Genomic DNA, 115,343 nt, shown 5'->3' on the forward strand with positions numbered 1-115,343 from the left:
CAGCCCGTGCGGCCAGTGCTCGATCCTGGCGATCTCCTCCTCGGAGAGGCCGACGGGGATGAACTGCAGCAGCGTGCTCTCCTGCCCGACCACGCCCAGCGCGCCGTAACTGGCGTCCACCAGCGTGGTCGCGGTCTCCACGATGCGCCGCAGCACCGTCGGCAGGTCGAGGTCACTGCCGACCGACACGACCGCCTCCAGCAGCGCGTGCACCCGGTCCCGGGTGGACAGCACGGCGTTCAGCCGGACCTGTAGTTCCGCCAGCAGCTCGTCGAGCCGCATCTGCGGCATCAGGGGGCTCTGCCCAGGCTCCACGCCGAACAGTCTCGCATCGGTCCAGCGGCTTGCCTAGCCGCGATCATGCGCCGTACGACCCGGCGCCGCGGGACCTTCGCCCACCGGCCTGGGGGACTTTGGTCCTTTCGGCCTGTTCACCGCTTCGGTAGCGTCACAGACATGATTCGTGTGTTCCTCCTCGACGACCACGAGGTCGTCCGCCGTGGCGTCGCGGCGCTGCTGGACTCCGAGGACGATCTCGAGGTGATCGGCGAGGCGGGCACGGCGGAGTCCGCGATCGCGCGCATCCCGGCGCTGATGCCCGACGTGGCGGTGCTGGACGTGCGACTGCCCGACGGCAACGGCGTGGACGTCTGCCGCGAGGTGCGCTCGCGCGTGCCGGGGCTGGCGTGCCTGATGCTGACCTCGTTCGCCGACGACGACGCCCTGTTCGACGCGGTCATGGCCGGCGCCGCCGGTTACGTGCTCAAGCAGATCCACGGCTCCGACCTGGTCGGCGCGGTCCGCACGGTCGCCTCCGGCCAGTCGCTGCTCGACCCCCAGACCACCGCCGCCATGCTGCAGCGGCTGCGCGACCAGGCCGCCAGGAAGGACCCCCTCGCCGCGCTCACCGACCAGGAGCGGCAGATCCTCGACCTCATCGGCGAGGGGCTGACGAACCGGCAGATCGGCGAGCGCATGTTCCTGGCCGAGAAGACGGTCAAGAACTACGTCTCCAACCTGCTGTCCAAGCTGGACATGCAGCGCCGTACCCAGGCGGCGGCCCTGGCGGCCCGGCTGCGCGCCGACCGCAGGCAGTGACGCGGGGCGGGGAGCTAGTCTCGATCTACAACTCGATGCCCTCCCCTGGCACGCCCTGGAGGTACGGTGACCTTCGACCCCGCCGCCGCCCTCGCCCGCGTCTCCTCCGGATACGACCCCGATCCCGCGCTGTCGATGTCCCTGCACGCCGACGCCTACACCGATCCGCGATGGTTCGGCGTGGACCAGCGGGCGATCTTCGCCCGTACCTGGCAGTGGCTGTGCCACGTGGAGCAGGTCAGGGAGCCGGGCGGCTACGTGACGGGCACGGTGGCCGGGATGCCGGTCGTGGCCGTCAGGGACGAGTCCGGCACGCTGCGGGCCTTCTACAACGTGTGCAAGCACCGGGCGCACGAGCTGCTGTCCGGCTCGGGGGTGCGGCGCAGCATCGTGTGCCCGTACCACGCGTGGAACTTCGACCTGACGGGCCGGCTGCGGCGGGCGCGCAACACCGGCGGCATGCCGGGCTTCGACGCCTCGGCCGTGTGCCTGGACCGGATCCAGGTCGCCGAGTTCGGCGGCATGGTGTACGTCAACCTCGACCCGGGGGCGGCGCCGCTGCGGGAGCAGGCGGGGGATCTGGAGGCGGAGATCGCGGCGCGGGCGCCGGACGTCGCCAAGCTGACCCTCGCCCGCCGGTTCACCTACGACATCGCCTCCAACTGGAAGAACGTCGTCGACAACTTCCTGGAGTGCTACCACTGCCACGTGGCGCACAAGGACTTCGTGTCCCTGGTGGACATGAGCACCTACCGGGTCACCACGTACGGGATCCACTCCAGCCACATGGCGCAGGCGGGCCGGGCCGCGAACACCGCCTACGACGTGTCGGGGGCGACGGTGACCGAGCACGCCGTGTGGTGGCTGTGGCCGAACACCTGCCTGCTGCGCTACCCGGGCCGGGGCAACTTCATGGTGCTGCAGATCGTCCCCGACGGGCCGGAGCGCACCCGCGAGACGTGGGACTTCTACCTGGAGACCGCCGAGCCTGACGAGGCGGAGCTGGACAGCATCCGCTACATCGACGAGGTCCTCCAGGTGGAGGACATCGCGCTGGTGGAGAGCGTCCAGCGCGGGATGCGCACACCGGCGTTCACCCAGGGGAAGATCGTCTTCGACCCGGGCGGGTCCGGGCTGTCGGAGCACGCGGTGCACCACTTCCACGGCCTCGTCCTGGACGCCTACCGGCGGGAGCTGCGGCCGGAGTGAGCCTCCCCGATCCTCCGCACGACCTCGCGGATGAACTCCGCGATCGCGGCCCGGATCGGGGAGAAGGCCCGCCGTGACGGCCCGGCGGTCAGGCGGGGTCCTCGCCGTATTGAGCGGCGATGTCCTTGGAGGAGGCCCACCGGGTGTAGGTGGGCGACTTCGGCCAGCCGTCCGGTGAGTCCTGCCACTCCTCCTGCCGCCCGTACGGCAGCACGTCGATCAGCGGGAACGTGTGGCTGAGCTGCTCGGTGCCCCGGCCGGTGGTGTGCCAGGTGCGATACACGGTGTCGCCGTCGCGCAGGAACACGTTGACGGCGAAGCCGCCGGCGGGCGGCGCGCCGACGTCGGCGCCGAACGGGCTGTTCGCCGTGGAGTACCAGGTCATCCTGTTACCGACGCGCCGCTTGTAGGCGAGCGCCTCGTCGATGGGGCCCTGGGTGACGACGACGAACCGGGCGTCGTAGTCGTCCAGGAACTCCAGCCGGGTGAACTGCGAGGTGTAGCCGGTGCAGCCGGGGCACTGCCATTCCTTGCCCTCGAACCACATGTGGTTGTAGACGATCAGCTGTCTCCTGCCCTCGAAGACGTCGGCCAGCCGGACGGGGCCGTTCTCGCCCTCCAGGACGTAGTCCGGCATCCGTACCATGGGCAGGCGGCGGCGCTGGGCGGCGATGGCGTCCAGCTCGCGGGTGGCGGCCTTCTCCCTGACGCGCAGGGCGTCGAGCTCGCGCTGCCAGGTCTCGGCGTCGGCGACGGGTGGGAGTGCGTTCGTGGTCATGATCCCTCACTGAGGTCGTCCGGGTCGTACGGTGCACAGGGGTAGACACCGCCCGGCCGCGAAACTCATCGGAGCTGGGGCATGACCTTCTCGCCGAACAGCCGGATCGCGGCGAGCACCTCGTCGCGGGGCAGGCCGCCGATGTCGATCAGCACCAGGTGCGCGTCCAGCCCCAGCAGTTTCCGCTGCGCGTTCAGCCGGTCGGCGACCTCGCTGGGGTCGCCGCAGATCGCCGCGCCCTCCATCAGCGCGTCGATGTCGATCACCCGCCCGTCGCCGCGCCAGGGGCTGGCGAACGACGCGTACGCCTCCAGGTAGGGCCGCCACCGCTCCCGCGCGCCCCGCTCGGCGACGAACACGTGGCTGGGCAGCGCGACCCGGCCTGGGCCGTAGCGGCGGTAGCCCGCGACGACGTCCAGGTAGACGCCGGGGTCGCGCAGGGTGCTGGGCAGCATGAGCGGCAGGCCCAGCTCGGCGGCGAAGTCGGCGGACGCCGCCGAGCCGCTGCCCACCCATAACGTCGGGTGGGGCCGCTGGACGGGGCGCGGCGTCGTCGTCACGTTCTCCAGCGGGCTGCGGAACGTGCCGCGCCAGGTGACGTCCTCCTCCTGCAGCAGCTTCAGCAGCAGGCGCAGGTACTCGTGCAGGCGCGGCCGCAGGTCGGAGGGGGTGATGCCGAAGGCGACGTCGGTCTCCTTGGACACCCCGCGCGCCACGATCAGCTCCGCCCGGCCGCCGGACAGCACGTCGAGGGTGGCGAGCTCCTCGGCGACGCGGACCGGGTCGTGGTGGGCCAGCAGGGTGACGCCGGTGGACAGGCGCAGCGTGGTGGTGCGGGCCGCGATGGTGGCGAGCAGCAGCTCAGGGGCGGAGATGATGTAGCGGGTGAAGTGGTGCTCGCCGACGGCCACGCCGGTGAAGCCGGCTTGTTCGGCCGCTACGGCCTGCTCGACGATGGCGCGGATGCGGTCTGGCTCGGAAGCTGCTCGTCCGGTACGTGGATCCGGCAGGTGATCCCCGAGGATCAGCAGGTAGACCTCCACAATTCTGGACTCTACCTGCCGATCGTCCACCGGCGGCCGCGCGAGCGTCCGCCACGGCCGCGGGCCCGCACGCGCCTCGGCCCGTTTCCGGGACATGCCCGGCGGAGATCGCGTACGGTGACCCGTTGATGACAGATCAAGCCCGCAAGCCCTCCGGAGCCTGATACATGCGAACCGCCGCGGCGATCCTCTCCTTCCTCCTCGCCCTCGCCCTCCTGCCCGTCCGACCGGCGGCCGCGTCCATCGCCGCGCTCCCCGGCGGCAAGACCACGTTCGTCGTCTCGCAGGGTCACCTGAAGGCCGCCTCCCGCCAGAACTGGGTCCGCCTGGGCAGCTACCGCTTCGCCGCGAACGGCACCGTCAGCGCCTCCATGTACCTGTGGTGGCAGCGCCGCCCCGAGGCCAGGCAGCGCACCGGCATGGTCCCCGACGGGGGCTGCAGCACCAAGGCGGGCGGATCCGCCTCGCGCGCCCGCACCTGCCGGGTGCTCACCGCGGGCGGCTTCACCGGCGCCCCCGACGAGAGCCGGAGCGGGACGTACACGGTGGCGGGCGACGTGCTCACCATCCGGTGGAAGATCGCCCAGGCGTGGACGGAGCAGTGGTACGTGCGCCGCTCCCCCGACGGCAAGCTGGCCCGCCTCGACCTCAGGCGCAGCACCCTGGCCACGCACGGCTACGGCTACGGCAGCAACGCCGCGATCGGCACCCGGCGCGCGATGAGCTCGGTGAAGGCGTTCCGCGGCGCGCTCAGGCAGGACCTCACGAGCTGGGCCGGCGGCAGGCTGGTCACCTCGGACGACCAGCCGTTCAGCCAGTCCGCCTTCCGCTCGTGCGCCACGACGACGTCGTGCCTGACGTACCTGCAGCCGTCCTCGCGCGGCGCCTGCCAGAAGTCCGGCGGCTGCCCCCGCTACGGCGGCGGGACGAAGAGCAACGTCAGCTCCATCCAGTACTACCTGACGAAGATCTCCGACTCCGACCGCCGTGACACGCTGTGGCACTGGTGCACCTGCCTGGCGATGGAGCGCCGCGAGTTCTGCTACACGGGCAACTCCCACGTCAAGCCGCTCATGCAGGTGATCGACGACGGCGGGAACTTCCGCGGCTGGGTGGGCGCGGAGGCCTCCTTCTCGACGGGCTCGTCGCGGGCGGCGGACATGCTGGCGGTGTTCCGCCTCACCGACTTCCACTGAGGCGTCCGCGGCTTCACTGACGTCCGCGGCTTCCGCTGAGGGCGTTCGGGAGCGGGCTCTCAGGTGCGGACCACGGCCACCGGGCAGCGAGCGTGGTGCAGGACGTTCCGGCTGACCGAGCCGAGCAGCGCCGATTCGACGGCGCCGCGCCCGTGCGAGCCCACCACCAGCAGGTCGGCGTGCTCGGCCGCCGTGGTGAGCGCGTCCACCGGGTGCGCGCACTGGACGTCCTCGATCACGCTGATCCGCGGGTGGTCGCGGCCGGCGTCCTTCAGCCGGTCGCGGACGAGCTGGATCCTGGTGGCGCGCACCTCGTCGAGGTCGTACGGGACCTCGGGGGCGTAGGCGTGCACGGGGAGCTGCCAGGCGTGCAGGGCCCTGAGCGTCGCGCCGCGCAGCTCGGCCTGCTCGTAGGCGTAGGCCAGGGCGGCCTCACACTCCGGCGAGTCGTCCACCCCCACCACGACCTCCCCCGCGGCGGGCAGGTGCTCGCCGTGCACCACCACGACGGTGCAGTGAACGTGCCCGGCCAGGTGCATGCTGACCGAGCCGAGCAGCGCGCCGGCGAACCCGCCGAGCCCCCGGCTGCCGACCACCAGCTCGGCGGCGCTCTCGGTCTGCGCGCGCAGCGCCTCGGTGGGCTGTCCCCGCACCAGCTCGGTGCTGACCTCGGCGCCGGGCTGACGCTCGCGGGCGAGGGCCTCGAAGTCCCGCAGCACCTGCCGTCCCGCGTCCAGGACCGTGTCGGGCAGGACGGCGTCGGGGCGCTTGCCGACCTGGTACCACGAGGTGTCCACGACGTGCACGATCCGCAGCGGCAGGCCCCTGCGGACGGCGTCGCCCGCGGCCCATTCGAGGGCTGCTCGCGACGCGACGGAGCCGTCCACTCCCACGATGATCACGATTTCTCCTCCTTGGTCGTTTCTCATCGCATCATGTCCGTACCCATCCTGGACAGGGCCGGAGGTCGCCGGCGTGAAGGTCCAACGACCCTGCCCACCGCCGAGCCGCGTGCGTAGTGTCGCCTTTGTGAGCTTCGGCGGAAGGGCGGCACCATGACGGGCAATGGCGATTTCGGACGTCGCATTCATCATCACCGCGAACGGCTCGGTCTCACCCTCGAACAGGTCGCCGATCGTGCGGGCATGTCGGCCGGATACGTTCAGCACTTGGAGACGCACCTGGGCACGCCCGACAGCGGGACGGTGACCCGGCTGGCCACCGCGCTGGAGACCACGCCGCAGAACCTGCTGGGCGGCGGCCACGACCGCCCGCCGGGGCAGGGGACGGCGGCGGACGAGCCGGTCCTGGAGGTGCTGGAGACCGAGGAGTGCCTGCGGCTGGTCGGATCCGGCGGGATCGGGCGGGTGGCGTTCAGCGGCTCGCACGGGCCGACGGTGCTGCCCGTCAACTACCGCCTGCACGATGGCGACGTCGTCTTCCGCACCGCCCGCGGCGGCGCCATGGACGAGGATCTGCGCAGCGGCCTGGAAGGGGTGGACATCGGGATCGCCTTCCAGGTGGATCGGATCGACGAGGTGCGGCGGGCGGGGTGGAGCGTCCTCATCCGGGGGGCCGCGCACCACGTGCCGGACGAGGAGGTGGCCAAGGTGTCGGACGCCGGGGTCACGCCGTGGGCGGGCGGCGAGCGCCACCTGTACGTGCGGGTCATCCCGCAGCAGGTCACGGGGCGGCGCATCCACGGCCTCTGAACGGCCGCTCGGGCCCGGCGCCGGGGCGTTTCCGCGCCGGCGCCGGGGGTTCGCCTGCCTTACTCCGCGTACGGCTGGTCGGCGCCCTGGTCGCTGTACCCGAGGCTCCAGATGTAGCCGTCCGGGTCGGCGAACGTGCCGCCGTACCCGCCCCACGGCAGGGCCCCGGCCGGCTTGAGCACCGTGGCGCCCGCCTTCTCGGCCTCCGCCATGACCTCGTCCACCCGCGCCTGGCTGCGCACGACGTACGTCAGGACGAGCCCGCTGAACCCGCTGCCCTCCGCACTCGTGCCCACCTGCCCGGCCAGCCCGTCACGCCGGTAGAAGCCGACGGGCGAGGCCCCGTCCGACTCGAAGAACACCGAGATGCCCCAGTCGTTCCTGACCTTCCAGCCGAGTCCCTCCGTGTAGAACCGCTTGGCCCTGTCCATGTCCCGGACGCCCAGCAGGATCGAGCTGACATGCGCTTTCACGTTCCGTCTCCTTGTATATGATCTTCCGAGCCCGGCCCGGAGGTCACATCGATGCGATTTCGCCGGTCAATCTGTATGACCGGCGAAACGGAGGAACGTGACAGATGGTCGAGCACGATTGGGTGAGCCAGCGGTTCGCCGAGCATCAGGACCGCTTGCGCGCGGTGGCGTACCGGATGCTCGGCTCACCCGGCGAGGCCGAGGACGCGGTGCAGGAGGCGTGGCTGCGGGTCAGCCGCGCCGACACCGGCCAGGTGGAGAACCCGGCCGGGTGGCTGACGACGGTCGTCGCCCGCGTCTGCCTGAACATGCTGGAGGCGCGCCGCAACCGGCGTGAAGACGCGGCCGGGGCGCTGCCGCCCGAGCCGGACCTCCCGCAGGACGCCCGGCGCGCGGGCCCGGAGGACGAGGCGCTGCTGGCCGACTCGGTGGGGGTCGCGCTGATGGTGGTGCTGGACACGCTGACTCCGGCGGAACGGCTCGCGTTCGTCCTGCACGACGTCTTCGCCGTGTCGTTCGCGGAGATCGGCACGATCATCGACCGCTCCCCCACCGCGGCCAGGCAGCTCGCCAGCCGGGCCAGACGCCGCGTGCAGGGAGCGGCGGGAGCCTCCGGCGCGGCGCGTTCCGCCAAGCGCGACATCGTGGAGGCCTTCCTGTCCGCCGCGCGCGACGGGGACTTCGCCGCGCTGCTCGAAGTGCTCGCCCCGGACGTCGTGGTGGGCGAGATGCGCGGCGGCCAAGCGGTGGCGACCTTCTTCTCCGGCGGCGCCAAGGCCGCCAGGCTCGCCCTCGTGGACGGCGTTCCCGCGGCCGTGTGGCTGCATCGCGGCCGGGCCAGGGCCGTCTTCTCGTTCACCGTCAGCGGCGGGCGGATCACCCGCATCGCCATCGACACCGACCCCGACCGCCTCCGCGACCTCGACATCGTCTATCTCGCCACCACCAAGGAACGGCCTTGACCGGTACGCAGTTCAAGCTCTCGTCGTACACCCTGCCCGTCCACGACCTCGACGAGGCGCTCGGTTTCTACCGTAACGTGCTCGGCTTCCAGGTGAGCCAGGACTCCGAGCCGGAGGGGCCGCCCCTGACGAGCGTCTCCCCTCCCGGCCAGCCGGACGTGCGGATCTTCCTCACCTCGCCCGCCGCGGACCCGGATCTCACGCCGGCCGACCGGCGGGCGATCGAGAGCCTGATGGGCAAGGGGCTGATGGGCCGCCTCGCCTTCACGACGGACGACTGCGACGCCACGTTCCAGCGGGTGGAGGCGGCGGGCGCGGAGGTGCTGCAGGAGCCGATCAGCCGGGCGGGCGGCGTGCGCGACTGCGCCTTCCTCGACCCGTCCGGCAACGTCGTGCGCTTCACCGGCCCACGCGGTGCCTCGTCGGCGGTTCGAGGCCGCTAGCCCCCGCAGCCCGCGGGTGGCGCCGGGGCGGGCTCGTCCGACCAGCGCAGCTCGCAGCCCGCGGTGACGGTGGGATACCACTCGCGCAGCGGCCTGCCGGACTCCAGCGCGTTCGCCACCCCCTCCAGCAGGTCCAGGTACGACGGCCAGCCCATCGGGCCGTCGTACCTGACCGGCTCGCCGCCCCGCTTCTGGCCCACCCGTCCGGTCCTCGGCTCGATGAACAGCTCCTCGCCCCCGCCGGAGGACGCGAACGGCATCAGACTCCCGTGCCACAGCCCGCTCCCGGGATCGGCGTCCCCCGGCCTGCCGCCCATGATCAGGAGGAAGCAGTTGTTGCTGTGCATGCTGGAATAGTTCGACACCGTGGCCAGGACCAGGCCGAGAGGGAGCTGGAAACCGTCCGCGCCGTCGTGCCGCATCAGCGACGCGTACAGCGCGTCGGGGATCTTCGCCCGGACGTAGCCCTCCCACGTCGCGACGGCGCCGGGGTCGGCGGGCCGGGCGAGCCCGCGCAGCGTCGCGGAGGCGTGGGCGCCCAGCCAGCGTTCGATCCCGTCCCAGGCGGCGTTCACCCGCGCGGTCACGGCCGGGTCGGTGGCCCGTGGCGGAGGGGCGGGCGGCGGGTCCATGCCCACCCAGGCCGTGACGGGCACGTCCGAGGGCGCGGGTCCGGCCGCCACCATGCCGTCGCAGCCCGGCCCGCTCACCTCCCCGATGCCCAGCAGGTGCTCACGCCGCCTGGCCTCCGTCGCCGGGTCGTCGCAGGTGACCGACAGGCCGCCGCCGAGCAGGTGCGTGCACGACACGTAGCGGCTTTCGAGCAGGAGCGCGCTGCCCGGAGCGGCTGCCGCGACGAGGACGAGAGCGAGCGCGGCGCGTAAGGCCCTCACCTTGATCACTGCGGCACCCTAGCCGTCCGGGCCGGAGCCGCGCGACCTCAACGCGTTTCCTGCCTTCAGGTGCGGAAACGGGATGGCTCATGGATCAACGACGAACCATGCCCTTCGTGGTGATGTGCGCGGGCATGTTCTTCGTGCTGCTGGACGTGACGATCGTGAACGTGGCGCTGCCGTCCATCGGGCGCGGCACGGGCGCCGCCCACGTCGCCGACCTGCAGTGGGTGATCGACGGCTACCAGCTCACGCTCGCCGGCCTGCTGCTGGCCGGCGGCACGCTCGGCGACAGGTACGGGCACCGGCGCGTCGTCACGGCGGGCTTCGTCCTGTTCGGCGTGGCCTCGGCGGCGTGCGCGCTCGCGCCGGGCATCGGGGCGCTGGTGGCGGCCCGCGTGGTGCAGGGTGTGGGCGCGGCGCTGCTCCTGCCCGGCACCCTCGCCGTGATCACCACCCTCTACCCCGAGCGCGAGCGGCGCGCCCGCGCCATCGGCGCCTGGGCCGCCATCGGCAGCCTCGCGCTGCCCGCCGGGCCCGTGCTCGGCGGGCTTCTCGTGCAGGCGCTGGGCTGGCGGTGGGTGTTCTGGATCAACGTGCCGGTCATCGCCGTCGTCATCGTGGCGGTCCTGGTCACCGTACGGGAGAGCGCGCCTGAGCGGCGGCCGTTCGACGTGCTGGGTGTGCTGCTCGGCACGGCCACGCTGGGGCTGGTCACGTTCGCCGTCATCGAGGCCGGCCGCTACGGCCCCACCGCCCCGCCGGTGCTCGCCGCCGGGGCGCTCGCGCTGGCCGCCGGGGTGTGCTTCGTCGTCGCCGAGCGTCGCCAGGCGCATCCCATGGTGCCGCTCGCGCTGCTGCGCCACCCGCCCATCGCGGTCAGCACGGTCGTGGCGGGGACCATGAACTTCGGCATCAACGGCGTCATGCTGCTGCTCACCCTCTACCTCCAGGCCGTCCAGCACCGCAGCCCCGTCGAGGCGGGCATGTCGCTGCTGCCGCTGTTCCTGCCGCTGGTGCTGCTGCCCGCCTACGCCGGGCGGCTGACCGGCCGGCACGGGCCCAAGCCCGTCATGCTGGCGGGGCTGGGCCTGCTCGTCGCGGGCTTCCTGCTGTTGCTGCTGCTGCGTCCCGGATCCGGGTACGGGCCGCTGTTCCCGGCCATGCTGGTCATCGGCGTCGGCGCGGCGCTGCTCACCCCCAGCGTGGTGGCCCTGGCGATGGGGGCGGCGCCGCCCGGCCGTGAGGGGCTGACCAGCGCGCTGAACAACACGGCCCGGCAGGCGGGCGGCGCGGTCGGCGTGGCCGCGCTGGGCGCCGTCGGCGGCGACCCGGCCCGGCCCGCCGCCTTCGTCTCGGGGCTGCACCACGCCGCCTGGGTGGCGGCGGTCGCGTACGCCTGCGCGGGCCTGCTCACGCTGCTCACCCGGCAGGCCGACGCCTGACCCCGCCCGCCGTCCGACGCGAGAGGGGCCTCAGGCGGGCGTGGCGGTGAGTTCGGCGAGCAGGGTGTCGAGCACGTGCATGGCCCGCCACGCCTTGGTCATGCCGAACCGCGCCGAGAACCGCACGACCGCACGGGCCTCCTCCGGCGTCGCCCCGGCGCCGAGTGCCCGCGTCAGGTGGGCGCGGAAGCTCTCCGCCAAGGTCTGATAGAGCACGTCCACGGTCATCGTGATGAACGCGCGCTCCCGTACCGACAACAGCCGCATCCCGCCCCGCATGCGCGACTGCAGGTCCATGTACCGGCTGAAGGGCTCGTCGAGGGCGGCCACGGCCTGCCGCATCGCGGCGGGCAGCGGGCTGCCCGTGCCGCCGGCGTTCACCTCGTGCTCCCGGCCGGTGGGGCCGGGCAGGCCGTGCTCCCGCTCCAGCTCGGCCAGCCGGGCGAGCGCCGACAGCGCGGCCGGGTAGCCGCTGTCGTAGGCGACGAAGCGGAGCAGCTCGCGCAGGTCGTCGGCGGACACGCCGCTGTCCGCCGCCATCCGGACGTGCTGGGCGAAGGGCAGGCCGAGGGTCTGCTGGCAGACGTCGGCGGTGAGGCAGAGCAGGGCCTTCTCGCGCGCGCTGAGCTCCGGGATCTCGTTCTGGAGCAGGCGGTCGGTAGCTGCGGCCATCTCGTCGAACACCGCGTCCAGGCATTCCATGGGGTTCCTCCATTGAGTGAACATCTGTAGGGCTACGACTGTAAGGCAACGGTTGTTCGCATACAAGGGGGCTCTGCGGGGGTAGGGGGCGGGTTCCCCCAAAGAGGGAGGTCCTCAGATGGACACCCCGCGTTCCCGCACCACCCGCTCCCCCGTGCAGCTCGCGGCCCTTGTCATCGGGGTGGTGTTCCTGGTGGCCGGCGTGCTCGGTTTCATCCCGGGCATCACCACCGACTACGGCGACCTGCGGTTCGCGGGTCATGGGTCCGGCGCGCACCTGCTCGGCGTCTTCCAGGTCTCGATCCTGCACAACATCGTCCACCTGCTGTTCGGCGTGGCGGGCGTGCTACTGGCCCGGAGCTGGAGCGGCGCGCGCAACTTCCTGATCGCCGGCGGGGCGATCTACCTGCTGCTGTGGATCTACGGCATGCTCGTCGGCCACGACAGCCCGGCCAACTTCGTCCCGCTCAACGCGGCCGACAACTGGCTGCACCTGGGGCTGGCCGCCGTCATGCTCGCTCTCGGCCTGGTCCTGGGGCGTCGCCCCGTCACCACCAGCGGTCACTGACGTCACTTTCCGGAAAGATTTACCCGGCTGCGAATCCCCGGCTGGGGCGGGAAAGGGAATCCCTCACTTAAGGGATTCCCTTTGCCGTATTTGCACCGCTTTTGGGCTGATATGTACCTTCGATAGACAACAGTGCGCGTTATGACGCCTTTCTGTCGTTCCGAAATCCGGAGTCATCACCTCATGCCCAAGCCCCGGCTTGCCACCACCCTCAAGAACCAGCTCTCCGAACGCTTCGGCTTGGCCGTCGGCGGCGCGATCCTGGCTGGCGCCACCGCCCTGGCGGGCGTGACCGGCACGGCCCTGGCCGCCGGCGCCGCCGAACACGCCGCCCGTACGGACCATGTCGCCTCGCACGAGATCCAGCACGAGAAGCAGCCGCTCTCCTACGGCCTGGACATCTCCAACTACGAGCCGCTCTACGACTGGAACGCCAGCCCTGCACAGTTCGGCATCGTCAAGGCCACCGAGGGCACCGAGTTCCGCGACGCCTCGTTCGCCAGGAACTGGCGCGAGATCGGCGCCAAGGGCATCGTCCGGGGCGCCTACCACTACGGCCACCCCGGCAACGACCCCATCGCCGAGGCCGACCACTTTCTCTCCGTGGTCAACGCGCAGCCCGCCAAGGCCGGCGACCTGCTGGTGCTGGACCTGGAGACGAGTGACGGGCAGTCCGTCGAGCAGGTCAACGCCTGGGCCAAGGCCTGGCTGTCGCACGTGAAGGCCGCGACCGGCGTCACGCCGATGTTCTACAGCGGCTGGAACTTCGCCGACACCTACGGCAAGGGCCTGTCCGGCTACCCGCTCTGGGTCGCGCACTACGGCAGGGACAAGGGCATGGTGACCCCGCCCGCCGACTGGAAGTCCTGGACGATCCACCAGTACACCGACTCCCCGATCGACCAGAACGTCTCCGCGCTCAGCCCGGACCAGCTGCGCGACCTCGGCAGGCGCACCGCCTGAGCAGCACCGCCTGAGCAGCACCGCCCGAGCAGCACCGCCCGAGCAGCACCGCCCCAGCAGCACCGCCCCAGCAGCACCGCCCGAGCAGCAGCGGCCTGAGCGGCGCTGCCCGGCATTTCAGGCATTAGCCTGATCTTCGTGACGGACATGCGCGCGGGCCGGATCACGGTGTGGCGGATCCTCCTGGTGGCCGCCTGCGTGACCGGCCTGGTGTGTTTGACGACGTCGATCGGCCGTCCGTGGGCGTACTTCACGGTGCAGAGCAACGTCATGCTCGCGCTGTACTACTCCTGGCGGCTGGTCGCGGGCCGCAAGAGACCGGCCGCCACCGCCGTCAAGGGCGCGGTGACGCTGTACCTGCTGGTCACCTGCCTGGTCAACTACGTCTCCCGGGACCTGGCGAACCCGCTCGTGCTCCTGGACGGCGGTGGCGCCCGCGGCTGGGGCAACTTCCTGCTGCACTACGTGACGCCGGTCATGGCGGTCGCCGACTGGGCCGCCTTCGACCGGGCACGCCCCGCGCGCTGGGCCGCGCCGTTCGCCTGGCTGGGGTATCCGCTGCTGTACGGCGCGTTCGTGCTGATCGCCGCCCCCAACCTGCCCCGCCGCTACGTCTACCCGTTCCTGAACGTGGAGCGGCTCGGCCGGCCGACGGTCGCGGCGGCGGCCGCGGGCGTGCTGGCCGCGTTCGTGGTGCTGGGCTACGCCCTGCTCGGCCTGCGCCGGCTCACGGCCCGAGGAGTGCGCGGGCCTGGCCGGGCAGGCGCCCACCGGGCGCAACCGCAGCGTTAGCTTCATGCCGGCCGCGTTCCTCCCGCCGGCGTTCATCCTCAGCGCGGGGTCGCGTTCACCCGGCGTGCGCACAACGACCGCGGTCAAGGCCGCGTGATCAAGGGGCTGGCGCATGGCCGGAGGACGTGAAGGGGCGCTCGCCCGGCGCCCCGGCCCGGTGGTCGACGGCCGCTACGAGGTGGTCGTCCCGACGGTCTTCGCCGAGTACGTGCCCAGCGGCAGCCTCGACGACCGGAGCCTGTCACGAGGGCGACCCACGCGGCGACGTCGAACCCGGCGACATGCTGATCCGCGACGGCGGGCGGGGTCGAGCCGGGCGCCCCCGCGTGTGGGACGTCGCCACGAGGCGGTCGCTGCGCGTATGGGAGCTGCCGGTGGCGGGCCTGGGGTGAGGTCAGCGGCGCCGGGATGGTGGTAGCTTCTCCGGGTTCCCGCCGTCGTACCCGAGGAAGAGCCTTCATGCCCGGCACCGTCCCACTGCGCAAGAACGCGCGGTTCCAGCTGCTGTGGGCCGGCAGCGCGGTCTCGCAGCTCGGCTCCGAGCTGACCAGGCTCGCCATGCCGCTGCTGGTGCTGGCCCTGACCGGCTCGCCGGGGCTGGCGGGCGTCGTCGCGGGCGCCCGTACCGTCGCGTTCCTGCTGATCCAGCTCCCGGCCGGCGTCTGGGTGGACCGGTGGGACCGCCGCCGCACGCTGGTCACCGCCCAGGGTCTGCAGGCCGCCGTCTCCGCGCTGCTGGCGGCGCTCGTCCTGACCGGGAACGCGCAGGCGTGGCAGTTCGTCGCGCTGGCGATGCTGGACGGGTTGTGCGCCGCGTTCACCGGCCCCGTCCTGGACACGGCGATCCGCGGGATCGTCCCGCGAAGCCAGTTGCACAGCGCCTACACGCAGGAGGAGGCCCGCACCCACGCCGCCGGGCTGCTCGGCCCGCCGCTCGGCGGCCTGCTGTACGGGCTGGGGCGGGCAGTGCCGTTCGTCGTGGACGCCGTCACCTTCCTGGCCGCCACCGTCTGCTACGCGCTGGCCAGGGTGCCGCGCCGCCCGGCGGACCGGCCCTCGCCCCGGCAGGAGCGGCGCGGCCTGCTCGGGGAGGCGGGCGAGGCCGTCGTCTGGCTGTGGCGGCAGCGCGGCCTGCGCGAGGCCACCGCGGCGGTGATGGTGCTCAACCTGCTGGGCGGGGCGTTCCTGATCCCGCTGATCGTGCTCGTCGGCGAGCGCGGCGGCGACTCCCGCGTCACCGGCACGGTGCTGGCCGCGCTCGGCGTCGGCGGGCTGGCGGGGGCGCTGCTGTCAGGCCGGATCGGCAGGCTGCTGCCGCCCGGCCGGCTGCTGACGGCCGTCGTCGCCGTCTTCGGCGCGGCGCTGGCGGCGACGGCGCTGCCGTGGGGGGTGTGGTGGCCGATGGTCCCGCTGGTGTTCATCACCCTGTCCACGCCGTCGCTGAACGTGGTGATGAACGTGGTGGTCGCGCGGATGGTGCCGGAGGAGATGCTCGGCCGGATGGGGGCGGTGCTGAACATGGGCGGGATGGCGCTCAAGCCGCTCGGGCCCGTCCTCGGCGGGGCGCTGGCGGCGGCGCTGGGCGGGGCGGGGGCGGTCGTGGTGCTGGGCGGGCTGCTCGTGCTGACCGCCGTCGTCGCCGCGCTCAGCCCGCAACTGCGGGGCTTCACCGGCGAGGCCGCGGACGAGGCTCCGTACGCGTCCGCCTGACGCGACTGCCACGCTGAGGCCTCCCGGCACACCGGCGACATGCCGCTCGCTCCTGATGTCACTCCCGTCCAAGCCGCATGACGGCCCTGAACGTCACGCGCGCGTCGGCGGACGTCCGGTACAAGTGCGAGACGGAATCGGGCGCCACCGTGTGCGTCGGGCGGGACTGGACCGACAACACGGTCCGGGGCGGCGTCCACGCGGCACGCCGCCCAGGTCGGAGCCGCCTGAGCTCAGGCCGGCGCCGGTCGCATCCTGGTGTAGAGGAACAGCGCCAGACCGCCGAGGATGGCGACGAGGCCGAGGACGGACAGGCCGAGCGCGTACGTGCCGGTGGCGGCCAGCAGCGCCCCGACGAGGGCGCCCGCGACAATGCCGCCTCCCCCGGCGCCGAAGCCGTTGATGATCCCGGTCGCGGGCCCCACCGCGTGGGCGGGCAGGTCGGTGACCGCGATCGCCCAGATGTTGGGCGTGTAGGCAGCGGTGAAGTAGCCCAGGCCGAGGCAGATCAGCGCGAACTGCAGGACGGCGGAGCCGGTGATGGCGACGCAGGCGAGCAGGATCCCGCCGACGACGAGCCCGGAGACCGCGATGGGTCCGCGCCGTCCCGTCCGGTCGGCCAGGATCATCATCGGGACGGTGAGCAGCAGGGACACGAGGTACGGGGCCGCGGACAGCAGGCCGTTGACGCTGGTCGCGAAGCCGAAGGTGGGCACGATGAGCGGGATGAACAGGGTGATGCCCCAGAACAGCATGCCGTTGGTGAAGTAGCTGAAGACGAGCAGCACGAACCGCCAGCCGCCGAAGGCGGCGAAGGTGAGCTTCGGCTTCGGGGCCGCGCCGCCGTCCGGAACGGAACGGGCGGCGGCGGCGGTGGCGGTGGCGGCGGGCGCGGCCGGCAGGAACCGCGCGTACAGCGGCAGGACGACCAGGAGCCCGACGCCTCCCAGCACCCAGAACATGGGACGCCAGCCGAACGCCGCCTCGATCGGGGTGAGCAGGAAGAACCCGAGCGCCAGCGCGAGGTACTGCCCGTAGTACTGGATCATCGCGCTGGCCCGCGTCATCTCACGCTCGTCGAACCACGCCTTGGCCATCCTGAACTGCTGCGGCCAGTAGATCCCCTCGAACACGCCGACGCCGACGCGGAGCGCGACCAGGGCGGCGACGGAGTCCACGAACCCGATGAGGAACGTGCACAGCGAGTAGCCCGCGACGGTGGCGACCAGGATCCACTTGGCGTCGATCTTGGCGGTGAGGAAGCCGCCGAGGAAGTTCGAGATCAGGTAGCCGACGAGGAACGCCGTCAGTGCGACACTCGACGTGCCGGCGAACTCGGCGCCGTCGAAGCCGAGGTCGGCGGCGACGTTCTTGATCCCGACCGACAGGTTCGAGCGGTCGAGGTAGGCGACGAACAGGCCGACCAGGAGGAGGCCGCCGATGCGCAGCCACTTGTGGGGCAGGGACGGTGCCGGTGCGGGAAGGGTCTGCGGGCCGGCGGGGTGCGGATCGAGTGGCACGGTGTTTCCTTTGGCGCTGGCGATATGTCGGAGGATCAGGCTCGGTAGGCCTCGATGACCGTCCGGTCGATCTCGATGCCGAGACCGGGTCCTTGGGGTACGGACATCACCGGCCCGATGGCGAGGTCGGAGAGGGTCTGGCGGAAGGAGTTGGGCGCCTGGTCGAGCTCGATGACCGGCGGCGTGCGGCCGAGTGAGGGGGTGACGACGGGCAGCGCGGTGGCCAGGTGCAGCCCGGCGGCCACCGTGATCGCCGACCCCCACACGTGCGGCAGTGTGAGAATGCCGTGGACGCTCGCCATCCCGGCGATCAGCAGCGTCTCGCGGATGCCGCCGCAGGCGGTGGCGTCGGGCTGCAGCAGGTCCACGGCCCGCGACTCGATCAGGTCCGCGAACCCCCAGCGGGTGAACGCCGACTCCCCGCCGGCGATGGGCACCGGGGTGGCCGCTCGAATCTCGCGGTAACCGGCGAGGTCTTCCGGGATGACGGGCTCCTCGAAGAACCAGAGCGCGTCGGCTTCGGTCTCCCGGCAGAACAGGAGGGCCTCGGCGGTGGTGTAGCCACGGTTGGCGTCGGCGGCCAGCAGCACGTCCGGCCCCAGCGCGGCGCGCGCCCGGTGCACCCGTTCGAGGTCGGAGCGCAGGTCGGCGCCGACCTTCATCTTGACGTGCCGGTATCCCTGGCCGAGGAGGTGCCGCGCCTCCGCCTCGATGTCGCCGGCCCAGTCGCCGCCGTAGTAGAACGCCGACGCGTACGCGTCGAAGGAGGCGGGCGCCCGCCCGCCGAGGAGCCGGTGGACCGGCTGGCCCAGCGCCTTGCCGACGACGTCCCACAGGGCGATCTCGATGCCGGAGATCGCGGCGATCGGCACGCCGGTGCGCCCCCACTCGCGGCCGCGGTTGTACATCGACTCCCACAGGGCGACGTGCTCGAACGGGTCGGCGCCGAGCAGGAGCGGCGCGTACACCGAGTCGATCAGCGCCCGGCTGCCCTCGGCGGGGCCGAAGCACTCGCCCCATCCGGAGACGCCCTCGTCGGTGGTGATCTCGACGAGGCAGCTGCTGCGCGCCTCCCAGTACCACTGGGACATGCCGAACGGGACCTTCAGCTTCTCGGTGACGACGTGCGTGTCGACCGCTGTGATCTTCATGCTCTGCGTTCCTTCGTCGTGGACGGCGGTGCGACCGATCCGCGCCTGACCAGCGTGCTCGGGACGACGTGCGGGCCGGGATCGACGGTCTCGCCCGCGGCCATGTCGAGCAGCAGGCGCCCGGCGAGGGCGCCCATCTCCTCCACCGGCTGGTCGATCACCGAGATGGCCGGACGGTGCAGGGTCATCCATCCGGCGTCGGTGAACCCGATCACCGACACGTCGTCAGGGCAGCGCCGCCCGGCCGTCAGCAGGGCGCTGACGATGCCCTCGGTGACCAGCGCGTTGAAGCCGATCACGCCGGTGACCTCGGGATGCGCGCGCAGCAGCGCATCGGCCGCCTCCTGCGCGCCCTGGCGCGTGCCGTCGGTGTGGCGCACGAGCCCGCGGGCCTGGGGGTGGCTGTCCACGGCCGCGCGGAAACCCTGCTCACGGGCTCGGGTGGTGGACGCCTCGCGGGGGCCGAGGATGATGGCGATCCCGGCGTGCCCGTACGCGACGAGCTCGGACGCCGCCGCGGCAACGGCGTCCGCCTCGTCGGTGACGACGGCCGGGACGTGCACGTCGCTGAGCACCCGGCTCACGCTCACGACGTGGCCGAACTCCTGAAGCCTCGCGTCGGTCAGCGAGCTGCCCACCGACGGCACGATCACCAGCCCGGCCGGCCGGTACGAGCGGAGCAGCTCAAGCTGGCGGTGCTCGATCCGCGCGTCGTCGTCGCAGTTCATCAGCATCAGCGAGTAGCCGCTGCCGGCCAGCCGGCGCTCGATCGCGCGGTGCAGCCGGGCGTAGAACGGGTTGCCGACGTCGGCGACGAGCATGCCGATCATCGGGGTGCGGGACGCGCGCAGGCTGCGCCCGACCGCGTTCGGCCGGTAGCCCTGCGCCTCGATCGCGGCGAGGACGGCGGCCTTGGTGCGGGCGCTGACCTGACCTGTGCCGTTGAGCACGCGGGAAACGGTCTGGGCGCTGACTCCAGCCGCCTGGGCAACCGTGTAGATGGTCGCTCGCGCTTCTGACATGGCTGACTACTCTTCGTGCTGTTATCGATAACCGTGAACGAAACTGCACGTTACAGCGTGGTACGCGGTGAGGACAAGCCCGCCCGGCGCTCGGCGCGGGCGGGCTCGCTCAGCACGGCGTCATCCGGCGTAGCGGATGTCCGGCCGGGCCGGGGCGGTCATGCCGTGGCCGAGGAAATAGTCGACGTTGCTGGACTGCAGGTACCCCTTGAGGGTCATGCCGTTGCGGTAGGCCGGATTGTGGGCCAGCGTGTAGAGCCGCAGGCCGGTCGGCCGGTCGGTGGTGAAGATGACGAGCTCGTCATGGGCGGGGCTGGTCAGCACCACCTCCTCGCGCCAGTCGCCGAAGACGTCGCCGACCATCAGCGGGTACACCGAGTTGCCCAGCGCGGTGACCGCGCCGTACTGCGAGGTGGTCACCGCCCGGGGCAGCGTCGGCGGCGTGGCGGGATCGGCGGGGTCCCACTTCTCGATGCGGGCGTCACGCCGTTCCGGGAACGGGTCGGCGTTGAACAGCTCGCGCAGCGGGTCGCCGTCCCACCACACGCCCATGTGCGGCCACGGCTGCTTGGTGGTGTCGGGTTCGGCGAGCCGGTTGGCGGCGGCGTTGTAGAGGCCCGTCGGCTTGCCCTGCTCGTAGTTGACCTCGCCGTTGATCGACCAGATCTCCATGCCGGGGAAGCGGGGGTCGATGTCGGCGACCATCCCGCGGCCGGCGTCCGCTCCAGGCTGGTCGGTGGTGTGCTGCCAGATCATCGCGCCGGTAGCGGCGTCGTAGTAGTAGTCGAGCAGCCCGCCGGGGTGGTCCTGCTGGATGCCGTACCCCTCCAGACCGGGACGGTCCGGGTCGATGTCGGCGATGAACCAGCGGTCGCCGTGGATGATGCCCTGCGGCGCGAGGCTGTAGCGCAGGGTGCCGTCGCCGTTGAGCAGGAACCCGATCTCGCCGACCTCGTCCTTGCCGTCGCCGTCCACGTCCACGATGCGGGTGTTGTGCCCGTCGGGCAGGTCCTGGTCGCCGCGCAGGAACTTCCACTGGTTGGACAGGGCGCGGCCGTCGTACTTCCAGGCTGTGTACATGAGGTTGAAGCCGCCGCTGCCGATGCGGTTCTTCATGTACGCGACCAGGCTCGGCGTCCTGCCGTCCAGGTAGCCGACGCCGAAACGGGCGTACATCGGGCCGTCGGCGAGGTAGTCGTCCGGCACCGGGGCGACCGCTTTGGGCGCGCCGGTCCTGCCGTCGAGGATGGCGATGGACTGGCGGACGTCGTCGGCCTCGGTGTGCTTGCTGCCGTCGCCGAACGTGACCCCGTTCGCGACCCGCACGGCGACCTCGGCCCGGCCGTCACCGTCGAGGTCGTAGACCGTGACGCCGTCGTTGTGGCCGACGTCGACGGTGGCCGAGCCGCCCTCGATGTTGTTCTGGTTCGTGCTGTTCGGGCCGAGGTCCACCTCCCACAGGAAGGTGCCGTCGCTGCGGTACGCCTCCAGCTTCTGCGGGGCGGTCTGGCGGTCCAGGACGTAGTCGTAGGCGCCGTCGCCGTCGAGGTCGCCGACCCAGACGAATTTGATCCGGCCGCCCGCGCGCAGCGGCACCCGCACCACCGGCTCGGCCGCGTGCCCGGCGGTGAGGGTGAAGGGCCTGCTCGGCGGCTGGCCGACCGGTCGTACCCGGTAGCGGGTGGGCTTGCTCAGGTCGGCGGTGGCGTCGACGTAGTTGGTGCCGCCGGTGAGCGGCCTCCTGTTGAGCTTGCGGTATGGGCCGCCGCCGGTGGAGCGTTCGACGTCGAAGCCGACGCCTTCGGGGTCGAGCCCGAGCAGCCGCCAGCTCACCAGCACCTCCTTCTCGCCCGAGCGCACGGCCACCACACCGCGGTCGAGCCGCTCCATGAGCCGCGCGCCCGGCCTGCCGTCATCCGCCCTGCCGTCACTCGCCCTGCCGTCACTCACCCTGCCGTCACTCACCCTGCCGTCACTCACCCTGCCGTCGGTGGCGGGTAGCGGGGCGGACGCCGCCGGCGCCGCCGTCGCGCCGAGGAGCAGGCCGGTCAGCGCGCAGAGCGCCAGAGCCCTGAGACGGCGCTGCCCGCCGTCTCGAAATCGTGCCGTCATACGTCTTCTCCTGAGGGGATGCGCGCGGGTCAGGGGTGCTGGAGCTGCCGGTCGCCGACGAGGTGGGCGGCGCGCAGCTCCTCGACGGCGAGCGCGGCGTACTGGTGGGCGCCGTACTCCGACAGGTGGGTGTTGTCGCCGTTGACGTCGGTGAGGTAGATCGGCTTGGAGCCCTCGGGGCCGAGGGCTTCGACGAGCTGCTCGGTGCGGGCGGTGAGGTCGAGCAGCGGGACGTTCTCGGCGGCGGCGACCGCTCTGGTCTCGGCGGGCAGGTTCACGCCGCCGTGAATGATCAGGCCGAGGTCGTTGAGCTGGGTGCCCGCGAAGCGGCGGCGCACGATGGAGGTGACCAGCACGGGCTCGCCACCCTGCTCGCGCACCCCGGCCACCATGGCCGACAGGTTGGCGCGGAAGTCCTCGGCCGTCGTGCTCTTGTCGTTGTGGCCGAACTGGATCAGCACCAGGTCGCCGCGCCGGATCCGCGGCTGCATCGCGGGGAAGAAGGCCGCGCCGTTCAGGAAGGAGACGCTGCTCTCGCCGCTGTCGGCGTGGTTGACGACGGACAGGCCGCGGCCCAGAAAGGACGGCAGCGCCTGGCCCCAGCCGAAATAGGGGTAACCGCCCTGGTCACAGGCGGTGGAGTCGCCGGCCAGGAAGACGTGGCGGGTCCGCCGGGCGGGCGTGACCTTGATCTTGGCCACGTGCGGGCTGGGGCCGTCGAAGGTCAGGGTCAGGCCGGGGGTTCCGGCGGGGCCGGTGGGCTCGCCTTCCGGCTCGCGGACGTTGACGGTGAAGGTGCGGCGGGTGAAGCTGCCCGCTGCTGTGACGGTGAGCGGCACCATCGAGCGTCTGGTCTCGGCGTGCACGGAGGTCTGCGCGGCGGACTCCTTGTCGCCCAGCACCACCGTGACGTCGTAGTCGCCGGTGGGGACGTCGAAGGTGCAGACGATGGGCGAGTCGCCGGTGCATTGGGGGGTGGCGGCGAGGGCGGGTGAGGTGATCGCTAAAGGGGTCAGCAGGGCGGCGGTGGCGAGCAGGATGGGGGTTCTCACGGGCTGTCTCCTGGGTGAGCGCCATCGGACACCTGGATTTAAACGGTTTCTACGTCAGGGCGCAACCTTGACTCGAACTACCGCATATGATCCGATGATGTCCGTGTAAACGCTTCAACTCAGGTGCTGATCACCGCCGCCGGGTTCATCCTCCTGACGTCTGAAGCGCCAGGGCGGCGGCGCCGTACAGGCCGGCGTCCCGTTCCAGGCTGGTCGGCGCGACCTTGACATGGCGGACGAAGTCCATGCCCGCACGCTTGGCGAGCCGTTCGCGCAGCGGGTCGATGAGCAGCGGGCCCGCCGCCGCGACGCCGCCGCCGATGACGACGTGGTGGAGGTCGACGACGGCGGCGGTGTTGAGTATGACGGTGGCGAGCGCGTCGGCCGCCCGCTCGAACGCCGCCAGCGGCACCCGGGCTCCGGCTCGGGCGTCGTCGGCCAGGTCCTTGGCCGTGACGGCGTCCGTCCGCCTGCCCGCGTCAAGGGCTGGTGTCCAGCCGGTGGACAGGGCCCAGCGCACCATGCCGGGGCCGCTGGCGATGGTCTCCAGGCAGCCGTTCGTCCCGCAGGAGCACGGCTCGCCGTCGCGGTCCACGATCACGTGGCCCACGTGGCCGGCGTTGCCCGTCCCGCCGAGGACGAGGCGGCCGTCCAGGATGAGGCCGCCGCCCACGCCGGTCGAGACGACGATGCCCAGGAGCGAGTCGGCGCCGTGGCCGCCGCGCCACCACTCCCCCAGCGCCATGCACTGCCCGTCACCGGCCAGTGCCACGTCCGCGCCCGGCACGAGCCGGCGGACGGTGTCCGTCAGCGGGAAGCCCCGCCAGGCCGGGATGTTGATCGGGGAGACGGTTCCGGCGCGGACGTCGAGCGGGCCGGCCGATCCGATCCCGACGGCGCGCAGCCCGGGGGTGCGGAAGTCGGCGACCAGGTCGCTCAGCGTGGTGGCCGGGGCGGGGCCGATGGGCCGCTCCTCGCGCCGCAGCAGCGTGCCGCCGGCGGTGATGTGGGCGGCGGCGAACTTCGTGCCGCCGATGTCGAGCGCGAGGACCGTCATGCCTGCCGCCCTTCCGTGGAGAGGCATGGAACCGCTCGGTACACGCTGCCCAGCACGAGCCGCGGGACGTCGCCGGGGGCGCGGAACCCGCACAGGCCGTGGAAGCCGGTGGGCGCGCACACCATCTCGGGCTTGTGGAACGGGTCCTTGCAGGTGCGCGCCGGGTCACCGGGTGGCGGCCCGGCGGACGGGGAGCCCCACGCGTACGGCTGGACGGCGGTGACCAGGGGCAGGGCCTCGCTCACTTGGCCGCGCCCTGGGTCAGCCCGTTGTAGATGAAGCGCTGGAGCAGCAGGAACACGGCCAGCGTCGGCACGATCACCAGGATCGCGCCCGCCGAGATGTTCTCCCAGTGCGCCCCGAACGGCCCCTTGAAGCGGAACAGGGACGTCGAGATCGTGCCGAGCCCCTGGTCAGGCATGTAGAGGAAGGGGATGTAGAAGTCGTTGTAGACGGCGATGCCCTTGACGATGACGACGGTCGCGATGGCCGGCTTGAGCAGCGGGAGGATGATCTTCCGGTAGATCGCGAACGAGGAGGCGCCGTCCAGGCGGGCGGCCTCGTCCACGGAGATCGGGATGCTCCGGATGAACTGCAGGAAGATGTAGATCGCGACGATGTCGGTGCCGAGGTACAGCATGATCGGGGCCAGCCGGGTGTTGAACAGGCCGAGCTGGTCGACCACCTGGAAGGTGGTGACCTGGGTGGTGATGCTGGGGACGAGCGTGGCGAACAGGAACAGGGCGACGACGAGCTTCTTCAGCCGGAAGGTGAACCGGTCGATCGCGTAGGCGGCGGCCGAGCCGATGAAGACCGTGCCGGTGATCGACACCACCAGGATGACGAAGGTGTTGAGCGCCGCCTCGGCCATCCGTCCCTTCTCGAAGGCCGTGAAGTAGTTGGCCAGGTTGAACCAGTCGCCTGGCGGGGTCAGCGGGCCGCTGCCGGCCGCGAGTTCGTCGGACGTCTTCAGCGAGGTGAGCAGCACCACCCCGAGCGGCAGCAGGACGACCAGGCTGGCCAGGATCAGCGACAGGTACTTCAGGGTGCTCGCCACCCTGGCGCGGACGGCGGTGCTCACGAGGTCGCCCTTTCTTCCGGAACGATCCGCCGCTGCACCCACGCCACCAGCAGGATGATGACGAGGAGCACGACGGCGGCGGCCGAGGCCAGGCCGGTCTTGTTGAAGCGGAAGGCGAGCTTGATGGTCTGGATGACGAAGGTCTCGCTCGCGCCGGCGCCGCCGGTCATGATGTACGGGATCTCGAAGACCGACAGGCACCCGGAGATGGCCAGGATCGCGGTCAGCCCGATGAGGGGGCGCAGGCTGGGCACGATGATGAAGCGGAACTGCTGCCACCGGTTGGCCCCGTCGAGCTCGGCGGCCTCGTACAGCTCGGGCGCGATCGACTGGATGGCGCCGAGGAAGAGCACGAAGTTCAGCCCCATGTAGCGCCACACCGAGACGCCGGCCAGCGAGTAGTTGACCAGGTCGGGGTCGCCGAGCCACAGGTGCTCGCCGCCGACGCCGAAGAGCCTCAGCACCGTGTCGAAGGTGCCGCCTTCCTGGAAGAAGTAGAGGAAGACGAAGCCGATGGCCACCCCGTTGATCAGGTACGGGAAGAACAGGATGCCCTTGAACAGGTTGCGGAAGCGGGTGTTGAAGCTGAGGACGGTGGCGAAGTAGAGCGCGAGCACGATCTGCAGGACGGCGGCGCCCAGGTAGTAGGCGCTGGCGACGAAGACCCTGAACAGCTCGGGGCGGGTGAAAATCTCGAAGTAGTTCTCGAGACCGGTGAAGGTGTAGTCGGGGCTGACGCCGTCCCAGTCGGTGAAGCTGTAGACGATCATGTTGATGATCGGCACGTACGAGAAGGTGATGAGCAGGGCCAGCGGCACGAGCAGGAACAGCCAGGGGGTCAGGCCCTGCCTCCAGCGGCGGCGCGGCCGCTGCCGGGAGTGCCGCGCCGCGTCCTGCGGTCGCGGGCCTCCCGCCGGGCCGCGCTTCAGGGATGACGAGATCGGTGTCATCTCTGCCTTTCTTCGGTCAGCTCGCGGCGCCGGCGCGCCGGTTCGGGCCGGCGCCGCGAGCGGGGGTGTCAGGCGGTGGCCTGCCGGCCTCCCACCGGGGCGGGGACGTCATGCGGCGGTGGCCTGCCGGCCCTCCACCGGGCGATGTCAGGCGGCGGCCTCCACCGGGCGGGGAGGTCAGGCGGCGGCCTGCTGGCCGGCCTTCCAGCGGGCGGACAGGTCGGCGAGCACGCTGTTCAGGTCGCCCTTGGCGGCTCCGCGGGCGACGTCGATGAGCTTCTGCCGGTAGTCGGGCGACTTGATCCCGACCTCGGACTCCTTGTCGATGTTGTCGACCAGGATGCGCTGGTCGGTCTCCAGCTCGATGAGCTTGACGCCGGCGTCGCTGTACGGCTTCAGCGCCGAGGGCAGCGGGTCGGACTGGACGGGCGAGACACCCTGGTTGGTGGCGGAGAAGCCGGACTTGTCGACGAACCAGTCGAGCCAGGCCCGCGCCGCGGCCTTGTTCGGGGAGTGGCTGTTGACGGCGTACTGGTAGTCGGGGTTGAGCACCGAGCAGAACGAGCCTCCGGCCTGGGAGGGGAAGGGCATGAAGGCGATGGAGTCGGGGCTCTGGCCGGCCGTGGTGGCGGCGGCCTGCATCTGCGGGATCGCCCAGGAGCCGAGCCACATCGCGCCGATCTTGCCGGTGGCGATGAACTTCTTGGAGTCCTCCCAGTTGGTGGTGGTCGGGTCCTTCTCCGTGAGCTGCTGCTGGACGGCGTTGAACAGCAGGGAGTCGATGACGTTGAGGTCCTTGCCGGGGGCCCACGGGTCGCCGGTGGTCATCGCGGACTCGGCCTTGACGTCGCAGGTGACCGAGCCGTTGCCGTTGGTCCAGTTGCTGAGCGGCCAGCCGTCCTTGTAGTTGGTGTAGAGCGGGGTCGCGCCGGTCTTGTCCTTGACGGCCTTGAGCCCGGTGAGGAACTCCTCCGGCGTCTTGGGCCAGTCGGTGACGCCGGCCTTGGCCCACAGGTCCTTGTTGTAGACGAAGCCGTTGGCCGAGGCGAAGGAGACGATGCCGTAGACCTGGTCGTTCACCGTGCCGGACTGAACGAACTTGTACTTCTGGGACATGTCGGCGGCCGAGCCGAGGGGGGCGAAGAACTTGGGGTAGTCGCCCTTGGCGATGTTGTTCGGGATGAGCAGCACGTCACCGTAGTTCTCGGTGTTCATGCGGATCTTGACTTCGCCCTCGTAGTCGGTGATCGCCTCGAACTTGACCTGGACGCCGGGGTAGACCTTGGCGAAGTCGTCGGCGTACTTCTTCATCGTGCCGTCGTTCACCAGGTCGGTGCGGTTGGTCAGTACGGTGATCTCGCCGGAGACCTTCGACGGGTCGCTCGCCGCCGTGGCGGGCGCCGTGCTCTTTCCGCTGCCGCCGCAGGCGGCGGCCAGCGCCGCGGTCACCGCGAGGGCCAGACCGGTCAGCGCAAGTCTGCGCATCTCACACCATCTCCTAAGGGAAGCACCGTGGTTGCGGTGAACAGTGGCATGTCGCGTTTAGGCGTAAAAGGGACGAAGCACTGAAGATACATAACCGTTACAAGGCGTTCAGTGCAGGCGTCGATCGAGACATAGGTTGAGCTGGGAAAACAATCACTAGAGCGGTTTAGTAACCGGGAGGCGTGCGAGGGCCGCGCCCAGTGACGGGCGGGGTCAGCGAGCCCTGGCGGTGGTGCCGCGCGGGACGAGCACGGGTGTCGGCACCGCGCCCACCTCGGCGTGACCGCTGTCGATGAGGTCCATGAGCCGGCGCGTGACCTCCGCCCCGAAGGCGAAGACGTCGTGGCTCATGGCCGACAGCGGCGGATGGGTGAGCCGGCAGAGCTGGGAGTCGTCCCAGGCCAGCAGGGACAGCTCGGCGGGCACGGACACGCCCATCTCCGTGGCCACCGACAGGCCGGCCACGGCCATGATGTCGTTGTCGTACAGGATGGCCGTGGGCCGCTGGGCGGAGGCGAGCAGCGCCCGCGTGGCGCGGGCGCCCTGCTCGCCGGAGAAGTCGGTGGGCAGGATCCTGCCGGGCTCCAGGTTGAGGTCGGCGACCGCCTTGGCGAACGCCTCACTCCTGATCATGCTGTGCCCGAGCGTGGCGGGGCCGCCCACCCGCGCGAGCCGCCGGTGCCCGAGCGCCGCCAGGTAACGCACCGCCTCGGTGACCGCCGCGCCGTCGTCCGTCCAGACCGACGGCAGCCCGCCGGTCAGGTCGGGATGCCCGACGGCGATCACCGGCAGGCCCAGCGCCGCGATCGGCGCGACGCGGGGGTCGTCGAGGGTGAAGTCGACCATGATGGAGCCGCTGATCTGCTTGCTGCGGCCCCAGCCGTCCAGGACGCCGATCTCCTCGCCGACGTCGTGCACCAGCCGCAGCAGCAGCGAGTGCGACCGCTCCACCAGCACGCTCTCGATGCCGGAGACGAACTCCATGTAGAACGGCTCCAGGCCCAGCATGCGGGCCGGCCTGGCGATGACCAGCCCCACGTTGCTGACCTGCGTCGAGGCCGACGACAGGGAGCGGGCGGCCTGGTTGGGCAGCCAGCCCAGCTCGCGGGCGGCCTTGAACACCTTCTCCCGCGTGGCCGCGGACACCCCCGGCTTGTCGTTCATCGCCAGCGACACCGAGCCCTTGGACACTCCGGCGCGCGCGGCGACCTCGGCGATCGTCACCTTCCCGCCCGGGCGGGCGGCAGCTCTCATGGCCGGGGAACCCCTTCCGCCGCGTTCACGCAGAACAGCGCCGGCCGCACGGCGGCCTCGTCGATACGGGCGGCGTCGGGCAGGCCGCTCACCGTGATCGTGACGCTCTCGCCGGGCAGCAGCGTGACCAGCCCGCGGTCGGCGGTCGCCGCGGGGCCGAGCCGGTCGGCCTGCAGCAGCAGATCGCGGACGAACGCGCGGGCGGTGATCACAACCATGAGCGTACCGCCGGAGGCGTCCAGACGCAGGTCGAGTTCGGCGGGCGGGTAAACGAACTCCTTGTCGGGCCCGCCGAGCACGACGTCGCGCAGGTCACCGGCGTCCGCCACGAGCAGCTCGCCCGCGGCGTCCTTGATCTCGGCCACCTCGGCCGTCAGCGGCAGCAGCGCGACCGAGCGCGGCGGCACCGTGAACGGCACGTGCTCCTCGGCCAGGCCCGTCCCGTCGGCGCGCAGCCTGCGCACGACGGCGGTGCCCTGCCAGGGGTCCGGCGACTGGTTGTCGGCGGCGAGCACGCGGTTGCCGTCCCTGCTCTGGAAGGTCAGCAGCCGGTCGGCGTACAGGCGGCGCAGCTCGTGGTAGAGCGGCTTGAGCCGCTCGGCCCCGTCGATGGCCGCCCACGAGGTCACCGGCCAGCAGTCGTTGAGCTGCCAGACGACGGTCCCGCCGCAGACCGGCCAGTGGGAGCGCCAGTGGGCGACGCCGGTCGCGATGGCGCGGGCCTGGTTGACCTGGGTGAGGTAGTGCCACTGGTCGAAGTCGGCGGGCACGCTGAAGTGGTGGGCCAGGCCCCGGTCGAGCTTGCCGTTGCCGTCCTCGGCCTTCTGGTGGTGCAGCATGCCGGGCGAGGTGGAGGTCAGCGGGTCGTCGCCGAGCCATTCGCGCAGGGTGGCATGGGCGGGCGGCGCCTGCCAGCCGAACTCGGCGGCGAAGCGCGGCACGTGGTCGAGGTAGTCGCTGTAGTCGCGGCGGTTCCACGCCTCCCAGAAGTGGGAGGGCCCGTGCGCGGGGTCGTTGGGGTGGTGGTCCCACGAGCCCGACCAGGGGCTGCCCGCCTGGTACGGCCGGGTCGGGTCCAGCTCGGCCACCACGCGCGGCAGCAGCCCGAGGTAGTAGCCCTCGCCCCAGCTCTCCCCGGCCAGCTTCCGCTCCCAGCCCCAGTCACGGAAGCCCCACAGGTTCTCGTTGTTGCCGTTCCAGAGCACGAGGCTGGCGTGCGGGCTGAGCCGGGTGACGTTCTCGCGGGCCTCGGCCTCGATCTCGCCGCGCAGCGGCTGCTCCTCGGGGTAGGCGGCGCAGGCGAACAGGAAGTCCTGCCAGACCATGAGGCCGAGCTCGTCGCAGGCGTCGTAGAAGGCGCGGTCCTCGTAGATGCCGCCGCCCCAGACGCGGACCAGGTCCACGCCGGCCTCGGCGGCCTGGACCAGCCGGCGACGGTAGCGCTCGGGGGTGATGCGGGCGGGCAGGGCGTCGTCGGGGATCCAGTTGACGCCGCGGGCGAAGATCGGCTGCCCGTTGACGCGCAGGGTGAAGGCGGTGCCGTGCTCGTCGGGCGCGCTGTCCAGCTCCACCGTGCGGAACCCGACGCGCCGCTCCCACCGGTCCAGGACGCGGCCGGCGTCGGACAGGGTGACGACGCAGTCGTAGAGGGCCTGGTCGCCGTAACCGCGCGGCCACCACAGCTCGGGCTCCGGCACCTCCAGCACGATCACCGCGCTGCCGGAGGAGACGGCCTGGACAGCGGTGTGCCCGGCGGCCTCGATGGTGAGGGTCAGCTCGCGGTCCGCGCCGGAGGCGGTGCGTTCCAGCTCGACGTGCGCCTCGATCCTGCCGCCGGTGCCCGTGACGGTGACCAGCGGCCTGACCTCGGCGAGCCTGGCGGTGCTCCAGCTCTCCAGCCGCGCGGGCCGCCAGATGCCGGCGGTGACCAGGGTGGGCCCCCAGTCCCAGCCGAAGGAGGCGGCCATCTTCCTGATGTAGTTGAACGGCTCGGGGTACTCGTTCGGCCGCGCGCCGAGACGCTCGCGCAGCCCTTCGGCCTCGGTGTAGGCCGAGGTGAACAACACCGACAGCGCCGAGCCGTCGCGCACGCGGCCGGTCACGTCGAAGCGGTAGGAGCGGTGCATGTTGCGGGTCCCGCCCAGCTCCTGCCCGTCCAGCGACACCGTGGCGACGGTGTCGAGCCCGTCGAAGACCAGGTCCGTACGCTCGAAGCCGGGCGGGGCCGCGGCCAGCGCGGTGTCATAACGCCAGTCGGCCCGGCCCGCCCACGCCACCTCGGTCTCGTTGAGATCACGGTAGGGGTCGGGGATCAGCCCGGCCGCCAGGAGGTCCGCGTGCACGCAGCCGGGCACCTGGGCGGGCACGGCCTCGTCGCGCAGACCGGCGACCTCGGCGGGGGCCGGGCCGCCCGCCAGCCGGAGCGTCCATCCCGAGTCCAGCGACCTACTCTGCTTCGTCAACCTGCCTGCTCCTTGATCATGACAATGGGACAAACGCCCCCAGACGTCCGACAAGGTAGCGATTCCCACCTGAACATGTCTAGACCGTTTTAGGTCTTCGCTAAACCAGCAGGTCGTGGAGAGGCTCAAGAGTCCTGCCGACGTCCCGGCGGCAGGCAGGCCACTGAACGCGTTAAGCGACCGTGTCTTCCGTGTTTCCGATCGTTGACATCGTTGTCGCACCGGTTCTATCTTCAGGGCACTTATTCGGTAAAGCAATCGTTCAGCCGAATCCGAGAAAGGCCCAGCCCCATGCGATCCCTCCGATGGGCGAGCCTCGCCGCGGTCGTTCTGGCACTCTCCCTGGCCCCGCCCGCGCACGCTGCCCCCACCCCGACGGACCTGAACTCGCTGAACACCCGGTTCGTGACCCGCGCCGACTCCCGCCTCAGCCTCGACGGGAAGCCGTTCCGCTTCGCCGGCACCAACATCTACTGGCTCGGGCTGGACGAGAACGTCGGCGGCGTCGCCTACCCGACGTTCTTCCGCATCCGGGACGCCCTCGACACGGCCAAGGCCATGGGCATGACCGTGGTGCGCTCGCACATGCTGGCCTCCACCGGCAACCCCCTGTCGATCCTGCCGTCGAAGGAGGCGGGCTTCAACGAGGAGGCGTTCGCGACGGTGGACTACGCGATCGCCTACGCCGGCTCGATCGGTCTGCGGCTGATCCTGCCGCTGACCGACGAGTGGTCCTACTATCACGGCGGCCACCGCGACTTCACCGACCCCTACGGCCTGCCGTCGCAGGCGTTCTACACCGACGAGCGGGTGATCGCCGACTACCAGGCCTACGCCGAGCACGTGATGCGCCGGGTCAACCCGCTGACCGGCAAGGCCTACAACGCCGACCCCACGATCATGGCCTGGGAGTTCGGCAACGAGCTGGAGGGCATGACCCTCGACTGGATCAACCGCAACGCGACCGCGTTCAGGAAGTGGGCGCCGCGCCAGCTCATCGCGGCCGGCCGCCGCTTCGAGATCGACGCCGACACGCTCGCCGCGCCCGGCGTGGACATCGTGGACGTGCACTACTACCCGCCGACCGCCGAGCGGGTGCGCGCCGACGCGGCCACCATCACCGGCGCGGGCAAGGTCTACCTCGGCGGCGAGTACGCCTCGACGGCCGCCACCAAGGAACTGCTCACCCCGCTGGCCGAGGACCGCAACGTCACCGGCATGTTGTCGTGGTCGTTGTTCGGCCACCACGACCGGGGCGGCTTCGTCCAGCACGACGACGGCTTCACCCTGCACTATCCCGGCGACGACGAGCGCATGCGGGCCTCCGTCGAGGCGCAGGTCGCCTTCGCCGGCCGGGTCTCCCCGCCGAGGGGCCGTCCCGCGCGCGTCGGGCCGCCGCTCATCGTCCAGGTGGGCAAGCGCGGCGGCCTCAACGAGCTGAGCTGGCGCGGCGCGGCCGGAGCCGCCGGCTACGTCGTGGAGCGCTCGCAGCGCGGCCGGTGGAGCGCCGCCCACCAGGGGCTGCTCACCGACAACGAGACGCCGTGGCTCGACACGGGAGCGACGGGCGAGGTCACCTACCGGGTCGTCCCGGTCGACCGCGACGGCCGCCGCGGCACGGCGTCCGAGCCGGTGCGGGTCGCCCGCTCGCAGGTCGCGCTGATCGACCCGCTGCAGACGACGGACCTGGCCGACGGCCACGAGAACGTCACCATCACCCCGGTGGCGGCCGTCGCCGAGGGCGAGGCGTGGATGTCGTGGAGCCGCCCCGGGTTGCAGCGGGTGCGCTTCGAGGTGTCGGGCCGGCCCCGCGTGCGGGTGCAGGTCTCCGGCGACGGCTCCGCCTGGCGTACCGTGCGGCACGAGAGCGAGGACGGCCAGGTGACGGCCGACGCCGGCGGCGCCGGTCACGTCCGCGTGCTGTGGAGCGGCGGCAAGGGACTGACCCGCGCCACCCTCTGGTCGGCCGACCCGGCGCCCGTCTCCGCGCCCCCGGCCGCCCCCGCGCCGCTCACCCCGGCTCCGGACGCCCGTGACGTGCTGGGCACCCCGGCGTTCACCTGGAGCCCGGCCACGGGCGCGGGCTTCTACACGCTCGTCGTCTCCGAGCACGCCGACCTGAGCGACCCCGTGCTGACGGCCACCGCGATCACCGGTACGGAGCACAAGCCCGCCGAGCAGCTCGAACCCGGCGTCACCTACCACTGGCGGGTCACCGCGGCCAACGCGGCCGGCCGCACCCACGGCGCGGTGTCCTCCTTCGCCACCCGCCCGCTGCCCACCGCCCCAGCCGTCGTGGACGACTTCACCGGCTATGCCGACTCGGCCCAGCTCGCCGCCGCCTACGTGCGCAACCCCGGCGGCGACCAGATCACCCCGTCGCTGGCCCCCGGCCAGGACCTGCGGCTGGACTACACGCTCGGCGGCGCGGGATACGCGGGCGTCACCCGTACCTTCTCCCCCGCCCTGGACGTATGGGGGCAGCACGGCCTCGAACTGCGGCTCGCCCAGACCGGCGCCGCCGCGAAGATCACCGTCCAGTTCGTCACCGGCGGCGTCTACTTCGAGCACACCCTCGACGCCGCCCCGGACGGCGTGGTCCGGATCCCGTTCGCCGAGTTCGACCACCCGAGCTGGGCCGGCGCGGGCCCGCTCGACCTGACCCGCTTCGAGCAGCTCTCGTTCTACGTCGGCGGCGCGCCGGGCACCGGCACGCTCACCGTCGACCAGGTCACCGCCTATCCCACCCCGTAGGAAGGGAACCCCCCATGCGCACCCCCCGCAGCCTGTTACTGACCCTGGCGGTGGCCCTGGCCACCGTCGCGAGCCTGGCCACGCCCGCGTCGGCCTTCCCCGCCGCCACCCGGGCCAACCTGATCAGCTTCCTGAACGGGATCTCCGGCCAGTACACCCTGTCGGGCCAGCACAACCGCGAGCCCAACAGCGACCCCACCAAGTACACCCGCGTCGCCCAGGGCATCACCGGCCAGACCCCCGGCCTGTGGGGCGGCGACTTCCTGTTCGCCTCCTCCGACGTCTCCAGCCGCCAGACGATGGTCAACGAGGCCATCCGCCAGTGGCAGGGCGGCTCCGTGGTGGCGCTGACCTGGCACATGTGCCCGCCCACCACCGGCTCCACCTGCGGCTGGGACTCGGGTGGCGTGCTCAGCCACCTGTCGGACAGCCAGTGGAGCCAGCTCGTCACCAACGGCACGAGCCTCAACAACGCCTACAAGAGCCGGCTCGCCGAGGCCCTGCCCTACCTGCGCCAGCTCCAGAACGCCGGGGTGCCCGTGCTGTGGCGGCCCATCCACGAGATGAACGACGGCTGGTCCTGGTGGGGCGGCCGGCCCGGCGCGAACGGCAGCCGCAAGCTGTACCAGATCACTTACGACTACTACACCTCCCAGGGCCTGACGAACCTCGTGTGGGTCTGGAACGTCAAGGACGTCAACATGGGCTCCATCGGCGAGTACTGGCCGGGCTCGTCGTACGCCGACGTGGCCTCGCTCGACGTGTGGGTCAAGCTGGAGCCCTCCTCCTCCGACTACCAGGCGATGCTCAACGTCGCCGGCGGCAAGCCGATCTCCCTGGCCGAGGTGGGCCGCGCCCCCAGCCCGGCGCTGCTCAACGCCCAGCCGCGCTGGACCTGGTTCATGGTGTGGGCCGAGTGGCTGACCAACCCGTCGTACAACACCAACGCGAGCGTGCAGGCGAGCTACTTCGGGCCGCGCGTCCACAACCGCGGCGAGTTCACCATCACGGGCGGTGGCGGCGGCACGACGGGCACCGGGAAGATCAGGGGAATCGGCGGCAAGTGCGTGGACGTCGCCGCCGCCAACCCGGCCAACGGCACCAAGGTGCAGCTCTACACCTGTGACGCGGGCGGCAGCGCGCAGGCGTGGACGGTCGGCTCCGACGGCACCATCCGCGCCCTGGGCAAGTGCCTCGACGTGACCGGCGGCGTCAACGCCGACGGGACCAAGGTGCAGATCTGGGACTGCACGAGCGGCAACGCCAACCAGCGGTGGACCTACGACTCCGCCACCCAACGCCTGACCAGCGCCGCCACCGGCAAGTGTCTGGACGCGACCGGGCAGAGCCCGGCCGACGGCACCGCGCTGCAGATCTGGAGCTGCACCACCAACGCCAACCAGAAGTGGACCTTGCCTGCATGAGCAGAGTGCTCACCGTCCTGCTGACCCTCATCGCGCTCTGCGCGGCCGCCCCGGCCGCGCAGGCCGCGGACTCCTACCGGGAGAAGCTGGACGACTTCTCGGCCTACGCCGACAGCGCCCGCCTGTCGGCCGCGTACGCACCCAACCCCAACGGCGGGAGTAACACCGCCACGCTCGTGCCCTCGCCGTTCGGCGCCGGGCTCGGCAATGCCATGGAGTTCGCCTACACGCTGACCGGCGGCTACTCGGGCCGCTCCCGGCCGGTGAACGGCTACTGGCCGGGCCTGCGGGCCGTCGAGCTGTGGGTCGCCAACGCCACGCCCGGCCAGGACGTGCTGCTGCAGCTCTCCGACGGGGCCTCCTACGAGGCGCACCTGAACGCGGTGCCCGGCTTCGACCCGGCCTCGGCGCAGCCGCAGCACCTGACGATCCCGATCGGCTCGTTCACCCCCAAGACGGGCACGGGGACGATCAACACGGCGGGGATCACGTCGTTCGCCCTCTACGTCAACCAGGTCGGCGACGTCCAGGAGGGACGCGTCACGCTGGACGAGATCGAGCTCGTCCTCGACGAGAAGCCGTACGTGCCGGAGGTCTCCTTCCCCGGCGGCACGCTGACGGCCGACCGGGTCGGCAACCTCCTCACCGTACTGAACGACGCCGCCGTGCTGCCCGCCGGCGCGCGGATCGTGCAGGCCCGCTACACCTCGGACAACGCGGCCGTGCTGCCCTCCTCCGGCGACCGGTTCGCCCCCAAGGGCGACTTCGCCGGCAACGGCAGCACGGTCGTCCGGCTCCAGCAGCTCAAGCTGCACCAGAACGGCGTCACCTTCACCGTGGACCAGAACGTGAGCCTGCGGGTGCGGGTGCGCGACCTGCCGCCGCGCGTGGACGTGGCCGCCTACCTGAAGGGCCTGACCGGCAGGGGCATGCTCTCGGCCATGCACCACGACCAGTCGTACGCCGACCCGCTCAACGCCGACGTGCTGCACCAGCGGGTGGCCAACCAGTTCGGCGTGTACCCGGCCCTGTACAGCGCCGACTTCCTGACCGGCGGCACCGTCCCGTACCGGCAGAACATGATCGGCGAGGTGCGGCGGCAGTGGGCCGGCGGCGACCTGGTGCAGATCATGTTCCACGTCTCGCCCCCGCAGTACACCGTCGCGCAGGAGCGCGAGGGCGGCTGGGGCGGCGACCAGGCGCACGAGACGCTGCCCAGCCCGAACCGGATCTTCAGCTACCTCTACAACGACCAGTGGAAGGAGCTGATGACCGACGGCACGCCGCTCAACCGCAACTGGAAGCTGCGCATGGACGAGTACGCCCGCTACCTCCAGCAGCTTGAGGACGCCGGCGTGACCGTGCTGCTGCGGCCCTTCCACGAGATGAACCAGCACGTGTTCTGGTGGGGCGGCCGGCCCGGCCTGACCGGCAGCGCGGGGCTGTACCGGATGTTCCACGACTACATGGAGGTCGAGAAGGGGCTGTCCAACATCATCTGGGTGTGGAACATCCAGGACCTGCCGGACGACTACGGCTGGGCCGACGGTGACCCGAAGTTCGACCGCTACGAGGGGCTCGAAGGCGGCCTGGCCGAGTACGACGCCGACGACTGGTCGTCCTTCAGCCCCGGCAAGGACTACTACGACGTGCTGTCGGTGGACTTCTACGACCCAGAAGGCTACGCCGCCCGCCACTACGAGCAGGCGAAGTCGATCGCGAAGCGCGACGGCAAGCCGATGATCATCGGTGAGACGTTCGTCTTCCCGTCGCAGGCCGAGCAGGCGGCCCAGCCGAACTGGACGCTCGCCATGCCGTGGGGCGTGCGCACCTGGAACTACAACACCCCGGAGGCGATGGCCGAGTTCTACCACCACAGCGTCGGCGCCGCCGACGTGCCGCGCCTGGCCACCCGGCGCAACGCCATCGACGCGCAGCCGCGCGTCTCCGTGGAGGCCACGTCGGACGGCCGCGAGCCAGGCACCGACGCGGTCCTCACGTTCGTCCGGCCCGCGCACTCCGCGGGCAAGGCGCTGACCGTGCGCTACGTCGTGCACGACGACCGTGACACGCGGGCCGGGCGGGACTACGCGCCGCTCGACGGGCGCGTCACGTTCGCGGCCGGGCAGACCACGGCCACCGAGACGGTCCGGGTGCTCGACCGGCGCGGAATGTCGCCCGCCGAGCGGACGGTCACGGTCACCCTGCTGCCCGGCAGGGGTTACCGCGTGAGCGCTCCCGCCGCGGCGACCGTCCGGATCCTGCCGGAAGGCTGACGGGGATCGCGGCGGTCTCCCCGGGTGGGGAGACCGCCGCGATCACCGGCCCTCGGATCGGCCCAGCCGCAGGGGCCGCACGACCGTCCACAGGATGAGAACGCCGAACGCCTGGGCCACCGCCATGACCACGGCCAGCGGAGCCAGGCCCGCGAGCCCCAGCAGTCCCGGCACCGGGCTGGCGACGGCGCCCAGCCCTTGCCGGGTCGCGTTCAGCATCCCGGCGGCGGAACCGGCCGCGGCGCCGTGCCGGGACAGCGCGAGAGTCTGCACGCACGGGGTGTTGAGCCCCAGGAAGAAGGTGAAGAACCAGAGCGGGACGAGGAAGAGCAGCAGCCCCGGGTCGTCCCGCAACGCATTCACCACCATCGCCACGGTGCTGAGCAGCAACCCCGCGGTGGCGACGGCCACGATGACGGGCAGCGGCAGCCGATGCGCCAGCCTGCCGCCGAGCTGGGTGCCGAGCAGCATGAGCAGCGCGTGTGAGGCGAAGACGAGGCCGTACTGGGTGGTGGTCAGGCCGTAGACCGACTGGAAGACGAACGACGAGGACGACAGGTAGGCGTACATGCCGCCCCACGCGAAGCCCGTCACGAGGATGAGGCCGACGAAGGGACGGTCGGTCGCCGGCGCGCCGAACCCGCGCAGGCGCTCCATGACGCGGCCGCGGTGCCGCGCCTCGCGGGGCAGCGTCTCCCCGACGAGGACGGCGGCGACGACGCCGAGGACGAGGCCGTAGCCGGCCAGGCAGACGAACACGCCCCGCCAGTCCACAAGGAGCAGCAGTTGTGATCCGAGCAGCGGCCCGGCGGCGATGGCCATCCCGGAGACGAGGGCCATGGAGGCGAGCATGCGGACCATGCGCACCCCCGCGTACAGGTCGCGCACCACGGCGAGGGCCACGACGCCGATGGACGCGGACGCGAAGCCCTGCACGCACCTGGACAGCGTCAGCACCTCGATCGACGGGGCGAAGGCGCACGCCAGGGAGGCGCCCACGTGCAGGAGGGTGACGACGATGAGGGGCAGGCGGCGGCCCGCGGAGTCGCTCCACGCGCCGACGAGGAGCTGGCCGGTGACCATGCCCGCCATGGCGCCGGTGAAGGTGAGCTGCACGGCCGACGGTGAGGCGTCGAACTCGGCGGCGATCTGCGGGAAGGCCGGCAGGTAGACGTCGATGGTGAGGGTGCTCAGCGTCTGCAGGAACCCGAGAACGACAATGGGGAACCGGGGCGTCACGCGAGTTTGTTCTTTTCAACGACGATAAGGAGACGTTCATGATTCGCATCTTGTCCGGCGCGGGCAGGTACGCCGACCCGTACCACGAGTTCGCCGTCACCTCGGCGCGCGTCGCCGGCCTCATCGCCGGGACCGGCCGGAAGGCGGAGGTCGTCGAGGACGTCGAGGGCGGCCTGGCCGATCTGACGGGCGTCGAGTTGCTGGTCGTCAACGTGGGCGACCCCCAGCCGCACGGGTCGGAGTCGGCGGAGCTGCCCGCCGCCCGGGCGGGGTTTGCCGCGTACATGGCGGGCGGCGGGTCGCTGCTGGCGTTGCATGTCTCGGCGACGTCCTTTCCGACGGTTCCCGAGTGGGAGGAGATCCTGGGCGGGCGGTGGGTCAAGGGGCAGTCGATGCATCCGCCCTACGATCACGCCCGCGTCCTGGTGAACACGGGCGCGCATGAGATCGTCGAGACGATCGGGGACTTCTCGGTCTGGGACGAGCGCTACAGCCACCTGCGTGTCTCCGCCGCGATCAGGCCGCTGGCCTACCACCGGCACGACGGCGTCGAACACCCGTTGCTGTGGGCGCGCGAGCACCACGCGGGGCGGGTCGTCTACGACGCGCTGGGGCACGACGAGCGTTCCTACGACTCCCCCGAGCACCGGGCCATCCTGATCGGGGCGGTCGACTGGCTGACGCGCTGACCTCACCGCTCGTGCGGCGGGTCCTGCCAGGTCCGCTCGTCGAGCGGGACGGCGGCGATCTCCGCCCAGAGCCCGTCCTCGATCTCGACGGACGCGAGCTCGCGGGTGCGGTCGTGGTCCTCGGCGGTGAGCATGCCGACGACCGTGGAGGTGACGCGCGGATCGCGCAGCGACCACTGCAGCGCCGCCGCTGCCAGGGGCACGCCGGCCTCCTGGCACAGCCGGCCGATCCGGCCGGCCGCCGCCAGGAGCGCCGGCCCGCCCTCGCCGTAGGCGTAGCGGGTGCGCTCGATCGGCCAGCGGGTGAGCATGCCGCCCCCGTACGGCGCCGCGTTGTAGAGCCCGGCGCCGGCCTCGGCCGCGGCGTCCAGCAGCCGGTCGGCGGAGCGGTCCACGAGCGTCCAGCGGTTGTGCGTCATCACGGCCTCGAAGTGGCCGGTCGCCAGATAGCGGCGCAGCAGCCCGGCGGGGCCGCCGGAGATGCCGAGATGCCCGATCAGCCCCTCCTCCCGCGCGTCGAGCAGGGCGGGCAGCGCGCCGCCCGGGCCGGTGATGGTCTCCCAGGAGGCGTTCTCCGGGTCGTGCAGGAAGCACATAGGCAGCCTGGGCAGACCGAGCCGCGTCAGGCTCTCCCGCAGTGAGGCGCGCATGCGCTCGCCGGAGAAGTCGCCCGTGACCGGGTCGCGGTCCGCCTTGGTCTGGATGAGGAAGCCGGGCGGCGCCCCGTCGCGACGCCGCAGCTCGGCGCCGATCCGCAGCTCGCTCTGACCGGCGCCGTAGTTGTTGGAGGTGTCGAGCACCCTGCTGAACCCGCAGGTGAAGAACCGTTCCGCCAGCGCCTCGGACTCCTCGGGGGCCGGCCCGGAGCCGTCGTGGCGCCGCTGCCAGCCCGCCGCGCCGAGCGTCACCGGCGTCACCGTCAGCCCGGTGGCGCCGAGCGGCCGCGTCGTGTCCATCGGGTGTCGTCCCCTTCGTGTCGAGGTCATTCCTTGATCGCCCCGGTCAGCATGCCCTTGGCGAAATGGCGCTGCAGGAACGGGTAGACCACCAGGATCGGCAGGGTGGCCAGCACCACGACCGCCATCTGCACCGACTGGGCGGGCGGCACGGCCATGTCGTTGCCGCCCTGGAGGTTGGCGATCTGCGAGCCCTGGATGACGTACTGGTTCAGCACCACCTGGATGGGCCACTTGGCGGTGTCGTTGATGTAGATGAGCGCGTGGAAGAAGCTGTTCCAGTAGCCCACGGCATAGAACAGCCCCACCACCGCCAGGACCGGCTTGGACAGCGGCAGCACCACCCGCAGGAAGATCCACAGGTTGCTCGCGCCGTCCATCCGCGCCGCCTCGTGCAGGCTGGCCGGGATGTTCATGAAGAAGTTGCGCACCACCACGAGGTTGAAGGCCGAGATCAGCACCGGCAGGATCAGCGACCACAGCGAGTCGATCAGGCCGAGCGACTTGACCAGCAGGAAGTTCGGGATGATGCCCGCGCCGAAGAACATCGTGGCCAGCACGAGGACGAGCACGGCGCGCGCGCCGGGCACGTCGCGGATCCTGGTCAGGCCGTAGGCGAGCGTGCTGGTCAGCGCCAGCGACAGCGTGGTGCCGACCGCGGTGACGAACAGGCTGACCAGCAGGGCGCGGGTGACGACTCCGCCGCCCAGGATCGAGGTGTAGGCGTCCAGGGAGAACGCCGTCGGCCAGAAGCCGCTGGTGGCCGACTCCTTCGAGGCGAAGCTCATCGCGATCATGTAGCAGAACGGGTAGAGCATGACGAGCACGATCGCGGTGATCACCACGGCCTTGCCCGCTCGCACCAGCGGGGAGGGCCGTTCCAGCCAGGGCGGGCGCGTTTCCATCAGAAGATCCCTCCGGTGCCGAGCCGTTTGGCCACGCGGTTGGCCAGCAGCACCAGCACGGTGCCGATCACGCCCTTGACCAGGCCGGCCGCGGCCGACAGGCCCCAGTCGCCGCCGGCGATGCCGCGGAAGTAGACGAAGGTGTCGATCACCTGGGCGGCCTCCGCGCCGACGATGGGCTGCTGCAGCAGAAGCTGCTCGAACCCGACGGTCAGCACGTTGCCCACGGTGAGGACCAGCAGGAGCGAGGTGACCGGGACGATGCCCGGCAGGGTGACGTGCCAGGCCCGGCGTCCGGCCCCGGCGCCGTCCACCGCCGCCGCCTCGTACAGCTCCTGCGGGATGGCCGAGATGGCGGCGAAGAAGATGATCGTGCCCCAGCCCATGTCCTTCCAGATGACCTGCGACGTCACCAGAATCTTGAACGTGTCCGGGTCGGCCATGACGTTCACGCCGCCGGCGCCCAGATCGGCGAAGAGCTGGGCGACCGGGCCCGCGCCGCCGAGGATCTGCTGCCAGATCGAGATGACGATGACCCAGGAGATGAAGTGGGGCAGGTAGACGATCGACTGGACGATCCGCTTGACGCGCGGCGAGAGCAGGCTGTTGAGCAGCAGGGCCAGCGCGATCGGCGCGGGGAAGGCGAAGATGATCTGCAGCAGCGCGATCTGGACCGTGTTGGCGATGGCGCCCAGCAGCTCGCTGTCGGCGAGCATGCGGGTGAAGTTGTCCAGGCCGACCCAGGGTGAGTCGAGGATGCCGCGGAAGGGCGAGTAGTCCTTGAACGCGATCACGTTGCCGAGCAGCGGGACGTAGGCGAACACCAGGAAGAAGACCAGGCCGGGGAGGATGAACAGGTACATCGACCACTCGCGCCTGACCTTCCCCCACAACGTCCGCTCACGGGTGGCCGGCGGGGCGGACGGTGGGTGCCGCTTCAGCGACGCACGTTCAGTGCCGGTCGCCGTCATGGTCAGCCGAGCTGCTTCTGCAGGTCCTGGCGGAGTTCCTCCCCGCCGGCTTTCTTCCATTCCTCCCGCCAGTCCTTGATGGCGGTCAGCGGGCTGCGACCGCTGACGATCTTGTTGCGCCAGTCCTCGTTGAGCTGGCCGAGCCTGGCGCCGCTGCGGCTCTGCACCTTGGAGACCAGACCGACCGTGGGGTCGGTCTCGGCCGTCTTGGTGAGCAGCTCGAGCTGCTCGACCAGGCCGTCCTTGCGGTGGCTGTTCTTGCGGTCCAGGGAGATGTACTGCGGCGCGCGCGGGCCCAGCCAGCGCAGGCCCTGCAAGTTCGTGGTGGCCTGGTCGTCCTCCAGGTCCACGACCTCGTGCCCGTCGAGCCGGTAGTTGTAGCCCTCGATCCCCCGGCCCAGGAACAGCTCCTCCTTGGTCCCGTACGGCGCCGCGAAGTAGTCGCAGACGCCCAGCAGCTCCTCCAGCCGCGCGGGATCCTTGGCGGCCTCGGCGGAGATGGCGACGATGCCCCAGTAGCCGGGCGTGTGCCTGGCCTTCAGGGTGCGGCCCGCGGCCGGCGGCGGGATCAGGAAGTCCACGGCGGCACCGTCGGTGTGCTCCTCGACCTGCGTCATGCCCTGCGAGGCCAGCCACGGGTGGGCATCGAACTCGAAGGCGAAGTGCCCCTCCACCCACAGCTGCTTGACCTTGGGGCGCTGCTTGTCGGAGCCGAGCGCCAGCGCGTCAGGATGGAACGCTCCCGCCTGCCACAGCTTCGCGAGGTAGCCGGCGACCTCGGCGAACTCGTCGGTCTCCAGGAAGCTGACCAGCTTGCCGCCGTCGGCCAGGCGCCAGTCGGCGCCCAGGCCGTGCATCCAGCGGACGGTCTCCTGGATCTGGTACGTGCCCAGCCCGCCGATCGCCCAGACGTCCTTGCCGTGATGCCGCTTCAGCTTGGCGATGTCGCTCAGCATCGCCAGCAGCTCCTCGGCCGAGCCCGGCTGGGCGCTGTAACCGGCCGCCCGCATCAGGTCGGTGCGGATGGTCGGGCCGTTGGCGATGGCCGGGTCCACGTGCGGGATGCCGAAGATGCGGCCGTTCTTGCTGGAGTTCTTCCAGCCGTAGGCAGGCAGGTTCGCCAGGTTGGGGTACTTGAGCACTTTGTCGCCGGCCAGCGCCTCGGTGAGGTCGGCGAACGCGCCCGCCTCGATCGCCTGGGCGGCGACCGCCACCTGGTCCTGGACGAAGAGCAGGTCGGGGATCTTGCCGCCCGCCAGGACCGTGGCCAGCTTGTCGTTGTAGCTGTCGGGGCTGACGAGCGTGGGGGTGTACTGGACGTTCAGGTCGGCGTTCAGCTTCTTCCACACCGGGTTGGCGCCGGTCGCCGCCGGCGGGGCGAACCACAACATCTGGAAGGTGGTGACGGGGCCGCCCCGGCCGGGCGGCTTGGGGACGCTGGTCCAGTACTCGGCGGGAGAGCCGGTGTAGATCTGCGGCATGTCCGGCACCGCGCTCTCCACCAGCCCCGCGCCCTTGGCGGCCGGTTGCGGCTTGTGCGTCGGGAGCGGCAGGGCCGCCGTGGCGGAGGGGGCGGACGAGGGCGAGCCCTCCGTGCCGCACGCGGCGGCGGTGAGGGTCATCGCGCCGAGCGCCAGCAGTCCGCGACGGGACAGCAGGGGTCGCGAGGGTAGATCCATGGTGCCTTCTCCTTCGGGGGCGCGCGGGCTCAGGGGGTGCTCGCGGGGTCAGGGGATGCTCGCAAGCCCGAGGGCGCGCGGGCTCAGGTGCGCGGGCTCAGGTGCGCGGGCTCAGGTGCTCAGGGGCTCGTGGGCTTCGGGGTGCTTGCGGGCTTCGGGGTGCTTGCGGCTTCGGGGTGCTTGCGGGTGCGAAGAGGCGCCGCAGTTCGCCGCGGGGGTCGTGCCGCACGTGCGGGTGCTCGTCGATGATCATCGTCGCGCGGGACCGTGGCTCGTAGCCGTCCCACGCCTTGCCCGTGCGGGCGAAGCTCGCCCAGGCCGAGCTCATGAAGTCCCGGACCGGAAGGGCCGGATCCGGCCCCACCTCGGCACGGGCGGCGTCGCTGTCGTCCACGTGCCGGAAGATGAAGGGCAGCTCCAGCGAGTGGCCGGCCCTGCCCCACCGGAAGAGGTAGCTGCAGGTGGTCGCGCCCGCCGCCGTCCGGGCGTCGAGCAGCCGCTGTGTCGGCTGCCGGTAGAGCTGGTCGGCGATGCACGCCTCCAGGGCTTGCGCCGCGCTGTTGCGGCGCCCGGTGTCGGCGTCGAGGGCGGCGCGGTAGCGGTCCACGCCCGGCCGGTCCATGGCCGCGAGCCGCGCCTCCAGGTCGGGCAGCAGCGTCTCGTCCTCGCCGCGGCGCACGTCCACGTAGCCGATGCCCTCGTGCAGGTTGGTGCCGGCGAGCAGGTCGACGTCGGCGTTCAGCCCGCCGGCGACGGCGTGGACGGGCAGGCCGGGCAGCCACCGCCCGTCGACGGAGGGGCGGAAGGCCAGGTCGAGGGTGCTGCTGCCGGCCGATCTGCGGGCGATGAGCCGCTCCTGCGCCGTCACGATCGCGGCGGCGGGCAGTTCGAGCAGCCGCTCCGCCTCGGACTCGGGCAGGCCGAGCAGGGACAGCAGGCCGGCGGTGCGTTCCGTGCCGAACGAGCGGTTCCCGGCGCGTTCGCCGCTCCCGCTCTGGACGATCGCGCGGCGGAACAGCCCGGTGGCGGCCGGCATGCCGAGCAGGGTGGCCACCATGACGGCGCCCGCCGACTGGCCCATCAGGGTGACGTTGCCCGGATCGCCGCCGAAGGCGGCGGCGTTGCCGCGGATCCAGCGCAGGGCGGCGAGCACGTCCAGCAGGGCCAGGTTGGCGGCGTCGGCGTGGCCTGGGCCGAGGAGGTGGTCGAGGGTCAGGTAGCCGAGGGCGCCCAGCCGGTAGTTGACGGCCACCACGACGAGGCCGTGCTCGGCGGCCATCCGGGAGCCGTCGCAGAGCGGGTGCGTGTTGGATCCGTACAGGTGCGCGCCGCCGTGGACCCACACCAGGACGGGGGCGCCCTCGACGGGGGCGGCCGGGGTCCAGACGTTGAGGTTGAGGCAGCCGGTCTCGCTCAGCTCGAAGCCGGTCGCCCGGTCGGGCCGTTGCGGAGCGCCGGGGCCGTGTCGGGTGCAGTCCCGCTCGTCGCGCCACTCCGGCGGGGCGCCGGGTGGCAGGAAGCGCGGGCTGGTCGCGTACGGGATGCCCAGGTAGGCGGCCGCTTCGCCGTCGGGGGTGGACACCAGCCGGCCCCGGATGTGTCCCTGGCGGATCCGCTGTCGTTCCATGGGCGGGATCGTAACCATATGTTCATGTCGTTGACAAATGTTTCGGCGACATTGCCTCACATCCGGACAGTGTTTGGTGTCTGCGACTACATATGACCATCTTCATGTAACGTTTTAGCTCATCTGCCGCCTCAAGCGCACGGGTTGTTCAGCGGCATCGCGCTTGCACGTTCAAGTACGGGTGGCGGTAGGGTGACTGACGTGGCGGGGACGAACGCGGCCGGGAGCCGCAAGGCGACCATCAAGGACGTCGCGGCACGGGCGAAGGTGTCGGCCACGGCGGTCACCCTCGCGCTGCACGGCCGCCCCGGCGTCTCCGCGGCGACCAGGGAGCGCATCCTCCAGGCCGCCCGCGACCTCGACTGGCATCCCAACCAGGCCGCGGCCACGCTGTCCGGCCGCGCGGTGCACACGGTCGGGCTGGCCATCGCCCGGCCCGCCCGGCTGCTCGGCATGGAGCCGTTCTACATGGAGTTCATCGCCGGCGTCGAAAGCGTGCTGAGCCGGCGCTCCTGCTCGCTGCTGCTCCGGGTGATGGAGGGCGGCGACGAGGTCGAGGTGCACCGGGAGTGGTGGCGCGGCGGCCGGATCAACGGCAGCATCCTGGTCGATCTCAAGGTCGACGACCCTCGCGTGCCGGCCCTGGCCGGGCTCGGCCTGCCCGCGGTCGTGGTCGGCCATCCCAGCCTGGCCGGGCCGTTCGCCTCGGTGTGGACGGACGACGCGGCCGGCGTCGGCGAGGCGGTGCGCTACCTGGCCGCGCTGGGCCACCGCCGCATCGGCCGGGTCAGCGGCCCCGCCGACCTCGGCCACACCGCCATCAGGGCCGCCGCGTTCGAGGAGGTCGTCACCGAGCTGGGGTTGCAGGGCCGCACCGCCATCGCCGACTTCTCCGCCGACCAGGGCGCCCGTGCCTGCCGCAGCCTCCTGCTGGCTCCCGACCGGCCCACCGCCGTCATCTTCGACAACGACATCATGGCGGTGGCCGCGCTCGGCGTGGCCGACGAGTTCGGCCTGTCCGTCCCGGCCGACCTGTCGCTGCTGGCCTGGGACGACTCCCAGCTCTGCCGGCTCATCCGGCCCGCGCTGTCGGCGATGAGCCACGACGTCTTCGCCTTCGGCGCGCAGGCCATGAACACCCTGTTCGACGTCATGGACGGCCGCGACGTGCCATCGCAGCCCGCGCAGACGCCCACACTGGTGCCCCGCGCCTCAACCACCCGGCCACCCGCCTGAGGCCCGCGCCCGATCCTGGCGCGCCGCGGCCTCAACCGCCCGCCTGAGGCCGGCGCCCGATCCTGCCGCGCCGCGGGCTCAAACGCCCGCCTGAGGCCGGCGCCCGATCCGGGTGCGCCGCGCCTCAACCACCCGCCCGCCCGCCTGACGCGGGCACCTGCTCCTGGTGCGTTTGGGTGAAGCCCAGCGGATCATGCAGCAGCGGGGAGAACGCCTCGGTCGCCGCCCCGGCCAGGAGCTGATCGGCCCCGAGAGCCGGCACGGTCAGCGCCGGCGGCCCGCCCAGCGGCCCGAGGGTCCCGCCGGAGAAGGCGGACTCCAGGGTCTCCCGGCCGGCCTCCAGCAGGATCTCGAAGAACCCGCCCAGCATGATCAGCTCGGGGTCGTAGGCCCAGGCGGACATGCGCAACGCCGTGGCGAGATAGCCGACCTGCCGGTCGAGGAAGCTCCGCAGAGCCGGCGCGGTCTCGCGGAGCACGGCGGCCCGCAGCTCGGCCAGGGAGACCTGGCCGAGCCCGTAGGCGGCGGCCAGGTGGTGGTGGGAGACCAGGGTGGTCAGGCAGCCGATGTTGCCGCAGACGCAGGTCGGGCCGTCGGTGGCGACCATGAGGTGGCCGAGCCGCGCCGCCCCTCCGGCCGACCCGTCGATCAGCCGCCCGTCCACGAGCGCGGCGGCGCCGATGCCGCCGGGGCCGCCGTAGAAGGAGACGACGTCCCTGGCCGTCTGCGCGCGGCCCCACAGGGTCTCCGCGCGCAGCCCGACCTTCGCGTCGAACGCCACCCGCCCGGTCAGCCCGGTGTACTCGCTCAGCAGCGCGCCGAACCCGACGTCGGCCCAGCGCAGATGCGGCGCGAACCTGACGGTCGTACCGGTCTTGTCCACGCGGCCCGGGATCGCCGCGCAGATGCCCACCACGGTGGAGCCGGGCCGCCCCTGGCTGAGATCGGCCAGGGCGGTGGCCGTGAGGTGGGCCGCCTCGTGCGGCGTCGGCGCCTCACGGGTCGCGTGGAACTGCTGGTCCACGACGCGCCCGCCGAGATCGACCAGGGCCACCCGCACGCCGGTGACGTCGGGGTTCACGGCCGCCGCCAGGTAGCGGCCGGTGAGCGACACGGTCGGGGACGGTCGGCCCACGCCGCTGCGCTCCTCGCCGACGGACTGCGTGACGATGCCGGCCTGCTCCAGGTCGGCGACCAGGGTGCCGACGCTGGAGCGCGACAGGCCGGTCCGCTGAGTGATCTCCGCCCGGGACGCCCGCCGCCTACGATGGACGATGCCGAGAACCGTGGCGAGATTGCGCCGTCGTACGTCATCACGACCCTGCATCACGGGTACATGCTAGCTATTTGTAGTCGTCCAGACCAAATCACCCCGATCGGGAAGCGGCAGTACCGTGAAGATTTGTGCTCGTTGTGAACTTATGCCCGTGCGTCCTTGATGAAGTCGCGGTACCACAGCGCGCTGCGCTTGAGCGTCCGCGCTCGCGTCCGGCGATCCACGGACACCAGGCCGAAGGTGGGCTTGTAGCCGTGCGCCCACTCGAAGTTGTCGAGCAGCGTCCAGACGAAGTACCCGCGCACGTCGGCGCCCTGGGCGCGTGCCGCCGCGACGGCCGCGATGTGGTCGCGCAGGAACGCGATCCGGTCGGCGTCGGCGACGCCGTCCGGCCCGGCGGGGTCGGGGAACGCGCCGCCGTTCTCGGTGATGACCACCGGCACCGGCGGGTACTCCCGGCGCATCCGCACGAGCAGGTCCGTCAGCCCGGCGGGGGTGATCGGCCAGCCCAGGGCGGTGGTCGCCCCCTCGCGCACGCTCCGGCCGTCGGCGCGGACGGTCTCGGTGAAGTAGTAGTTCACGCCGAGCACGTCGAGCGGCTCGGAGATCACCTCCAGGTCACCCTCGTGGACGGGCAGCCGGATGTCCTCGCCCGTCAGGTCCGCCTCGACGTCGGCGGGATAGCGCCCCAGCAGCAGCGGGTCGAGATACATGCGGATCCCGAGGCCGTCGGCCCGCCGGGCGGTCTCGACGTCCTCCGGCCCCTGCGGGATCGCGGGCGTCAGGTTGAGCGTGATGCCGAACTCGTGGTCGTCGCGTGCCCGCCCCCGCATCCGGCGCACGGCCTCGCCGTGGGCCAGCAGCAGGTGGTGCACGGCCTGCATGGCCGCCCGGCGGTCCCGGCGGCCGGGCGCGTGCATGCCGTCGGCGTAGCCGTACATCGCCACGCACCACGGCTCGTTCATGGTCGTCCAGGAGGTGACCCGGTCCTGGAGCCGGTCGAACACCAGGCCGGCATAGTCGGCGAAGCGGTAGGCGGTATCGCGGGCCGGCCAGCCGCCCGCGTCCTCCAGCTCCTGGGGCAGGTCCCAGTGGTAGAGCGTGACCCACGGGTCGATGCCCGCCGAGAGCAGCTCGTCCACGAGACGGTCGTAGAAGTCCAGGCCGCGCTCGTTGGCGGGCCCACGGCCGCCCGGCTGGACGCGCGGCCACGACACGGAGAAGCGGTAGGTGTTCACGCCGAGGCCGGCCATGAGGGCGACGTCCTCGGGCATCCGATGGTAGTGGTCGCAGGCTACGTCCCCTGTCTCGCCGCCTGCGACGGCACCCGGCTGCCGGCAGAAGGTGTCCCAGATCGACGGCGTCCGGCCGTCGGCCGAGGCCGCGCCCTCGATCTGGTAGGCCGAGGTCGCCACTCCCCAGCGGAACTCACGCGGAAAGGCGCCAGTGTCAGTTGTCACGGGCCATCACCCTAGGGAGGGTAGGCTCGCGCTGTCCATAGAACGTTTTAGTTGTGTGACCGGCTAGCCTAGGAAGATTGCTGAGAAACGGCCTACTTGCTCGTTTCAGTACTTCGCAGACTGAAGGCGGAGACCCGCCGAGCCGAGCAGGGTGAACCCGGCGTAGCCGAGCACGTGGCCGCTCATCACCCAGCGGCCGGTTCGCCGGGCCGCACCTTCACCCCCGCAGGCGGCGCCGTACCTGTGCCAGGCGTTCTGCGATGTGGCGGGCGCGTTCCCTGGCCTGCTGAGCGCGTTGTGCGGCGGCCCGCGCGCGCTGGGCGGCGGCGCCGGCCTGGAGTGCGGCCGTACGGGCTATCTCCCGGTTGAGCGGGAGCAGCACCGAGGCCAGGTCCTGGAATTCCGAGTTCTCAAGAGGACGATGTGAATGAGGCATTGAACGGCATTCCCTAAGCGGGACCCTTTCCGGGCGATGGTGTGCCACTATGGCGATGTCCGGTGAATCGGACCACCTTCGCAGGGAGCATCCCTCAGGCAGATGACCGATCGCTCACCTCGTTGAGCGGTCGGCCAGCCGCAGGGCGTCGGCATGAACCATGCGACACCGTCCGGCCAGATCAACAAACACGCGATCAAGCGCTGTCACCCTTCACGGTACGCGCCTTTCCTCGGGCGGGCGAGGCGTGACGGCGAAAGCGATCGCCGGGTCACTGGCGGTGGGTGGCCGGGATCTCGAACCCGTAAGCCTGGCCGAGGGCTCGGACGTCCTCCAGGTCCTTGTCCTTGGGCGGGTACGCCGTCTTGAACCTGAACATCCATTCGGCGCGGACGCACCGCACCTCCTGCCCCGCGATGACCCCCGTGCCCGTCAGCGCACCGTGGGGATACTCGATCCCGTACGTGTTGCGGCCCTGGTCGTCGTACTCGAACACGTGGACATCGACGGCGCTGCCGCCGCCGGTCGCGACGACGTAGCTCCAGTCGGTCATGTCCTGCCGCGGCCGCGGCACGTAACCCCATCGGGCGAACAGCTCCTTGAGGCGCCGCGCGTGCTCGCGGGCGACGGCGATGTCAAGGTCGGCGTGCTCGCGGGTCTGCCTGCCGAGCAGCGCGTCCACGCACCATCCGCCGTCGATCCAGACCGGGATGCCCTCGGCGTCGAGGTCGCGGTAGACGGCGAGGACTTCGTCGGCGTTCACGTCCGCAGCGTAATGCGACAGGATGGGGCGCGGGCACCCGCCTGACAGCACCAACGGGAGCTTTCATGGTCAAGGCTTATGTCTTTCTCGCACTCGGCGTCCTGCTGGCCCTGACCGGGCTCGTGTGGACCTTGCAAGGGCTGGGAATCGTCGGCGGCAGCGTGATGAGCGGTGTCACCACCTGGGCGATCATCGGCCCGATCGTGATCGTGGTGGCGCTGGTCCTCGCGTCCATCGGGTTGCGGCGGCTGAGGGGGCGCGGCCGGTGAGGGCCGCCCTCAGCAGGGCGTGAGGCGGGTCGTGAGGCGGGGGGTGAGGCGGGGCGCCCGGTTCTCGATGGCCTGGGCGGCGTCGAGGATGAGCCCTTCGGTGAATCGCCCGCCGACGAGCTGGACGCCGACCGGCAGGCCGTCCGTCACCCCCACCGGGACGGTGACCGCGGGCACGCCCAGCACGGGCACGGACGTCATCGGCCACTGCGCCGCGAACAGGCTGCGGGCCCGATCAGGGTCGGTGATGTCGGCGTCCTGCTCGAACGGCGGCTCGGCCGAGGCCGGGGTCAGCAGGACGCGGTTCGTGCCGAGCAGTTCCTGCAGCCGGGTGATCAGCGTCGCGCGGCGGGCCCAGCCCTGGATGTAAGCCGAAATATCCGGCTTCTCGCCCCACAACTCCGCGGCGGCCTCGTAGAAGTGGGCCATGTTCAGCCGGGTCGCCTCGTCGCCGATCTCCAGCATGCCGGGCAGCAGGGGCCTGGTGTCCTCGGCGAGCAGGAGGTGCCAGAGCCGCGCCGCCTCCCCGAGCAACGGCAGCTCCAGCTCCTCCACCTCGTAGCCCGCCTCGCTCAGCCACCGCGCCGCGGTGTCCAGGGCGTCGCTGACGGACCGGTGCGGGGCGGCCATGCCCACGTCACGCACCAGCCCGACCCGGATCGGGCCCGCCTGCGGAACGGGCTCGGGCAGGGCGGGGATGCCGAACGGGTCGCGCAGGTCCGGGCTCGCCATCGCGTACAGGGCCGCGCGCGCGTCGGCGACGGTCCTGGCCAGCGGGCCGTGCACCGCCCAGGCCTGGAAGGTCAGCGGGCCCTCCAGCTCCATGTCGCCGGGGGCCGTCCAGCCGGACACGAGGCCGACGGTCGGACGGATGCCGACCAGCCCGCAGCAGGCGGCGGGGTAGCGGATCGACCCGGCGATGTCGTTGCCCTGCCCGATCGGTGTCATGCCGGCGGCGACGCCGCTGGAGGCGCCGCCGCTGGAGCCGCCCGGGGTGCGTTCGTGGTCCCACGGGTTCAGCGTCCTGCCGTGCGGGTCGTTGGCGGAGAACCAGCGCAGCGAGAAGGCGGGCGCGTTGCTCCGGCCGAGGAAGATCGCCCCCGCGTCGCGCATGGCGGCGACGCACGCGTCGTCTCCGGCGGCCATCGCACCGGCCGCGACCGACAGGCCGTTGCTCATGAGCCGGGACTTCTGCCCGGTGTTGATCTTCGTTGACACCGGCACGCCGTGCAACGGGCCCAGGCTCTCGCCGGCGGCCACCGCCGCGTCGGCCCGGCGCGCGTCGGCCAGCGCCTCCTCCGGTCGGACGTCGAGCAGGGCGTTCAACACGGGATTGACGTCCTCGATCCTGCTCAGGCAGGACTGCACCACGTCCACCGCCGAGATCTCCCGGGTACGGATTCCGGCCGCGAGCTCGGTCGCGGACCACTGCCAAAGTTCCATGCCTGCTCCTGGGCGAAGGGGGAATGCCGAGGAGAGTACGTGATGCAACAAAGATGTACAACGGTGTTGTATCTCAGGCCCGTTCTGGTTAGCCTCCCGTCCATGCCGGTGGAAATCGACCTCACCCAACGCCTCGCGACCATCGCGGAAGCCACGCTGGACATCGTGGCGTCCGACGGCATCGACGGCGTGAGCATCAGAGCCGTGGCCAAGCGGATCGGCGGCTCCACGACGCTCGTCACCAACTACCTGCCCACGCGGGAGGCCTTGCTGCGCAACGCCGTCGAGCACGCGATCCACTCGTGGGCCGGGGAGATCGGCCAGGTCGTCGGCCAGACGCCCGCCGCCGAGCGGCTGGCCGTCGTCGCCCGCTGGGCCTGCTCGACCACCGGCAACGACCAGGTGCTGCGACGGCTGTTCATGGAGATACTCGGCCGTGCGCAGCCCGAGTCGGAAGCGCTCATGGTGCTCAGGCAGGACGCCCGGCAGAGCCGGGACCTGCTGGCCGGCGCCGCCCGCGACGCCGGGGCAGGCGACGCCGCGTTCACCGCCGACCTCGTGCACCTCGTCCTGCGCGGCTTCTACGTCTCCAGCCTGGAAGATCCCGAACGCTGGAACAGCGACAGCGTGACCCCCGTGATCGACCGGCTCGTCCGCCTGCTCATCAACTGAACGCCCGCCCAGATCGTGAAGGGCCCACCCCCATGAGACGTCCCCGCCCCGCCGCCCTCACCGCGGTCCTCCTCAGCGTCTGCATCCTCGGTACCGCCTGCGCCGGCGGCAACGCCTCCCGGAAGGCGGCCGGCCCGGCCATCACCACGTCCGTCCCCGCCGCCACCACCGAGGTCGGCGTCATCACCTGGAACGTTCCCGCCGGCGAACCCCCGACGCTGGACCCGGCCCGCTCCGCCATCGAGTCCGTCAGCACCATCGTGGCCAACCTGTGCGAGGGCCTGTTCACGCTCGGCCCCGGCTACCGGCCCGAGCCCGCCCTGGCCACGTCCGTCGAGCACCCCGACCCGCTCACGTACGTGATCCGCCTGCGCGCGGGCGTCACCTTCTGGAACGGCGATCCCGTCACCACCGAGGACGTCCTCTACAGCGTCGAACGCATCCTCGACCCCAAGCTCGGCTCGTCCTGGATCGGCTGGGCCGCCCACCTGGACGCCATCAAGGCCACCGGCGAGAACGAGATCACCGTCAAACTGAAGAAGCCGGACGTCGTCGTGCCGAACTTCTTCGCCATGCCCGCCTTCCACGTCGTGCAGAAGAGCTACGCCGAGAAGTCCGGCAAGGGCTTCGGCACCGCCACGGGCGGCGTCATGTGCACCGGCCCGTACAGGCTGAACGAATGGGCGCAAGGCCGGCACATCACGCTGACCCGCAACGACGCGTGGTGGAACCCCGCGAAACCCAAGGTCAAGGACGTGCGCTTCACGTTCGTCACCGACCCGGCCGCCCAGGTCGCCGCGCTGGCCGGCGGTGACGTGGACGGCCAGTTCAGCGTCCCGCGCGCCGCCCACGACCAGCTCGCCGCCAAGGGCCGCCTGCTGTACGGGGCGAGCCTGGCCACCACGTTCCTGTCGGTGATCAATCCGGACGGCGCGCTCTCCGACCTCGCCACCAGGCAGGCGCTGCACGCCCTGATCGACTACAAGGGCATCATCCAGTCCGTCTACCGGGGCACCGCGCAGCCGCTGCGGGCGCTGGTGCCGCCGCAGGCCTGGGGCTACGGCCAGGACGTCTACCAGGCCGAGTACGACAAGCTCCCCCAGCCGGCCCAGGACCTCGGCAAGGCCAAGAGCCTCGTCGCCGGGTCGGCCAAGGCCAAGGAGAAGCTGGTGCTCGCCTACACCCCCGCCATCGAGGAGGAGAACAGGATCGCCACCGCGGTCGCCGACGCCGCCACCCAGGCGGGCATGCGCGTCGAGCTGCGGCCGCTGACCGCCGAGCAGTTCGGCGCCGTCTTCTCCTCCCCGCAGGCACGCGCGGGCATCGACCTGCTCCTGTCGAGCGGCTACCTGGACTTCCCTGAGCCGCTGGCCTACTACCAGTTCTTCACGACCGGCAACTTCTACAACTTCGGCGGATACCGCAACAAGGACTACGACGCCGCCATCGCCGCCGCGATGGTCACCGGCGACGGGGCCGCCCGCGCCAAGGAGGTGGCCAGGGCCCAGGCCATCATGGCGAAGGACCTGGTCAACATCCCGATCGCGACCCAGTACGTCAGCGTCTACCACCGCTCGGGCCTGACCGGGCTGGTGCCGCGGCAGAGCTACCTCAACACGCCGTGGGCGGCCGAGCTGGGAGGGGCGTGATGACGGTCGCGGCCTGGCTCGGGCGGCGCGCCGTCGCCGCGCTCGTCACCCTGCTGGTCGCCTCGGTCCTCATCTACGGCGCGCTCCGGCTGGTGCCCGGCGACCCCGTCCTGGCGGTGAGCGGGGGGCGTCGCCTCACGCCCGGCCAGATCGAGGCCCTGCGCGAGGCGTACGGCCTGAACCAGGGGCTCGTCCAGGGTTATCTGGACTGGATCGGCGGCGTGTTCCGGCTGGATCTCGGCACCTCGATGACGTACCAGACCGGTGTCACCTCGCTGCTGGCGAGCAGGCTGGGCGTGTCCGGGCTGCTGGTCGCGTACTCGGCGGCGCTGGCGATCGGGTTCGGCTCAGCGGTGGCGCTGGTGTCGGCGGTCAAGGGCGGCCTGGTCAACAGGGTGACGTCGATCGTGGCGGCGGTCACCACGGCCACGCCGACGTTCGTCGCGGCGATCGGGCTGCTGTCGCTGTTCGCGGTCGGGCTGGGCTGGTTCCCCGCCACCGGCGCGGGCAGCGGCCTGGCCGACCGGCTGTGGCATCTCACACTGCCCGCGGCGGCCATGGCGATCGCCGCGTTCGGCGTCCTGGCCCGGGTGGGCAACGCGGCCTTCGCCGGCGAGCTGGGCCGCGAGCACGTGGACGTGGCGCGCGGCCGCGGGGTGAGCGGCGGCGCGGTCATCCGGCGGCACGTGGTGCGCAACGCGCTCGCGCCGATGCTGACGATCGCCGGCCTGCTGGTGGCGAGCCTGTTCGTGGGCACCGCCGTGGTGGAGACCGCGTTCGGCGTGGACGGCGTCGGCTCGCTGCTGGTCAGCTCCGTGTCGCGGCGGGACTTCCCCGTCGTGCAGGGCATCGCGCTGGTCGCGGTCGTGCTGTTCGTCCTCGTCAACACGCTGGTGGATCTGGCGTTGCCGGCCATCGACCCGCGCGTGACCGCCGGCGGGCCGGCCCGATGACGCTGACCATCCCCGCGCTGCGGGCCAGGAGCGCCAGGCGGCGGCGCAGGCCGCTCGGCGTCACGCTCGCGCTCGCCTTCCTGACGCTCGCCGCCGTCACCGCGGTGCTCGCCCCGGTGCTGGCGCCGCACTCGCCGGCCGCCACCAGCCTGCTGAACTCGCTGGCGCCGCCGGGAACGGACGGGCACCCGCTGGGCACCGACTCCACCGGCCGGGACGTGCTGTCGCGGATCATGTACGGGGCCCGGCTCTCGCTGCTCGCGCCGCTCGGCGTGGTGCTGCTCTCCGGGCTGCTGGGAACCGTGATCGGCCTGGTCGCGGCCCGGGCGGGAGGCTGGGCCGACGCCGTGCTCTCCCGGGGCATGGACATCGTCTTCGCCTTCCCCAGCCTGCTGCTGGCGATGCTGGTGGTGGCGGTGTCCGGCCCAGGGCTCGCCGCGCCGATCTGCGCCCTGGCCGTCGGCTACACGCCCTTCGTCGGGCGGGTGGTGCGCAGCATGGCGATCCAGGAGGGCGCGCGCCCGTACCTGGAGTGCTACCGGGTCATGGGTTTCGGGGAGCTGACGGTGGCGCTCCGCCACCTGCTGCCCAACGTGCTGCCGGTCCTGCTCGCGCAGAGCGCGCTGGCGTTCGGCTACGCGCTGGTGGACCTGGCGGCGCTGTCCTATCTCGGGCTCGGCGTGCGGCCTCCGGACGCGGACTGGGGCTCGATGATCGCCGAGGCGCGCAGCGCCATCCTCCAGGGCGAGCCGTGGAGCGGCCTGCTGCCCGGCCTCGCGGTCATGCTGACGGTCGTCAGCGTCAACGTGCTGGGCGAGCACCTCGGGGCGGCCGTCTCCGGCGACCAGAGGGAGGGAGCGTGAGCATGGGCGAGGACGTGCTCGGCATCACGCGGCTGGGCCTTTCCATCGGCGCGGGCGAGCGGGCCGTGCCGCTGCTCGCCGACGTCACCGTACGGGTGCGGAGCGGCGAGACCGTCGGCCTGGTCGGCGAGTCGGGCTCCGGCAAGTCGCTCACCGCCCGCACCGCCCTCGGCATGCTGCCGCGCGGGGCACGGGCCACCGGCGGGGTCACGGTGTCGGGCGTGGACGTGCTCGGCGCAGGCGGCAGGACGCTGCGCGAGCTCCGGCGCACCCGCGTGTCGATGATCTTCCAGGATCCGCGCGCGTCGATCAACCCGGTGCGCCGCATCGGCGACTACCTCACCGAGGGGCTGCGCGCCCGCGGCGTGCCCGCGCGCGCCGCCGCCGAGCGGGCCGCGGACCTGCTCGGCCGGGTCGGCATCCGGGATCCGCGAGGCGCGCTGCGGCGCTTCCCGCACCAGTTCTCCGGCGGCATGCTGCAGCGGGTCGTGATCGCCGGCGCGCTGTCCACCGAGCCGGAGCTGCTGCTGGCCGACGAGCCCACCACCGCGCTGGACGTGACCACCCAGGCCGAGGTGATCGGCCTGCTGCGGAACCTCCAGCGGGAACGCGGCACCGGCATGTTGTTCGTGACCCACGACCTCGACCTGGCCGCCGCCGTCTGCGACCGCGTCTACGTCATGTACGCCGGCCGCATCGTCGAGGAGGCCCCCGGGGCCTCGCTGTTCGCCGCGCCCGCGCATCCGTACACGAAGGCGCTGCTGGAGGCGAGCCCGTCCGTGCACGGCGACAAGGTCGCGATCAAGGCGATCGCGGGACGGCCGCGGTCGCTGGCGGAGTCCCCGCCCGGCTGCTCGTTCCGCGACCGCTGCCCGCTGGCCGGGGACGACTGCGCCGAGCGGGTGCCCGCCCACCGCCCGCACGGGGCGTCGTCCGCCGCGTGCCTGCACTTGGGAGGGGTGACGCCGTGACCGGACCCGTGCTGGCCGTCACGTCACTGGTGAAGAGGTTCGGTTCCGTCGTCGCGGTGGACGGGGTGAGCTTCGAGCTGATGCCCGGCGCCTCGCTCGGCATCGTCGGCGAGTCGGGCTCCGGCAAGACCACCGTCGCCCGTGTCCTCGCCGGGCTCGAACGCCCCACCTCGGGGACGGTCACGCTGGCCGGCGAGGTCGTCACCGGACACTCCCGCCGCACCCGGCGACGGCGGGCCCGCCTGCTGCAGCTCATCTTCCAGGATCCGTACGGCTCGTTCGACCCGCGCCGGAGCATCGCCGCGTCCATCGCCGAGCCGCTGCGGCTGCACCGGCCGGGCTCCCGCGAGCGGCACCGGGCCCGCGTCGGGGAGCTCCTCGACCAGGTCGGGCTCGGCAGCCGGGCCGGGCGGTCGCTGCCGCGCGAGCTGTCCGGCGGCCAGCGGCAGCGCGCGGCGATCGCCCGCGCGCTGGCCATCGAGCCGCGCGTGCTCGTGCTGGACGAGGCCGTCGCCGCGCTCGACGTCTCCATCCAGGCCCAGATCCTCACCCTGCTCGACGGGCTGCGCCGGGACACCGGCATCGCGTACGTGTTCGTCAGCCACGACCTCGCGGTCGTCCGCCACATCACCGACTCCGCGATCGTCATGCGGCACGGCCGGGTGGTGGAGCGCGGCGACACCGAGCGCGTCCTGCGCGACCCCCGGCACCCCTACACCCGCCTGCTGCTCGACTCGATCCCCTCCCCCGGGTGGGACCTCGACCGGGTGGCCAGGGACCGGCGGGCGCTCGACCGGCTTCCATCCGACGGAGAATCCGCATGCTCGACATCCATCGTGTAGGCCCGGCGGCCGTGCCGGACGACGCCGTCCAGGTCATGATCCCCATGCGGGACGGCGTCCGGCTCGCCGCCGACCTCTACCTCCCGCAGCCGCCTGAACCCCGCCCCGTCGTGCTGGTGCGGCTGCCGTACGACAAGGACGGCGTGTACTGCTTCATGCCGCGGATCAGCCGCTACCTCCTGGCCCGCGGCTACCCGGTCGTCGTCCAGGACGTGCGGGGCAAGTACCGCTCGGAGGGGGCCACCGAGTTCGGCCTGCACGAGGTGGACGACGGCTACGACACGATCCAGTGGATCACCGGGCAGCCGTGGTGCGACGGCGACGTCGTCATGTGGGGCGACTCCTACTACGGCTACACCGCCATCGCCGCGGCGATGAGCGGCCACCCCGCCCTGCGGGCCATCTCGCCGCGCGTCACCGGCTCCCAGCTCTCCACCACCCTGCGGTACGGCGACGGCACCAGAGACGTCGAGCAGACCACCCGCAAGCTGTACCTCGCCTCCCACTACGTGGACCCGGGCCGCTACGAGTGGCAGCCCGACTGGGGCAGCCGCCCGCTGCGGGCCACGTTCGAGGAGTTCTTCGACCGGATCGGCAAGCGCTCGGCCTGCTTCGACGCCGAGTTCGCGGGCGAGTCCAGGTTCGTGCCGCCGCCGCTGAAGGCGCTGCTGGAGAGCCCGGCCGTGCCCGCCCTGTACACGATCGGCTGGTTCGACAACTGCGCCGTCTGGTCCTGGCACGACGTCCGCGCCCTGTCCCGCGACCCCGCCTGGTCCGGCGGGCTGCGCCTGCGGCTGGAGGCCATCGACCACGAGAACTACTGGCTCGGCCACGCCCCCGTCGCCCCCGCCCACGACCACGCGGTCAGCCCGGCCGCGCTGGACAGCCTGCTGCCCCGGTACCTCGACCCGGCCGTCGAGTTCTTCGACGCCGTGCTCGGCCGTTCCGGCGAGCTGGCGCGGCTGCCCCGCGTACGGTACGAGATCTGCCACGGGGAGTGGCACGAGAGCGACACGTGGCCGCCCAGGGAGGCCACCGGCCTGGAGTACCACCTGTCGCGGTCGCTGCGCCTCACCACGTCGCCGGAGCCGGACGCGAGCGTGCTGAGCTGGACCCACGACCCGTCCGGCCCGGTCCCCTCCACCGGTTCGAACCCGTTCGCCGCCCTGTTCGACCGGGGGGATCTGGCCGCCGCGGGGGAACGCGCCGACGTGCTCCGCTTCACCGGGCCCGATGCCGTCCAGGACGTCGATCTGATCGGCGTCGTGACGCTGACGCTGCGCCTGTCGGCTCCGGCCGGCGCGCACGTCCACGTCCGGCTGCTCGACATGACGCCCGGCGGAGCCGCCCATCTCGTCGCCAAGGGGCAGGTGCGGCTCGACGCGCCGCTCGGCGAGGTCATCGTGGACCTGCAGAGCGTGGCGTACCGGCTGCGTGCCGGGCACCGGCTCGCCCTCGACCTCATGAGCAGCGACTTCCCCGACTACGTTCCCGAATGTCCCCCGGGGGCCGACCCGTGGGCGAGCCTGCCCGGCGAGCCCGCCACCCGCGAGATCACCGTCGGCGGGCCGCGCCCGTCCTGCCTGCGCATCGGCGCTGCGAACGAGGAGACCCCGTGATGTCCTTCGCCCCTGCCCTCACCTTCGCGTTCGAGATCCGCGCGCGCCTCTCCCCCACCCTGCGCATCGGCGGGGGCGCCGAGTTCACCCCCATCGCCGGCGGCACCGTGGACGGCCCCAGGCTGCGCGGAACCGTCCTGCCGGGCGGCGGCGACTGGTCCGACACGCGCGGCCAGGTCTGCCGGTTGAACGCCCGCTACCTCATCGAGGCGGAGGACGGCGCCGTCATCGACATCGTGAACCGCGGCTACTACCACGAAGGGGCCGGGAGTCCCGACCAGTACGACGGCGCGCTGCGGGTGAGCGACGCGGGCGTGTACTACCGGACCTCGCCCACCTTCCGCACCGACGCGGCGGCGCACGCCTGGCTCGCCCGCACCGTCTTCGTCGGCCTGGCGCGCGAGGGAACGGGAGAGGACGAGGTCGTGATCCGCATGTACGCCGTCGGCTGAGTAGCCCTCACAACTCCTTGAGGCGCTTGTGTCCCTTCTCCGTCAGCGACGCCAGGTGCACCCCCACGCCGAAGGTGGTGAAGCCCGACCTGGCCGCCTTCGTGAACTCCTCGACCACCGACTCCGACGGGTACTCCTTGACCAGGACGTCATAGGCCGCGAACCCATGGTCCCGGACGGCGGCGAGGATCATGTCCGTGTTCAGCTCGGCGTGTGCCACGATCTCCTCCAGCGGGTCGCCCTGCCTTCACAGTCCCACCATCCGCCGGGACCCGCCATCCTCACCGGGAAGGCGGTCACGCGTGAAGCCGATCTGAAGCCGATCGCGGCATCGCCTCTGCCATAGTCGTTCTCGCAATGGCCGGTCGATGCCCTGGTTGTGCCCTGTTCGTGCCCGGGGCGGCCGGACATAGTCAGGAGGCATGGGAGCAGCAGAACATGTTCGACCGGGCCCATGACCGGTGACCTGCGCATCGCCGTCCTGGGGCCCCTGGAGGTGTGGCGCGGCGGCGTCCAGGTGCAACTGGGCCCCAACCGGCTGCGGACGATGCTGGCCGTCCTCGCCATGTCGGCGCGCGAAACCGTCTCCACGGACCAGCTCGCCGTCGCGATGTGGGCCCACGACCCGCCCGCCAACCAGCGGCGCAGCGTGCAGACCTACATCGCCCGGCTCCGCCACGCGCTCGGGCCCGCCTCGATCAGCACGTCGGCCGTGGGATACCGGCTGGAGGTGGAGCCCGGCCTGGTGGACGCCCTGCGTTTCCGCAGGCTGCTGAACGAGGCCAGGCGGTCGCGCGGCACCCCCGCGGAACGCGGCCTGCTGGATGGGGCGCTGGCGCTGTGGCGGGGCGGGGCGTTCGACGGCATCGAGTCGGAGGTGCTGTCAGGGCCCGAGGCGTCGCACCTGGTGGAGCTGCGCCTGTCGGCCGTGGAACGCTGGATCGACCTGGGCCTGGCCGAGGGGCGGCACGCCGAGATGGTCGCCGAGATCCAGTACCTGGCCGACGGCCATCCGCTGCGTGAGCCGCTGTGGGGGCGCCTGCTGCGCACGCTCGGCCGCTGCGGCAGGCAGGCCGAGGCGCTGGCCGTGTACGAGCGGCTCAGGCGCCGCATCGCCGACGACCTGGGCGTCGCCCCGTCCTCCGAGTTGCAGCGCATCCACCTGAGCCTGCTCCGGGGCGGGATGGGCGCGCCGGAGCCGCCGTCCTCCCGGACGGAAAGGTTTGTGGCCACGGCGCATCTGCGGTGATCCCGATGTAACAAGCCGAGACCCGCCCGCGTGACATCCGCGAAACGCGTCCTTCTGACCTTTCGGCGTTGGGCTGTAGTGTGCCTCGGCCCTCACGGAGGAGGGCCGTGGGCGGGGACGGAGCGGGTGCGGACCGTCTGCTCGTACTGTGGCGTCGGCTGCGGCATCGTGCTCGACGTCACGCGCGGCCCGGACGGGCGGCGGCGGGTGGTCAAGGCGTCCGGGGACAAGAGCCACCCGGCCAACGCCGGACGGTTGTGCACGAAGGGCGCCACCAGCGCCGGCCTGCCGGCCGCTCCCGGACGGCTGGAGCGGGCGCTCATCCGGCCGGACCGCGGCGCCCAGCCGCAGGAGAGCGGCGTGGACGCGGCGATCAGCGAGACCGCCCGGCGGCTGCGCGCCATCCTGGACGAGCACGGCCCCGACGCGCTGGCGTTCTACGTGTCCGGGCAGCTGACGCTGGAGGCGCAGTACCTGGCGAACAAGCCGGCCAAGGGGTTCGTCGGCACCAACCAGATCGAATCGAACTCGCGGCTGTGCATGGCCAGCGCGGGCAGCGGCTACAAGCTGTCACTGGGCTCGGACGGCCCGCCCGGCTCGTACGAGGACTTCGACCGCGCCGAGGTGTTCTTCGTCATCGGCGCGAACATGGCCGACTGCCACCCGATCCTCTTCCTGCGGATGATGGACCGGGTCAAGGCCGGCGCCAAGCTGATCGTGGCGGACCCGCGCCGCACCGCCACCGCCGGCAAGGCCGACCTGTTCCTGCGCATCCGGCCAGGCACGGACCTCGCCCTGCTGAACGGGCTGCTGCACCTGCCGGCGGAGAACGGGCACGTGGACGAGCAGTTCGTCGCCGCGCACACGCGCGGCTGGGAGGCCATGCCGGACTTCCTGCGCGACTACCCGCCGGCCACGGTCGCCGAGCTGACCGGCATCCCCGAGGACGACCTGCGCCAGGCCGCCCGGTGGATCGGCGAGGCCGGCGAGTGGATGAGCTGCTGGACGATGGGGCTCAACCAGAGCACCCACGGCACCTGGAACACCAACGCGCTGTGCAACCTGCACCTGGCCACCGGCGCCATCTGCCGACCCGGCAGCGGCCCGTTCTCGCTGACCGGCCAGCCGAACGCGATGGGCGGCAGGGAGATGGGCTACATGGGGCCTGGCCTGCCCGGCCAGCGTTCCGTCCTGGTCGAGGAGGACCGCCGGTTCGTCGAGGACCTGTGGGGCCTGGCGCCGGGCACGCTGCGCAGCGACGTCGGCCAGGGCACGGTCGAGCTGTTCTCCAGGATGGCCGACGGCGACGTCAAGGCGTGCTGGATCATCTGCACCAACCCGGTGGCCAGCGTCGCCAACCGTAAGACCGTCATCGCGGGGCTGGAGGCGGCCGAGTTCGTCGTCACCCAGGACGTCTTCGCCGCCACCGAGACCAACGCCTACGCCGACGTGGTGCTGCCCGCCGCCATGTGGGCCGAGACAGAAGACGTGATGATCAACTCTGAGCGGAACCTGACGCTGCTGCGCCAGGCCGTCGATCCGGTGGGCGAGGCGCTGCCCGACTGGAAGATCATCGCCAGGGTGGCGTGCGAGATGGGGTTCGCCGGCGCGTTCTCCTACGGTCTTCTTCCCCCGGCCGCACCTGCCCGCCGCCGAGCTGCCCGACGACGACTTTCCGTACGTGCTCAACACCGGGCGTCTGCCGCATCAGTGGCACACCCTCACCAAGACCGGCCCGGATGCGCGAGCACGGCGGCCGGCTCTGGGCCTGGCTCCAGGACGGCGCCTGCCTGTACGTGTGCGGCGACGCCAGCCGCATGGCCAAGGACGTCGACCAGGCGCTGCGCGACCTCGCGGTCCAGCACGGCGGCCTCACCTCCGAGGACGCCGCCGCCTACGTCAAGCAGCTCGCCACCGCCAGGCGCTACGTCCGCGACGTCTACTGACGACCCCCCGGCCACGCGGGCCGATCACCGCCCCTGACGTCATCGCGGTCAGCGGCGCCACCCACCACCCGATCCTCGGGCGGGCCCTGCTCAGCGGTAGCGGGCGATCATGGGGCCGAACTCCTTGCCGTAGGCGACGCCGACCGCGTAGACCGTCCTCGCTCCTGGCACCGCGCCCAGCGCGGACACGTCGAGCTCGCGATCACGGTTCGCGCCGGTCATCGGCGGCAGCTCGGTCCTGCTGCCGTCGGGCGCGACCCGGATGGTCCCGCTCAGGCCCCCTTCGGAGGTGTCCCAGACGGCCAGGACGATCCCGCCGGCGCCGTCGGAGCCGGCGGCGCTGACCCCGGCGGCGCCCGGCATCCACGACCAGGTCTTGCCGTCCCAGCGCATGGTGATCGTGCTCTGCCTGCTGCCGTCCTCGTAATCGAACACCTGGCGGGTGCCGATCGCCCACACGTTGTCCGGAGCGTGCGCGACGACCTGGGTGAGCGTGATCCTCGGGATGCTGCCGTCCGGACGGCCCTCGCTGTTGATCTCGGTGCTCGGCGTGCGGTCCTCCGGGGTGGCGACCAGTTGCCATGATCGGCCGTCCCAGCGCATGGTCGCCGCCTGGGAGCCGGTGCTCCCCTGGGCGAGCGGACGGCCGGTGCCGCCGACCGCCCAGACCTGGTCGGGCGCCACGGCCGACACCGACGTCGCCCAGGCCGGCAGGCGCATGACCGTCCAGTCTTTCCCGTCCCAGTGCGCGGCGTGATCGCCCACCACCAGCCAGACGTCGTCGGGCGCGAGGGCGGCGGCGCCGGCTCGCTCGCCCGGGTCGTGGTCCAGGTCCGGCAGCGCGATCCGGGTCCAGCGTTCGCCGTCCCAGTGGTGGGCGGTCAGGGTGGGGGCGGTGGCGAAGATCCAGGCGTCGCGCGGGCCGGTCGCCACGAGGTCAGGGAACCCCCTGGCATCGCCGAAGCTCCACGTCAGGCCGGGTGCGGGGTGCTCACGCCAGCGCCTGCCGTCGAAGTGCACGAGCAGCACCTTGCCTGAGCCTTCGTTCGGGGCGCCGAGCGCCCACACGTCGCGCGGGCCGCTGGCCGCGACCGCCCTCAGCCGGGTTCCGCGCTTGCCGCCGACGTGTGCCAGTCGCCAGCCGCGGCCCTGGGCCGTACGGATCGGGGAGGGCTTACGCGGTGCCGCGGTGGTGGCGGCCGGGGTGGGCGCGGCGGGGGTGGGTGCGCTGTGGGGTGCCCGTGCGGCGGTGCACGCCGTGAGCAGGACGGTGACCGCGCATAACGCGACCGTGCCTGTGACGGGTGGGCGACGACGTCCTGCGGCGATTGTCGGGTCTGACACCTACTGCCTCTCCACGGCGGTCAGTCTACGGAACCGCCCGAAGAGACGGATTACAAATCCGTTCGACAATGATTTTCATTTGCCTCGACTTGTCGAGACATCGACCGCGAAGGGTGACGCATGCCCGCATCTACGGCCCCCTCGGTACTGGCCCCCGCCCGTGCCACCCTGGGTCAGGGCACCACAGCCGATCGGTCAGCGCCCTGGCCGGGATGGCCCCACTCGTCGCGGTCGTCGAGATCAGCCGACGCCTGCTCAACGGAGAGACGAACATCTGGCCGACATCAGGGTGTCCTTCAGGATCCGGCGCGAGCTGCTGGGCAAGCTGCGCAGGCTCCCCCTCGGCTGGTTCACCGACCGCAACTCCGGCGTCGTGAAGAAGACCGTCGAGGACGACGTCGCCGCGCTGCACCAGCTCATCGCCCACTCCGTGGTGGAGGTGACCGCCGCCGCGGGCCCCGTGGTGGTCGCGGTCGGCTACCTGCTCGCCGTGGACTGGCGGATGGCGCTGATCAGCCTGGTTCCGCTGGTCGCCGGGCTGGTCGTCCACCAGCGGGCGATGGCGGGGGCGGGGACGAAGTATCCGGAGTTCATGGCGTGGCTGACCCGGCTGAGCGGGGCGGCGGTCGAGTTCGTCAACGGCATCGGGGTGGTCAAGGCGTTCGGCACGCCGGGGGTGGCCAGCCGCCGATCTCAACCTCGCCGCCCGATACTGCGACCACCTCCTGCTGCTGCTGCTGCACCAGGGGTGGCTCGTCGCCGCGGTATCTCCGGGTCAGGTCCTCATCGAGGAGATGATGGAGCCTCCTCCGCCTCGGCCGTCCGAGCCTGCGCTTCCTGAGGTCAGCGACGTGGCACTCGCCGGGTCGCGGGCGTATCCGTGCCACCGGGAACGAGCCTGCGCCGGGCCGAGCGCAGCATGGCGCGCACCACGACGGGATGCGCGAGGCGTACCGGCCAGAAGTAGACCCGCCCGCGCCATCCCTTCAGCCGTACGGTGGTCGTGACCCGCACCAGCCGGGCCACCGTGTCAACGGCCACCCCGCAGCGGAAGTCGAGATGCCGGTCGTTCATGGAGATGAGCGCTTCCTCCCCTTCGACGCGGTTCACGGCGAACGTGTCGCGGGGCGCGCGCGGGATGCCGAGCAGTGGCACGAGCGCCTGGCGCAGTGCCATGGCCCAGCCGATCCAGCGGGGCATGGCGGCCAGGGAGAAGATCCCGTCGGCCCACGTCCGGGGGTCGTCGGGCGCTCCCGGCGGAAGCACCCCGATGATCACGTCGGCGTAGTCGGGAGCTGGGATGTCCTCGAGGGCGGACGACCAGTAGACCGGTGTTCTCATGACGCCTCCATACGGTGCCGTATGGAACTCGACTATACGGTACCGTATGGAGCATGGCGAGTTCGGGGCGGATCACCGCGAAGATGTGGGTGGACGCCGCCTACGCCCGCTTCACCAAGGCCGGGCTCGACGCGGTACGGGTCGAGGCCATCGCCCGCGACCTCGGCACCACCAAGGGCTCCTTCTACTGGCACCACGCCGACCGGGGCGAGCTCGTCCGGGCGGTCATGGAGCGCTGGGAGGCGGAGGAGACCGAGCGGTTCATTGAGATCGCCTCCGCCGAGAGCGAGCCGCCGGCCCGCCTGCGCGCGCTGTTCACCGCGGTCGCGACGCGGGCCGGGCGGCGTGACGGGGAGAGCCGCCTCTACCTGGAGGCGGAACGGGAAGGCGTCCGGGAAGCGGTCACCCGCGTGACCCGCCGCAGGATCGACTTCGTCGCCGGGCTCCTGGGCGAGCTGGGGTTCGACAAGGAGGAGGCCGAGCGGCGCGGGGCGCTCGCGCTGGCCGTGGTGCTCGGCTTGCAGCAGCTCGAACGGGGCACGGATCTGCCCGTTCTCCGCGATCCCGCCGTTCTCGCCGCCACCGCCTTCGCCATGACCACCGCACCGGCGGGCTGACGCAGGGGGCGTCCGGCGCCGGCGGGTGAGCCGCCCCCGCACGAGCGCGCCCCGGAGCGCGCAACGGGCGGCCCGCTTGTCAGTGAAGCTGAATGCCCACGAGGCAGGTGTCGTCGTCGGTGTCGGACTTGCTGTGGGTCAGCAGGTGGTCCAGCCGCTGGCCGAGGCCCGTGCTCGGGTGCGTGGCGGTGCGCAGGAGCTGCTGCTGCGCCTGGTGCAGGGGCAGGTCGCGGCGCTCGATCAGGCCGTCGGTGTACATGAGCAGCACGTCGTCGGGGGCGAGCTGGATCTGGCTCTCCTCGTACGTCATGTCCGACAGCGCGCCGAGCAGCACGCCGCTGATCATGTCCAGCTCGACGGCCTGGCCGTCCCTGACCAGGACGGGCGGCAGGTGCCCGGCCCTGGCCCAGCTCAGTACGTGCGTGTCAGGGTCGTACAGGCCGCAGATCGCCGTGGCCGTCACGTTCTCGGTCAGATGGTGGGCGACCATGTTGAGCCAGGCCAGGAGCTGGCCGGGGCCCGCGCCGGTGGCGGCCAGGCCGCGCAGGGCGTTGCGCAGCACGACCATGCCGGTGGCCGCCTCGATGCCGTGGCCGGCGACGTCGCCGACGGCCAGCAGGATCTTCTTGGACGGCAGGATGACGGCGTCGTACCAGTCGCCGCCGACCAGGTGCTCCTTCTCGGCCGGCCGGTAGCGCACGGCGACGTCGAGGCCGAACGCCTCCACCGGCTGCTGGCTGGCCGGCATGATGGCCCGCTGGAGCTGCAGCGCCAGCCGGTTGCGCTCGGCCGCCTGCTGCTCGGTGTGGGCGAGCTGGTCGCGGGTGGCCGCGAGCGCCATCTCCGTCCAGTGCTGGGAGGAGATGTCCTGGTACGCGCCCCGGATGGCGAGCAGATGCCCTTCGTCGCTCAGCGCGGGCTCGGCCACCACCCTGATGTGGCGGGCGATGCCGTCGCGCCGCTGCAACCGGAACGCGGCGGAGGCGGGCTGGCGGTGGTGCAGCACCGTGCGCAGGAAGCGCCCGATCACCACCGCGTCGTCGGGGTGGGCGTGCTGTGCCAGCAGTTCCAGCGGGATGGGCGGCTCGCCCGGGTCCATGCCGTACAGCGAGTAGAGCTGGCTGTTCCAGGTGATCTCGCCGGTGAGCGCGTTCTCCTCGAAGCCACCGATGCGGCCCAGGCGCTGGGCGTGCTGGAGCAGGCTGGCCAGGCGGGTGGCCTCGTCCTGCAGCCGCCAGATCATCAGCACGTCGTCGCCGTGGCGGGTGATGCTCACGTGCGCGACGCTGGCCAGCGGCACCTGGTCGACCAGCGCGGTCAGCGTCACCCGGTCGGACTGGAACGGCTCGCCGGTGGCGTGCACCCGCTCGATCTTGGAGAACAGGCCGTCGTCCTGAGCGGCCAGCGGGTACGCCTCCAGCAGCAGCGCACCGGTCACCATCGCGGCCGGCCGCCCTGCCGGGTCGGTGAAGCGCCGGTTGGTGTGGCGGATCCGGAAGTCGGTGAGCCGGCCGTCGGCGCTCAGGCAGGGTTGCAGCACCATCGCGGCGTCCGGCAGCACGTCGGCCAGATCGGTCAGCTCCGACGGCGGGGCCGGAGCGGGCGCGCCGACGGGCCGCTCCAGCGTGTGCGCGCAGAGCTCGGCCAGCGCCTCGATCTGCTTGACGATCTGGGGCGGCGGCGGCTCCAGCGGCTCCGGCCAGCTGATCTCCAGCACGCCCAGCACGCGGCCGCCGGTGCCGGCGGGCACCGACGCGCGGCCCCCGTCGGGGGTGGCGTGCCAGCCGATCGAAGGCAGGCCGATGTCCGACAGGGCGCGCAGCCAGATCGCCTTGCGCTCGGTGAGCGCCCGCCGGGCGGGGGTGGCCACGCCGGGCGGCACGTAGCGCCAGCGGGCGGCTTCGGCCTCGTTGTAGCCTGCGTAGCCGGCCAGTGAGAGCGAGGCGTCGTGGCCCGCGGCCCAGACGGCGACGGCGGTGGCGCCGAGCGGGGTCAGCGCGTGCTGCAGCAGCGACTCGGCCACGGCCTGCGCGTCGCCGGCCTGGAGCATGCCGTTCTCGGCGCTGCGCATGCGCACCGCCACGCCCGCACCGGCTCCTGACGCGGCTCCCGAGGCGGCTCCCGAAGCAGGCCCCGTGCCTGAGGCGGGCCCTGCGCCTGAGGCGGGCCCTGTGCCTGAGGCGGGCCGTGTGCCGGGGTGAGCGCGTTCGGCTGCCGCCAGCGCCTCACGCGAGCGGGCCGCGTTCAGGAACTCCCTGGCCGTCTCGCTGATGCGGTCCCTGGCGGCGTGGTTGATGATGTCGGCCGACATCTCGATGGGCGAGACGCCCGCCTGCTCGGCCAGCGTCACGATCTGCCGCGCGGCCTCGGTCAGGCCGCAGCCGAGCCGTTCGATCAGGATGCCCTTGGCCACCTCGATCAGCGCCCGGCCCTCGGCCACGTGCTGGGCCTCCCGCACCGCCTCGCGCAGCCGTTCGATGGTGGCCGCCAGGCGACCGACGTTCGTGGCCGCGCCCGCGTCCGGAAGCGCCGGGGAACCGGCCATGCCGGGATCCGGCGCGGCCGGGTGCTGGAGGTCGTGCACGGGCTCTCCTTGCCTGGTGACGAGGCTGGGTGACGAGGCTGGGTGACGAGGCTGGGTGACGAGGCTGGGCGATGCGGCTGGGTGACGCGGCTGGGTGACGCAGCGGTGCGGGGCCGGTGGGCGGGCTAGGCCGTCAGCCAGTGCCGGATGCGCTCGATCAGGTGATCGGCGTCCACCGGCTTGGTGACGTAGTCACTGGCCCCCGCGGCCAGGCTCTTCTCCTGGTCGCCCGGCATCGCCTTGGCGGTCACGGCGATGATGGGCAGGGCGGCGTACTGGGGCATGGCGCGGATCGCGGCCGTGGCGGCGTACCCGTCCATCTCCGGCATCATGACGTCCATCAGCACGAGGTCGATCTCGGGGTGCTCGACGAGCGCGTCAATGCTCTCCCTGCCGTTCTCGGCGTGCAGGACGCGGATGCCGTGCATCTCCAGCATGCTGGTCAGCGCGAACAGGTTGCGGGTGTCGTCGTCCACGACCAGGATCGTGCGTCCGCTGAACGCGCCGTCCACCTCGCCGCCGGCGGGAGCCTGGACGGGCGCCTGCGAGCGCATCAGCGGCAGCACGTCGCCGACCTGCTCGGCCGTCAGGTGCAGGGCGATGCGCTCACGCAGCTCGTCGAGGCTGGACAGCAGTTCGAGCGGCTGGTTGGCCAGGTGCGCCTCGCGCTGCGGGCCCGCCTGCCAGTTGGTGTAGGCCAGCACGGGCACGCCCGCCAGCGCCGGGTCGCCGTCCATCGCCTCCAGGAGCTGGTACGCCGCCTGCTGCGGCATCTCCAGGTCGAGCACGATGCAGTGGCAGGGTGCGGCCGCCAGCGTGGCCGCCGCCTCCTGAGCGCCGGCGGCGGCGACGAGCTCGATCTCGCCGACGCGGGTGCGCGGCAGCTCGTGCACCACGCTCTCGGCGACCAGCGAGAGCAGCCCGCGGGCGCGGTGCTCGATCACCAGCAGGCGGCGCTGCTGGGGCGGCGCGGGCGTCCCGGCGGAGCGCGGCTCTCCGGGCGTCGCCTCGTCCTGTTCGGTGTTCTCCTCGGCCTGCTCGGCCGTGGTGTCCTTGGCGGCCGGGTCCTGGAAGTCGGGGCGGGCGATCGGCAGGTAGAGCGTGAACGTGCTGCCCTCGCCCGGCGTGCTGTGCGCGGTGATGGCGCCGCCGAGCAGGTAGGCGATCTCGCGGCTGATCGACAGGCCGAGCCCGGTGCCGCCGTACTTGCGGCTGGTGGTGCCGTCGGCCTGCTGGAAGGCGCCGAAGATGACTTCGAGCTGCTGTTCGGCGATGCCGATTCCGGTGTCGATCACGCGCAGGGCGAGCGCGCCGCCGTGCGGGCGCACCGAAGGGGGCAGCTCCGACTGCGCGGCCGGCTCGATGCGCAGCTCGACGCTGCCCGTCTCGGTGAACTTGACGGCGTTCGAGAGCAGGTTGCGCAGCACCTGCCGCAGCCGCGAGTCGTCGGTGAGCAGTTCGGACGGCACGCCGGGAAGCGTCGTCATCCGGAAGGCGAGGCTCTTCTGGCTGGTCATGGGCCGGAACGTGGCCTCGACGTAGTCGAGCAGCTGACGAACCTGGACCCATTCGGGGTTGATGTCCATCTTGCCCGCCTCGACCTTGGACAGGTCGAGGATGTCGTTGATGAGCTGCAGCAGGTCGGAGCCGGCCGAGTGGATGATCCCGGCGTACTCCACCTGCTTGGGCGTCAGGTTCCGCGTGTGGTTCTGGGCCAGGAGCTGCGCCAGGATGAGCAGCGAGTTGAGCGGGGTGCGCAGCTCGTGGCTCATGTTGGCGAGGAACTCGCTCTTGTACTTGCTGGCCAGGGAAAGCTGATGAGCGCGGTCCTCCAGCTCCTGCCTGGCCTGCTCGATCTCCAGGTTCTTGGTCTCGATGTCCTGGTTCTGGCGGGCCAGCAGCGTCGCCTTCTCCTCCAGCTCGGCGTTGGAGCGCTGCAGCTCCTCCTGCTGGTTCTGCAGCTCCTCCGAGCGGGCCTGGAGCTCGACCGCCAGCCGCTGCGACTCCTTGAGCAGCTCGTCGGTGCGGGCGTTGGCCACGATCGTGTTGAGGTTGACGCCGACGGTCTCCATGAGCTGGTCGAGGAAGGTCCGGTGGACCGGCGTGAACGGCTGCACAGAGGCCAGCTCGATCACGCCCAGCACCTGCTCCTCGACCACGATCGGCAGCACGATGAGCGAGGCCGGCAGGCTCTCCCCCAGCCCCGAGGAGACCTTCACGTACCCGGCGGGCACCTCGTCCACGGCGATGGTCCTGCGCGTGCTCGCGGCCTGCCCGACCAGGGCCTGGCCGAGGCGGAAACGGTCGGGACGGTCGGTCTCCACCGGGTAGCCGTAGGCGCTGATCAGCTTCAGCTCGCTCTCCTCGGCCAGGAAGAACGCGCCGTACTGGGCGGAGACCAGCGGCGCCAGCTCGTTCATCACCAGCTCGGCCACCGTGGCCAGGTCGCGGTGCCCCTGCATGAGACTGGACATGCGGGCCAGGTTGGACTTCAGCCAGTCCTGCTGCTCGTTGGCGCTGGTCGTCTCGCGCAGCGACTTCACCATCGAGTTGATGTTGTCCTTCAGGTCGGCCAGCTCGCCCTCGGCGTCCACGGTGATCGACCTGGTCAGGTCGCCGGAGGTGACCGCGCTGGTCACCTCGGCGATCGCGCGGACCTGCCGGGTCAGGTTGCCGGCCAGCTCGTTGACGTTCTCCGTCAGCCGCTTCCACGTGCCGGACACGCCCTCGACCTCGGCCTGCCCGCCCAGCCTGCCCTCACTGCCCACCTCGCGGGCCACCCGCGTCACCTCGGCGGCGAACGCGGAAAGCTGGTCCACCATCGTGTTGATGGTGGTCTTCAGCTCCAGGATCTCGCCCCGGGCGTCCACGTCGATCTTGCGGGTCAGGTCGCCCCGCGCCACCGCGGTGGTGACCTGGGCGATGCTGCGCACCTGGTTGGTCAGGTTGTCGGCCATCGAGTTGACGTTGTCGGTGAGGTTCTTCCAGGTGCCGGCCACGTTCGGCACGCGGGCCTGCCCGCCGAGCTGACCCTCGGTGCCGACCTCGCGGGCCACCCGGGTGACCTCGTCGGCGAACGCGCTGAGCGTGTCGACCATCGTGTTGATCGTCTGCGCCAGAACCGCGACCTCGCCCTTGGCCTCGACGGTGATCTTCTGCGACAGGTCGCCGCGCGCCACCGCCGTCGCCACCTGCGCGATGCTGCGCACCTGGCTCGTCAGGTTGGACGCCATGACGTTGACGTTGTCCGTCAGGTCCTTCCACGTGCCCGACACGCCGCGGACCGTCGCCTGGCCGCCCAGGTTGCCCTCCGTGCCCACCTCGCGGGCCACCCTGGTCACCTCGTCGGCGAACGCCGACAGCTGGTCGACCATCGTGTTGATGGTCTCCTTGAGCTCCAGGATCTCGCCCCGGGCGTCCACCCGGATCTTCTGCGACAGGTCGCCGCGCGCCACCGCGGTGGTGACCTCGGCGATGCTGCGGACCTGCGCCGTCAGGTTGTCGGCCATGACGTTGACCGACTCCGTCAGCGCCTTCCAGGTGCCGGAGACGCCCTTCACGTCGGCCTGGCCGCCCAACCGGCCGTCGGTGCCCACCTCGCGCGCCACCCGCGTCACCTCGTCGGCGAACGAGGAGAGCTGGTCCACCATCGTGTTCAGCGTGTTCTTCAGCTCCAGGATCTCACCCCGGGCCGAGACCGTGATCTTCTGCGACAGGTCGCCGCGCGCCACCGCGGTGGCCACCTGGGAGATGTTGCGGACCTGGTCGGTCAGGTTGCCCGCCATGAAGTTCACCGAGTCGGTGAGGTCGCGCCAGGTGCCGGCCACGCCCTTCACGTTGGCCTGGCCGCCGAGCTGCCCCTCCGTGCCCACCTCGCGGGCCACCCTGGTCACCTCGTCGGCGAACGAGGAGAGCTGGTCGACCATCGTGTTGACGGTGTTCTTCAGCTCCAGGATCTCGCCCCGGGCGTCCACCGTGATCTTCTGCGACAGGTCGCCCCGGGCGACCGCCGTGGTGACCTGGGCGATGCTGCGCACCTGGTCGGTGAGGTTGCCGGCCATGGCGTTGACCGAGTCGGTGAGGTCCTTCCACGTCCCCGACACGCCCGGGACGTCGGCCTGGCCGCCCAGCCGGCCGTCCGTGCCCACCTCACGGGCCACCCGCGTCACCTCGGAGGTGAACAACGCGAGCTGGTCCACCATGCCGTTGAACACCGACGCGATCTCGCCGAGCAGCCCGTCGGCGTCCCCGGGCAGCCGGTGGCGGAAATCGCCGTCCCTGACGGCCGTCAGCCCTGCCAGGAGCTGCCGCAGCTCCTGCTCGCCGACATCCGCGTTCCCCGGGTTGGTGGAACGCGAGCCCTTCACCGACGTGTCACTCATGTCCCGCCTCTTCGATCTTGCCCGTCAACCTGAGCTGCCGGCGACACGCATGCGCCTACGTCACCGGTTTGTGAGGGTACTAGATCCTTTGCGGTACTTCCCCGCCATCCGGCCTCGGACCTGGTACGCATGCTCCGATCGGGCGCCGGCGCCGCGGGCGGCGCAGGGCACGCGCGTGGTCAGGCACAGCAGGGAGCCGCGACCGGCGACCGGCACACGCCGCGCGTCAGGGCTCCGGGGGCCTCGTCGAAGAGCACGACCTCATCGGATGAGTCAGCGGTCGGCCGCCAGGCTGTGGATCGGGTGCTCGCCCTCGGTCTGCAGCCGGTACTCCGCGCCGGCCTTGGCGCGGTTGTCGTCGATGATCCGCTCCGAGGGCGCCTTCTCGCCGCCCATCAGGGCGTCCTGCATCTTCTCGAACCGCTCGTGGGCCTCCTGCACGTAGCCGGTGCCCAGCGTGGTGTAGTCGATCTGGGTGGCGATCAGCTCCCGCAGGTAGGCCTTGTTCGGCTCGAACGTGACCGGGGCCGGCAGCTCGGGCGCGCACACCTGCTCCGGATCGCGGCCGTCGTGCTTCTTGAACAGCTCGGCGGCCAGCCGCAGGTGCTCCAGCTCCATGGCCAGGTGCAGCTCCCAGATGTTCTTCACCTTCGGGTCGGACTCGGTCTCCATGAACGAGTGGTACAGGTAGCACTCGTTGTACTCGTGGTTGAGCAGCATCTCCCACCAGCTCTCGCCCGGGTCGACCAGCGACTCGTAGTGGGTGACGTGCTCCTCCTCGATCAGGCCGATCTCCTGGTAGAGCTGCCGGGCGATGGGCTCCATGTAGGTGGGGCCGACGTTCATGTAGAAGTTCATCGTCTGCTGCTCGGCCGACATGATCGTCAGCGCGTGCAGCTTGCTGATCGGCGCGGTGTTCTCGCGGTCGTACGGCTCGCGCACGTTGTCCACCGGATTGCGGTGGTGCAGGTAGGTGGGCCGGCCCGGCATGACCTCGGTCAGCCCGTCGACGATCTTCTCGGCCTTGCGGTGCTCGATCATCTCGTACAGGTTGGCGTAGCGGTACAGGTGGTCGAAGTCCTCCAGCACGCCGAACTGGTAGGCCTGCTGCAGGTACGGGTCCGGCTCCATCCGCGCCACCCAGGCGGTCAGGTCCACCGCCACCTGCTCGTACGCGATCGTCGTCTCCAGCACCGAGGCCAGGCCGGGCAGCAGCCAGTTGACCGCCTTCTGCTGCTGGGCCTCGATGTAGCGAACCCGGGCGAGCTGCTGCTTCACCTCCAGGTCCGGGCAGTGCCGGGCGAGCTGGTGGCTGAACAGGATGGCCTCCACCTCGATCCCGTTCATCGTGATGATCCGGCACCGGGTGTAGGGGTCGGCGTGGTCGGGGTCGATCGGCGTGACGTTCAGCTCCCTCCAGTTCCTGAGCTGCTTGTCCAGCGGGATGCCGCGCTCACGCAGTGGATTGAAGGTCATGTGCGTCCGCTCCTTCGCGGTCGGAGACATGCGATGTGCCCGCCTACCCGAGGCTTCCCGGCCCAACCTCTGCACGCTCCCGCCGAAACCTCCGCACTCGGTAAGGATCTCGACGCCGCCGGAGTGGTACGCCGAGCGCCGGGTAGGCAGGAGCGTCATGACGAGAACCGCGCCAGAGACCATGTCCGAGACGGACGTCATCGACCTGCTGCTGGCTCAGCACGCGATGATCAGAGACCTGTTCGACGAGGTCGAGCAGGCACCCGCCGGGCAGCGCGAGGAGGCGTTCACCCGGCTGGTGCGGATGCTGGCCGTGCACGAGACGGCCGAGGAGGAGATCGTCCACCCCTACGCCCGCCACAAGATCGACGGCGGCGACGGCGTCGTCGACGACCGGCTCGCCGAGGAGAACGAGGCCAAGGAACTGCTCATGCGGATGGACCAGGCCGGTCCTGACGCCCCCGGCTTCACGCAGAACCTGCTCATGCTGCGCGCCGCCGTGGAGGCGCACGCCCGCAGCGAGGAACGCTACGAGTTCACCCAGCTCCGCGGCCACACCACCGAGGCCGAGCGCCGCGCCATGGCCGTGGGCGTCAAGGCCGCCGAGGCGATGGCGCCCACCCACCCGCACCCCGGCACCGAGTCGGCGACCAAGAACGTCCTGGTCGGCACGCCGGTCGCGATGATGGACCGGATCCGCGACGTCATCCGCCAGGCCATGGGGAAGAACCCCTGACCGTGACGGCGCGCGGAATCGGGCTGCCCGGCACCATCCTGGGTGTCGGGCTGGGCGGGTTCGTCGACGGCATCCTGCTGCACCAGCTCCTGCAGTGGCACCACATGCTCACCAGCGCCGGCGCCGACAACATCGGCCTGCGCCCCTATCCGGCCGACACCGTGCCGGGCCTGCGGATGAACACGCTGTGGGACGGGCTGTTCCATACCTTCACCTGGCTGGCGGTGCTGATCGGGCTGGGGCTGCTCTACTCCCGGGTCACCACCTCGCGCGGGCGGGTGTGGCGTTCTCGTGCGCTGTGGGGCTGGATGCTCGTCGGCTGGGGCCTGTTCAATCTGGTCGAGGGCGTGATCGACCACCATCTGCTGGGCATCCACCACGTCCGCTCAGGCCCTGGCCAACTCTGGTGGGACCTCGGCTTCCTGCTCCTCGGCGCGATCCTGGTGATCGGCGGCTGGCTGCTGCAGCGTACCGGCGGAGCACTCGACCTGTGCCGGGACGCCGAGCCGGCACCATGATGGAGCACGGCGACCACGCAGGCGCGTCCCCGGTCGTGCTCGTGATCGCCCTGGTCGCGGCCGGCTACCTGACCCTGTCGGCGCGGCACGGCTCCGGACGGTGGCGCGTGGTCGCGTTCCTGACCGGCCTGACGCTGGCGGCCGCCGCCCTGACGGGGCCGATCGCCGCGCTGGCCGCCGCCGACTTCCGCGGCCACATGCTGCAGCACCTGCTCATCGGGATGCTGGCGCCGCTGTGCCTGGTGCTCGGCGCGCCGATGACGCTGCTGCTGCGCGCCTTGCCCGCCGCCCGCGCCCGCCGCCTGAGCGCGCTGCTGCGCCGCCGTGCCGTGCACGCCCTCGCTCATCCGGTCACCGCGCTGGTGCTGAGCGTGGGAGGCCTGGTGGTGCTGTACTGCACGCCGCTCTTCCGGCACACGATGACGAATGGCTGGCTGCACGCCGCGGTCCACCTGCACTTCCTGCTCTCCGGCTGCCTGTTCGCCTGGGTCATCGCCGGCCCCGACCCCGCGCCGCGCCGCCCGCCGGTGCCGGCCCGGCTGGTGGTGCTCGGCGTGGCGATCGCGGTGCACGCCGGGCTGTCGCAGCTCATGTACGCCGGAGTCGCGGTGGACCTTCCCGTGCCGGAGGACCAGCGGCGCGGCGCTGCCGAGATCATGTACTACGGCGGCGACCTCGCCGAACTGCTGCTTGCCCTGGCTCTCGTGCTCGGCTGGAAGCCTGCCCGGCTCAGCGTGGCGTGCCGGTGACGATCAGCCGCTGACCTCTGGTGAGCAGGCCCGATGGTCACTCTGACCGGGCGATCCGGCCGGCGTCCCGGGGAGGCGGCGGGTCGAGTTCCGCTCCACCAGTGCGGGTGCGATCAGTTGCTTCAGCGGGCGGGCGCCGCGGGCGCCGGCGATCTCCTCCAGCAGCAGGTCGACCGCGATGTTGCCGATCTCCGCAGCGGGCAGCCGGACAGTGGTCAGCGGTGGCGACAGGAACGCGGAGAAGGGGTGGTCGCCGAAGCCGATCACCATCATGTCGTCCGGCGCCTTGAGCCCGTGTTCCTCCAGGGCGCGGTACAGGCCGAGCGCGAAGTAGTCGTTGCCGACCACGACCGCGTCCGGCAGCCTGGCCCGGCGTAACATGCGGCGCGCCACCTGGTAGGCCTGTTGCGGCTGCCACGGCAGAGCGGCCTGCTCGATCCGGCGGGTGGGCACCCGCATGACGCTGCCGCGTGGCGTGGCAAGGCCGGCCTCGGCCATGGCCCGGCGGAAGCCGGCGATCCGATCGGCGATGGTGGTGATCGGCAGGTCCTCCTCCAGCACCACGATCGAGCGGGCGCCGCGGGAGATGGCGTGCGCGGTGGCGCGGTAGCCGCCGAGTTCGTTGTCGGTGCCGACGAAGCGGTAGCCCAGATCGGGCAGGTCGCGGTTGAGCAGCACGGTGGGGACGCCGACCGTGCTGAGCCGCCGCCACGGATCGGCGCTCGCCTGCACGGGTACGACCATCGCGCCGCTCACCGAGGATCGCAGCAGCGCCTCCGCGGCGCGTGTCTCGTTCTCCGCCGATTCCTCGGTGACCGTGAGCAGCAGTGAGTAGTCGTAGGTCCGGGCGCGCAACTCGATGCTGGAGATCAGTTGCGCGTAGAACGGGTTGGAGGGGTTGGTGATGACCAGGCCGAAGGTCATCGCGGAGCCTGTCACGAGCGATCTGGCCATGGAGTTCGGCACGTAGCCGACCCGTTCCGCCTCGGCACGTACCAGGGCCCTGGTCTTCTCCCCTATGCCGTCCTTTCCGGACAGGGCGCGGGAGACGGTGTTGACCGACAGGTTCAACGTCGCGGCGATGTCCCGCAAGGTATGACGCCGGCCCCCAGCCATTCGCGTGCCTTCTCTCGCTGCTTTCCACAGGTCGGAATCGCGCTCGGACATTAACGTTAATGGTGAGTGACCGTCAACCCTCCAAGGAGCCAACTCACTCCTGGACGGGCGCTGCGGTGAATTCTTTGCGAAACCGTATAGGCAGGTCAACGGCCATTCAACAGGCTCGCGAAGCACCTTCGCCAAGCAGTCGAGGGCGACTGGACCCTTGACGGCCACACCCCCCAGTCCTAGCATCAGCCGTCAATCGCATTAACGTTAATGTGCAGGTCTTCTCGAACCCCACCCCTCACCGCCAGACGCTTGCCGCGTCCTGGCTCACCCAGGAGTTGCCTGGCGATGCTGAAACGGGACGCCGGCCGACAGCGATCGGCCCGGCCATGACCGCGTACCTCATCCGGCGCACACTGTTCGCCGTCTTCGTGTTGTGGGGCGCCGTGACCATCGTGTTCCTGGTGCTCCGGCTGGTTCCCGGCGACCCGGCCCAGCTCATCCTCGGCTCCGACGCCACCCAGGACGAGATCGCGCTCCTGCGCGAGCAGATGGGCCTGAACCGCCCCGTCATGGTGCAGTACGGGATCTATCTCAGCGACGTGGCCCGGTTCGACTTCGGTGATTCCTACCGCTATCACGGTGACGCCCTGGGCCTGGTGGTGGACAAGTTCCCGCTCACCCTCCAACTGGCCGTCGTGGCGATGGTGATCGGCCTGGTGCTCGGCGTCTCGCTCGGCGTGCTCGGCGCGCTGCGGGTGAACCGCCTGGCCGACCGCGTGGTCTCGGTGCTCGCGCTGCTGTCGCAGTCCATGCCGTCGTTCTGGATCGGGATCATGTTCATCCTGGTGTTCGCCCGGCAGTTGCACTGGCTGGCCAGTGGCGGGCACGGCGGGCTCGACCGGCTGATCCTGCCCGGCGTCACCCTCGCCCTGCCGCTGATCGCGGTCCTGATCCGGCTGACCCGCAGCGGCCTGCTCGACGTCGTGCACGAGAACTACATCCAGACTGCCCGGGCCAAGGGCCTGTCCGAACGGCTCGTCATCCTCGTGCACGCCATCCGCAACGCGCTCATCCCGATCGTGACGGTGGCCGGTCTCGAGTTCGGCAAGCTGCTGGGCGGCGCGGTCATCGTCGAGACGGTCTTCTCCTGGCCCGGCGTCGGGCGGCTGCTCATCGACTCCATCTCGGCTCGTGACTACAACGTGGTGCAGGCCGCGATCCTGCTGATCGCCGGCGGTTTCGTGCTGATCAATCTGGTCGTGGACGTCCTGTACGGCTACCTCGACCCGCGCATCCGGCTGGGACGGTGACCATGGACAGGCCAACGGAGAACGTTCTGACCCGGACCGCCGCGCCGCCGGTCGGCGACGCCGTCCGCCCGGCGGCGGGCAGGACCCGCGTCAGGATCGGGCGGGTGCGCATCATCGCCTCGCTGTCGGTGATCGCCTGCTACGTGGCCGCCGCGGTCGTCGGGCCGATCCTGCTGCGCTACGACCCGGTCGCCACCGATCTCGGCTCCCGGCTGAAGCCGCCGGGCACCGTGCTGCCGGGCGGGCACACCGCCGTCTTCGGCACCGACCAGGTCGGTCAGGACGTGCTCGCCCAGATGCTGCAGGGCGCGCGGGTGTCCATCACCGTCGGTGTGGCGACGCTCGTGCTCGCCGGCGTCATCGGCGTCGCCGCCGGCATCGCCGCCGGGTACTTCGGCGGCTGGCCGGACATGGTGCTGATGCGGCTGGCGGACGTCCAGCTCACCTTCCCGTCGATCCTGCTGGCCATCTTCATCGCCTCGATCCTCGGGCCGAGCGTGGTGAACGTCGTCATCGTCCTGTCCATCTCCAACTGGGTGACGTTCGCCCGGGTCACCCGCAGTCAGGTGCTCGGGCTCAAGAGCCGGGACTTCGTCGACGCCACCCGCACCCTCGGTGCGCGGACCTGGCATCTGGTGATCCGCAGCATCCTGCCGTCCATGATCGCGCCGATTCTGGTGGTCGCGACCGTGGAGCTGGGCCACGTGATCCTGGCCGAGGCGTCCTTGAGCTTCCTCGGCCTCGGCACCCCGGCCAGCACGCCGAGCTGGGGGCTGACCATCGCCAACGGCCGGGACTACCTGTCGAACGCGTGGTGGATCTCCACGATCCCCGGCATCGGCCTGGCCGTCCTGGTGATCAGCTTCGGCGTGCTGGGTGACGCGTTGCGCGACCGCTTCGATCCGCGCCTGAGGAGCATGTGATGGACGATCCACTGTTGTCGGTGCGGGACCTGACGGTGCGCTTCCGTACCCGGGCGGGGACCGTCACCGCCGTCGACCGGGTGAGCTTCGACCTGGCCGCCGGGGAGACCCTGGCCATCCTGGGCGAGACCGGCAGCGGCAAGAGCGTCACCGCTCAGGCCCTGATGGGGCTGGTTCCGCGACCGGCGGGACAGGTGACCGGTGGCCGGATCGTCTATGACGGCACGGATCTGCTGACCCGCGCGCGGTCCGACAACCGGCGGCTCAACGGCACCGACCTGGCCATGGTCTTCCAGGACCCGCTCAGCTCACTCAACCCGGTCTTCCGGGTCGGCGCGCAGATCGGCGAGCTGTTCCGGCGCCGTCGTGGCGCCTCCCGCGCCGAGGCGCGGCGCCAGGCGATCGAGCTGATGGACCGGGTGGGCATCCCGGCGGCCGAACGCAGGGCCGACGACTATCCGCACCAGTTCTCCGGCGGCATGCGGCAGCGGGTGATGATCGCGATGGCGATCGCCCTGCGGCCCAGGGTGCTCATCGCCGACGAGCCCACCACCGCCCTGGACGTCACCGTCCAGGCACAGGTCATGGCGTTGCTCGCCGAGCTGAAGGCGGAGCACCGCATGGCGATGATCCTCATCAGCCACGACCTCGGCGTGGTGGCCGGCGTCGCCGACCGGGTCATGCTCATGTACGCCGGCCGGGTCGTGGAGACCGGCGACCTGCGCGAGGTCTACGAGACGACCGGGCATCCCTACACCCGTGGCCTCATGGCCTCGATCCCGGCGGTGGACGGCCCGCGCGAACGGCTGACGCCCATCAAGGGTTCGCCGCCGGACCTCATGCGGCTGCCCGCGAGTTGCCCGTTCCAGCCCCGCTGCGACTTCGCCACCGACGTCTGCGGCGCGGAGCGGCCGGAGCTGCTGCCCGTGCCCGCCCGGCCCGCGTCGCATCGGGCCGCCTGCCACCACGCGAAGGAGGTCGTCGCCGATGTCGTCGTCCCCGGCTGACCCGCTGCTGTCGGTCAGAGACCTGCGTACCAGCTTCCCGGTCCGCTCCTCCTTGCTGCGCCGCAAGGTGGGCGCCGTCCAGGCCGTCTCGGGCGTCTCGTTCGACCTGCCCGCGGGCCGGACGCTGGGCCTGGTCGGCGAGTCGGGCTCGGGCAAGACGACGCTGGCGCGCACCGTCATCGGCCTGGCGCCGCCGGAGTCGGGTCAGGTGCTCTTCGACGGCCGGGACCTGCTGACCCTCCCGGCGGCCGACCTGCGGCGGGCGCGCCGGCAGGTGCAGATGATCTTCCAGGATCCGTACGCGTCGCTGAACCCCAGGCTCACCGTCGAGCAGATCATCAGCGAGGCCTGGCTCGTCAACCCCGGTGTCGTGCCCCGCGACAGGTGGGCCGCCGAGGTGCGGGAGCTGCTGTCCAGGGTCGGGCTGAACCCGGACCACGCCGACCGGTACCCGCACCAGTTCTCCGGCGGGCAGCGCCAGCGGGTCGGCATCGCCCGCGCGCTGGCGCTGCGTCCGCGGCTGGTGATCTGCGACGAGGCGGTCTCGGCGCTGGACGTCTCGGTGCAGGCGCAGGTGCTGAACCTGCTCGTCGACCTCCAGGCGGAGCTGGGTCTCAGCTTCCTGTTCATCGCCCACGACCTGTCGGTGGTGCGGCACATCAGTGACGAGGTGGCGGTGATGTACCTCGGAAAGGTCGTGGAGATGGGCACGACGGAGCAAGTCTTCGCCGCCCCGGTGCACCCGTACACGCAGGCGTTGTTGTCCGCGGTGCCGGTGACCCGGCCGTGGGCCGCGCCGCCGCGGCAGCAGATCATCCTCACCGGCGACATCCCGTCGCCCGTGTCGCCGCCGTCCGGCTGCCGGTTCAGGACCCGGTGCTGGAAGGCCCGGGATCGCTGCGCCACGCAGGAGCCTGCGCTCGCCGACCGGCTGGGTGACCACTCCTCCGCGTGCCACTTCCCCGAGCTGCCCGCCTCCGCGGGGAGTTCCCGGTGAGCGGCCGGATCCGGCTGGTGCTCGTCCGGCACGGCGAGTCGGTCTGGAACGTCGAGGAGCGCTACCAGGGGCAGGCCGACTCGGGGCTCACCGCCGCCGGGCGCGAGCAGGCCGAGGTGGCCGCGGCCGTGCTGCTGGCCCGCTTCGGGACGCCTGAGCTGGTCGTCTCCAGCGACCTGCCGCGGGCCTGGGACACGGCGGGCGCGTACCTGCGCCGGCTCGACGTCCAGGTCAAGCGGGACGCCCGGTTGCGCGAGACCGACGTCGGCACCTGGGCGGGCCGGCCGTTCACCGAGATCGCGCAGGAGCATCCGGAGGTGCTGGCGGCGCTCGGCCGCGGCGAGGACGTGCGGCGCGGCGGTGGTGAGACCTTCGCCGAGCTGCGCCGGCGGGTGTGGCGGGCGCTCGTCGACGCCGCGGGCATGACGGCCGGTGACGCGACCGTCGTCGTGTTCACCCACGGCGGTCCGATCCGGGTGGCCGCCGCCGCCGCGTTGCGCCTGCCGCCGCCCGGCCACCTCGCCTTCGCCCCGCCGGTGAACACCTCGCTGACGGTCATCGGCTACGCGGGCGAACAGCGGCACAACTCGGTGGCCGAGTACAACTCGCCGACCGCCTGGGCCGCGCGGGCCGCGCGCGCCGACTGAATCGAAGGGATCAGCATGCTGACCGGATCGTTCACCTTTGTCGCCATGACCTACAACCTGTGGGGCGACTGGCATCTGGAGCAGCGAGAACCGGCGATCCGCGACCTGTTCACCACCCGGCCGCCCGACCTCCTGGCGACCCAGGAGCTCCGCCCCCGCTCGCGCGCGGTGGTGGACGAGGCCATGCCGGGTCACGAGCGGGTGCACGACGACTTCGCCGGATGGGGAGCGCAGAGCAACCTGTGGTGGCGGCGGGAGCTGTTCGACCTCGTGGAGCACGGGACCAGGGACGTCGGCATCCTCGACGACGGCGCCAGGCTGTTCTGGGTGCGGCTGCGGCCCAGGGCCGGCGGCGCGCGGACGCTGGTGTTCTCCACCGCGCACCTGACGTGGCCGGGCCACGCGCGGGAGCGGGAGGACGGCCGCAACCTGCGGACCGGGCAGGCGGAGCAGGTGGCCGCGGCGCTGGACGAGATCGCCGGCGACGAGGCGTGCCTGTTCACGGTGGACGTCAACGACATCGGGCAACCGCTGTGGGTGCTCGGCAACAGCGGCTTCCTCGACTCGTTCACCGCGCTGGGACGCACGTCGCCGGTCACCCACCCGGTGTCGCCGCTGCCGTTCGTCACCGGCAGAGGAACGCGCCTGTCCCCGCTGGGGTCCCCGTCCAAAGCCATCGACTGGATCTTCTCCCGGGGCCCGATCGTCACCCGGGCCAGCGAGGTCGTCGACTTCTTCTCGTCCGGGAACGCCCCATCGGACCACCACCCCGTGGCGGCGACCTTCACCCTGCCGTCCGATCAAGGAGAGAGGCCATGATCACACGATCCCGGGCCGGGAACCGCCTCGTCGCCATCGCTCTGGTGATGAGTCTCGCGGCCTGCGGCGGCTCCGGCCGCTCCGCCGGCGAGGAGCAGGTGCTCCGCTACGCGCCGCAACTGTTCCCCGTGTCGCTCGACGTCCAGCAGTACCCCGCGGAAGAGGCCGTCCAGACCGCCGTCCAGCAGGGGCTCGAAACGCTCACCGTCATGAAGGACGGCCAGGCGGCCCCGAAGCTGGCCACCTCGTGGGAGAGCCCCGACGACAGAACGTGGGTGTTCCACCTCCGCGAGGGGGTGACGTTCAGTGACGGGAGCGCCTTCACCGCCAAGGACGTCAAGGGTTCCGTGGAGCGGCTGATCAGCCTGAAGGGGTCGCTGGCCCCGCTGCTCGCCTCCATCACCGCCGTCGACGCCACCGACGACCGCACGGTGACCTTCCGCACCTCCGCGCCGCTGGGCACCCTGCCCAGCACCCTGTCCCTGGTGTTCATCGGCCAGGGCGACAAGGTCACCAGCGACGCGTACTGGCAGCAGCCGGTCGGCACCGGGCCGTTCAAGTTCGACTCGTTCAGCCCCGACGACAAGGTGGAGCTCAGCCGCAACGACACCTACTGGGGCGCCAAGGCCAAGGTGTCGAAGCTGCAGATCCTCAACATGCCGGAGATCTCGGCCCGGATCACCGCGCTGAACAACGACGAGGTGGACGTGCTCGCCTCGATCCCGCCCGACCAGGTGGCCGAGGTGTCCGGCGTGGACGGGATCAAGTACGGGATCGGGCCGAGCTTCAACTACTACTTCGTCTGGTTCAACCAGAACAACAAGCCGTTCGGCGACGTCAAGGTACGCCAGGCCATGTTGCACGCCATCGACGTCAAGAGCGTCGTCGGCGACCTGTTCGGCGACCTCGGCACGGTGGCCAGGTCGCCGGTCACCCAGGCGGTCTTCGGGTCGGCCGAGCTGGAGCCGTACTCCTACGACCCTGCTCTGGCCAAGCGGCTGCTCGCCGAGGCCGGATACCCGGACGGCATCACCACCACGATCCAGTGGCCGCTGGCGGGCGGGCCGAACATCCGGGCCATGGCGCAGGCGTTCATCTCGTCCTGGGAGAAGGTCGGCATCAAGGTGCAGCCGCAGGAGAAGGAGCGGGCGACCTGGCTGAAGGACTTCGCCGCCCTGCAGTGGGACATGAACCTGCAGACCAACACCACCGGCACCGGCGACGCCGACTTCACGCTGAACCGGCTGTACACCTGCGAGGCGAAGCGGATGGGCTACTGCAACAAGGATCTGGACTCGATCCTGGCCAAGGCGCGCGCGTCGCTGGACCAGAACGAGCGCAAGACGCTGTACGCCCAGGCCGACAAGATCATCTGGGAGGACGCGGTCGGCCTCTTCCCGGTGGACCTGAAGAACAACTACGCCGTCCGCGACGACGTCCAGGGCCTGGAGATGCCGGTCAGCGGACGGCCTGACTTCTCGCAGGTGTCCGTCGGCTAGCAGCCTTTCCCGCCCGCCCTCACCCAAGGAAACACTCCATGACCCTGCGCACTGCCGTACTCGCCGGCCTCGCCGCCTTGACCACCCTCTCCGCCCAGACGATCAACGTACCCGCCGCTCAGGCCGCCCTGCCGGAGCCCGCCCGCAGCGCCTGCCGCAACGCCGCCGTGGCGCCGGTCGAGACCGGCGCCGCCTTCAACGACCCGGTCGCCGGCGCCGCGACCGCGGTCGTGGAACGGATCTGCTCGCTGATCAAGCAGGCCCCCGCCGGGTCGTCGATCGAGATCGCCGAGTTCGTCGTCTCGGGCGACGCCGGCGCCGACTACGCGGCGGTGCTGCTCGACGCCTACCACCGCGGCGTCGAGGTCCGCATGGTCATGGACGGCTACCAGATCGGCAACCCCGCCGCCGCGCGGCTGATCAGCACGCTCGGCACCGACGAGTCGGCCGCCTCGTGGGTGCACGTCTGCGGTCACCTGAGCCCGGAGGGGAACACCACCTCGTGCCAGGGCACCAAGGGCATGCACAACAAGTTCTCGCTCTTCTCGCAGACGGGCGGCCGGCGTGACGTCGTCGTACAGGCCTCCAACAACATCACCGACGTCAACTCCACCAGCTACTGGAACAACCTGGTCGTGCTGCCCGGCGACCGCCGGCTCTTCCAGGGGTACGGCAAGTACTTCGACGACCTCGCCGCCGAGGTGCAGAACCCCGACTACGACACCACCGTCACCGCCGGCGGGCGGGGCGGCCGGATCACCGCCCAGTTCTACCCGGTCGCCGGCCGGGACCCGATCGCCGAGCGGCTCGGCGCGGTCCGCTGCGATCCCAAGGGCCGTACCCGGGTCGAGATCGGCCAGTCCGAGTGGGACGCCACCCGGCTCGCGATCGTCGACCGGCTCGCGGCGCTGGTGAGCGCGGGCTGCCGGGTACGCGTCGTGCACGGCCCTGCCGACGACGCGGTCACCGCCGCGCTGGACGCCGCCGGCGTGCGGCGGCGGGTGCTCGACGGCTCGACCCCGGCCGGCCGCGTCCACTCCAAGTACCTCGTGGTCACCGATCGGGCGGGCGGGCGGAGCTGGGTGATGACCGGCAGCCACAACTTCAACGCCACCTCGCTGCGGCGTAACGACGAGGCGATGGTCGAGCTGTCCGAGCGTGGCGTCGTCGAGGCGTACGCCGCGAACTTCGCTCGTCTGTGGGAGGTCGGCGTGGTGGCGGGAGGCTAGCGGGCTCCTCTGCCCGTTCCGCGGCACGGCGTGGCCGGCTCGGAGGCCCAGCGGGTTTCCCTGCCCGTTCCGCGGCGAGGCGCGGCCGGCTCAGCGGGCTTCGGCCAGCCAGCCGCGGTAGCGTCGAAGCAGCCGGGCGCGGCGCCGCGTGTCCAGGCGCAGCGCGGCGTCGGGGTCGGCGGTCTCGGGAGCGGTTCCGCGGGCGGCGGCGCGGCGGAGTATCCAGCGGACGGCGGCCTGTTTCGCGGCGGAGGCCGTGGCCTTGTCGGCTGCCGACGAGGCGGGCAGCGGCTCGGGGGCGGGTCGTCCGTGGAACCAGTCGTGGGGAAGGGCGGGGCGTTGCGCGAGGGCGGTGGCCACCCCGGCGACGGCCACCCCGGCGCGCAGGACCTCACGGGCCCCTTCCACGGTTCTGATGCCGCCGGTCAGCATGACGGGGACCGGCGAGGCCGCGACGATCTCGTGGGCGAGGTCGAGAAAGTACGCCTCTCGCTCCCGGGTGCTCTCGTCGAGGCCGGCTCCGTGCATGACCGGGCGCTCGGCGCTGCCGCCCGACAACTCCACCAAGTCCACCGGGTGCTCGCCCAGCAGTTCGACGACCCGTACCGCGTCCTGCTGCCGGAAGCCGCCGCGCTGGAAGTCCGCCGTGTTGAGCTTGACGCCGAGCGCGGCGTGGGCGGGCATGGCCGCGCGTACGGCCGCCACGATCTCGATCAGCAGCCGGGCCCGCCGCTCGACCGGGCCGCCCCAGCGGTCGGTGCGCCGGTTGGCGAGCGGGGACAGGAACTGCGACAGCAGGTAACCGTGCGCGGCGTGGATCTGCACACCGGTGAAGCCCGCCTCGATCGCGCGAGCCGCGCTGGTGGCGAACATCGCGATCACGGCCCGGATGTCGTCGTCGTCCATGGCGACCGGCCGGGCGAAGCCGCCCGCCCCGGAGATCGGCACGCCCGACGGTGACCAGGCGACGCCGCCGAGGTCGGCGCGCACCTGGCGTCCGGGGTGGTTGAGCTGCATCCACGCGGCGGCGCCGCCGGAGCGTGCGGCGGCGGCCCAGGCCGCGAACGGCTGAAGCGGCGCCCGCGCGTCGAGGACGACCCCGGCCGGCCCGGTCATCGCGCGGGCGTCCACCATGACGTTGCCGGTGATGAGCAGGCCGGCGCCGCCGGCGGCCCAGGCGCGGTAGAGCTTGCGGAGGCGGTGGTCGGGAATCTGGCCGGGCGCCGCGAGGTTCTCCTCCATCGAGGCCTTGGCGACCCGGTTGCGCAGCACCGCGCCGCGGGGAAGGGACAGTGGGGAGAACAGCACTTCAGCCTGGTCCGAGCCGTGCACGTGTTGCAGGTTATGCAAAGGTTTGGGCATTATGCAATACATGGACATGCAGGGGATCAATCCGGCCATCGGCGCCGAGCCCGCTCCGATCGTGCTCGGCGGCAACGTGTTCGGCTGGACCGCCGACCGCGACGCCTCGTTCGCCGTCCTGGACGCGTACGTGGCGGCGGGCGGCACGCTCATCGACACCGCCGACTCCTACTCGCAATGGGCCCCGGGCAACTCCGGCGGCGAGTCGGAAACGATCATCGGCGCCTGGCTGGCCGGGCGCGGCGACGGCCCGCCGGTGTCGATCGCCAGCAAGGTGAGCCAGTCGAAGCACCGGCAGGGGCTCGCCCCCGACAACATCCGCGCCGCGGCCGACGACTCCCTCGCCCGGCTCGGGCGTTCGTCGATCGACCTCTACTACGCCCACTTCGACGAGGAGGGTCGTCCCATCGAGGAGATCGCGCGGGCCTTCTCCCGGTTGCGGGACGACAAGCTCATCGCCGCGATCGGCGTGTCCAACTTCAGCGCGGAGCGGATCGCCGCGTGGCTGGACGTGGCGGAGCGGGAGGGGCTGCACGCCCCGGCTGTGATCCAGAAGGAGTACAGCCTCATGGAGCGCGGCATCGAGGCCGACGTCATTCCCCTCGCCCGCGAGCGTGGCCTGACCGTCATGACGTACTACTCGCTCGCCCGCGGATTCCTCACCGGCAAGTACCGCGACGGCGCGACGGTGCGCAGCCCCAGGGCCCAGGCCGCGGCGGCGTACCTGGACGAGCGCGGCCACGCGGTGCTCGGCGCGCTCGACGAGGTGGCCGCCCGCCACCAGGCCGCGCCGGCCGCCGTCGCCCTGGCCTGGCTGGCCGTCCGGCCCGCCGTCAGCGGCGTCATCGCCTCCGCCCGCGACACCGGCCAACTGCGCGACCTCCTCGCCGCCCGGCAGGTGCGGCTCAGCGAAGAGGACGTCGCCCGGCTCGACGCGGCCTCCGCGGCGGGCCGATGACACGGACCGGCGCTGCGGCTCGACGCGGCCTCCCCGGCGGGACGGTGACGCGGACCGGCGCGACGGCTCGACGCGGCCTACGCAGCGGGACGGTGACGCGGACCGGTGGATGTCCGGTGCGGTGGCGTCGGCGTGCCTGAGCGCGATCGCCGCTGACTAGGATTCAAGCATGGGCGATTGGACCCCACCCGCCGCCGGAGGGGACCGGCAATCCGGGCAGAACGTGATCGTCGCGCTCCGCCGGGGCCTGGACATCCTCGACATGTTCAGCGCCGACCGGCGGGTGGTCGGCATCACCGACATCGCCCTCGAACTCGGCATTCACAAGTCCAGCGCGTCCCGGCTGGCGGCGACCCTGGCCTCGGCCGGATACCTCGTGGCGGCCTCGGCCGGCAACTACACGCTCGGGCCGCGGATCGCCGTGCTCGGCTCGCTGCTGGCCGCCCGTCAGGATCTCGCCTCAGTGGTCACCCCGTTCCTGCGGGAGCTGGTCGAACGCACCGGCGAGACCGGGCACCTGGCCGTGCTCGACGACACCGTCGCCAAGACCGTGCAGGTGGTCGACGGCTGGCACACGGTGCGCATGCACTCCTGGGCCGGCAAGCTGTCGCCGGCGCACTGCAGCTCGATGGGCAAGGCGCTGCTGGCGGGCCTGGACAGCGCCGAGGTCGGGAAGCGGTATCCGGACGCGGAGCTGCCGGTGCGGACCGTGCACACCATCGGCACGGTCGAGCGGCTGCACGACGAGCTGGCGCGCATCCGCCGCACCGGGTACAGCCTCGACAACGAGGAACTGGAGGCGGGGCTGCGCTGCGTGGCCGCGCCGGTCTTCTCGCCCGAAGGGGTCGTGGACGCCAGCATCAGCATCTCCGGGCCCGCGCAGCGGCTGACCCGCGACCGCATGGGGGTCCTGACCAAGCTGGTGCGCTGGTACGCGTGGCGGGCGAGCATGGCGCGCGGCCTGCTCACCGTGCCACCGGGCTGGGCGGCGGCGCCCACGGAGGAACCGCCGGCCCCGGACTGGATAGACCGGCCCGGGACCGCCGACCGGCCCGACTCCTGAACGACCGACCGGCCCAGAATCGCCGACCGGCCCGGCACCTCAACGACCGACCGCCTCTGGACCCGCCGACCGGTCCGAGGCCTGAGCGGTCGCCGGGCCCGCCACCCCGACGCCTGAGCGGTCGAACGAGGTCCGCCACCCCGACGCCTGAGCGGTCGAACGAGGTCCGCCGCTCCGGGTCAGCGGGCGGCGTCCAGGCCCGCGAGGTAGCCGAAGGTCATGCCCACGGCGAGGGTCGCTCCCGGCCCCGGGTAGCCGTCGCGGGTCCAGAAGGCCGCGGCGTTGCCGACCGCGTACAGGCCGGGCAGGGGCGTTGCCTCGCGGGTGAGGGCGCGCCCGGCGGTGTCGGTGACGGGCCCGCCCTTGGACCCGATCACTCCTGAGTACACGCGCATCGCGTAGTACGGCGGCCGGTCGATCGGGCCCAGGCAGCGGTTGCCCTCCTGCCAGGGGTCGCCGTAGTAGTCGTCGTAGGCGTTCGCGCCCCGCTGGAAGTCGTGGTCGACGCCCTCGGCGCAGAAGCCGTTCCAGCGCTCGACGGTCGCGGCGAGCCCGTCCGGGTCCACGCCGATGCGCGCGGCGAGGGTGGCCAGGTCCGCACCGGTGACGATGTGGCCCGGCAGCGGGCCGTCCGGCGTCAGCCCGGGGAGCGGGTAGCGCTCGCGGAAGCCCTCGTCGAAGATCAGGTAGGCTTCGTCGCCGGGTTCGAGCCGGTGCATGGCCTTGCCGAACTCGTTGTACGGCGCCGCCTCGTCCACGAAGCGCCGGCCCTGCCGGTTGACCACGATCTGCCGCGGTACACCGCGCTCGCGTACGAGGCCGCGCGGGTACGGCCGGCCGTCGACGAGGTCGCCCTCGGGCCGCGCCATGGGCATCCACCAGCCTTCGGACAGGTTGTCGACGGGCAGGCCCAGGTCGTCGGCGACGGTGAGAGCGATCCCGGTGTCGCTGGGCGCCGAGGCGGACACGCCGAGCCCGGCCGGCAGCAGCCGGTGGCGCAGCTCGTCCGTCGCGTCGAAGGCGCCGGTGGCCAGCACGACCGAGGACGCCCGGATGATCCGCTCACCGTCGCCGTCCCGCACCCGCACGCCAGTGACAGCGCCGTCGCGCACCCGCACGCCGGTGACAATGCCGTCACCCTCACCCTCACCGGAGCCGTCGTCCTTACCGAGGCCGTCGCCCTTACCGGAGCCGTCGCCGGTCAGCACCCCGAGCAGCGCGGTGCCGGTCCTGACCGTGGCTCCGGCCCTGACGACCCCGTCGAGCAGCGCCGCCACCAGGCCAACCCCACCGGTGCGGATCCCCTGCTCCATCCTGTCCGCGAGCAGCTCACGATCCATACCGGCCGGATAACGCCACTTCTCCCACTCGGCGTGGGTGATCGGGCTGTACCCCGGCGGCTGCCGGACCGCGCGCGCCTCGGGCACCAGTTCGCGAAGGTCGACCGGCGCCACGTCGAAGCACCGCCCCCCGCGGGTAGCCCCGGCGCGGTCCTGGTGGTAGTCGGGGTAGTTCGGGCAGACGACGAACCGGTGCGGGGAGTGCTTCTCCACGAAGGCGGCCATCACGCGGGCCTCACGGACGAACGTGCGGATCATCGCCTCGTACCGGGTGTCGAAGATCTGGTCGAGGTACCGGTTCGCCAGCTCGTCGGAGTCACCGGCGTTCTCGGGGGTGCCGTTGGCGGGCAGCCACACGCGCCCGCCGCCGAGCGCGCTGGTGCCGCCGATCTCGCCCGCCGATTCGATCACCAGGGTGCGCGCGCCGCTCGTGGCCGCGGCCAGGGCGGCCGTGAGCCCGGCGGCGCCGCTTCCGGCGACGACGACGTCGTAGGTCTCGCTCATCGATGTCCTCTCATTCCGGCCGGCGCAGGTTGAGCACCACGATGCGCGGGTCGGTCATGTCGTGGACCGCGTACCGGGGTCCCTCCACGCCGTGCCCGCTGTCCTTGACCCCGCCGTACGGCATGGCGTCGGCGTGGTAGCTGGAGGTGTCGTTGATCATGACGCCGCCGACGCGCAGGGTGCGGGCGGCGTGGAAGGCGCGGTCGAGGTCCTGGGTGAAGACGCCGGCCTGCAGCCCGTACCGGCCCGCGTTGACCCTGGCGATCGCGTCGTCGAGGTCGCGCACGGGCACGACGGACACGACGGGCGCGAAGATCTCCTCGGTCAGCACCTCGCTCTCCTCGGGCGGCTCGGCCAGCAGCGCCGGCGTGAGCACGCTGTCGGAGCGCTCGCCGCCGACCCGCAGCCGTGCCGATCTGCCCGCCGTCTCGACCCAGGTCGCGGCGCGCCGGGCGGCGGCCTCGGAGATGAGCGGGCCCACGTCGGTGCCGGCCGCCCGCGGGTCTCCTGCCTTGAGCCCGGCGACGCGGTCGGCCAGCGCGGTGGTCAGCTCGTCGAAGCGGGTGTGCTCGACCAGGATGCGCTGCACGCTGGTGCACACCTGGCCGGCCTTGCGGAAGCCGGCCGTCGCCACCAGCCGTACGACGTCGTCGAGCCGGGCATCGGCGGCGACGATCGAGACGCTGTTGGAGCCCAGTTCGAGGTGGGTCCTGGCGAGGCCGGCGCCGGCGGAGATGACGCGTCCCACGGCGGTGGAGCCGGTGAAGGTGTAGAAGCGCACCCGGTCGTCGTCGAGCAGCGCGGGCCCGATCACGCCGCCCGGCGCGCACACGAGTTGCAGCAGGCCGGGCGGCAGCCCGGCGTCGATGAACGCGTTCACGACGTTGATCGCGCTCAGCGGCGTCTTCTCGGCCGGTTTGAGCACGACCGCGTTGCCCGCGGCGATGGCCGGGCCGACCTTGTGCGCGACGGTGGACAGGGGGGCGTTGAAGGGTGAGATCGCGACGACCACGCCGACGGGGACGCGGGTGGTGAAGGCCAGGCGGTTCTCGCTGCCGGGCGTGGCGGCGAGCGGCACCTGCTCGCCCGCGACGCGCAGCGCCTCCTCGGCGCTCAGCCGGTAGATGCCCACCGCCCGCCGCAGCTCGCCTCGCGCGTCGGATTCCAGGAAGCCGGTCTCTCCCACGTAGTCGTCCACGAGCCGATCCGCCCGTTCCTCCATCAGGTCGGCGACCCGGGACAGGATGCGGGCTCGCTCGCCCTCGCCCAGCGGGGTGTGTGAGGCGCGGTACGCGCCGGCGATCGCGTCCTCGGCGTCGGCCGGTGTGGCCTCGGCCACACCGGCAAGCACATCGCCGGAATATTTGTCCACAACTTCGATCCGGCCGGCCGCATCCCGCCACTCGCCGTCGATGTACAGGCCGCTCGCGCGTGCCGCTGTGCTCATTCAGGTCTCCTTCGCCCGCACGACCGTTGACGTGCGAGTCAGACACTACCTACCATCTCACATCATGCAAGGCGTTGCATGTGATGCAATGCGATGGAGATCGCTGTGCTCCTACCAGCGGAATCAATCATGGAGGTCAGCTGTGAGCCTCACCGGCGCACAGATCATCACCGAATACCTGGTCCGCGAGAACGTGCCCTACGCCGTCGGTCTCTGCGGCCACGGAGACCTCGGCCTGCTGGACGCGCTCGTGGAGCGGCAGGACGAGATCACGACGATCTCGGTTCACCACGAGTCGCTGGCGGGGTTCATCGCCGACGCCTACCACCGCATCACGCACCAGCCGCTGGCGACCTTCACCTCGTGCGGTCCCGGCTCGGCCAACCTGCCCATCGCCCTCGGCTCCGCGCTGATGGACGACTCCGCCTTCCTGGCGATCACCGGCAACGTCGCGACGAGCCAGTTCAACCGCGGGCCGTTCCAGGAGACCGGGCGGCACTTCCAGGCCGACTTCCCCAGCGCGCTCCGGCCGTACGTCAAGCGCAGCTACCAGGCCACCCGCGCCGAGCAGCTCCCGCTCATGCTGCGGCAGGCGTTCGCGCAGATGCGCGGCGGCCGTCCAGGCCCCGTGCACCTGGACGTGCCGCTGGACGTGTTCGTGGACCGCACCGACGCGCCGGTCCCCGACCCCGCCGACTGGGGCACCCGTCGGCCGTCCGCACCGGGCGCCGGGCGCGCCGAGCTCGACGCGGCCTGCGCGCTCATCCGCGACTCCGCCCGCGTGGTGATCGTCGCCGGGTCCGGGGTGGAGGGCAGTGAGGCGGAGGCCGAGCTGCTGGCCTTCGCCAGGGAGCACGGCCTCCCTGTCGCGACCTCGCCGCTGGGCAAGTCGGGATTTCCGAGCAGCGATCCGCTGGCGCTGGGCGCGACCGGCCGCAACGGCACCTACCAGGCCAACCACGCGGCCAGGAACGCCGAGCTGGTGCTGGCGTTCGGCACCCGGTTCGACGACCGGTCGACCAGCTCGTGGCTGCCCGGCTACACCTACTCCTTCCCGCCCGCGAAACTCGTCCACGTCCACGTGGACGCCCAGGAGCTGGGCCGCAACTTCCCGCCCACGCTGGGCATCTGCGCCTCGCCGCGCGAGGTGCTCGCCCAGTTGCGCGAGCGGCTGCCCGATTTCCCGCCGTCCGGCGCGGTCGCCGAGGGGCGCCGCCGCTGGCTGGACGAGCTCGGCGAGGCGCGGGCGCGGTGGGTCGCGCACACCGAGCCGCACGACCACTCCGACGCCTCCCCCATCCGGCCGGAGCGGGTGCTGGCCGAGCTGCGCGGCGCGCTGCCCGCCGACGGCATCCTGCTCAGCGACGTGGGCGTGCACCACAACTGGATCGTGCAGAACTGGCGCACCGACGCGCCCCGCACCGTGCTGCAGAGCTGGGGTTTCGCCTCGATGGGCTTCGGCGTCGGCGGCGTGCTGGGCGCGCACCTCGCCGCGCCGGAGCGGCCCGGCGTCGCGGTCGTCGGCGACGGCGGTTTCCTGATGTTCCCCAGCGCCGTGGCGACCGCCGTCGAGTACGACATCCCCGCCGTCTGGGTCGTCTGGAACAACGGCGGCTACGTCTCCATCCGCGACCAGCAGAAGCTCTACTTCGGCGCGGACCGGCAGCTCGCCACGAGTTTCGAGCACGTCCCGAGCCGCACGCCGTACTCGGCGGACTTCGCCGCGCTCGCCCGCTCGATGGGCGGCGAGGGCCTCACCGTCACCGAGGCGTCCGACCTCGGGGCGGCGCTGAAGACCGCGATCGACCTGCGCCGTCCCGTCGTGGTCGACGTGCGCGTCGATGACGCGGTCGGCCCGCCGGCCGCGGCCACCTGGGAGCTGCCGCCGCTCCCCCACCCCGAGCCGTCGTTCGGCTGGCCGCAGGCTCCGGAGGGAACGCGATGAAAGCGCTGGTCAAAACCGCACCCGGCCCCGGCGGGCTGGAATGGGCCGACGTCCCGGAGCCCCGGCCCGCCGCAGGGGAGGTGCTGCTCGAACTGGTGGCCGCCGGTCTGTGCCACACCGACCTGGGCATGATCAACGGGGACTACGGCCCCGGCAGCGGGTACGCGCCCAGCTTCCCCCTCGTGCTCGGCCACGAGTACACCGGCCGCGTGGTGGAGGCGGGGCCGGGCACCGCCGTCCCCGTCGGCAGCCGCGTCGTCGGCAGCGCGCACCTCACGTGCGGCACGTGCGCCTGGTGCCGCCGGGGCCGGTCCATGTTGTGCGAGAGCCGCAAGGTCCTCGGGCTCGACGTGGACGGGGTGTTCGCCGAGCGCTTCACCGTGCCGGCGCGCAACCTCGCGATCCTTCCGCCTGACCTGCCCGACCGGCTGGCCGTGCTGGCGGAGCCGTTCGCCGTCGCGGCGCACGCCGTGGACGTCGCCCGGCTCGGCCCCGGCGACGACGTCTGCGTCATCGGCCCCGGCACCATCGGCCTGCTCACCCTCGGCGCGCTCGCCGGGCGGCGGGTCACCGTGGTCGGCAGGGCCGAGGACGCCCCGCGGCGGGCGATGGAGCTCGGCGCGGCCGCGGTCGTCACCGCCCCCGACGAGGTCGAGGCCCTGTACGGCCGGTTCGACGTGGTGTTCGAGACCGCGGGCAGCGCGCCGGCGGTGACCACCGCGACCCGGCTGCTCGGCCGCGGCGGGCGGCTGATCTGCGTCGGGCTTCCGGCCGGACAGGCCAGCTTCTCCTCCGCCCAGCTTGCCTGGAACGAGCAGACGATCGTCGGCTCCCGCGCCTACGACGTCTCCACCTGGGCCTCCGTACCCGCCCGGCTCGGCGCCGCCCCCGCGCTGGAATCCATCGTCACGCACACCGTGCACCTGTCGGACCACCGGCGCGCGCTGGAGCTGGTCGAGTCCCGGCAGGCGGCCAAGGTGCTGCTGCACTCCTGAGGAAGGCAAGACGTTGAGCGAACAATCGCCCGACCGCGCGGACGTCGTCGTCATCGGCGGCGGCAACGCCGGTTTCTCCGCAGCCCATGCCGCCGCAGAACGCGGGCGCCGGGTCGTCCTGCTGGAACGCGCACCGCGCGAGCTGGCCGGTGGCAACAGCTACTACACGGCGGGCGCGACCCGCGTCGTGCACGCCGGTCTGGACGACCTGCTGGACTTCGTCGAACCCGACGAGCGGCACCCCCGCACCGTGGTGCCCGCCTACTCCGCGGACGAGTTCGCCGCCGACCTGGTCAAGGTGACCGGCGGGCGCAACGACGCCCGGATGACCGAGCTGCTGATCGGCGACAGCGCGGGCACGATCCGCTGGCTCGCCGCCAAGGGCGTCCGGTACCGGCTGATGTACGAGCGGCAGGCGTACGAGCGGGAGGACGGCGGTTTCCTGTTCTGGGGCGGCCTGCACGTCGGCAACGTCGGCGGCGGCGTCGGCCTCGTCGCCGACCACACCCGCGTCGCCGAGACCGAGGGCGTCGGCATCCGCTACGGCCACCAGGTGACGGGCTTCCTCACCGGCGACGGCGGGAGCGTGACCGGTGTCCGGTACGAGAGCGCCGATGGCGTCACCGGCGAGCTGCGGGCGGACTCGGTGATCATCGCCTCCGGCGGGTTCGAGGCCGACCCGGGGATGCGGGAGGAGCACCTCGGCGCCGGTTGGGGCAGGGCGAAGGTCCGCGGCACGCCGTACAACACCGGTGAGCTGCTGCTCCGCGCGCTGGAACTCGGCGCCGCCCGCGGCGGCGACTGGACGACCTGCCACAGCGTGGCATGGGACGCGCTCGCCGAGCACAACGAGAGCAACCGCGAGCTGACCAACCGCCTCACGCGGCAGAGCTACCCGCTCGGCATCGTCGTCAACGCCGAAGGCAGGCGTTTCCTCGACGAGGGCGCCGACTTCCGCAACTACACCTACGCCAAGTACGGCCGGGAGATCCTGCGCCAGCCCGGCTCGATCGCCTACCAGATCTACGACGCCAGGCTCCGGCCGCTGCTCCGCACCGAGGAGTACGACATGCCGGGCATCAGCGTCGTCGAGGCCGGCAGCGTCGAGGAGCTCGCCGACGGCCTCGGCATCGACGCCGCCGCGCTCTCCTCCACCGTCAAGGAGTTCAACGCGTCGATCGAGACGGACCGCCCGTTCGACCCCACCGTCAAGGACGGCAGGCGCGCCCGCGTGACTCCCCCGAAGAGCAACTGGGCCTCGCCGATCGACCGTCCGCCCTTCTACGCCTACCCGGTGACCTGCGGCATCACCTTCACCTTCGGCGGGCTGAAGGGCGACGACCACGGGCGCGTCCTGCGTGAGGACGGCACCGTCGTCCCGGGGCTGTTCGCGGCGGGCGAGGCGCTGGGCGGCCTGTTCAGCGGCAACTATCCGGGCGGCACGGGCCTGACCGCCGGAATGGTGTTCGGCCGGCGGGCCGGCTCCGTCGCCTGACACCTCCTGGCGGCTCGCCGGAGCCGCCGCCCCTTCGACTCCCCGCAAAGACTTCCCCGCAAAGACACCCCTGCAAAGACACCCCTGCAAAGTCACCCCTGCGAAGTCACCCCCGCAAAGACACCCCTGCGAAACCCCCCTTGCGAAGACTCTCCTGCGAAGCGGAGACCATCATGACCACCGACCCGACCTCGACGCAGACCTCCCCCGACCCGAAGGACGTCCGCACCGCCGTCTCCTCCGGCGTCATCGGAACCGCCGTGGAGTACTACGACTTCTTCGTGTACGGCACCGCGGCGGCGCTCGTCCTCAACAAGCTGTTCTTCCCGACCTTCTCCCCCGCGCTGGGCACGCTCGCGGCGTTCGCGACCTTCGCCGTGGGCTTCGTGGTGCGGCCGATCGGCGCCATCGTCCTCGGCCACGTCGGCGACCGGGTCGGGCGCAAGAAGGCGCTGGTGTTCTCGCTCGTGCTGATGGGCGTGGCCACGTTCGCCATCGGCCTGCTGCCGACCTACTCCACGGCAGGGGTTCTCGCGCCGATCCTGCTGGTGACGCTGCGGCTGGTCCAGGGGCTGGCCCTCGGCGGCGAGTGGGGCGGCGCCACCGTGCTCGCCTCCGAGTACGCCTCGCGCGGCAACCGCGGCTTCCTCGCCTCCTTCGTCCAGCTCGGCTCGCCGCTCGGGCTGCTCATGTCCAGCGGCGCGTTCGCCCTCGTGGGTCTCGGCTCGGACGAGTTCGTCCAGAGCTGGGGCTGGCGGATCCCGTTCCTGGCCAGCGCCGTCCTGGTGGCCATCGGCCTGTACATCCGGGTCCGGATCATGGAGTCGCCCGAGTTCAGGCGCGCCACCGCGGCGGGCGAGATGTCCACCCGGGCCCCGCTCGTCGAGGTGTTCAGGTACTCGTGGCAGCAGGTGCTGATCGCCATCGGCATCCGCTTCGTGCCCGACATCGGGTTCTACATGGCCGCCACGTTCCTGGTCAGCTACGCGACGACGAGCATGAACTATCCCCGTGGAGCCATTCTGACCTGCGTGATGGTCGCCGCGGCGATCGAGCTGTTCACCATCCCGCTCTTCGGCCGGCTGTCCGACCGCGTCGGCCGCAAGAAGGTCTACATCTTCGGGGTCGTGGCCATGACCGCGCTCGCCTTCCCGCTGTTCGCCCTGCTCGAAAGCGGCTCGATCTTCCTGACCGGGGTGGGCGTGACGCTGGCGCTGGCCGTCGCGCACGCCTCCACCTGGGGGCTGAGCGCGGCGATCAACTCGGAGCTGTTCCCGACCCGGTACCGGACGACGGGCGCGGGTCTCGGCCTCAACGTGTCCAACATCGTCGGCGGCGGCCCTGCCCCGCTCATCGCGTCCGCCCTGGTGATCAGCGCCGGCGGCGGGTCGTGGCTGGTGTCGCTGTACATCGTCGCGGCCGGGGTGATCAGCCTGATCGCGATCGTGTCCATGGCGGAGACCTCCGGCCGGGACCTGGCCGAGGACTACAGCAGGCGCACGGCACCCACCGGCTTCACCCCCGAAGTGCGGGGTCAGGCCCTGTGACCGTGCTCGCGGGCGCGGCATTTCCCGGGCACCCGCTCGTACGCGGCCTCGCAGGGCTCGGCGGGCGGGTGGCCGGCTTCGGCCGGTTCACCCGGGGATCGCTTCCGTCGCGGCCACCGCGGCGAGCCGGTCCGCCCACGGCGGCTCGCCCGTACCTGGCCGACCTCGACACCCAAGGGAACCGTTCATGACCCGACCCGCTCTCGCCCTCGGCGGCACCACCTACAGCTGGCTGCACCAGGCCCCGTTCCACGACGCGCTCCGCGGCCTGGCCGCGACCGGGTTCCGGCAGATCGAGATCACCACGGCCGCGCCCCACCTGCAGACGAGCGGCTTCGGCGCGTACGAACGCCACGAACTGCGCCGCGAGCTCGCCACGCTCGGACTGACCGTCACCTCCATCAACCCGGGCTTCCTGGACATCAACCTGATCAGCCCCAGCAACGACTTCCGCCGCGCCAGCCTCGACGCCGTCCTCGGCGAGATCGAACTCGCCCACGACCTCGAGGCCCCGATCGTCATCCTCATCCCGGGCCGCAGGCACGCGCTGTCCCCCGCGCCCGCCGAGGCCTGCCGCTGGTGGCTCGACCAGGCGCTGCACCTCCTCCTGGACCGGGCGGAGCAGCTGGGGGTGACGATCGCCCTGGAGACCAGCCCCTACGGCTACCTCGGCGACGCGTCCCAGCTCGCGGAGGTCGTCGACGAGATCGGCGCCCCGAACCTCGGCATCGCCTACGACGTCGCCAACACCATCGACCAGGAGGACCCGCTGGACGGCGTCCGCACGGCCGGCCACCGGATCCGGATCGCCCACATGAGCGACACCTGGCGCGGCCGGTGGGCCCACACCTCCCCGGGACGGGGCGAGGTCGACTTCGCCCGGTACGCCGAAGCGTTGCGCTCCATCGGCTTCGACGGCGTCACCGTCTTCGAGCTCATCGACCTCGAACCGCCGCTGCCGCGCCTGCACGACGACATCGCCGCCTTCGAAAAGCTGGGCTGGAGCCTGGGACACGCTGGCGCGGTGCCATGGCGCCCGGCCGGTGTGTCTCCGCCGGACGCTTGACGCTGCTTCCGGACTCATCTCGCTCTCATGGTCCTCCGATGCCGATCTTTCGGTCGTCCCTGGACCTGTAAGTTGTACCGGTGACCGCATCCGACCTGGACGTCGCCGACATGTGGCAGGGCCACTGTGACCGCTGGTTTCCCCTGCCGCTGCATGGCGCCGGGGTCGGCGACATCGATACGCGCCGGCGCGTCGTCGCGGGGCAGAGAGGGCGGGCCCACCTGCCGCCCGCCCCGGTCGGCCACTGCCACCGGCTGGGCGCCTGATGGAGGCTCGGTTGCGCTTGCAGGTCATGGGCCCGTTACGGGTATGGCGGGGTGATGCCGAGGTCGATGCCGGCCCCCGGCAGCAGCGGGCCTTGCTGGCATTGCTGCTGGCGCAGCACGGCCGGCCGGTCGGGCTGGGCGAGCTCGTCGACCTGATCTGGATGACGGACCCGCCGGCGAGTGCGGTGAATCTCATCCAGAAGTACATCGGTGCGCTACGCCGGGTGTTGGAACCCGGCGTGGCGCCGCGCTCGTCCGGGTCGTACCTGGCTCTCCATGGCAACGGCTACCGGCTGACGGCCGGTCCCGACGTGCTCGACCTGGCCGCCTTCGGCCGGTTCGTCACGGCGGCGAAAGCGGCGGCCGCCGCTGGGCGGACGGGTGAGGCGCTCGATCGGTACGCGGAGGCTCTGCGGCTGTGTCAGGGGCCGTCGGGCGGCGGCCTGGCGGACAACGCGGCGGCCGCGGCCGTCTTCGCCGGCATCGACGGTCAGTTCGTCGACGCGGCGGTCGATGCCGCCGGTATCGCGGTGGCCGAAGGCCGTCCGGGCGAGGTGCTCGCGCCGCTGCGGCTGGCCGCGAGAATGTTCCCGCTCCACGAACCCGTGCACGCGAGTCTCATGGTGGCGCTCGCCGGCGCCGATCACCAGGCCGAAGGGCTGGCGGTGTACCAGTCGATTCGTGAACGTCTCGCCGACGAGCTCGGTGTCGACCCGGGGCGCGGGCTGCGCGAGGCGTACCTGCGGGTGCTGACCCCGATCGTGGCGCCGCCCGCCGTGGTGGTCCCGGCCGAGCCGCCGCCCGCCGTGGTGGTCCCGGTCGAGCCGCCGCCCGCCGTGGTGGTCCCGGCCCAGTTGCCGCCCGATCTTCCGCTGTTCGTCGGACGCCGGGCGGAACTGGCCGCGCTCGACGACCTCGTGGCCGCGACGACCGGCCGCACCGGTCCGCTGGTGGTCGCGATGGACGGCATGGGCGGCGTGGGCAAGTCGACCCTCGCCGCGCACTTCGCGCACCGTGTCGCCCGGAAGTTCACCGACGGCCAGCTCTACCTCGACCTGCAAGGCCACGAGGACGACGGTGAGGGAGTCACTGCCGTCGAAGCCCTGCGCTCCCTGCTCTACGCACTGGGGTTGCGCGGGGCGGACGCCCCGGAGTCGCTGGAGGCGCTGGTGGGCGCCTACCGCAGCCTCACGGCCGGGAAGCGGATCCTGGTGCTCCTGGACAACGTCCGTGACCCGTCGCAGGTACAGCCGCTGTTGCCGGGTTCGGCCGGAAGTCTGGTGCTGGTCACCAGTCGTTTCCCGCAGGTGGGCCTGGCCGCCCTCGGGGGCGCCCGCCTCATCCGGGTCGATCTGCCCGACCCGCAGGTCGCCCGCGAGATGCTCGAACGGCGGCTCGCCCACACCGGACGTGTCACCGGCGGCGACGCCGAGTCCCTCGACGCGATCGTCGAGCTGTGCGGGCGGCTGCCACTGGCGCTGGCGATCCTGGGCGCCCGGCTCAGCGCCCGTCCGCGACTGTCGCTGGCGTCGGTCGTCGCGGAGTTGCGCGACGACGCCCACCGGCTGGCGGCGTTCCCCGGCGGGCGGGGCGTGCGTGACCCGCGTACGACGTTCGCGTGGTCGTACCGGCAGCTGAGTCCCGACGCGGCCCGGCTGTTCCGGCTGCTGTCGGTCGCGCTGACGCCGGGCATCACGGCCGAGGCGGCCGCGAGCCTGTCGGCGTGGGAGCCGCGACGCACCCGCGAGTCCCTCATGGAGCTGGCGGAGGCCGCGCTGGTGACGGAGGACGACCACGGCCGGTTCACCTCACACGTCCTGGTCAAGTCGTACGCGGAGGAGCTGTTCCGGGAGACCGAACCGCCCGCCGAGCGGGCGGCGGCGATCAGCAGGCTCCTGCAGCACTACCTGCACAGCGCTCTGAACGCCCAGTCCGAGCTGAAGAAGAGCTACCTCCGGAGCTCACCGCCGCCGCCTCCGCCGGACGGCGTGGTCGCCGAACGGCAGAGCTCACTGGAGAACGCCTACGGCTGGTTCGATCGTCACCGCGACGTTCTGTTCGAGGCTGTCCACGTCGCGTCCGAGGGCGACCACGGTGTCGACCCTTGGCGGCTGGCCCTGGCCATGCCGCAGTACCTGGAGAGCGCGGGCCTCTTCCGCGACTGGGAGGACGTCGTCCGCACGGCACTGCGGGCCGCCCGCGAGCGAGGCGACGCGATCGGCGAGGCGCACCTGTGCCGCAGCCTCGCCGGTCCCCGCTGGTACTCCGGCGCGAACGACGACGCCCTCGACCTGCTGCAGACCGCGTTGCGCCACTACACCGAGCACGGCATGACCACGGAGCAGAGTGCGGTGCTGACCAACCTCCAGAACATCTACGACTCGCTCGGCGAGCACGAGGTGGCGCTGGAACACGCCCGGCAGGCGGTGGCGCTGGGCCGGCTCAGCGGAGAGCGTCACACCGAGCTCAACGGCCTGTTGGGCATGGGCCAATCGCTCGCCGAGCTTGAACGGTTCGAGGAGGCGGTGCACGCGTTGCGGCAGGCGCTCGACATCGGCCGCGACCTCGACCAGCGGACCGAGGAAGCGATAGGCCGGCACCTGCTCGCGCAGAGCCTCGCGGGCATGGGCCGGGCCGACGAGGCGATCGAGGAGTACACCGCGGCCGTCCAGCTGGCCGGCGTGCTGGCGCACGGACCGATCCAGGTCTATTCGCTCCGGGATCTGTCGAAACTTCTGCTGTCGACGGGTGACGTGGCCGGGGCGCGGCGGGCGTTCGAGCGCGCCGTCGAGCTGATGGGCACCTTTCAGGACGGTGGGCCCGGATTCCTGCGGGCCGACCTCGAGCAGCTCGCACAACTGCTCGCCCGGCACCGCTAGTGCTGTGATCAAAGACGATCGTGCCGCGGATGCGCGGTTCAGGGTGGGCAGGGGGCCGAGGTCCTACCCGCGGTCGCGCTCGTGGAAGGTCCACTGATGACCAGCGCCATAGGAGCCGGACGTGGCGTAGACGGAGCCCAGGAAGCTGTACCCCACAAGCCGGCGGGCCGTTTTGCCCGGCACGCGACCGGTGCGGCGCGGGCGTAGGGAATCCGTCAAGAAACGTCTGGCGGGGCGGATCCGGCGCTGTTACCGTCGGAGGTGGAGCGCCGGGAAGTCTGGTCGGCAACGTCATATCGGACCGGCTTCAGGGAGGGCGCCCCCATGGCGAGCAGTCCTGCCGTCTTCATCCATGACCTGGTCAAGCGCTACGGCAAGATCCGTGCGCTGGACGGGCTCGACCTGACCGTGCACACCGGCGAGGTGCACGGCTTCCTCGGCCCGAACGGGTCGGGCAAGACCACGACGTTGCGCGTCCTGCTCGGCCTGCTGCGCGCCGACTCCGGGCACGCCGAGCTGCTCGGCGGCGACCCGTGGCGGGACGCGGTCGAGCTGCACCGGCGGCTGGCGTACGTGCCAGGCGACGTCGTCCTGTGGCCTGCCCTGTCCGGCGGCGAGGCCATCGACCTGCTCGGACGGCTGCGCGGCGGCCTCGACCGGCGCCGCAAGGCGGCCCTGTGCGAGCGCTTCGACCTCGACCCCACCCGCAAGGGCCGCGCCTACTCCAAGGGCAACCGGCAGAAGGTCGCGCTGATCGCCGCGCTGGCCTCGGACGTCGAGCTGCTGCTGCTCGACGAGCCGACCTCGGGTCTGGACCCGCTCATGGAGGCGGCCTTCCGCGAGACGATCCGTGAGGAACGCGCCAAGGGCCGCACGGTGCTGCTGTCCAGCCACCTGCTGTCGGAGGTGGAGGCCCTGTGCGACCAGGTCACCATCATCCGCGACGGCCGCGCGGTCCAGACCGGCACGCTGGCCGGGCTCCGTCACCTCACCCGCACCTCGATCACCGCCGACCTCGGCCGCGTTCCGGACGAGCTGGCCCGGATGGACGGCGTGCACGACCTGACGGTCCAGGGCTCACAGGTCCGCTTCCAGGTCGAGGCGCACCACCTGGAGCAGGCGCTGCGGCTGCTGACGGACTCCGGCGTACGCGCGCTGACCTGCCGGCCGCCCACGCTGGAGGAGCTGTTCCTGCGCCACTACCAGGTCGCGCCATGACCACCACGCCGACCCGCGCACTCTCGCGGCTCACGATGACCGGCACGCCGGAGCTGGTGCGGTTCGCCCTGCGCCGCGACCGTCTCCTGCTGCCCGCCTGGGCCGTCGCCATCGCCGGTCTCATCGCCGCCAGCGCGTCGGCCATCGCCGGGCTGTACCCGCAGGCGGCCCAGCGCATCGCGCTCGGCGTCACGATCGGCGCCGCCCCCGCCTTGCAGGCGCTGACCGGACCGGTCTACGACGCGGCCTCGGTCGGCGGCCTGACCGCCTGGCGCGTGACCACGATGGCCTCGGTGCTGGCCGCGCTGATGAGCATCCTCGTGGTGACCCGGCACACCCGCGCCGAGGAGGAGACCGGCCGCGCCGAGCTGGTCGGTGCCTGCCCCGTGGGACGGCACGCGCTGCCCGCCTCCGGGGTTCTGGTGGCCGCGGGCGCGAACCTGCTGATCGGCGTGCTCATCACGCTCGGCCTGGCCGGGCAGGGGCTGCCGGTCGCGGGCGCGCTCGCCTTCGGCGCCGCGGTGAGCGGCACCGGCTGGGCCTTCACCGGCGTCGCCGCCCTCGCCGGGCAGATCACCGCGCACGCCCGCACCGCCAACGCCATCGCGATCGCGGCCCTCGGCGCGGCCTTCCTGCTGCGCGCCCTCGGCGACGCCGCCCGCGTCGAAGCGCTGTCGTGGCTGTCCCCGCTCGGCTGGGCCCAGCGCGTGCGCGCCTTCGCCGGCGAACGCTGGTGGGTGCTCGCCCTGTTCGCCGCCACCGGGCTGGCCTTCCTCGCGGTGGCGGCGGTGCTGGCCAGACGGCGCGACCTCGGTGCCGGGCTGCTCGCCCCGCGTGCGGGCCCACGCGACGCGGCCGCCTCCTTGCGGACGCCGCTCGCGCTGGCCTGGCGGCTGCACCGCGGTGTGCTGCTGGGCTGGACGGTGGCGTTCACCGTGGTGGGCGCGCTGTTCGGGGCGTTGGCCCACAGCGTCGGCGACATCCTGCGCGACAACCCGCAACTGGCCGCGCTGCTCTCCCGGATGGGCGGCGGCCCGGGCCTGCTGACCGACGCGTTCCTGGCCGCCGAGCTGAGCGTGCTCGGCCTGGTCGCCGGCGGCTACGCCGTCCAGGCCACGCTGCGGCTGCAGGCCGAGGAGTCGGCGATCCGTGCCGAACCCGTCCTGGCCACCGCCGTGCCTCGATGGCGCTGGACGGCCGGCCACCTCAGCATGGCCCTGGCCGGCAGCGCCGCGATCCTGGCCGCGGGCGGCCTGGCCGCCGGCATCGCCCACGGCCTTCGGGTCGGCGAACCCGCCGGGCAGACGCTGCGGCTGCTCGGCGCGGCCCTGGCCCAGGCGCCCGCCACCTGGACTCTGGCCGGGACGGCGATGCTGCTGTTCGGGCTGCTCCCCCGGCTGACCGCACTCGCCTGGGCGGCGCTGCTCGTCTTCGCCCTGCTCGCCCAGCTCGGCGAGCTGCTGCGACTCGACGACCGGATCCGGAACCTGTCGCCCTTCGCGCACGTGCCGCAGGCTCTGCCCGGGCCGGTGGACCTGAGCCCGCTGCTCGGGCTCTGCGCGGTCACCCTGCTCCTCCTCTGGGCCGGTGTCGTCGCCTTCCAGCGGCGTGACCTGCGAGGGGACTGACCATGCTGCTCCTGCTGACGCTCAGCGCGCTGGGGCTGGCCGTGCTCGCCGTCGCCGCCGACCACCTGGTGATCGGCTCGGGACGGCTGGCGGAACGGCTCGGCCTGCAGCCCGTCGTGGTGGGCGTGGTCGTGATCGGGTTCGGCACCAGCGCGCCCGAACTCTTGGTGACCGGAACGGCGAGCCTGCGCGGCCAGAGCGACCTGGCGCTGGCCGGGCTGGTCGGCTCGAACATCGTCAACCTGACGCTGATCCTCGGCCTCGCCGGGCTGGCCGCGACGCTGGCCGTGCGCTCGTCGGTACTGCGACGCGAGGCGCCGCTGTCGGTCGCGGCCGTCACGCTGTTCGCCGTCGCCGCCCTGTCCGGGCTCGGCCCCGGCACGGGCGTCGTGCTGGTCGTGGCCCTGGCCGGGTCGATGGTGCTGCTGCTGCGCTTCGCCCGGCAGGCTCCGCGCGACCCGGTCGCGGCGGAGACGGCGGACTACCTGCGGACGTCCGCACGCCCGCGTCTGACGGCCGAGGTGCCCAGGACACTGCTCGGTCTGGCCGGAACACTGCTGGGCGCGCAGTTGCTCGTGGTCAACGCCTCCGAGCTGGCCATCCAGGCGGGCCTGTCAGCGGAGCTGGTCGGGTTCACCCTGGTCGCGCTCGGCACCTCACTGCCCGAGCTGGTCACCTCGCTGCAGGCCCAGCGGCGCGGCGACAGCGACCTCGTGGTCGGCAACCTGCTCGGCAGCAACCTGATCAACAGCCTGGCCGGCGGAACCATCATCGCGTTCGCCGGCACCACGGCACCCGCCATGGCACCGGCCGTCATCGCCGCCATGGCCGGCGTCAGTGGCCTGACCTGGGCTCTGCTCGCGCGCGGCAAACGACTCAGCCGCGCGGAATCGGCCCTGCTGCTGGTGGCGTACGTCGCGCTGCTGCCGCTCGTCACCTGACCGGGCGCTCTTGAGCAGGAGCCGCGGTTGCCATGTGAAGGCAGTCGATCGCGGCCAGCGCCTGTTCCACATGGTCGTAGAGGCTCATCGCCCGGGTAGTGCCGGTGATCTCAAGAATGCGGGCCACCCGCGGCTGGGGCCCGGTCAGGTGCACGTCCGCGCCGGCGGCGCGGGCCAGGGCGGCGGCGGCCAGCAGCACGGCCAGGCCGGAGCTGTCCAGGAACGCCAGCCGGGCGGCGTCGATGACCAGTTGCTCGTCCAGGCTGCGGCGGGCCTGGTCGATGTAGCTCTCCAGCCGGCCGGAGGTGGTGGAGTCCACCTCTCCCGCGATCGTGATCACGCATGCCCGCGGCAGATGGCGGTGGGTCATGATCACGGCAGCCGCCGCAAGCCGGGTGCCGGCGGGCGGAGCAGGGCGGTGACCGCGGCGTCGGCGGTGGGGTGGATGTCCAGGGCGTCCCACACTCCGGTGATCTGCAGCAGGCGGGCGGGCAGGTCCGTCACGGCGGCCAGGTGCAGCGTGCCGCCCTGCTCGCGCACGGCGCTGAGCACGCGCAGCAGGACGTGCAGGCCGGTGCTGTCCATGAAGGTGAGCCCGGCCAGGTCGAGCACCAGCGGCCGGCCCGGCTGCCCCATCCGGCCGACGTAGACCTCCAGCTGGTCGGCGTTCGTGGCATCCATCTCGCCGGCCACGCTGATCAGCACACCGGCGGTGAACGGCCGGCGGTCCAGGCTCAGGGGCGTCATGGTGACCCCGGCATCGCGCAGACCGGGGAAGGCTGAACGATAGCGATCATGGTCATCTCTTGAGTGGCGAACCGGTTGACTTCAGTGACGTCAGCTCCGTCACCATCAGGGTATGGGCGAACGCGGATACAGGAAAGCCCGTTCGCCATACGATCTCTGCGTAGCCGGATGCATCCGTTCCGCGTCCGGCCGCCGTCGAGCTCACGTCCTGCGGCGTGAGCGGCCCGAACGCAGCGATCGGTGAGTTCACTTCTGGACGTGCCGTCCCAGGTGAGCCAGCAGCCGGGTCAGCAGCGCGGCCCGTGACGGCAGGAGGCGATCCAGTCGTCGGCGTACATCGCCCGGTTGCCCATCATCTCGAAGTACCGCCGCGTGTGGCGGCCCGGCGCGTCCGCGACGAGGTGACAGGGCAGTCCGGTGTTCGCCGGGCACGTAGCCGCCCCGGCCTCAAGCTTCCTCGTCCCGGCCGGAGACGAGCGGGGAGGCCCAGGCGGTCACCGGATCGGCGTCGATCAGCACGGCGCGGGCGAAGGAACTGAGCGGCACCGCGAGGATCGCGCCGAGTGCCCCGAGCGCCCAGGTCCACACCAGCAGCGAGAGGATGGTCACGGCGGTGGACAGGCCGGCGGACGCTCCCGCGTACTTCGGCTGGATGATCGACTGAATGACGAAGTTCAGCACGCAGTAGGCCCCGATCACGCCCGCCATCGTGGTCACGCCGGAGTCCAGCAGGGCCAGCACGGCGGGAGGCGCAAGGCCGATGACGAAGCCGACGTTGGGGATGTAGTTGGTGATGAACGACAGCAGTCCCCACAGCAGGGGCAGCGGCACGCCCAGCAGCGCCAGGGCGGCCGTGTCGAGCACGGCCACGATGAGCCCGAAAACCGTGCACACCACGAAGTAGCGGCAGGTGTCGCGGGCGAACCGTCGCAAGGCGGTCACCAGGTGAGGGCGGGTGGCGGTGAGCCGGGCCAGTGTCCGCCGGAAGGTGACGGCGTCCAGGCTCATGCCGTACAGCACCAGGACGAGCAGCACGACCGCCGAGGCCATCCCGGCGAGCCCGGACAGCAGGCTCTGCGCCGCGTGGACGAGCCGGCCCGCGTCGATGCCGCTCAGCGCCTGCTTGATCTGCCCCTGTTCGATGCCGAAGCCGTGCAGGACGGCGCCGAGGGACGACAGCAGGCGCTGGTACTGGTCGGCGTACTGCGGCATGAGGGCGGCGAACCGGGCCGCGGCGATCGCCAGCGCTCCGCCGAGGGCGCACAGCACCAGCAGGATGACGACGAGCGGAACGAGTGTGGCGGCCCAGCCTCTCAGCCTGTTGCGCAGCGGGCTCACGGCGATCGTCAGGGTGAGCGCGAGGAAGGCCGGCCCGATGATGGCGCTGAGCTGTTCGACGCCCCACAGCAGCACCACCGCGAACGCGCCGGCCGCAAGCGCGCGGAGCCCGCCGGACAGCGGCGTGGCCTCCTTGACCAGCATGCCGCGACGCTATGTCGTCACGTATGCGGCGCGTGGCGGCAACACGCCTTCTCCGTCACTCTTGGCCGAGTGCATACCGTATCGGCAGCGGGCGAGCGTCCGGGCACGCGGCAGGCCAGCCTGTGGAAGGCCCGTGAAGAGCAACGCGACCCACAGTGAGGCGCCGACGATCAGTATCTTCAGCAGTGCCCGCACGCCTCACTCCTCGTGGGACGGGCTAGTCACGGGCGAGCATCGCCCGCCCTTCGAGGTCGTGATCGACGTAGTGCTCACCGCTGACGTTGACGGTCACCTTCTTCAGGGTGCCGCCGGTGAACGGGTACGGCGCGCTGTAGTCGCCGCTGACCGGATCGGCGGAGTCACGCCCCACGCACAGGCCCTCCCCCGCGAGGGCGAACTTGCCGGGCTGGGTCCGCATCGCACCTTCCGCGACCACCTCGTCCCCGACGAACAGGCGGAGCCTGCCACGTGCCACGCCTTCCGGTTCCTCGCCTTCCTTGGCGAATTCGACCCCAACGGACATCGGGCCCGCCGGGAGCGGCCGGTCAGCGGTGAAGGTCTGCTCGCCGGCGCCGAGGAAGTTGTAGCAGTAGTGAAGTGCGCCGTTCTTGACGAACAGGGTGTGCCCGCCGAATCTGGACCCCTGCGCGAAGATCACTCCATCGGGCGAGTCGGCGTCCAGCTCGGCCTTGATGGAGAAGGAACGGTTGCGGATGTTGACGGCCACGCCCTCCGGCACGTCGGAGGTGCCCGGGTAGTAGACGTAGACCTCGCGGGGCTTGGCGGGCAGCGGGCGCTGCACGGCGAGCTGTTCGCGGGAGGTCCGGTCGTCCAGGGGAAAGACGCCGTTGGCGCCGGCCTCGGCGAACCAGATCCCCACCAGCCGGCGCACCCTGTCCGGATGTTCGGCCGACAGATCGCGGGTCTCGGCCCGGTCCTCGGCCACGTGGTAGAGCTCCCATGCGTCGGCCATGAAGTCGCCCTTGCCGCTGAGCGCCCCGTGGCGGGCCACGACCTTCCACCCGTCGTGGTAGAGGGCGCGGGTGCCGAGCATCGCGTAGTACTGCGTGGTGCGGCTGCTCGGCGCCTGCGGCGCGTCGAAGGTGTAGGCCATCGAGGTGCCCTGGATCGGCGACTGGGTGTGTCCCTTGATCTGCCGGGGCGGCTCGACGCCGACGAGGTCGAGGACCGTGGGCACGATGTCGATCGCGTGGTGGTACTGGTCGCGCACCTGGCCGCCGACGTCCTTCATCCGCCCGGGCCAGCTGATGATCAACGGGTCGGCGATGCCGCCTTCCAGGGTGTAGCGCTTGAACATCTTGTACGGCGCGTTGAAGGCCCAGGCCCAGCCCGTCGGGTAGTGGTTGTAGGTGTCCGGCCCGCCGAGCAGGTCCAGCTTGGCCAGGTTCTCCGCGGGATCCTCCGGCCAGCCGTTGAAGAACTTGTTCTCGTTGACGGAACCGTCCGGTGAGCCTTCGCCGCTGGCGCCGTTGTCGGAGACGACGACCACGATCGTGTCGTCGAGCTGCCCGGACTCCTCCAGGTAGTCCAGCAGCCTGCCGATCTGGTGGTCGGTGTAGGCGCAGAACGCCGCGAACACCTCTGCCATCCGGCGGAACAGGCGGCGCTCGTCCTCGGTGAGCGAGTCCCACGGCTTGACCTGATCACCCGGGGGGATGACGTCGGCCGGCCAGGGGTTGATCGGCGAGAGCCGGGTGCCGCCGGGCACCAGCCCTTGCTCCTTCATCCGGTCCAGCACGATCTCGCGGTAGCGCTCGTAGCCCATGTCGAAGACGCCCCGGTACTTGTCGATCCAGTCCTTGGGCGCGTGGTGCGGGGCGTGGTTGGCGCCGGGCGCGAAGTAGCAGAACCACGGCTTGTCCGGGTCCACCTGGCGGATGTCGCGGATGAACTCGATCGCGCGGTCGGCCAGATCCCGCGACAGGTGGTAGCCCTCCTGCGGGGAGTACGGCTGCTCGACGAAGTGCTGGTCGTAGGCCAGATCCGGGAACCACTGATTGGTCTCGCCGCCCAGGAAGCCGTAGAAGCGCTCGAAACCGCGGCTGGTCGGCCAGGTCCGGCGCGAGCTCGCCATGCTCGACTCGGTCTCCGGCGTGAGATGCCACTTGCCCAGGCACAGGGTGACGTAGCCGTGCTCGACCAGGATCTCGGCGAGCGTGCCGTTCTCCGGCGGGATGACGGCGCTGAGGCCGGGGAATCCGTTGGCTCCCTCGACGATGCAGGCCATGCCGTTGCTGTGGGCGTTACGGCCGGTCAGCAGGCTGGAGCGGGTCGGTGAGCAGAGCGCGGTGGTGTGCCAGTTGGTGAAGCGCAGGCCCGACTTCGCCAGCCGGGTCATGTTCGGGGTCTCCACCAGGCCGCCGAAGGTGTCCCAGGTCGCGATGCCGGTGTCGTCCCAGACGATGTAGAGCACGTTCGGTGACCCTTCGCGTGCTCGCGGCGGCAGGAACGGATCCCAGTCCGGAACGGAGTCGCGGACGTCGAGATTGATCACGCCGTTGAATGTCCGGTTCACGTGTTCCTCCGCGTCGGTGCCTGATGGCTCGCATGCCCGCATCCCGTTCGAGCCCAACGCGGCGTTGCTGCAACAGATGTTCAAGCCGCGGCCGGATCGGCTCGCATGCTCCCGCCCGCCTGGTCTTCGCGCGGAAGCGGTCACAGCTCGAAGACCAGGCGGGCGGGCACCGTCCCGGCCAGGACTTCGTCGAAGGACCGGTTGATGTCCTCGAGCCTGCGCGTCTCATGGATGACCTTGGTGCGTCCCGCGGCGTGCAGTTTGAACACCTCCGCCAGGTCGGCGCGGGTGCCGACGATGGAGCCGATGACGCTGATGCCACCGAGAACGGTCTCGAAGATCGGCAGACTCATGGTGTTGTCCTTGGGCAGCGACACCAGCACCAGCCGTCCGCCGCGGCGCAGCGAGGCGTGCGCCTGCTCCAGCACGCGCGGGCTGGCGGCCAGCACGATGGCCACGTCCGCCCCGCCGAGAGCCTTGATCTCGGCGACCGGGTCGGCGACGGCGGCGTTGACCGTGTGAGCGGCGCCGAGCTCCCGGGCCAGGCGCAGTTTGTCCTCGGTGACGTCGACCGCGATCGTCTCGCCGCCGAAGATCTGCGCGTACTGCTGGGCCAGGTGGCCCAGCCCGCCGATGCCGAAGATCGCCGCCCGCTCGGAGGGGCGCAGGCCCGAGACCAGGACCGCCTTGTACGTGGTCACCCCCGCGCAGGTCAGCGGCGCGGCCTCGGCCGGGGTGACGCCGGCGGGCACCGGGACCACGTAGGCGGCGTGCGCGACCGCGTACTCGGCGTGGCCGCCGTTGAGGGCGTACCCGCTGTTCAGCTGGGACTCGCACAGGTTCTCCCGGCCGCTGACGCAGTATTCGCAGGTGCCGCAGGCGTAGCCGAGCCAGGGAATGGCCACCCGCTCCCCTACCGTCCGGCCGGTCACCGCTGAGCCCGTCTCCTCTATGACGCCGACCCCCTCGTGGCCGGGGATGAACGGCAGGGCGGGCTTGACCGGCCAGTCGCCGTGGGCGGCGTGAATGTCGGTGTGGCACAGCCCGCTCGCCTCGATCCGGACGAGAACCTCGGTCGGGCCCGGCTGCGGGACGGGCACCCCCTGCAGTTCGACGGGCTTGTCAAAGGCGGTGACTACGGCAGCGCGCATGGTTCTGCTTTCTGTGTGGGTCCTGCCTGCAGCCTTCCCCCTTCAGCGGCGCTCCCATCAGGGGCGATGGGCTCGTACGGCGTCCCGGCTGGAAGTGGTGGCGGCCCGTTTCCTGGTCGGGGTCGCGGGCCTGGCATGGCGCCTGCTCCCACGGCGGTCAGGTGGGCGGCCGCAAGATTGCGGCGTCGGATGGGCTGGTGCGCGAAGCAGCGCTCCACGTGCCCGGCCGGCCGGAGCACGCCAGTCCGGCTCCGCCGAAGCCCGGCAGCCGCTTGTCCGGTGTCTTCCTGGCCTCGGCGTAGGAGCGGTAGGAGGCGAAGCCGTCACCACACCGGCCCGCCAGGTTGCGCGGCTGCGCCCGATCGGAGGGCCGATCTTCACAGAGCCGGCGTCATCCCCTGCAGCGGAGGTCAGGGGTGCTGCTGGATCGGCGCGGTGTCGTCGACCTGCACACATGGCTTCACGGGCGTGTCCGCCTTGGCCAGCCAGGCACCGAGTTGCCACGGCTGGCGCGGGTTCTGGTTGTCGCGGAACTCCAGCACCAGAGTCTCCCCTCGCCGCATGTGCTGCGGAGAAATGAGGAACTTCTGCCCGGAGTCCAGCCGGGACACCAGCCGGACGACCTTGTGTGAGCGCCAGTTCTCCTTGTCGTGGAACTCCTGAAGCTCCTCCTCGTTCATCTCCGCGGGATTCTTCGAGCCGTAGGCCAGATCGGCACTGGCGAAGCGGTCGCCGGCGCATCGCTTGCCCGGCGGCTCGAACGTCACGTCGGCTGTCACCCCCACGGTGCTCAGCTTGGCCGCCAGCCCCTCGGGGTCACGCAGCTCGGTGAGGGTCACCGTGATCGTGCCGTCAGGGTTCTTCACCACCGCGTAAGCGGGATCGGCGTCCCCGATCACCAGGGGTGCGGCGACAGCGGCCACGGCGACGGCTGCCGCGACCAGCAGCCGTGGACCGGTGAAGATCGCCCGGTCTCGCCCGAGGACGCGCCGGCGCGCGGGCGGGTCGGCCATTCCTTCCAGCAGCCGCCGCCGCGCCCCGGCGAGGTCGTCCGGAGTGCCCGGGGAAACAGTCGCCCACATGGTCTTGAGCTCGTCCATCATTCCGCTCCTCGTTCCAGTGCCTGACGGACCCGGGTGCGGGCCCGGTTGAGTCGCGAGCGCACGGTCCCCAGAGGGATGGCGAGTGCGTCCGCGACCTCCTGGTAGCTCAGCTCGGCCCAGGCGACGAGCAGCAGCACGTCGCGATCGGCTCGGCTGAGTTTCAGCAACGCCTGCGCCAGTGGCCGGTTGACGGCCAGGGTGCCGACCCCGTCCTCGACCGGCGCGCCGGACACCTCCGCCGGATGCACCCCACTGCGGATGTAGGCGCGGTAGAGGCTCATCTCGGTGCGGCGATGCTTGCCGATCAGGTTGGAGGCGATGCCGTACAGCCAGGGGCGGGCGTCGGCGCGGGCCTGGTCGTAATCGCCCCGGCGCTGGAAGGCGGTCAGGAAGGTGTCGGCCACGATGTCCTCGGCCTCGCTGGGGCCCAGTCGCCGGACCACGTAGCGATGGAGGTACGGCGCATGCCGGTCGAACAGAACGGTGAAGGTCTCCGGCTCGTTCAGCGACCGCTCGATGAGGGTCGCGTCGTCAGCCTTGATGACGTCGCGTATGGGGTCATGCGTGTCGACCCCTTCTTGGCGTATGCCGGTCACACGTACTCTTACCGCGCCGGACCGAAAAGGTTCA

98 protein-coding genes and 1 pseudogene are annotated in these 115,343 nt (G+C 71.7%); 52 read left to right on the top strand and 47 right to left on the bottom strand.

What is annotated here, in order from left to right:
* Positions 1–291, bottom strand: a pseudogene (locus tag FXF51_RS41395) (histidine kinase); the annotation flags it as partial.
* 165 nt (positions 292–456) lie between these two features.
* Here FXF51_RS41395 and FXF51_RS41400 point away from each other — a divergent pair.
* Positions 457–1,098, top strand: coding sequence for a response regulator (locus tag FXF51_RS41400; RefSeq protein WP_148440245.1), 642 nt, complete (start codon positions 457–459; stop codon positions 1,096–1,098).
* 66 nt (positions 1,099–1,164) lie between these two features.
* On the top strand, positions 1,165–2,307 hold the full coding sequence (locus tag FXF51_RS41405; RefSeq protein WP_148440246.1) for an aromatic ring-hydroxylating oxygenase subunit alpha: 1,143 nt from the start codon (positions 1,165–1,167) through the stop codon (positions 2,305–2,307).
* A gap of 88 nt (positions 2,308–2,395) precedes the next feature.
* On the opposite strand, the gene FXF51_RS41410 is transcribed toward FXF51_RS41405, so the two are convergent.
* Both FXF51_RS41410 and FXF51_RS41415 read right to left on the bottom strand, forming a co-directional pair.
* Entirely contained in the window at positions 2,396–3,085 is a 690-nt protein-coding gene (locus FXF51_RS41410) for a DUF899 domain-containing protein (protein ID WP_148440247.1), read from the bottom strand.
* A gap of 65 nt (positions 3,086–3,150) precedes the next feature.
* Positions 3,151–4,128, bottom strand: a complete 978-nt coding sequence (locus tag FXF51_RS41415) for an LLM class flavin-dependent oxidoreductase (RefSeq protein ID WP_187414861.1) — start codon at positions 4,126–4,128, stop codon at positions 3,151–3,153.
* 167 nt (positions 4,129–4,295) lie between these two features.
* Between FXF51_RS41415 and FXF51_RS41420 the strand changes: the two genes are divergently transcribed.
* Positions 4,296–5,324, top strand: a complete 1,029-nt coding sequence (locus FXF51_RS41420; RefSeq protein ID WP_148440249.1) for a hypothetical protein — start codon at positions 4,296–4,298, stop codon at positions 5,322–5,324.
* Positions 5,325–5,383: 59 nt separating this feature from the next.
* Here FXF51_RS41420 and FXF51_RS41425 read toward each other — a convergent pair whose 3' ends face one another.
* A complete protein-coding gene (locus FXF51_RS41425; RefSeq protein ID WP_148440250.1) occupies positions 5,384–6,226 on the bottom strand; it encodes a universal stress protein in 843 nt (280 codons plus the stop codon).
* A 153-nt stretch (positions 6,227–6,379) separates the two neighbouring features.
* Between FXF51_RS41425 and FXF51_RS41430 the strand changes: the two genes are divergently transcribed.
* A complete protein-coding gene (locus FXF51_RS41430) occupies positions 6,380–7,036 on the top strand; it encodes a helix-turn-helix domain-containing protein (RefSeq protein ID WP_148440251.1) in 657 nt (218 codons plus the stop codon).
* 59 nt (positions 7,037–7,095) lie between these two features.
* On the opposite strand, the gene FXF51_RS41435 is transcribed toward FXF51_RS41430, so the two are convergent.
* Positions 7,096–7,509: a VOC family protein gene (locus tag FXF51_RS41435; RefSeq protein WP_148440252.1), complete on the bottom strand. Its 414-nt coding sequence runs from the start codon at positions 7,507–7,509 to the stop codon at positions 7,096–7,098.
* Positions 7,510–7,613: 104 nt separating this feature from the next.
* On the opposite strand from FXF51_RS41435, the gene FXF51_RS41440 reads away from it, so the two are divergent.
* Entirely contained in the window at positions 7,614–8,471 is an 858-nt protein-coding gene (locus tag FXF51_RS41440; protein WP_148440253.1) for a sigma-70 family RNA polymerase sigma factor, read from the top strand.
* Entirely contained in the window at positions 8,468–8,914 is a 447-nt protein-coding gene (locus FXF51_RS41445) for a VOC family protein (protein WP_148440254.1), read from the top strand. Before FXF51_RS41440 ends, FXF51_RS41445 begins: the two co-directional genes overlap by 4 nt.
* Here the strand turns inward: FXF51_RS41445 and FXF51_RS41450 are convergent.
* On the bottom strand, positions 8,911–9,816 hold the full coding sequence (locus FXF51_RS41450) for a hypothetical protein (RefSeq protein WP_148440255.1): 906 nt from the start codon (positions 9,814–9,816) through the stop codon (positions 8,911–8,913). The genes FXF51_RS41445 and FXF51_RS41450 overlap by 4 nt on opposite strands.
* 80 nt (positions 9,817–9,896) lie before the next feature.
* Between FXF51_RS41450 and FXF51_RS41455 the strand changes: the two genes are divergently transcribed.
* Positions 9,897–11,252, top strand: coding sequence for an MFS transporter (locus tag FXF51_RS41455; protein WP_222871693.1), 1,356 nt, complete (start codon positions 9,897–9,899; stop codon positions 11,250–11,252).
* 30 nt (positions 11,253–11,282) lie between these two features.
* On the opposite strand, the gene FXF51_RS41460 is transcribed toward FXF51_RS41455, so the two are convergent.
* The gene (locus FXF51_RS41460) at positions 11,283–11,954 is read right to left on the bottom strand and encodes a carboxymuconolactone decarboxylase family protein (RefSeq protein ID WP_262380164.1); all 672 of its coding nucleotides are present in this window, start codon (positions 11,952–11,954) and stop codon (positions 11,283–11,285) included.
* Positions 11,955–12,072: 118 nt separating this feature from the next.
* Between FXF51_RS41460 and FXF51_RS41465 the strand changes: the two genes are divergently transcribed.
* From FXF51_RS41465 to FXF51_RS41480, 4 genes are all read left to right on the top strand, one after another.
* Positions 12,073–12,522, top strand: a complete 450-nt coding sequence (locus FXF51_RS41465; protein WP_148440257.1) for a DUF4383 domain-containing protein — start codon at positions 12,073–12,075, stop codon at positions 12,520–12,522.
* A gap of 183 nt (positions 12,523–12,705) precedes the next feature.
* Positions 12,706–13,485 (top strand): glycoside hydrolase family 25 protein, encoded by a 780-nt coding sequence (locus FXF51_RS41470; protein ID WP_187414863.1) that lies wholly within the window; start codon positions 12,706–12,708, stop codon positions 13,483–13,485.
* 147 nt (positions 13,486–13,632) lie between these two features.
* On the top strand, positions 13,633–14,277 hold the full coding sequence (locus tag FXF51_RS41475) for a Pr6Pr family membrane protein (RefSeq protein ID WP_262380184.1): 645 nt from the start codon (positions 13,633–13,635) through the stop codon (positions 14,275–14,277).
* Between the two features lie 459 nt (positions 14,278–14,736).
* Entirely contained in the window at positions 14,737–15,987 is a 1,251-nt protein-coding gene (locus FXF51_RS41480; RefSeq protein WP_148440260.1) for an MFS transporter, read from the top strand.
* Positions 15,988–16,220: 233 nt separating this feature from the next.
* Here the strand turns inward: FXF51_RS41480 and FXF51_RS41485 are convergent, their stop codons facing one another.
* The 12 genes from FXF51_RS41485 to FXF51_RS41545 all read right to left on the bottom strand — a co-directional run bounded on the left by FXF51_RS41485 (position 16,221) and on the right by FXF51_RS41545 (position 31,133).
* Positions 16,221–17,507 carry an MFS transporter gene (locus FXF51_RS41485; RefSeq protein ID WP_187414864.1) on the bottom strand — a complete coding sequence of 429 codons (1,287 nt, stop codon included), beginning with the start codon at positions 17,505–17,507 and terminating at the stop codon, positions 16,221–16,223.
* 35 nt (positions 17,508–17,542) lie between these two features.
* On the bottom strand, positions 17,543–18,658 hold the full coding sequence (locus tag FXF51_RS41490) for a mandelate racemase/muconate lactonizing enzyme family protein (RefSeq protein ID WP_148440262.1): 1,116 nt from the start codon (positions 18,656–18,658) through the stop codon (positions 17,543–17,545).
* Positions 18,655–19,680 carry a LacI family DNA-binding transcriptional regulator gene (locus FXF51_RS41495; protein ID WP_148440263.1) on the bottom strand — a complete coding sequence of 342 codons (1,026 nt, stop codon included), beginning with the start codon at positions 19,678–19,680 and terminating at the stop codon, positions 18,655–18,657. The genes FXF51_RS41490 and FXF51_RS41495 overlap by 4 nt, the downstream gene beginning before the upstream one ends.
* Before the next feature lie 120 nt (positions 19,681–19,800).
* The gene (locus FXF51_RS41500) at positions 19,801–21,792 is read right to left on the bottom strand and encodes a hypothetical protein (protein WP_222871694.1); all 1,992 of its coding nucleotides are present in this window, start codon (positions 21,790–21,792) and stop codon (positions 19,801–19,803) included.
* A gap of 29 nt (positions 21,793–21,821) precedes the next feature.
* The gene (locus FXF51_RS41510) at positions 21,822–22,844 is read right to left on the bottom strand and encodes a rhamnogalacturonan acetylesterase (protein WP_148440266.1); all 1,023 of its coding nucleotides are present in this window, start codon (positions 22,842–22,844) and stop codon (positions 21,822–21,824) included.
* Between the two features lie 145 nt (positions 22,845–22,989).
* On the bottom strand, positions 22,990–23,901 hold the full coding sequence (locus tag FXF51_RS41515) for an ROK family protein (RefSeq protein ID WP_148440267.1): 912 nt from the start codon (positions 23,899–23,901) through the stop codon (positions 22,990–22,992).
* On the bottom strand, positions 23,898–24,146 hold the full coding sequence (locus FXF51_RS41520) for a hypothetical protein (RefSeq protein WP_148440268.1): 249 nt from the start codon (positions 24,144–24,146) through the stop codon (positions 23,898–23,900). The genes FXF51_RS41515 and FXF51_RS41520 overlap by 4 nt, the downstream gene beginning before the upstream one ends.
* The gene (locus tag FXF51_RS41525; protein WP_222871695.1) at positions 24,143–24,982 is read right to left on the bottom strand and encodes a carbohydrate ABC transporter permease; all 840 of its coding nucleotides are present in this window, start codon (positions 24,980–24,982) and stop codon (positions 24,143–24,145) included. The genes FXF51_RS41520 and FXF51_RS41525 overlap by 4 nt, the downstream gene beginning before the upstream one ends.
* Positions 24,979–25,932, bottom strand: a complete 954-nt coding sequence (locus FXF51_RS41530; RefSeq protein ID WP_148440270.1) for a carbohydrate ABC transporter permease — start codon at positions 25,930–25,932, stop codon at positions 24,979–24,981. Before FXF51_RS41530 ends, FXF51_RS41525 begins: the two co-directional genes overlap by 4 nt.
* A gap of 177 nt (positions 25,933–26,109) precedes the next feature.
* Positions 26,110–27,417 (bottom strand): ABC transporter substrate-binding protein, encoded by a 1,308-nt coding sequence (locus FXF51_RS41535; protein WP_148440271.1) that lies wholly within the window; start codon positions 27,415–27,417, stop codon positions 26,110–26,112.
* A gap of 213 nt (positions 27,418–27,630) precedes the next feature.
* Complete coding sequence (locus FXF51_RS41540) at positions 27,631–28,671, bottom strand: LacI family DNA-binding transcriptional regulator (RefSeq protein WP_148440272.1); 1,041 nt, start codon at positions 28,669–28,671, stop codon at positions 27,631–27,633.
* Entirely contained in the window at positions 28,668–31,133 is a 2,466-nt protein-coding gene (locus FXF51_RS41545; RefSeq protein WP_148440273.1) for a glycoside hydrolase family 2 protein, read from the bottom strand. The genes FXF51_RS41540 and FXF51_RS41545 overlap by 4 nt, the downstream gene beginning before the upstream one ends.
* Positions 31,134–31,424: 291 nt before the next feature.
* Here FXF51_RS41545 and FXF51_RS41550 point away from each other — a divergent pair, with 291 nt between their 5' ends.
* From FXF51_RS41550 to FXF51_RS41560, 3 genes are read left to right on the top strand one after another with little or no spacing between them, the layout of a single operon-like run.
* Positions 31,425–33,887, top strand: a complete 2,463-nt coding sequence (locus FXF51_RS41550) for a cellulase family glycosylhydrolase (protein ID WP_148440274.1) — start codon at positions 31,425–31,427, stop codon at positions 33,885–33,887.
* A 14-nt stretch (positions 33,888–33,901) separates the two neighbouring features.
* Positions 33,902–35,311 (top strand): glycosyl hydrolase, encoded by a 1,410-nt coding sequence (locus tag FXF51_RS41555; protein ID WP_148440275.1) that lies wholly within the window; start codon positions 33,902–33,904, stop codon positions 35,309–35,311.
* On the top strand, positions 35,308–37,587 hold the full coding sequence (locus FXF51_RS41560; RefSeq protein ID WP_148440276.1) for a glycosyl hydrolase: 2,280 nt from the start codon (positions 35,308–35,310) through the stop codon (positions 37,585–37,587). The genes FXF51_RS41555 and FXF51_RS41560 overlap by 4 nt, the downstream gene beginning before the upstream one ends.
* Before the next feature lie 42 nt (positions 37,588–37,629).
* Here FXF51_RS41560 and FXF51_RS41565 read toward each other — a convergent pair whose 3' ends face one another.
* Complete coding sequence (locus FXF51_RS41565; RefSeq protein ID WP_148440277.1) at positions 37,630–38,826, bottom strand: Bcr/CflA family efflux MFS transporter; 1,197 nt, start codon at positions 38,824–38,826, stop codon at positions 37,630–37,632.
* A gap of 38 nt (positions 38,827–38,864) precedes the next feature.
* On the opposite strand from FXF51_RS41565, the gene FXF51_RS41570 reads away from it, so the two are divergent.
* Entirely contained in the window at positions 38,865–39,515 is a 651-nt protein-coding gene (locus FXF51_RS41570) for a ThuA domain-containing protein (RefSeq protein WP_148440278.1), read from the top strand.
* Positions 39,516–39,517: 2 nt separating this feature from the next.
* On the opposite strand, the gene FXF51_RS41575 is transcribed toward FXF51_RS41570, so the two are convergent.
* The 5 genes from FXF51_RS41575 to FXF51_RS41595 form a co-directional block, all read right to left on the bottom strand.
* On the bottom strand, positions 39,518–40,471 hold the full coding sequence (locus FXF51_RS41575; protein WP_148440279.1) for an aldo/keto reductase: 954 nt from the start codon (positions 40,469–40,471) through the stop codon (positions 39,518–39,520).
* 26 nt (positions 40,472–40,497) lie between these two features.
* Positions 40,498–41,376, bottom strand: a complete 879-nt coding sequence (locus FXF51_RS41580) for a carbohydrate ABC transporter permease (protein ID WP_148440280.1) — start codon at positions 41,374–41,376, stop codon at positions 40,498–40,500.
* A complete protein-coding gene (locus tag FXF51_RS41585; RefSeq protein WP_148440281.1) occupies positions 41,376–42,347 on the bottom strand; it encodes an ABC transporter permease in 972 nt (323 codons plus the stop codon). The genes FXF51_RS41580 and FXF51_RS41585 overlap by 1 nt, the downstream gene beginning before the upstream one ends.
* Before the next feature lie 2 nt (positions 42,348–42,349).
* Positions 42,350–44,026 carry an extracellular solute-binding protein gene (locus FXF51_RS41590; protein WP_148440282.1) on the bottom strand — a complete coding sequence of 559 codons (1,677 nt, stop codon included), beginning with the start codon at positions 44,024–44,026 and terminating at the stop codon, positions 42,350–42,352.
* A 97-nt stretch (positions 44,027–44,123) separates the two neighbouring features.
* The gene (locus FXF51_RS41595; RefSeq protein ID WP_148440283.1) at positions 44,124–45,653 is read right to left on the bottom strand and encodes a carboxylesterase/lipase family protein; all 1,530 of its coding nucleotides are present in this window, start codon (positions 45,651–45,653) and stop codon (positions 44,124–44,126) included.
* A 201-nt stretch (positions 45,654–45,854) separates the two neighbouring features.
* On the opposite strand from FXF51_RS41595, the gene FXF51_RS41600 reads away from it, so the two are divergent.
* Positions 45,855–46,889 (top strand): LacI family DNA-binding transcriptional regulator, encoded by a 1,035-nt coding sequence (locus tag FXF51_RS41600; protein WP_148440284.1) that lies wholly within the window; start codon positions 45,855–45,857, stop codon positions 46,887–46,889.
* Positions 46,890–47,013: 124 nt separating this feature from the next.
* Here the strand turns inward: FXF51_RS41600 and FXF51_RS41605 are convergent, their stop codons facing one another.
* The 4 genes from FXF51_RS41605 to FXF51_RS41620 all read right to left on the bottom strand — a co-directional run bounded on the left by FXF51_RS41605 (position 47,014) and on the right by FXF51_RS41620 (position 50,824).
* Positions 47,014–48,216, bottom strand: coding sequence for an ROK family transcriptional regulator (locus tag FXF51_RS41605; RefSeq protein ID WP_148440285.1), 1,203 nt, complete (start codon positions 48,214–48,216; stop codon positions 47,014–47,016).
* Positions 48,217–48,308: 92 nt separating this feature from the next.
* Positions 48,309–49,625: a GH1 family beta-glucosidase gene (locus tag FXF51_RS41610; protein WP_148440286.1), complete on the bottom strand. Its 1,317-nt coding sequence runs from the start codon at positions 49,623–49,625 to the stop codon at positions 48,309–48,311.
* Positions 49,626–49,842: 217 nt separating this feature from the next.
* Complete coding sequence (locus tag FXF51_RS41615; protein ID WP_148440287.1) at positions 49,843–50,061, bottom strand: hypothetical protein; 219 nt, start codon at positions 50,059–50,061, stop codon at positions 49,843–49,845.
* Positions 50,062–50,332: 271 nt separating this feature from the next.
* Positions 50,333–50,824 (bottom strand): nucleotidyltransferase domain-containing protein, encoded by a 492-nt coding sequence (locus tag FXF51_RS41620; RefSeq protein WP_148440288.1) that lies wholly within the window; start codon positions 50,822–50,824, stop codon positions 50,333–50,335.
* Positions 50,825–50,889: 65 nt separating this feature from the next.
* Between FXF51_RS41620 and FXF51_RS41625 the strand changes: the two genes are divergently transcribed.
* A complete protein-coding gene (locus FXF51_RS41625; RefSeq protein ID WP_148440289.1) occupies positions 50,890–51,093 on the top strand; it encodes a hypothetical protein in 204 nt (67 codons plus the stop codon).
* Between the two features lie 9 nt (positions 51,094–51,102).
* On the opposite strand, the gene FXF51_RS41630 is transcribed toward FXF51_RS41625, so the two are convergent.
* Positions 51,103–52,536, bottom strand: a complete 1,434-nt coding sequence (locus FXF51_RS41630; protein ID WP_148440290.1) for an amidase — start codon at positions 52,534–52,536, stop codon at positions 51,103–51,105.
* 102 nt (positions 52,537–52,638) lie between these two features.
* On the opposite strand from FXF51_RS41630, the gene FXF51_RS41635 reads away from it, so the two are divergent.
* From FXF51_RS41635 to FXF51_RS41670, 8 genes are read left to right on the top strand one after another with little or no spacing between them, the layout of a single operon-like run.
* Positions 52,639–53,208: a TetR/AcrR family transcriptional regulator gene (locus tag FXF51_RS41635; protein ID WP_148440291.1), complete on the top strand. Its 570-nt coding sequence runs from the start codon at positions 52,639–52,641 to the stop codon at positions 53,206–53,208.
* A 32-nt stretch (positions 53,209–53,240) separates the two neighbouring features.
* Positions 53,241–54,857, top strand: a complete 1,617-nt coding sequence (locus FXF51_RS41640; protein WP_148440292.1) for an ABC transporter substrate-binding protein — start codon at positions 53,241–53,243, stop codon at positions 54,855–54,857.
* Positions 54,857–55,810, top strand: a complete 954-nt coding sequence (locus FXF51_RS41645) for an ABC transporter permease (RefSeq protein ID WP_148440293.1) — start codon at positions 54,857–54,859, stop codon at positions 55,808–55,810. The genes FXF51_RS41640 and FXF51_RS41645 overlap by 1 nt, the downstream gene beginning before the upstream one ends.
* Positions 55,807–56,673, top strand: coding sequence for an ABC transporter permease (locus FXF51_RS41650; protein ID WP_148440294.1), 867 nt, complete (start codon positions 55,807–55,809; stop codon positions 56,671–56,673). The genes FXF51_RS41645 and FXF51_RS41650 overlap by 4 nt, the downstream gene beginning before the upstream one ends.
* A gap of 2 nt (positions 56,674–56,675) precedes the next feature.
* Positions 56,676–57,644, top strand: coding sequence for an ABC transporter ATP-binding protein (locus FXF51_RS41655; RefSeq protein ID WP_148440363.1), 969 nt, complete (start codon positions 56,676–56,678; stop codon positions 57,642–57,644).
* Positions 57,641–58,486: an ABC transporter ATP-binding protein gene (locus tag FXF51_RS41660; protein ID WP_262380168.1), complete on the top strand. Its 846-nt coding sequence runs from the start codon at positions 57,641–57,643 to the stop codon at positions 58,484–58,486. The genes FXF51_RS41655 and FXF51_RS41660 overlap by 4 nt, the downstream gene beginning before the upstream one ends.
* Positions 58,465–60,105 carry a CocE/NonD family hydrolase gene (locus tag FXF51_RS41665; protein ID WP_148440295.1) on the top strand — a complete coding sequence of 547 codons (1,641 nt, stop codon included), beginning with the start codon at positions 58,465–58,467 and terminating at the stop codon, positions 60,103–60,105. The genes FXF51_RS41660 and FXF51_RS41665 overlap by 22 nt, the downstream gene beginning before the upstream one ends.
* On the top strand, positions 60,105–60,557 hold the full coding sequence (locus FXF51_RS41670; RefSeq protein ID WP_148440296.1) for a DUF3237 domain-containing protein: 453 nt from the start codon (positions 60,105–60,107) through the stop codon (positions 60,555–60,557). The genes FXF51_RS41665 and FXF51_RS41670 overlap by 1 nt, the downstream gene beginning before the upstream one ends.
* A gap of 7 nt (positions 60,558–60,564) precedes the next feature.
* Here the strand turns inward: FXF51_RS41670 and FXF51_RS41675 are convergent, their stop codons facing one another.
* Positions 60,565–60,777 carry a hypothetical protein gene (locus FXF51_RS41675; protein ID WP_148440297.1) on the bottom strand — a complete coding sequence of 71 codons (213 nt, stop codon included), beginning with the start codon at positions 60,775–60,777 and terminating at the stop codon, positions 60,565–60,567.
* A gap of 234 nt (positions 60,778–61,011) precedes the next feature.
* Here FXF51_RS41675 and FXF51_RS41680 point away from each other — a divergent pair, with 234 nt between their 5' ends.
* Positions 61,012–61,806 (top strand): AfsR/SARP family transcriptional regulator, encoded by a 795-nt coding sequence (locus FXF51_RS41680; RefSeq protein WP_148440298.1) that lies wholly within the window; start codon positions 61,012–61,014, stop codon positions 61,804–61,806.
* A 126-nt stretch (positions 61,807–61,932) separates the two neighbouring features.
* Positions 61,933–63,789, top strand: a complete 1,857-nt coding sequence (locus FXF51_RS41685) for a molybdopterin-dependent oxidoreductase (RefSeq protein WP_262380169.1) — start codon at positions 61,933–61,935, stop codon at positions 63,787–63,789.
* Positions 63,790–63,842: 53 nt separating this feature from the next.
* Here FXF51_RS41685 and FXF51_RS41690 read toward each other — a convergent pair whose 3' ends face one another.
* A complete protein-coding gene (locus tag FXF51_RS41690) occupies positions 63,843–65,096 on the bottom strand; it encodes a hypothetical protein (RefSeq protein ID WP_148440299.1) in 1,254 nt (417 codons plus the stop codon).
* Positions 65,097–65,385: 289 nt separating this feature from the next.
* Between FXF51_RS41690 and FXF51_RS41695 the strand changes: the two genes are divergently transcribed.
* On the top strand, positions 65,386–65,937 hold the full coding sequence (locus FXF51_RS41695; protein WP_148440300.1) for an ABC transporter transmembrane domain-containing protein: 552 nt from the start codon (positions 65,386–65,388) through the stop codon (positions 65,935–65,937).
* 2 nt (positions 65,938–65,939) lie between these two features.
* On the opposite strand, the gene FXF51_RS41700 is transcribed toward FXF51_RS41695, so the two are convergent.
* Positions 65,940–66,437, bottom strand: coding sequence for a DUF2867 domain-containing protein (locus FXF51_RS41700; RefSeq protein WP_148440301.1), 498 nt, complete (start codon positions 66,435–66,437; stop codon positions 65,940–65,942).
* A 53-nt stretch (positions 66,438–66,490) separates the two neighbouring features.
* On the opposite strand from FXF51_RS41700, the gene FXF51_RS41705 reads away from it, so the two are divergent.
* Complete coding sequence (locus FXF51_RS41705; RefSeq protein WP_148440302.1) at positions 66,491–67,054, top strand: TetR/AcrR family transcriptional regulator; 564 nt, start codon at positions 66,491–66,493, stop codon at positions 67,052–67,054.
* A 79-nt stretch (positions 67,055–67,133) separates the two neighbouring features.
* Here the strand turns inward: FXF51_RS41705 and FXF51_RS41710 are convergent, their stop codons facing one another.
* From FXF51_RS41710 to FXF51_RS41720, 3 genes are all read right to left on the bottom strand, one after another.
* Positions 67,134–69,638 (bottom strand): SpoIIE family protein phosphatase, encoded by a 2,505-nt coding sequence (locus tag FXF51_RS41710; protein WP_262380170.1) that lies wholly within the window; start codon positions 69,636–69,638, stop codon positions 67,134–67,136.
* Between the two features lie 125 nt (positions 69,639–69,763).
* The gene (locus FXF51_RS41715; protein WP_148440303.1) at positions 69,764–74,020 is read right to left on the bottom strand and encodes a HAMP domain-containing protein; all 4,257 of its coding nucleotides are present in this window, start codon (positions 74,018–74,020) and stop codon (positions 69,764–69,766) included.
* 273 nt (positions 74,021–74,293) lie between these two features.
* Positions 74,294–75,496 (bottom strand): hypothetical protein, encoded by a 1,203-nt coding sequence (locus tag FXF51_RS41720; protein ID WP_148440304.1) that lies wholly within the window; start codon positions 75,494–75,496, stop codon positions 74,294–74,296.
* A 157-nt stretch (positions 75,497–75,653) separates the two neighbouring features.
* Between FXF51_RS41720 and FXF51_RS41725 the strand changes: the two genes are divergently transcribed.
* The 3 genes from FXF51_RS41725 to FXF51_RS41735 are packed head-to-tail and all read left to right on the top strand — an operon-like array spanning position 75,654 to position 77,499.
* A complete protein-coding gene (locus tag FXF51_RS41725) occupies positions 75,654–76,232 on the top strand; it encodes a hemerythrin domain-containing protein (RefSeq protein ID WP_262380171.1) in 579 nt (192 codons plus the stop codon).
* Positions 76,233–76,234: 2 nt separating this feature from the next.
* Positions 76,235–76,750, top strand: coding sequence for a DUF2243 domain-containing protein (locus FXF51_RS41730; protein WP_262380172.1), 516 nt, complete (start codon positions 76,235–76,237; stop codon positions 76,748–76,750).
* The gene (locus tag FXF51_RS41735) at positions 76,723–77,499 is read left to right on the top strand and encodes a cytochrome c oxidase assembly protein (RefSeq protein WP_262380173.1); all 777 of its coding nucleotides are present in this window, start codon (positions 76,723–76,725) and stop codon (positions 77,497–77,499) included. Before FXF51_RS41730 ends, FXF51_RS41735 begins: the two co-directional genes overlap by 28 nt.
* Positions 77,500–77,502: 3 nt before the next feature.
* On the opposite strand, the gene FXF51_RS41740 is transcribed toward FXF51_RS41735, so the two are convergent.
* Positions 77,503–78,591, bottom strand: a complete 1,089-nt coding sequence (locus FXF51_RS41740) for a LacI family DNA-binding transcriptional regulator (protein ID WP_222871696.1) — start codon at positions 78,589–78,591, stop codon at positions 77,503–77,505.
* Positions 78,592–78,995: 404 nt separating this feature from the next.
* Here FXF51_RS41740 and nikB point away from each other — a divergent pair, with 404 nt between their 5' ends.
* Genes nikB through FXF51_RS41775 form a run of 8 tightly spaced genes read left to right on the top strand, consistent with a single transcriptional unit; the run spans position 78,996 to position 87,040 of the window.
* Entirely contained in the window at positions 78,996–79,919 is a 924-nt protein-coding gene (gene nikB / locus FXF51_RS41745) for a nickel ABC transporter permease (RefSeq protein ID WP_148440307.1), read from the top strand.
* Positions 79,920–79,921: 2 nt separating this feature from the next.
* Positions 79,922–80,842, top strand: coding sequence for an ABC transporter permease (locus FXF51_RS41750; protein ID WP_148440308.1), 921 nt, complete (start codon positions 79,922–79,924; stop codon positions 80,840–80,842).
* Positions 80,842–81,849, top strand: coding sequence for an ABC transporter ATP-binding protein (locus FXF51_RS41755; RefSeq protein ID WP_148440309.1), 1,008 nt, complete (start codon positions 80,842–80,844; stop codon positions 81,847–81,849). Before FXF51_RS41750 ends, FXF51_RS41755 begins: the two co-directional genes overlap by 1 nt.
* Entirely contained in the window at positions 81,830–82,846 is a 1,017-nt protein-coding gene (locus FXF51_RS41760; protein ID WP_148440310.1) for an ABC transporter ATP-binding protein, read from the top strand. Before FXF51_RS41755 ends, FXF51_RS41760 begins: the two co-directional genes overlap by 20 nt.
* Positions 82,843–83,493, top strand: coding sequence for a histidine phosphatase family protein (locus tag FXF51_RS41765; protein ID WP_187414865.1), 651 nt, complete (start codon positions 82,843–82,845; stop codon positions 83,491–83,493). The genes FXF51_RS41760 and FXF51_RS41765 overlap by 4 nt, the downstream gene beginning before the upstream one ends.
* Positions 83,494–83,538: 45 nt before the next feature.
* On the top strand, positions 83,539–84,312 hold the full coding sequence (locus tag FXF51_RS61245) for an endonuclease/exonuclease/phosphatase family protein (protein WP_187414866.1): 774 nt from the start codon (positions 83,539–83,541) through the stop codon (positions 84,310–84,312).
* Complete coding sequence (locus tag FXF51_RS41770; RefSeq protein WP_187414867.1) at positions 84,309–85,811, top strand: ABC transporter substrate-binding protein; 1,503 nt, start codon at positions 84,309–84,311, stop codon at positions 85,809–85,811. Before FXF51_RS61245 ends, FXF51_RS41770 begins: the two co-directional genes overlap by 4 nt.
* A gap of 38 nt (positions 85,812–85,849) precedes the next feature.
* Positions 85,850–87,040: a phospholipase D-like domain-containing protein gene (locus FXF51_RS41775; RefSeq protein ID WP_148440313.1), complete on the top strand. Its 1,191-nt coding sequence runs from the start codon at positions 85,850–85,852 to the stop codon at positions 87,038–87,040.
* Positions 87,041–87,130: 90 nt separating this feature from the next.
* Here FXF51_RS41775 and FXF51_RS41780 read toward each other — a convergent pair whose 3' ends face one another.
* Positions 87,131–88,372, bottom strand: a complete 1,242-nt coding sequence (locus tag FXF51_RS41780) for a HisA/HisF-related TIM barrel protein (protein WP_262380174.1) — start codon at positions 88,370–88,372, stop codon at positions 87,131–87,133.
* A 40-nt stretch (positions 88,373–88,412) separates the two neighbouring features.
* Between FXF51_RS41780 and FXF51_RS41785 the strand changes: the two genes are divergently transcribed.
* Positions 88,413–89,360: an aldo/keto reductase gene (locus FXF51_RS41785; RefSeq protein WP_316247663.1), complete on the top strand. Its 948-nt coding sequence runs from the start codon at positions 88,413–88,415 to the stop codon at positions 89,358–89,360.
* Positions 89,361–89,529: 169 nt separating this feature from the next.
* Complete coding sequence (locus FXF51_RS41790) at positions 89,530–90,423, top strand: IclR family transcriptional regulator (protein WP_187414868.1); 894 nt, start codon at positions 89,530–89,532, stop codon at positions 90,421–90,423.
* Between the two features lie 179 nt (positions 90,424–90,602).
* Here the strand turns inward: FXF51_RS41790 and FXF51_RS41800 are convergent, their stop codons facing one another.
* Both FXF51_RS41800 and FXF51_RS41805 read right to left on the bottom strand, forming a co-directional pair.
* Positions 90,603–92,267 carry an FAD-dependent oxidoreductase gene (locus tag FXF51_RS41800; RefSeq protein ID WP_148440316.1) on the bottom strand — a complete coding sequence of 555 codons (1,665 nt, stop codon included), beginning with the start codon at positions 92,265–92,267 and terminating at the stop codon, positions 90,603–90,605.
* A gap of 10 nt (positions 92,268–92,277) precedes the next feature.
* A complete protein-coding gene (locus FXF51_RS41805; RefSeq protein WP_148440317.1) occupies positions 92,278–93,714 on the bottom strand; it encodes an aldehyde dehydrogenase family protein in 1,437 nt (478 codons plus the stop codon).
* Between the two features lie 142 nt (positions 93,715–93,856).
* On the opposite strand from FXF51_RS41805, the gene FXF51_RS41810 reads away from it, so the two are divergent.
* The 10 genes from FXF51_RS41810 (at position 93,857) to FXF51_RS41855 (ending at position 107,694) form a co-directional block, all read left to right on the top strand.
* Entirely contained in the window at positions 93,857–95,659 is a 1,803-nt protein-coding gene (locus FXF51_RS41810) for a thiamine pyrophosphate-binding protein (RefSeq protein ID WP_222871697.1), read from the top strand.
* A complete protein-coding gene (locus FXF51_RS41815; protein WP_148440319.1) occupies positions 95,656–96,654 on the top strand; it encodes a zinc-dependent alcohol dehydrogenase in 999 nt (332 codons plus the stop codon). The genes FXF51_RS41810 and FXF51_RS41815 overlap by 4 nt, the downstream gene beginning before the upstream one ends.
* 13 nt (positions 96,655–96,667) lie before the next feature.
* A complete protein-coding gene (gene tcuA / locus FXF51_RS41820; protein ID WP_148440320.1) occupies positions 96,668–98,149 on the top strand; it encodes an FAD-dependent tricarballylate dehydrogenase TcuA in 1,482 nt (493 codons plus the stop codon).
* Between the two features lie 173 nt (positions 98,150–98,322).
* On the top strand, positions 98,323–99,696 hold the full coding sequence (locus tag FXF51_RS41825; protein WP_148440321.1) for an MFS transporter: 1,374 nt from the start codon (positions 98,323–98,325) through the stop codon (positions 99,694–99,696).
* Positions 99,697–99,883: 187 nt separating this feature from the next.
* Entirely contained in the window at positions 99,884–100,762 is an 879-nt protein-coding gene (locus FXF51_RS41830; RefSeq protein ID WP_148440322.1) for a sugar phosphate isomerase/epimerase family protein, read from the top strand.
* Positions 100,763–100,842: 80 nt separating this feature from the next.
* Positions 100,843–101,028: a hypothetical protein gene (locus FXF51_RS41835; RefSeq protein ID WP_148440323.1), complete on the top strand. Its 186-nt coding sequence runs from the start codon at positions 100,843–100,845 to the stop codon at positions 101,026–101,028.
* 26 nt (positions 101,029–101,054) lie between these two features.
* A complete protein-coding gene (locus FXF51_RS41840; protein WP_148440368.1) occupies positions 101,055–103,907 on the top strand; it encodes an AfsR/SARP family transcriptional regulator in 2,853 nt (950 codons plus the stop codon).
* Between the two features lie 324 nt (positions 103,908–104,231).
* Positions 104,232–105,125: an ATP-binding cassette domain-containing protein gene (locus FXF51_RS41845; protein WP_148440324.1), complete on the top strand. Its 894-nt coding sequence runs from the start codon at positions 104,232–104,234 to the stop codon at positions 105,123–105,125.
* The gene (locus FXF51_RS41850) at positions 105,122–106,753 is read left to right on the top strand and encodes an ABC transporter permease (RefSeq protein WP_187414869.1); all 1,632 of its coding nucleotides are present in this window, start codon (positions 105,122–105,124) and stop codon (positions 106,751–106,753) included. The genes FXF51_RS41845 and FXF51_RS41850 overlap by 4 nt, the downstream gene beginning before the upstream one ends.
* A 2-nt stretch (positions 106,754–106,755) precedes the next feature.
* Entirely contained in the window at positions 106,756–107,694 is a 939-nt protein-coding gene (locus FXF51_RS41855) for a sodium:calcium antiporter (RefSeq protein WP_148440325.1), read from the top strand.
* Here FXF51_RS41855 and FXF51_RS41860 read toward each other — a convergent pair.
* The 7 genes from FXF51_RS41860 to FXF51_RS41890 form a co-directional block, all read right to left on the bottom strand.
* Positions 107,687–108,064 (bottom strand): STAS domain-containing protein, encoded by a 378-nt coding sequence (locus tag FXF51_RS41860; RefSeq protein WP_148440326.1) that lies wholly within the window; start codon positions 108,062–108,064, stop codon positions 107,687–107,689. The genes FXF51_RS41855 and FXF51_RS41860 overlap by 8 nt on opposite strands.
* Before the next feature lie 2 nt (positions 108,065–108,066).
* Complete coding sequence (locus FXF51_RS41865; protein WP_148440327.1) at positions 108,067–108,441, bottom strand: STAS domain-containing protein; 375 nt, start codon at positions 108,439–108,441, stop codon at positions 108,067–108,069.
* 447 nt (positions 108,442–108,888) lie between these two features.
* Entirely contained in the window at positions 108,889–109,923 is a 1,035-nt protein-coding gene (locus tag FXF51_RS41870; RefSeq protein ID WP_148440328.1) for an AI-2E family transporter, read from the bottom strand.
* 217 nt (positions 109,924–110,140) lie between these two features.
* Positions 110,141–112,459, bottom strand: coding sequence for an arylsulfatase (locus FXF51_RS41875; protein WP_148440329.1), 2,319 nt, complete (start codon positions 112,457–112,459; stop codon positions 110,141–110,143).
* Positions 112,460–112,599: 140 nt separating this feature from the next.
* Positions 112,600–113,610: a zinc-dependent alcohol dehydrogenase gene (locus tag FXF51_RS41880; RefSeq protein WP_148440330.1), complete on the bottom strand. Its 1,011-nt coding sequence runs from the start codon at positions 113,608–113,610 to the stop codon at positions 112,600–112,602.
* Positions 113,611–114,020: 410 nt separating this feature from the next.
* Entirely contained in the window at positions 114,021–114,713 is a 693-nt protein-coding gene (locus FXF51_RS41885; protein ID WP_262380175.1) for a hypothetical protein, read from the bottom strand.
* On the bottom strand, positions 114,710–115,300 hold the full coding sequence (locus FXF51_RS41890; protein ID WP_262380185.1) for an RNA polymerase sigma factor: 591 nt from the start codon (positions 115,298–115,300) through the stop codon (positions 114,710–114,712). The genes FXF51_RS41885 and FXF51_RS41890 overlap by 4 nt, the downstream gene beginning before the upstream one ends.
* Positions 115,301–115,343 lie beyond the last annotated feature (43 nt).

Source organism: Nonomuraea sp. PA05 (genome assembly GCF_008086045.1).
Lineage (GTDB): Bacteria > Actinomycetota > Actinomycetes > Streptosporangiales > Streptosporangiaceae > Nonomuraea > Nonomuraea monospora.

Bases quoted from the DNA above. Each gene is read 5' to 3' on its own strand.
- FXF51_RS41850 (WP_187414869.1), top strand. From the start codon at position 105,122: ATGACCACCACGCCGACCCGCGCACTCTCGCGGCTCACGATGACCGGC.
- FXF51_RS41760 (WP_148440310.1), top strand. From the start codon at position 81,830: ATGTCGTCGTCCCCGGCTGACCCGCTGCTGTCGGTCAGAGACCTGCGT.
- FXF51_RS41885 (WP_262380175.1), bottom strand. From the start codon at position 114,713: ATGATGGACGAGCTCAAGACCATGTGGGCGACTGTTTCCCCGGGCACT.
- nikB (WP_148440307.1), top strand. From the start codon at position 78,996: ATGACCGCGTACCTCATCCGGCGCACACTGTTCGCCGTCTTCGTGTTG.
- FXF51_RS41640 (WP_148440292.1), top strand. From the start codon at position 53,241: ATGAGACGTCCCCGCCCCGCCGCCCTCACCGCGGTCCTCCTCAGCGTC.
- FXF51_RS41575 (WP_148440279.1), bottom strand. From the start codon at position 40,471: ATGGACACGACGCGGCCGCTCGGCGCCACCGGGCTGACGGTGACGCCG.
- FXF51_RS41775 (WP_148440313.1), top strand. From the start codon at position 85,850: ATGACCCTGCGCACTGCCGTACTCGCCGGCCTCGCCGCCTTGACCACC.
- FXF51_RS41680 (WP_148440298.1), top strand. From the start codon at position 61,012: ATGACCGGTGACCTGCGCATCGCCGTCCTGGGGCCCCTGGAGGTGTGG.
- FXF51_RS41455 (WP_222871693.1), top strand. From the start codon at position 9,897: ATGGATCAACGACGAACCATGCCCTTCGTGGTGATGTGCGCGGGCATG.
- FXF51_RS41560 (WP_148440276.1), top strand. From the start codon at position 35,308: ATGAGCAGAGTGCTCACCGTCCTGCTGACCCTCATCGCGCTCTGCGCG.
- FXF51_RS41570 (WP_148440278.1), top strand. From the start codon at position 38,865: ATGATTCGCATCTTGTCCGGCGCGGGCAGGTACGCCGACCCGTACCAC.
- FXF51_RS41725 (WP_262380171.1), top strand. From the start codon at position 75,654: ATGACGAGAACCGCGCCAGAGACCATGTCCGAGACGGACGTCATCGAC.
- FXF51_RS41870 (WP_148440328.1), bottom strand. From the start codon at position 109,923: ATGCTGGTCAAGGAGGCCACGCCGCTGTCCGGCGGGCTCCGCGCGCTT.
- FXF51_RS41830 (WP_148440322.1), top strand. From the start codon at position 99,884: ATGACCCGACCCGCTCTCGCCCTCGGCGGCACCACCTACAGCTGGCTG.
- FXF51_RS41555 (WP_148440275.1), top strand. From the start codon at position 33,902: ATGCGCACCCCCCGCAGCCTGTTACTGACCCTGGCGGTGGCCCTGGCC.
- FXF51_RS41590 (WP_148440282.1), bottom strand. From the start codon at position 44,026: ATGGATCTACCCTCGCGACCCCTGCTGTCCCGTCGCGGACTGCTGGCG.
- FXF51_RS61245 (WP_187414866.1), top strand. From the start codon at position 83,539: ATGACCTACAACCTGTGGGGCGACTGGCATCTGGAGCAGCGAGAACCG.
- FXF51_RS41815 (WP_148440319.1), top strand. From the start codon at position 95,656: ATGAAAGCGCTGGTCAAAACCGCACCCGGCCCCGGCGGGCTGGAATGG.
- FXF51_RS41855 (WP_148440325.1), top strand. From the start codon at position 106,756: ATGCTGCTCCTGCTGACGCTCAGCGCGCTGGGGCTGGCCGTGCTCGCC.
- FXF51_RS41650 (WP_148440294.1), top strand. From the start codon at position 55,807: ATGACGCTGACCATCCCCGCGCTGCGGGCCAGGAGCGCCAGGCGGCGG.
- FXF51_RS41860 (WP_148440326.1), bottom strand. From the start codon at position 108,064: ATGACCCACCGCCATCTGCCGCGGGCATGCGTGATCACGATCGCGGGA.
- FXF51_RS41625 (WP_148440289.1), top strand. From the start codon at position 50,890: ATGGTCAAGGCTTATGTCTTTCTCGCACTCGGCGTCCTGCTGGCCCTG.
- FXF51_RS41530 (WP_148440270.1), bottom strand. From the start codon at position 25,932: ATGACACCGATCTCGTCATCCCTGAAGCGCGGCCCGGCGGGAGGCCCG.
- FXF51_RS41630 (WP_148440290.1), bottom strand. From the start codon at position 52,536: ATGGAACTTTGGCAGTGGTCCGCGACCGAGCTCGCGGCCGGAATCCGT.
- FXF51_RS41475 (WP_262380184.1), top strand. From the start codon at position 13,633: ATGCGCGCGGGCCGGATCACGGTGTGGCGGATCCTCCTGGTGGCCGCC.
- FXF51_RS41595 (WP_148440283.1), bottom strand. From the start codon at position 45,653: ATGGAACGACAGCGGATCCGCCAGGGACACATCCGGGGCCGGCTGGTG.
- FXF51_RS41825 (WP_148440321.1), top strand. From the start codon at position 98,323: ATGACCACCGACCCGACCTCGACGCAGACCTCCCCCGACCCGAAGGAC.
- FXF51_RS41655 (WP_148440363.1), top strand. From the start codon at position 56,676: ATGGGCGAGGACGTGCTCGGCATCACGCGGCTGGGCCTTTCCATCGGC.
- FXF51_RS41430 (WP_148440251.1), top strand. From the start codon at position 6,380: ATGACGGGCAATGGCGATTTCGGACGTCGCATTCATCATCACCGCGAA.
- FXF51_RS41865 (WP_148440327.1), bottom strand. From the start codon at position 108,441: ATGACGCCCCTGAGCCTGGACCGCCGGCCGTTCACCGCCGGTGTGCTG.
- FXF51_RS41480 (WP_148440260.1), top strand. From the start codon at position 14,737: ATGCCCGGCACCGTCCCACTGCGCAAGAACGCGCGGTTCCAGCTGCTG.
- FXF51_RS41845 (WP_148440324.1), top strand. From the start codon at position 104,232: ATGGCGAGCAGTCCTGCCGTCTTCATCCATGACCTGGTCAAGCGCTAC.
- FXF51_RS41800 (WP_148440316.1), bottom strand. From the start codon at position 92,267: ATGAGCGAGACCTACGACGTCGTCGTCGCCGGAAGCGGCGCCGCCGGG.
- FXF51_RS41615 (WP_148440287.1), bottom strand. From the start codon at position 50,061: ATGCCTCATTCACATCGTCCTCTTGAGAACTCGGAATTCCAGGACCTG.
- FXF51_RS41635 (WP_148440291.1), top strand. From the start codon at position 52,639: ATGCCGGTGGAAATCGACCTCACCCAACGCCTCGCGACCATCGCGGAA.
- FXF51_RS41645 (WP_148440293.1), top strand. From the start codon at position 54,857: ATGACGGTCGCGGCCTGGCTCGGGCGGCGCGCCGTCGCCGCGCTCGTC.
- FXF51_RS41705 (WP_148440302.1), top strand. From the start codon at position 66,491: ATGGCGAGTTCGGGGCGGATCACCGCGAAGATGTGGGTGGACGCCGCC.
- FXF51_RS41550 (WP_148440274.1), top strand. From the start codon at position 31,425: ATGCGATCCCTCCGATGGGCGAGCCTCGCCGCGGTCGTTCTGGCACTC.
- FXF51_RS41805 (WP_148440317.1), bottom strand. From the start codon at position 93,714: ATGAGCACAGCGGCACGCGCGAGCGGCCTGTACATCGACGGCGAGTGG.
- FXF51_RS41420 (WP_148440249.1), top strand. From the start codon at position 4,296: ATGCGAACCGCCGCGGCGATCCTCTCCTTCCTCCTCGCCCTCGCCCTC.
- FXF51_RS41755 (WP_148440309.1), top strand. From the start codon at position 80,842: ATGGACGATCCACTGTTGTCGGTGCGGGACCTGACGGTGCGCTTCCGT.
- FXF51_RS41495 (WP_148440263.1), bottom strand. From the start codon at position 19,680: ATGTCAGAAGCGCGAGCGACCATCTACACGGTTGCCCAGGCGGCTGGA.
- FXF51_RS41665 (WP_148440295.1), top strand. From the start codon at position 58,465: ATGCTCGACATCCATCGTGTAGGCCCGGCGGCCGTGCCGGACGACGCC.
- FXF51_RS41670 (WP_148440296.1), top strand. From the start codon at position 60,105: ATGTCCTTCGCCCCTGCCCTCACCTTCGCGTTCGAGATCCGCGCGCGC.
- FXF51_RS41535 (WP_148440271.1), bottom strand. From the start codon at position 27,417: ATGCGCAGACTTGCGCTGACCGGTCTGGCCCTCGCGGTGACCGCGGCG.
- FXF51_RS41770 (WP_187414867.1), top strand. From the start codon at position 84,309: ATGATCACACGATCCCGGGCCGGGAACCGCCTCGTCGCCATCGCTCTG.
- FXF51_RS41465 (WP_148440257.1), top strand. From the start codon at position 12,073: ATGGACACCCCGCGTTCCCGCACCACCCGCTCCCCCGTGCAGCTCGCG.
- FXF51_RS41790 (WP_187414868.1), top strand. From the start codon at position 89,530: ATGGGCGATTGGACCCCACCCGCCGCCGGAGGGGACCGGCAATCCGGG.
- FXF51_RS41785 (WP_316247663.1), top strand. From the start codon at position 88,413: ATGGACATGCAGGGGATCAATCCGGCCATCGGCGCCGAGCCCGCTCCG.
- FXF51_RS41750 (WP_148440308.1), top strand. From the start codon at position 79,922: ATGGACAGGCCAACGGAGAACGTTCTGACCCGGACCGCCGCGCCGCCG.
- FXF51_RS41515 (WP_148440267.1), bottom strand. From the start codon at position 23,901: ATGACGGTCCTCGCGCTCGACATCGGCGGCACGAAGTTCGCCGCCGCC.
- FXF51_RS41700 (WP_148440301.1), bottom strand. From the start codon at position 66,437: ATGAGAACACCGGTCTACTGGTCGTCCGCCCTCGAGGACATCCCAGCT.
- FXF51_RS41500 (WP_222871694.1), bottom strand. From the start codon at position 21,792: ATGACGGCACGATTTCGAGACGGCGGGCAGCGCCGTCTCAGGGCTCTG.
- FXF51_RS41400 (WP_148440245.1), top strand. From the start codon at position 457: ATGATTCGTGTGTTCCTCCTCGACGACCACGAGGTCGTCCGCCGTGGC.
- FXF51_RS41460 (WP_262380164.1), bottom strand. From the start codon at position 11,954: ATGGAATGCCTGGACGCGGTGTTCGACGAGATGGCCGCAGCTACCGAC.
- FXF51_RS41880 (WP_148440330.1), bottom strand. From the start codon at position 113,610: ATGCGCGCTGCCGTAGTCACCGCCTTTGACAAGCCCGTCGAACTGCAG.
- FXF51_RS41490 (WP_148440262.1), bottom strand. From the start codon at position 18,658: ATGAAGATCACAGCGGTCGACACGCACGTCGTCACCGAGAAGCTGAAG.
- FXF51_RS41720 (WP_148440304.1), bottom strand. From the start codon at position 75,496: ATGACCTTCAATCCACTGCGTGAGCGCGGCATCCCGCTGGACAAGCAG.
- FXF51_RS41840 (WP_148440368.1), top strand. From the start codon at position 101,055: ATGGGCCCGTTACGGGTATGGCGGGGTGATGCCGAGGTCGATGCCGGC.
- FXF51_RS41580 (WP_148440280.1), bottom strand. From the start codon at position 41,376: ATGGAAACGCGCCCGCCCTGGCTGGAACGGCCCTCCCCGCTGGTGCGA.
- FXF51_RS41585 (WP_148440281.1), bottom strand. From the start codon at position 42,347: ATGACGGCGACCGGCACTGAACGTGCGTCGCTGAAGCGGCACCCACCG.
- FXF51_RS41470 (WP_187414863.1), top strand. From the start codon at position 12,706: ATGCCCAAGCCCCGGCTTGCCACCACCCTCAAGAACCAGCTCTCCGAA.
- FXF51_RS41410 (WP_148440247.1), bottom strand. From the start codon at position 3,085: ATGACCACGAACGCACTCCCACCCGTCGCCGACGCCGAGACCTGGCAG.
- FXF51_RS41605 (WP_148440285.1), bottom strand. From the start codon at position 48,216: ATGCAGGGTCGTGATGACGTACGACGGCGCAATCTCGCCACGGTTCTC.
- FXF51_RS41540 (WP_148440272.1), bottom strand. From the start codon at position 28,671: ATGAGAGCTGCCGCCCGCCCGGGCGGGAAGGTGACGATCGCCGAGGTC.
- FXF51_RS41715 (WP_148440303.1), bottom strand. From the start codon at position 74,020: ATGAGTGACACGTCGGTGAAGGGCTCGCGTTCCACCAACCCGGGGAAC.
- FXF51_RS41440 (WP_148440253.1), top strand. From the start codon at position 7,614: ATGGTCGAGCACGATTGGGTGAGCCAGCGGTTCGCCGAGCATCAGGAC.